Here is a 115,048-nt window from a genome sequence, read left to right as displayed (position 1 = left end):
CCCGGGTGCGGAGCGGAGTCGTACGGGTGGAGCGGGAAGCGGAGCTCTGGAACATCGGAACCTCACGGGGGCGGGGACAGAAAAGCCACCCGGCGCACGGACGGCCACCGGATGACACGTCCATTGGTAACCCGCGCTCCCACGGACCCCCAAACACCCCTTCTACGACGGAAGCTAGTACTTCACCACAAAACTTCCGACTCCTTGACAGAGCACCCTTTCTCTATAAATCGCCCCCCTGATGGCAAAAACGCCCATCTGGTTCCATGCGAAAAGTCCTTTTTGCCCCGAAGGAGGCTTCCGACTACCCGCCCTAGTAGGGGTCGAATCGCCTGTGCGGCTTGTCACCGGCCGGGGCGCTCGCCGACCGCGGGAATGTGGCGCAGACCTCTATACACCTACCGTCCAGTAACCTTACGGTTCCCCTCACGCCACCCGCGCCCGCGATCATGCCTTCCGCACCGGCACCGCACCGACGTGAGAGGAACCCCCACCACCATGACGAGACGCCGCCCCTGGGCCCGCCGTACCGCCACCGTCGCCGTATCCGCGATCGCCCTCGCGGCGCTGACCGTCCCCGCGGAAGCCGCGACGACGAGCACCACCGCGGCCGTCGACTACACCACCTGGCAGCAGGACTGCCAGACGGTCATGAACCAGGCCCTGCCCTACCTGAAGCAGCGCATCGCGGCGACCAAGCCCGGTGAGAAGCAGGCGATCGTCTTCGACATCGACAACACCACCCTGGAGACCGACTTCGGCTTCAGCTGGCCCCAGCCGGCCAACAAGCCGGTGCTCGCGGTCGCCAAGTACGCCCAGGAGCACGGCGTTTCGCTGTTCTTCGTCACGGCCCGCCCCGGCATCATCTACCTGCCGACCGAGTACAACCTCGAACACGACGGCTACGACGTCGACGGCCTCTACGTCCGCGGCCTCCTCGACCTCTTCAAGGACGTCGCCGCCTACAAGACCGCCCAGCGCGCCGACATCGAGTCCAAGGGCTACACGATCATCGCGAACATCGGCAACAGCGCCACCGACCTGTCGGGCGGCCACGCCGAGAAGACCTTCAAACTGCCCGACTACGACGGCCAGTTGTCGTAACCGGTTAGGCTCCGACCGTTCGCGCGACGACGGGGGTGGGGCGGCCGATGGAGCCTGCGGTACTCGGTGGGAAACTGGCGTCAGGCCTGATCACACCGCTGCTGAAGAAGCTGTTCGTCCCCGAAGGGGCGGGCGCGGGCCTGGTCGACAGGCCGGTCCGGCTGTCGCACCTCGTCTCCTTCAAAGGCGAGAAACGCACGCTGACGGAGAAGGACGTCCACAAGCTCGCCGACCGCCTGGTCGCGCGAGCGGTGGACTCCCCCGGTGAAGCGCCCTTCCCGCCCGACGAACAGACCGCGGTGGCCGACGCGTTGGCCCGCCGCCTGCTCGCCCTCGGCGACCTGGACATGGACGACGTACAGGCCGTGCGCCTCGGACACCGAGAGCTGGCACGGCAGTTGGCGTACGGCACCCCGGTCCCCGCCGGACTGTCCACCGATGCACGCTACTTCCTCGGCAACGCCACCGAGTGGGCCTGCCTGCAGATCCTGGAGTTCTTCACCCGCCGCTCCACGTTCGTCGCCCGCACCCTCGTCGAGCAGACCCGCGCCCAGGCCGAACTGATCGCCCGCGTCGACGAGTTGATCGCCCGCACCCCACGCCCCGGCACCCGCGACCGCGCCTTCGAACGCCACTACCTCTCCCACGTCGCCGAACGCCACAACCACATCACCATCTACGGCATCGATCTGCGCGACTCCCCGGACCGCTGGCCCCTCGAAGTGGCGTACCTCAGCCTGGAGGCGACCGAGGAACACCCCCAGTCCGAGGAGCACCCCGGCGCCCGCTACGACCGCCAACTCCCCGCAGAGGAAGCCCTGTCGACCCACGACCGGGTCCTGCTGCGCGGTGACGCGGGCTCCGGCAAGACGACCCTGGTGCAGTGGCTCGCGGTGACCGCGGCGAGGGACGGCGACCGTGTCCCCTACGTCCTCTCCCTGCGCACCCTCGTCCGAGCCGGCCGACTCCCCTCCCCCGCGGCCTTCCTGACCGCGACCGACTGCCCCCACTCCCCGCCCGAGGGCTGGACCGAACGCGTCCTGACCGCCGGCCGGGGCCTGATCCTCGTCGACGGCCTGGACGAGATCCCCTCCGCCGACCGCCACCGCACCCGCGACTGGCTCCAGGCCCTGATCCGCGCCTTCCCGGGCAACCGCTGGCTCCTCACCTCCCGGCCCACGGCGGTACGCACCGGCTGGCTGGCCTCCGAGGGCTTCCGCGAACTGACCCTGGCCCCGATGCGCCGCCCGGAGGTCAGGACCTTCGTCCAACGCTGGCACAAGGCGGCCGAGGCCCCGGAGTACGAGGGCCCGCTCCTGGACTCCCTGCACACGAAACGGGACTTGGCCCGCCTCGCCACCAACCCCCTGATGTGCGGCCTGATCTGCGCCCTGCACCGCGAGCGGAGGGGCTATCTCCCCACCGGCCGCAAGGAGTTGTACGACGCGGCTCTGACCATGCTGCTCGCCCGCCGGGACCGGGAGCGGGGCATGGGGGCACTGGAGGGAGCGGAACTGGGCGAGGAGGCCCAGCTGGAGATCCTGCAACGCCTCGCGTACTCACTGGTGTTGAGCGGTCGCACGGAGATGGACGTCGAGACGGCCGAGGGCATCGTGGAGCGGTGCCTGCCGACGGTCGCGAGGCAGAGCGACGCCAGGACGGTACTGCGAGACCTACTGCTGAGAAGCGGCCTGCTGCGCCAACCCGCCGTTGGTGTCGTCGACTTCGTCCATCGCACCTTCCAGGACTATCTGGGCGCGCGGTACGCGGTGGAGGAGGGCCACCTGGACGTCCTCACCAGCCGTGCGGACGACAGTCAGTGGGAGGACGTCATCCGCATGGCGGTGGCCCACGCCCGGCCGCGCGAACGGGTCGTACTGCTGAGGCAGTTGCTGGCGCGGGACGAGCCCCGACTGACGCTGCTCGCACTGGCGTGCCTGGAGCATGCGACGGCGTTGGATCCGGGGGTGCGGGCGGAGGTCGAGGAGCGGGCGGCGGTGCTGATTCCGCCGCGCACGAGGGAGGACGCGCATACCCTGGCAGGCGCCGGACCGCTGGTCCTGGAACTGCTGCCGGGTCCGGAGGGGCTGACGGACGAGGAGGCACGGGCCGTCACGATCACCGCCTCGGTCCTGGGCACGGCGGAACCGGATGGCGCGCTGGCGGTGCTTCGACGCTTCCGCGACCATCGGTCCCTCGACGTGAGGCGGCAACTCGCGGGCACCTGGGACCGGTTCGGGACCCGGGAGTACGCGGTCGAGATCCTCGACCATCTCCCGCGGGACGATCTCTTCGTGGTCTGCGCATCGCCTGAGCATCTGGACGCGCTGCGGCTGATGCGCCCTTGGCACAGGCTGGCGATCTGTGGTTCGCCCACGTTGGGCGAGATCATCGATGCCGTCGGCGACCCGGGCACGGTCGAGGTCCTGAAACTCGAACGCAACGAGACACTGTCCGCCTTGGACAAGCTGATGGCCTTCCGGTCCCTGGGCGGGTTGTGGCTGAAGGACTGCCTCTATGCCGGTGATCTGCGCCGGTTGTCCGAACTGCCCCTCACAGAACTGACGTTCAACCACATCAGCGACCCGTTCGGCCTGCGAGCCCTGCGCGGACTCACCAGGCTCGCCCTGGACCAGCCGTTCGAGGGCGGACATCTGCACGACCACCTGCCCCCGGACGCGCCCCTTGAGTATCTGCACCTCGGCCGGGACACACAGGCATCCGTCGGCCTGAGCGGGCTGGGGGAATGGCCGACCCTCACCACCCTCAGCCTCGACAGGCTGGACGCTCCCCTGAGCGTCCGCGACTGGCGGGAAGTGAAACGCCTGCCGGCCCTGCGGAACCTCGTCCTGAGCGGGTCCCTCGACGGCTACGCCGTGGACGCCATGCCGGAACTGCCCTCCGTCGAGCACCTCCGGATGCCCACCCAGGGCGGAGTTCGCGAGCAACTCCGCACCCTCGCTTCCCGCCTCCCTGCCCTGCGCACGGTGACCATCAAGACGTACGGCAGAAAGGTCCCTCTCGGCCTCTACGCCGCCGTCTTCGCCACCGCCGAAGTATCCGACGACCGCCTCTGACCCCACCCCCGGACACACGAAAGGGGCCGGTGCCCGAAGGCACCGGCCCCTTTCCGAGTCGTAAAGCCCTGAAGCCTTACGCCTCCTTGCTCAGATTCGGACCGGCCCCACCCGCGGCCGCGTCCTCGATCGGCGGGACGTCGGGCAGTGCCGACTTCTCCTCACCCCGGAAGGTGAAGGTCTTGGCCTCGCCCTCGCCCTCCGTGTCGACGACCACGATGTGACCGGGACGCAGCTCGCCGAAGAGGATCTTCTCCGAGAGCGTGTCCTCGATCTCGCGCTGGATCGTGCGCCGTAGCGGACGCGCGCCCAGGACGGGGTCGTAACCCTTCTTGGACAGCAGCTCCTTGGCGGACTGGGAGAGCTCGATGCCCATGTCCCGGTCCTTGAGGCGCTCGTCCACCTTGCCGATCATCAGGTCGACGATCTGGAGGATGTCCTCCTGGGTGAGCTGCGGGAAGACGACGACGTCGTCCACGCGGTTGAGGAACTCGGGGCGGAAGTGCTGCTTGAGCTCGTCCGAGACCTTGTTCTTCATGCGCTCGTAGTTGGACTTCGTGTCACCCGTGGCCGCGAAGCCCAGGTTGAAGCCCTTGGAGATGTCCCGCGTGCCGAGGTTGGTCGTCATGATGATGACCGTGTTCTTGAAGTCCACGACCCGGCCCTGGGAGTCGGTCAGGCGACCGTCCTCCAGGATCTGCAGCAGCGAGTTGAAGATGTCCGGGTGGGCCTTCTCGACCTCGTCGAAGAGGACGACCGAGAACGGCTTGCGGCGGACCTTCTCCGTCAGCTGGCCGCCCTCCTCGTAGCCCACGTATCCGGGGGGCGAACCGAAGAGCCGCGACACCGTGTGCTTCTCGCTGAACTCCGACATGTCGAGGGAGATCAGCGCGTCCTCGTCACCGAAGAGGAACTCGGCGAGCGCCTTGGACAGCTCCGTCTTACCGACACCGGACGGGCCGGCGAAGATGAACGAACCACCGGGACGCTTCGGGTCCTTGAGGCCCGCACGCGTACGACGGATCGCCTTCGAGAGCGCCTTGACGGCGTCCTTCTGGCCGATGACCCGCTTGTGGAGCTCGTCCTCCATGCGCAGCAGACGCGAGGACTCTTCCTCGGTGAGCTTGAAGACCGGGATGCCGGTGGCGGTCGCGAGGACCTCGGCGATCAGCTCGCCGTCGACCTCGGCGACGACGTCCATGTCGCCGGCCTTCCACTCCTTCTCCCGCTTGGCCTTGGCGGCCAGGAGCTGCTTCTCCTTGTCGCGGAGGGAGGCGGCCTTCTCGAAGTCCTGCGAGTCGATCGCGGACTCCTTGTCGCGGCGCACGCCGGCGATCTTCTCGTCGAACTCGCGCAGGTCCGGCGGCGCGGTCATCCGGCGGATGCGCATCCGGGAACCGGCCTCGTCGATCAGGTCGATCGCCTTGTCCGGCAGGAAGCGGTCCGAGATGTACCGGTCGGCCAGCGTGGCGGCCTGCACGAGCGCCTCGTCCGTGATGGAGACACGGTGGTGGGCCTCGTAGCGGTCGCGCAGACCCTTGAGGATCTCGATGGTGTGCGGCAGGGACGGCTCCGCGACCTGGATGGGCTGGAAGCGGCGCTCAAGGGCCGCGTCCTTCTCCAGGTGCTTGCGGTACTCGTCCAGGGTGGTGGCGCCGATGGTCTGGAGCTCACCGCGGGCCAGCATCGGCTTCAGGATCGAAGCGGCGTCGATGGCGCCCTCGGCGGCACCCGCACCGACCAGCGTGTGCAGCTCGTCGATGAACAGGATGATGTCGCCGCGGGTGCGGATCTCCTTGAGGACCTTCTTCAGGCGCTCCTCGAAGTCACCGCGGTAGCGGGAGCCGGCGACCAGCGCGCCGAGGTCCAGGGTGTAGAGGTGCTTGTCCTTGAGGGTCTCGGGCACCTCGCCCTTGACGATGGCCTGGGCGAGGCCCTCGACGACGGCGGTCTTGCCGACGCCGGGCTCACCGATCAGGACCGGGTTGTTCTTCGTACGGCGGGACAGCACCTGCATGACCCGCTCGATCTCCTTCTCGCGCCCGATGACCGGGTCGAGCTTGGACTCACGAGCGGCCTGGGTGAGGTTCCGGCCGAACTGGTCGAGGACCAGGGACGTCGAGGGGGTGCCCTCCGCAGGGCCGCCGGCGGTGGCGGTCTCCTTGCCCTGGTAACCGGAGAGCAGCTGGATCACCTGCTGCCGCACACGGTTGAGATCAGCGCCCAGCTTGACCAGGACCTGGGCGGCGACGCCCTCGCCCTCACGGATCAGGCCGAGCAGGATGTGCTCCGTGCCGATGTAGTTGTGGCCCAGCTGAAGGGCCTCGCGGAGCGACAGCTCCAGGACCTTCTTGGCACGGGGAGTGAAGGGGATGTGACCGGACGGCGCCTGCTGGCCCTGTCCGATGATCTCCTCAACCTGCTGGCGGACCGCCTCAAGCGAAATGCCGAGGCTCTCCAGGGCCTTTGCGGCGACACCCTCACCCTCGTGGATGAGACCCAGGAGGATGTGCTCGGTGCCGATGTAGTTGTGGTTGAGCATCCGGGCTTCTTCCTGAGCCAGGACGACAACCCGCCGCGCGCGGTCGGTGAACCTCTCGAACATCGTTAATCGCTCCTCAGAGCGGTCAGGCAGTAAGGGGACGCTCCCCTCCCTGTCCTTCCGCAGCTTAGTCCCGCAAGCGGGGACCGCTCATTCCAACTGCCGACACCGGACCGAGAACCAACACTGCCTCCTGAACCGTAACGCCGACATCTGCTCCAACCTGATGGTGCGAGACGATGTTCCCGCAGGCCAGGCAGTTACCCTCACCTTGAGTACGCCGATGGCGAACGTGAGACGCCCTTTTCTGCGTGTCGCCCCCTCCCACTAGGGATTGTCTTACCCGTACGGACTGACACTCCATGCCGAGCGCACCGGTTCCCTCCGCTACGGGCGAACAACCTTGCGCGGTCCATCGCCCCGAACGCCCCCCTTTTCCGGCACCCTGCGCAATCACCTGACCACCCAGCGTAACTCTCGGCCCGGTTCGACGGTTGCACTTGGCATGGTTGGCACAGTCCCCCCGGTCACCACGGTCCCCTCCCCCCGTCGCCCGCTCGATCCGGACGACCGACGGCGGCACTGGTACGAGAACGAACTGGGGTGGCGGACGGTGCCCGGAGAGCCGCTGCGGCTCGTCACGGGGCTGCGGTTCGACGTCCTGGACGTGCCGGTCGAGGCCGGTGCCGCGGCGCTGTGGCGGCTGGGGCCCGACTCTCCGGTGGCCGTACGGGGCGACCGGATGCGGCTGCTGGTGGCCGCGGGCAGCGCGGAGGAGCTGCCGGGGCTGCTGGACTGGTTGGAGTGGGGCGCGCTGGCGCCGGCGCTGGATCTGGTGGCGCTCGGCGAGGGCGGGCACATGGAGGCACCGCCGGTCCCCGGGACGGGGTCCGCGCAGGGACACCCCGGGACGCCGCTTCCCGCGGGTCGTCCGGGTCCCGTGCAGGGGGCCGCCGTATGGCTGCGGCCCCCCGAGCCGGGATGCGAGGTCGAGGCCTCGCTGCCGACACTGTCGGCAGTGGGGAGCCCTGGGGGCGCCCCTGATCTCGTACGACTGGTGGACACGGTGGCCACACAGTGCCACCGGGTCCGGCTGCGGCGCTCGTGCGCTCAGCCGTTGGCCTTCTCGTAGGCCTCGCGAATGGACGCGGGAACACGGCCGCGGTCGTTGACCTCGTAACCGTTCTCCTTGGCCCACGCGCGAATCTGCGCCGTGTCCTGGCTGCCACCGGTAGCGGCGCGCGCCTTTCCACGACCACCCGAAGCACGGCCGCCGGTACGACGTCCGCCCTTCACGTAAGCGTCGAGAAGACCACGGAGCTTGTCCGCATTCGCGGTGGTGAGATCGATCTCGTACGTCTTGCCGTCCAGTGCGAACGTCACCGTCTCGTCCGCCTCGCCGCCGTCGAGGTCGTCGACAAGAAGGACCTGAACCTTCTGTGCCACCGGATTTCCTTTCATCGATAACTTGCGGGCCTGGGGTCTGCGGCGTCCGCCGTTTCGCCGTCCCCTGTTATATGCAGTACTGCAGTACGTCGGAAAGCAAACCGCTTTTGCTGGAAAAACACAAACCCCTGGGAGAGACCGAGTGACCTCCCCGGTCCGGAAAGATGCGCGTTTCGGACATAGGGAACCTGGGCAGGGCCTCCGGGCCGAATTGAGCGCAGCGATCACAGATGCAGAAGCATCCGACTGTTGCCCAAGGTGTTCGGTTTCACTCGTTCGAGACCCAGGAACTCCGCCACGCCCTCGTCATAGGAACGCAACAGCTCCGCGTAGACATCGGTGTCAACAGGTGTCTCACCGATCTCCACGAAGCCGTGCTTGGAGAAGAAGTCCACTTCGAAGGTGAGACAGAAAACGCGACGAACGCCTAGCCAACGGGCCGTGTGCAGCAACTTCTCCAGCAACTGATGACCTACACCGGCGCCCTTCAACCCGGGCTTCACGGCGAGAGTACGGACTTCCGCGAGGTCTTCCCACATGACGTGCAGTGCGCCGCAGCCGACGACCTCGGCGTTGTCGTCGCGTTCGGCGACCCAGAACTCCTGTATGTCCTCGTAAAGAGTCACGGTCGCTTTGTCGAGCAGGATGCGACCGCGAACGTAGGCGTCGAGGAGTCGGCGCACCGCCGGCACATCACCGGTCCGGGCCCGCCGGACGGTGATGGCTTTCGCGGTGACTTCTGGGTGCTCTGCTGACATGAGCGGACGCTATCGCCCGCCGCCCGAGGGCGGGGAGCCGGGGTTCTCGACGCGATCCGAGGGTTCGGGTGTTTCCGGTCCCTGGACGATGCGTACGGCGCTGCGCAGGGCCTCACGCTGTTCGTCGCTCATCATCCCGAAGAAGGCGACGAGAGCGGCCGCGGGGTTGTCGCTCTGGGACCAGGCGTCGTTCATCAGGGCCGCCGAGTAGGCGGCCCGTGTGGAGACCGCCTCATATCGATACGCCCGGCCTTCCGCCTCGCGACGCACCCAGCCCTTCTGATGGAGATTGTCCAAAACGGTCATCACCGTGGTGTACGCGATCGACCGTTCCTGCTGAAGGTCTTCCAGGACTTCTCGAACGGTCACCGGGCGGTTCCACTTCCACACCCGCGTCATGACCGAGTCTTCGAGTTCTCCCAATGGGCGAGGCACAGCTCAGAACCATAGTGGAAAAGGCACAAAAAGGGCGTACGACTCGGAAAGCACGCGCACGCGTGCGGGAGTCGTACGCCCTTGAAGGCGCCGCCGAAAAAGGCGGGGGGTCAGGCTTCGGTGATCGAAGAAGCCTGGCGGGCGCTCTCCGCGCGCGCGATGGCGGCGTCGACGGCCGCGTCCTCCTTGGCCTTCATGGCCCCGCCCTGGGTCTTCACGATGACCCGGATCAGTCCGATGAAGAACACGGCCATGACGACCGGGGGCACGAGCGCGGAGACATAGTCCATGCCCTCCAGAGTAGCCACGGGCCCTGGAGGGGACGGGGCGGGGTCGTTTCAGCCGGCGGCGAGCTGCTGCGGCGGGTTCGCCGGGGGCGGTGCCGGTTTGCGCCGGGGGAAGACCTCGCCCGGGGTGGGGATCGGCCGGGACGGCTTGGGGGCGGCGGGCGCGGGTGCGGGCGCCGGCCGCTCCACGGGCTTGCGTACGGGCTCCTTGGCGTCCTCCCCGGCCGAATGCCCGGCCGTCGCGGAAAGGCCGCCGGAGCGGCCTCCGGGGAGCGCCAGGAGTCGCGTGCGGGACGCGGGGACGGTCGGGGCGGGCCGGGCGGTGGTACGGCGGGCGAGGCGGGCGCGTACGTCCTGTTCGGCGAGCGTGAGGCAGCGGTCGAGGAGGGCTGCGGCGGCCGGGTTCCCGCGCAGCGCACGCAGCGCGGAGAGGTCGTCGACGTCCGGGCGGTACCCGGCGCCGAGCGCCTCCTCCAGGAGCGTGAGGTAGCCGGCGGTGGTGCCGGGCAGGGCGGCGCGGTACCGGGCGAGGTCGGCGACCAGGAAGGCGCGCAGCCGGACCCCCTCGCGTACCGCTTCGTCGAGGGATTCGGCGAGCCGTAGACAGTCCTTGACGTCCTCGGCGGAGGCGGTTCGGGGCTGGAGGGCGAGGGCGAGGGCGCGACGGAGCACACGCAGCTCCTCCGCACCGAACGCCATGCCGCCGCGGGATCCGTATGGCGTGGGCATGCGGCGACGATACGCGCTAATCAGACAAATTCGACATAGGGGGCGGGTGTGGCGCGGGGATTTCGCGGGGCGACGGGCAGCGGCTGCCCGGGCGGGCACCGGCAGCCGCGCCGTGGCTGGTACCCATCGGCTCCGTCGCGTGCATGGCAGCCGCCGGGTCGCGACGGCATCCCATGGGCCCAGGCCGCGACGCCTCGCGCGCGTGAGCGGCGCCGAGGGGGTGGGGGCACCGCCCGGCGGCGGCTCGTCCGACGCGCACTCCGCGGCTACCACGACCGGCATCAACTCCCCCGCGCGCCAAGGCAACCGTGCCCCGGGGCGCGACAGCACCTCGGGGCACGGGAGACGGCACCTCCGCACAGGTGAGCCACCTCAGCGGGGCGGCGCCGACCCGCGCCGGGAGGTCCCGTCCCGGCGCAGGGCACCAGGTCACATCCGCGACACGTTCCGCTCGTAGACCAGCCGCAGGCCGATCAACGTCAGCCAGGGCTCGTGCTCGTCGATCACCGAGGCCTCGCCCAGGACCATCGGGGCGAGGCCTCCGGTCGCGATGACCGTCACGTCCTCCGGGTCGTCGGCCAGTTCCTTGGCCATGCGGGTGACGACTCCGTCGACCTGTCCCGCGAAGCCGTAGACGATGCCCGACTGCATCGCCTCGACGGTGTTCTTGCCGATCACGCTGCGCGGCCGGGCCACCTCGATCTTGCGCAGCTGGGCGCCCTTGACGCCGAGCGCCTCGACGGAGATCTCGATACCGGGGGCGATGACACCGCCGACGTACTCCCCGCGCGCGGAGACCGCGTCGAACGTGGTCGCCGTACCGAAGTCGACGACGATCGCGGGGCCGCCGTAGAGCTCGACCGCGGCGACCGCGTTGATGATGCGGTCCGCGCCGACCTCCTTGGGGTTGTCGGTCAGGATCGGCACGCCCGTCTTGACGCCCGGCTCGACGAGGACGGCGGGCACGTCTCCGTAGTAGCGGCGGGTCACCTCGCGCAGTTCGTGCAGGACGGACGGCACGGTGGCGCAGATCGCGATGCCGTCGATGCCGTCGCCCAGCTCCTCTCCGAGGAGCGGGTGCATGCCCATCAGGCCCTGGAGGAGGACGGCGAGTTCGTCGGCGGTGCGGCGCGCGTCGGTGGAGATCCGCCAGTGCTCGACGATGTCCTCGCCGTCGAACAGACCCAGCACGGTGTGCGTGTTGCCCACGTCGATCGTGAGGAGCATGACTACTGCGCCTCACGGAGGTCGAGGCCGATGTCCAGGATCGGCGCGGAGTGGGTCAGGGCGCCTACGGCGAGGTAGTCCACCCCGGTGTCCGCGTACGCCTTGGCGTTGTCCAGGGTGAGCCGTCCCGAGGCCTCCAGGGCGGCGCGGCCGTGCACGATGCCGACGGCCTCCGCGCACTCGCCGGGGGTGAAGTTGTCCAGCAGGATCAGGTCGGCGCCCGCGTCCAGGACCTCGCGGAGCTGGTGCAGGGTGTCGACCTCGACCTCGATCGCCACCTCCGGGAACGCCTCCCGTACGGCCTTGAAGGCCTGGGCGACGCCGCCCGCGGCGACCACGTGGTTGTCCTTGACGAGGGCCGCGTCCGACAGGGACATGCGGTGGTTGACCCCGCCGCCGCAGCGGACCGCGTACTTCTCCAGGGAGCGCAGGCCCGGTGTCGTCTTGCGGGTGTCGCGGACCTTGGTCTTCGTGCCCTCCAGGGCGTCCGCCCACGCGCGCGTGGCGGTCGCGATGCCGGAGAGGCGGCACAGGAGGTTGAGCGCGCTGCGCTCGGCGGTCAGCAGGTCACGCGTGCGTGTGGTGACCGACAGGAGCTTCTGCCCGGCCTCCACGAGGTCGCCGTCCTCCGCGTGCCGCTCGACCTCGAACTCGTCGGTGCAGACCACGGAGATCACCGCTTCGGCGACCCTGAGGCCCGCCACGACACCGGCCTCGCGCGCGGTGAAGTCGGCGGTGGCGACGGCCCCTTCGGGGATGGTCGCCACGGTCGTCACGTCGACACCGCCGTCGAGGTCCTCCTGGACGGCGACATTGGCGATGTCCTCGACCTCCACGGGGTCGAGACCCGCGTCGGCCAGGAGTTCGGCGAGCGCGGGGTCCAGGCCGCACTCCAGGTACTCCGCGTCGGCGCCCGCGCCACAGGCACAGCCGTCGCCGCAGCCGCCGCTGTCGGCGAGGGGAAGGTCGGGGGTGCTCACTTCTGTCACTGCTCCTGGGGACGGTGCTGCCGGGTCGGGGGGAAGTCTGCGGTGTCCGTGGTGTGCACGGCCAGCGTGCGGTCGGGATTCAGCCGTACGACGATGTGGCGGCGCCAGGCGCTGTCGTCGCGCTCGGCGTGGTCCTCGCGCCAGTGGCAGCCGCGGGTCTCCTCGCGCCGGGCGGCGGCGGTGACCAGGACGCGGGCCACGCACAGGAGGTTGGTGGCCTCCCAGGTGTCGACGCCGGGCTCGGCGGTCTTGCCGTTCTCGTCGAGCGCGTCGCGGGCGTCGGTGTGCAGCTGCTGGAGCTGTCCGGCGGCCCTGGCGAGGGATTCGGCGGAGCGCAGGACGCCCGCGCCCTCGGTCATGATCCGCTGGATCGCGAAGCGGGCCTCGGGGGCGAGCAGCGGGTGCGCGGGCTTCTGGGGGTGCGGGACCGGTTCGGGCACGCGCGCGTGGAGGGCGTTCTCCGCCTGGCTCGCGGTGATGTCGGCGACGATCCGCTCGGCGTAGACGAGGCCTTCGAGGAGGGAGTTGGAGGCGAGCCGGTTCGCGCCGTGCACGCCGGTGCAGGCGACCTCGCCGCACGCGTACAGGCCGGGGACGGTCGTACGGCCCCGGGAGTCGGTGCGGACGCCGCCGGAGGCGTAGTGGGCGGCCGGGGCGACCGGGACGGGCTCGGTGACCGGGTCGATGCCGTGGCTGCGGCAGGCAGCGAGGATCGTCGGGAAGCGGTGCTCCCACATGTCGGCGCCGAAGTGCCGGGCGTCGAGGAACATGTGCTCGGCGTCCTGCTCCAGCATGCGCCGCGTGATGCCCTTGGCGACGATGTCCCGGGGCGCCAGCTCGGCCAGTTCGTGCTGGCCCACCATGAAGCGCACGCCGTCGGCGTCGACGATGTGGGCGCCCTCGCCGCGCACCGCCTCGGAGACTAGGGGCTGCTGGCCCTCCGCGTCGGCGCCGAGGAACAGCACGGTGGGGTGGAACTGCACGAACTCCAGGTCGGAGACCTCGGCGCCCGCGCGGAGGGCGAGCGCGACCCCGTCGCCGGTCGACACGGACGGGTTGGTGGTGGCCGAGAAGACCTGCCCCATGCCGCCGGTCGCGAGGACCACGGCGGGCGCGTGCACGGCGCCCACACCGTCGTGCTGGCCCTCTCCCATGACGTGCAGCGTGACGCCCGCCGTACGGCCCTCGGCGTCCGTCAGGAGGTCCAGCACGAGCGCGTTCTCGATCGTGCGCAGGCCACGCGCGTGTACGGCCTCGACGAGCGCCCGGGAGACCTCCGCGCCGGTCGCGTCGCCGCCCGCGTGCGCGATGCGGCGCCGGTGGTGACCGCCCTCGCGGGCCAGCTCCAGTCCTCCTTCGGAGGACTCGTCGAAGTGGGCGCCGGTCTCGATGAGCCGCCGTACGGCGTCGGGGCCCTCGGTGACGAGGATCCGTACGGCCTCCTCGTCACACAGGCCCGCGCCCGCCACCAGGGTGTCGTCCAGGTGCTGTTCGGGGGTGTCGCCCTCCCCCAGGGCGGCGGCGATGCCGCCCTGGGCCCAGCGGGTGGAGCCGTCGTCGAGACGGGCCTTGGTGACGACGACCGTCCGCAGGCCCGCCGCCTCGCAGCGCAGGGCCGCGGTCAGCCCGGCCACTCCGGAGCCGACGACCACCACGTCCGCGGCGATGGACCACCCGGGGGCGGGCGCGTGCAGTCGTATGCCTGTGCTGGTCACGAGGCGGCTCCGAGGGTTCCGAAAGCGAGTGGGATGTTGTCGATCAGCCGGGTCGTCCCGACCCGGGCGGCGACGGCGAGGACGGCCTCGCCGGTGAAGTCCTCGTCCACGTCGGTGAAGTCGGACGGGTCGACCAGGGCGAGGTAGTCCAGGGCGAGCGGCGGGTCGAGGCGGGCGGCGGAGTCGAGGACCAGGCGGGCGGCGGCGCGGACGGACGCCGGACCGCCGGGGCCGGGGGCGGCCTTGGCGACGGCGTGCGCGTCGGCCGCCGCGCGGGACTCCCCTATGGCGCTGAGCGCCTCGGCACGCGCGTGTGTGGCGGGCACTTCGAGGGCCCGCGCGCGCAGCGCCTCCTGGGCCGCGTGCCGGTCGCGGCCGGCGAACAGGGCCTGGGAGAGGGCGAGCGCGGTGCGCCTCTCCTGGGGGGACAGATAGCGGTTGCGGCTGGACAGGGCCAGGCCGTCGGCCTCGCGCACGGTCGGCACGCCGACGATCTCGGTGCCGAAGTTCAGGTCGCGCACCATGCGGCGGATCAGGGCGAGTTGCTGGGCGTCCTTCTGGCCGAACAGGGCGGTGTCGGGGCGGGTGAGGTGCAGCAGCTTGCCGACGACGGTGAGCATGCCGTCGAAGTGCCCGGGGCGGACGGCGCCCTCCAGGCGTTCGCCCATGGGGCCCGCCGAGATGCGCACCTGGGGTTCGCCGCCGGGGTAGACCTCGTCCACGGAGGGGGCGAACACGACGTCGGCGCCCGCCTGTTCGGCGATCTTGAGGTCGGCGTCCAGGGTGCGCGGGTAGCGGTCGAGGTCCTCGCCCTCGCCGAACTGCAGCGGGTTCACGAAGACGGTGACCACGACCTCGCCGTCCGGTCCGGCGAGTTCGCGCGCGGTGCGGACCAGGGTGGCGTGGCCCTCGTGCAGGGCGCCCATCGTCATCACGACGGCGCGGCGGCCCGCACGCGTGCGTGCGTGCAGTTCGTCGGCGGTGCGCAGCAGGGTGGTGGTCATCCGGCATCTCCCTCGGTGCCGTTGGCGAGGACCCCGAGGAGGTCCTCGGCGAGTTCCGGCTTGAGCAGCCCGTGGGCCAGAGCCCGGTCGGCGGTCGCGCGGGCCATCGCCAGATAGCCGGCGACGGTCCCCGGGGCGTGCTTGCGCAACTCGGTGACGTGCGCGGCGACGGTGCCCGCGTCCCCGCGCGCGACGGGGCCGGTGAGGGCCGCGTCGCCGGAGCGCAGGGCGTTGTCCAGGGCGGCGCCCAGCAGCGGGCCGAGCATCCGGTCGGGGGCCTCGACGCCGGCCGTGCGCAGCAGCTCCATGGACTCGGCGACCAGCGTGACCAGGTGATTGGCGCCCAGGGCGAGGGCCGCGTGGTAGAGCGGGCGGTTCTCCTCGGCGATCCACTCGGGCTCGCCGCCCATCTCGATGACCAGGGCCTCGGCGGCCAGCCGGAGCTCCTCGGGCGCGGTGACCCCGAAGGAGCATCCCGCGAGGCGCTGGACGTCCACAGGAGTGCCCGTGAAGGTCATCGCGGGGTGCAGGGCCAGCGGCAGCGCGCCGACGCGCAGAGCGGGGTCCAGGACCTTCGCGCCGTACCGCCCGGAGGTGTGCACGAGGAGCTGGCCCGGCCGTACGGCGCCGGTCTCGGCGAGGCCCTCCACGAGGCCGGGCAGGGCGTCGTCCGGGACGGTGAGCAGCACCAGGTCTGCGCGCTCCAGGACCTGGGCGGGCGTGAGCACCGGCACGTCGGGGAGCATCAGCGCGGCCCGTCGCCTGGAGGCGTCGGAGACCCCGGAGACGGCCACCGGACGGTGCCCGGCCAGCTGGAGGGACGCGGCCAGTACGGGGCCCACCCGGCCGGCGCCGACGACGCCGACCGCGAGCCGCGCGGGGCGGTCCTTGGGCTCTGGCTGTTGGAATGTACTCACGCGAGTGCGGCCTTCCCGTTCCAGTCCGCTCCGGGTACCGGACGATTTCTCGTCATGTTAACGCGATCGGTTCGAGGGGCGTCCGGTTGTCCACAGGCTGTGGGTTGTCACACAGCCTGTTGCGGACGGGAAAGCCTGTGGAAACCCGGATGCTCGCACGCACGTACGCCAGGCATCATCCGGAGCATGAGCGATGCGGCGGAACACAGCGACCAAGAGGCAGAGCCGGCGACCGAGGAGGAACGGAACCTGGAGCGCCGTAGACGGCGTATCGCCGCGAACCGGAGCGCCGAGCGGTCCCTCGCGCGCCTCGGCTTCCTGGACCCCCTCCGGGAGCGACTCGCCTTCGTCCAGGAGGCGGCCGAGCTGTACGACCTGGACGAGGCGTCGGACATGTACGGCAGCGAGGTCGTGGAGACCCTGGAGAAGCGGGTCGCCGAACTGCTCGGCAAGGAGGCCGCGGCCTTCTTCCCCACGGGCACGATGGCGCAGCAGGTCGCCCTGCGCTGCTGGGCGGGGCGTACCGGCAACCCGACGGTGGCCGTGCACCCGCTGGCCCACCCCGAAGTGCACGAACGGAACGCCTTCAGCCAGGTCAGCGGCTTGCGCCCGGTCCATGTGACGAGCGAGCCCCGGCAGCCGACCGCCGACGAGGTGCATGACTTCCCCGAGCCCTTCGGGGCGCTGATGCTCGAACTGCCCCTCCGGGACGCCGGTTTCGTCCTCCCCACCTGGGAGGAGCTCTCCGCCCTCGTCGACGCAGCGCACGAACGCGACGCGGTGGTCCACTTCGACGGCGCCCGCCTGTGGGAGTCCACCACCCACTTCGGCCGCCCGCTCGACGAGATCGCGAGCCTGGCGGACAGCGTCTACGTGTCGTTCTACAAGTCCCTCGACGCCCTCGGCGGCGCCGCGCTGGCCGGCCCGAAGACCCTGATCGACGAGGCGAAGACCTGGCGGCACCGCTACGGAGGCGCGGTCTTCCAGCAGTTCCCCACCGTGCTGACGGCACTCGCGGGCCTGGACCGGGAGCTGCCCCGGCTGCCCGCGTACGTGGCCCACGCGCGCGTGGTCGCCGAGGCACTGCGCGAGGGCTTCACCGCGGCCGGGCTGCCGTGGATGCGCGTCCACCCCGAGCAGCCGCACACACTCGACTTCCAGGTCTGGCTGCCGTACGACCGTGACGCCGTCACGGAGGCCGCGATCCGGACGACGGAGGAGACGAGGACCGCTCTGTTCTCCAATCCCTGGGACGCGAAGGGTCCGGGGCTGGCGGTGACGGAGGTCTATGTCCGGGCCGCCGCCCTGGAGTGGACGGCCGAGGACGTGAAGGCGGCGGTCGCGGACTTCGTGGTCCGTCTGAAGGAGGAGACCGGGGGTGGCTGAGGGGCGTCGGCCCTGCCGGGTGTCAGCAGGCGGGGCGGTCCTGACGGGCGGCGGGTGGCGCGTCGATTGACGGGCAGTGTCAATCGACGGGGGCGTTGTCAGTGGCGAGGTGCACGATGGGGACATGAGCGTGCACATCGACATCACGGGGCTGCGGCAGGAGCAGGTCGTCTTCGCGCCCTCGCCCCTGGGCGAGCTGTGCATGGCGCTGCACGCGATGTCCGAGCCGGGTCACCATCCCGGCCTCCAGGGGTGGGTGACCGGTGTCACCGCGCGGCTCGACCCGCATCTGGCGGACCGGATGTGCGAGGCGGACTTCCTGTGGCGGTCGACGTTCTCCGACCTGTTCCTGCCGTACGCGGGCATCCCGGGCCGCAGCACGCTCCCCGGGGCCACCCTCGCCGAAGAGCTGGACCTGATGGACAAGCTGACGGACGAGCAGTTCGTGGACGCGGCACTGGAGTTCACCACCTGCAACATCACCTACAGCACCGGCGGACCCGGCCCGCTCTCGGACGCCACGATCAGGCTGCGTGCCCTGGAGCAGGCAGCGACCCGCGGTCCGCGTCAACTGGCGTTCACCGAGCGGCTGTTGGCCGATCCGCCGCGGACCAGGGCCTGGCTGCGGCAGTTCCTGGAGGACTGCGACGAGGCGTTCTTCGCGGACACCTGGTCGCGGATGCAGCACCAGCTCGCGGCCGACGCCCGCCACAAGACGGACCTCCTGCGGCACAAGGGCCTGGCGGAGGCGCTGACGTCGATGTCCACCGCGGTGACGCTCGACGAGAGCGCCACCCGCATCACGGTCGACAAGCTCGGCGACGGCCGTACGGCGACCCAGGACGGCGGCCTCCTCCTGGTCCCCACCAGCCTGGGCTGGCCGCATCTGACGGTCCTGTACCGCTACGGCTGGCAGCCGGTCGTGCACTACCCCGTGGGGTCGCCCAAGTTCGCCGCGCCGACCTCCTTGGAACAGCTGACCCTGCGGATGACGGCCCTGTCCCACCCGGTCCGTATGCGCCTGTGCCGCAGCCTGGCCCGCACCGCGTACACCACCAGTGAGCTGACCCAGGTGCACGGCATGACCGCCCCGGAGATATCCCGTCACCTCGGCGTCCTGAAGAGGGCCGGTCTGATCACCACCCGCCGCCGCGGCCGCTACGTCCTGCACCAGCTGGACGTCACGATGGTGGCCCGTCTGGGCAGCGACTTCCTGGAGGGCATCCTCAGGTAGTCGCGGTCACCGTGCCTCACGCGGTCACCGTGCCTCAGCCGTGCCCGCCGGCCCGCACCAGCCCCGTCTCGTACGCCAGGACGACCACCTGCACCCGGTCCCGCAGGCCCAGCTTGGTCAGGATGCGGCCGACATGGGTCTTCACGGTCGCCTCGGACAGCACCAGGCGGGCCGCGATCTCGCCGTTGGACAGCCCCGTGGCGACGAGGATCATGACCTCGCGCTCGCGCTCGGTGAGCCGCTCCAACTCCTTGTGCTGAGGCTCCTTGCCGGCGGAGGGCAGCATCGGGGCGAAGCGGTCCAGGAGCCGGCGGGTCGTGGAGGGCGCCACCACGGCGTCGCCGCTGTGCACGGAGCGGATCGCGGTGAGGAGTTCGCCGGGCGGCACGTCCTTGAGCATGAACCCGGAGGCGCCGGCCTTCAGCCCGGAGAAGGCGTACTCGTCGAGGTCGAAAGTGGTCAGGATCAGCACCTTCGGCGGGTTCTCGCCCTGGCAGATGCGGCGGGTGGTCTCCACCCCGTCCAGCTTCGGCATACGGACGTCCATCAGCACCACGTCGACCGCGGTGGCGGCCAGCACCTGAAGGGCCTCGACACCGTCGCCCGCCTCCGCGACGACCTCCATGTCCGGCTGGGCGGCGAGCACCATCCGGAAACCGGTGCGCAGCAGCACCTGGTCGTCGACGAGCATCACGCGGATCGTCATCGGGTCCTCTTCCGTTCCGTCAGCAGGATCGTTCAACAATTCATTCAACAGGTTGAGGCCGTTCAACAGGTCGTTCAACGATTCGTTAATTCGTTACAGGTGTCAGTAATCGGCGTACGAAGATCAGTGGGCGGGTTTCAGCGGCAGCAGCGCGCTGATGCGGAACCCGCCGCCCGGGCGCGGGCCCGCGTCCAGAGTGCCCCCGACCATGCCGACCCGCTCGCGCATACCGATCAGACCGTGCCCCTGGCCGTCGACGCCGCCCTCCTCGTACAGCTCGTGCGGGGCGCCCTTGCCGTCGTCCTCGACGAGCAGCCCCAGACCGTCGTCGAAGTACACCAGCCGCACACTGGCGCCCGTGTTCGGCCCCCCGTGCTTGCGGGTGTTGGTGAGCGCCTCCTGCACGATCCGGTACGCGGTCAGCTCGACGCCGCTGGGCAGCGGGCGCGGGGTGCCCTCGACCTTGAAGTCGACGGGCAGTCCGGACGTACGGCACTGCTCGACCAGGTCGTCGATCTGCTCGACGTCCGGCTGCGGAACGTACTCCCCGGCCTCCTTGTGCTCGCCGGTGCGCAGCACACCCAGCAGGCGGCGCATCTCGGCGAGAGCCTGGCGGCCGGTGGAGGAGATCGTCTCCAGGGCCTTCTTCGCCTGGTCCGGCGCGGAGTCCAGGACATAGGCGGCGCCGTCGGCCTGGACCACCATCACCGACACGTTGTGCGCGACCACGTCGTGCAGTTCGCGGGCGATCCGGGCGCGCTCGGCGGCGACCGCGACCTTCGCCTGCGCCTCGCGCTCCTTCTCCAGGCGCGCGGCGCGCTCCTCCAGTTGCGCGAAGTACGCGCGCCGGGTGCGCATCGAGTCGCCCAGCACCCAGGCCAGCGCGAACGGCACCGTCTGGAAGACCGCGAGCGCGACAAGACCGGCGGAACTGGTGTGCTCCTGGGGCCAGCGGATCTGCGACAGGGTCGCCGCGCCCAGACCGGTCGCCAGGGCGAAGCGGGAGGCCCAGCGGGCCCCGATCGCGGCGACCGTGTAGACGATCACCAGCATGGCGAAGTCGGCCACCACGGGCTCGATGTCGAGGATCAGCTGCGCGAGCCCCGTCACCAGGACCAGGACCAGCATCTTCTCCGGCCAGCGGCGGCGCAGCGCGATCGCCACGCACATGACGGCGGACACCGCGAGCGCGCCCGTGGCCGTCCCGTGCCGGCCCGACGCGTAGCTGGTACTCGCGATGCTCACGCCGCTCAGCCCCAGCAGGAAGACAGCCCAGAAGGTGTCGACCCATGTCGGGTGTCTGCGGAGGAAGTCGTAGAGGCGCTGCACGTAACCCAGCGTAGGGAAGCGCGAAGTGTGCCGGGGTCAACCGGAGGATCGATCCGTATACGCCCGGCGTACTCCCCAAGGTGGAGGCCCGGTTGTCCTGTGCACTTAATCTGGCACCGTGACGGACGACACTGCGGCCGGGTGGCGGGGCTGGCGGGCGGCGACCGAGGACGCGCTGTACGGGCCCCAGGGGTTCTACCGGAGGCCCGAGGGGCCCGCCGGGCACTTCCGTACGTCCGTGCACGCGTCGGCGCTCTTCGCCGGGGCCGTGGCACGGCTGCTGTGCCGGGTGGACGAGGCGCTGGACCGGCCGGCCGCGCTGGACCTCGTGGACCTGGGCGCGGGCCGCGGCGAGCTGGTGACCGGCGTGCTCGCCGCGCTGCCCGCCAAAGTGACGGCACGCGTGCGTGCGTACGGCGTCGAGATCGCCGACCGCCCCGAGGGACTCGATCCCCGCGTCGAGTGGCTGACCGACTCCCCGAAGGGGATCACCGGCCTGCTGTTCGCCAACGAGTGGCTGGACAACGTACCGGTGGAGGTCGCCGAGGTGGACTCCGCCGGCGTGCCGCGGCTCGTGCTCGTACGGGAGGACGGGACCGAGCGGCTCGGGGAGCCGGTCGCCGGTGCGGAGGCCGAGTGGCTCGCGCGGTGGTGGCCCCTGGCGCCCGAGGAGGGGCTGCGCGCCGAGATCGGGCTCCCCAGGGACACGGCCTGGGCGTCCGCCGTAGCCACCGTCGAACGGGGACTCGCGGTCGCCGTCGACTACGCGCACACCCTGGAGACCCGCCCCCCGTTCGGCACCCTCACCGGCTTCCGCGAGGGCCGCGAGACGGCACCCGTGCCGGACGGCTCCTGCGACATCACCGCGCACGTCGCACTGGACGCCTGCGCGACGGCCGCGACTTCGGCGGGCACGCTCCCCGGCGCACGCCTGCTCACCCAACGCGCCGCCCTGCGCGCCCTCGGCGTCACAGGCGCGCGCCCCCCGCTCACGCTGGCGTCCACCGACCCGACGGGGTACGTCCGCGCCCTCGCGCGCGCCGGAGAAGCCGCCGAACTCACCGCACCGGGCGGCCTCGGCGACTTCGGCTGGCTCGTGCAGTCGGTTGGAATTCCGGACCCGCTGGGCGAGCCGTGAACGCCCTCTACTTGTCGCCTACTTGTCGATGTCCCCGACCACGAAGAACAACGACCCCAGAATCGCCACCATGTCCGCCACCAGCGTCCCCGGAAGCAGCACCGCGAGTGCCTGGATGTTGTTGTAGGACGCCGAACGCAGCTTCAGCCGGTACGGGGTCTTCTCGCCCTTGCTGACGAGGTAGTAGCCGTTGATGCCGAGCGGGTTCTCGGTCCACGCGTAGGTGTGCCCCTCGGGCGCCTTGAGGACCTTCGGGAGCCGCTGGTTGATCGGCCCCGGCTCCAGCTCGGCGAGCCGGTCGAGGCAGGCGTCCGCGAGGTCGAGCGCGTTGTGGGTCTGCTCCAGGAGCACTTCGAAGCGGGCGAGACAGTCGCCCTCCTGGCGCGTGACGACCTTCAGGGTGTCCTGGAGATCGCCGTACGCGAGATACGGCTCGTCGCGCCGCAGATCGAAGTCGACGCCCGAGGCACGCGCGATGGGCCCGCTCACCCCGTAGGCGTGCACGGCCTCCGCGGACAGCGCGCCGACCCCCCGGGTGCGCCCCCGGAAGATCTCGTTGCCGAGCACCAGGTCGTCGAAGCGGTCCATCCGGGAACGTACGGCGGCGACGGCTTCACGCGCGCGGGAGGCCCATCCGGCGGGCAGGTCCTCCTTGAGGCCGCCGACGCGGTTGAACATGTAGTGCATGCGCCCGCCGGAGACCTCCTCCATGACGTTCTGAAGGACCTCGCGCTCCCGGAACGCGTAGAACACCGGGGTGATACCGCCGAGTTCGAGGGGGTAGGACCCCAGGAACATCAGGTGGTTGAGCACCCGGTTCAGCTCGGCGAGCAGCGTGCGCGTCCACACCGCGCGCGGGGGCACCTCCATGCCGAGCATGCGCTCCACCGCGAGGACCACGCCCAGCTCGTTCGAGAACGCCGACAGCCAGTCGTGGCGGTTGGCGAGCATGATGATCTGGCGGTAGTCGCGCGCCTCGAAGAGCTTCTCGGCGCCGCGGTGCATATAGCCGATCACCGGCTCCGCGTGCTGGATGCGCTCGCCGTCCAGGACGAGCCGCAGCCGCAGCACTCCGTGCGTGGAGGGGTGTTGGGGGCCGATGTTGAGCACCATGTCGGTGCTTTCCGCGGCGCCGCCGATACCGACCGTGGTCTCCGTCGTGGGAGTCATGGACACAGTCTCTCGTACGTACGCTTGCGCCATGGAAACGGGGACTGCCGCTCAGGACGACGCGGCGCGCGAGCCGGTGTGGACCGGGCTGCCGCCGGGGCTGCTGAAGATGCGCCGGATGCTGCTGGTGGTGTGGCTGGGGGTGCTGACCCTTGCCCTGGGGGTGCCGCTGGGCCTGTTCGCCGGCCCGGGGTGGGCGGCGTTCGCGCTGCTGCCGCTCGGCCTCATGGCGTGGGGCTGGGTGGTCCTGGGCCGCAACTGGCGCTCCTGGCGGTACGCCGAGCGCGCCGACGACCTGCTGATCAGCAAGGGCGTGCTGTGGCACCACGAGACGATCGTCCCGTACGGGCGGATGCAGCTCGTGGAGGTGACCTCGGGGCCCGTGGAGCGGCACTTCGGGCTCGCCAGCGTGCAGCTGCACACGGCCGCCGCGGCGACCGACGCGACCATCCCGGGGCTGGACCCGGCCGAGGCGGAGCGGCTGCGCGACCGGCTCACCGAGCTCGGCGAGGCCCGATCGGCGGGGCTGTGACGACGCCGGGCGCCGACAAGGACGTACCCGAGGCCGCAGAGGTCGCGGCGGTCGTACGGGAGCAAGTGCCCGTCGTGGAGCGGCGGTTGCATCCGGTGACGCCGTTGCGCCGGGCGTGGGCGCCGGTCGCCGTCATCATCGGGTGGGCGGTGCACGACCCCAACCAGGCCCAGGAACAGCTGACCCGGCTGACCACCGTCACCCTGCTGATCGCGCTGGCCGTGATCGTGCCGGCCGCCGGTCTGTACGGCTTCCTGACCTGGTGGTTCACCCACTTCGCGGTGACCGACACCGAACTGCGCATCCGTACCGGCCTGTTGTTCCGGCGCACCGCGCACATCCGGCTGGAACGCATCCAGGCGGTCGACGTGACGCAGCCGCTTCTCGCGCGCGTGGCGGGCGTCGCCAAGCTGAAGCTGGACGTCGTAGGCACCGACAAGAAGGACGAACTGGCCTTCCTCGGAGAGGACGAGGCGCGGGCGCTGCGGGCCGAACTCCTCGCGCGGGCGGCCGGGTTCGCGCCCGAGACCGCCCACGAGGTCGGCGAGGCGCCCTCGCAGCAACTGCTGCACGTACCGGCCGGCGTCCTCGCGGTGTCCCTGGTGCTGACCGGCGCCACCTGGGGATCGCTGGCCGCCGCCCTCGTCGTACCGCCGCTGCTGTGGCTCGCCACCCACAGCGTGTGGACGGTCCTCGCGACCGCGCTGCCGCTGCTGGGCGCGGCGGGCGCGAGCAGTGTGGGGCGGTTCGTCGGCGAGTACGACTGGACGGTGGGCGAGTCCCCCGACGGGCTGCGCATCGACCACGGGCTGCTGGACCGCACGCACGAGACCGTGCCCCCGGGGCGGGTGCAGACCGTGCGGATCGTGGAGCCGCTGCTGTGGCGGCGGCGCGGCTGGGTGCGGGTCGAGCTGGACGTGGCCGGATCGTCCAACTCCGTGCTGGTGCCGGTCGCCCCGCGCGAGATCGCCGAGTCGGTCGTCGCGCGCGTGCTGCCCGGTGTGACGGTGCCGTCGCGCCCGGAGCTGTCCCGGCCGCCGCGCAGGGCGGGTCGCTGCGTGCCGCTGTGGTGGCGGGGCTACGGCCTCGCGGTCACCGACACGGTGTTCGTGGCCCGGCACGGACTGCTGCGCCGCAGCACGGCGCTGGTGCCGCACGCGAAGGTGCAGAGCGTACGGCTCACGCAAGGGCCCTGGGAGCGGCTCTGGGGGCTTGCCGAGGTGCATGTGGACACGGGGGCCAACGCGACCGTGACAGCCCGTCTGCGGGACGCCGGCGAGGCCGCGGAGCTGCTCCGCGCCCAGGCCGAGCGCTCCCGGACGGGCCGCAGGGACGCCCGCCCGGACCGCTGGATGGCCTGAGGCCCGGTCAGGAAGCCGCGCTGCGCAGTCCGGGAAGGTTGATCTGCTCGGTCTCGTCGTGCGCCGTCAGGTCGATGACCTGGACCGCGCCGACACCCCGGGAGCGCTCGTCGGCCGGCTTGAACTGCGCCTCGGCCTCCGCCTTGTGCACCGCCAGGGCCTCCTGGCCCACGACGTCGGCGAGATCCTCGTTCTGTACGGCGTCCATCTCGGCGGACGCCGCGCCCTTCTGCATGCCGAAGAAGTCGAACCCGCCCTCGATCGGCCGCCGTACGGGAGACGCCGGTACGACCGCCACCGCGGTCGGCACGGTGAAGTGGCCCGAGGGATGCGCGGGTTGGACGGACTTCGCGGCCGGGGGGACGGCGGCCGCGTGCTCATGCCCGTCGACCGCCTCGGGCTTCCCCTCCGCCTCGTCCTCCTGCGCGGCCTCCGACTCGGCCGCGGGGCCGCCGCCGGCCTCCACCGGGGCGGGCTCGGCCGACGCGGAGTCGTCGTCCTTCGGCGCGGGCGCCGCCGACTCGGCGTCGTCGTCCTTCGGCGCGGGCGCCGCCGACTCGGCGTCGTCGTCGAGCCGCACCAGTGCCGCCTGCGCGCGCAGGAACAGCTTGGACCCCTCCGGGGAGAACACCGGTGAAGCCGCCTGCTTCTTCTCCGCGACGACCTCGGACTCGGACTCCTCGCCGGCGTCCTCGGCATCCGTGGCGGACTCGGCCGGGGCAGCCACAGCCTCGGTGTCGTCCGTCGCGGAGTCGTCTTCGTCGTCCTGGACATCCACGAGGTCCAGGTCCACGTCCGCCGGGACCTCGTCGGCGGCGTCCGCCGGAACCGGCGGCAACGCGTGCGTGGCGGGCTCCGCGGCCTCTATCTCCAGCAGGCGGCGGCCCTCCAGGGCGCTGGCACGCTCGGTCTCCGCCGTGGCGTACCGGCGCAGCAGTGCCGCGTGTTCGTTGCGCAGCCCCGCCAGCTCCGTGCGCTTGGCGCGCAGCTTGTGCTCCAGCTTGACGCGCAGTTCGCGCGACTCGTCGAGGTCGGACTCAAGTTCGGCGAGCCGCTCCTCGTAGCGCCACTCGTCGCTCGTACGCGCGCGTACCAGGTCGGCGACCTGCTTGCCCGCCTGAGTGTCCCAGCGGCGCATGACGGCCGCACCGACGAGCGCGGTCGCGGCGGCTATCGCCGCGACTATGCGCAGCGCGGCGGCTTGCGAGAAGACCCACGGCCCGAAGGCGCAGACGAGCGACACGCCTGCGATCGCCGAGGGAGGCAACAGCCGGTGCAACGGCGGGGAATGGCGGTGACGTCCACGTGGCATGGCCAGAAACTTACCGCGCGTAGGCGAATCATGGTGCCCCGCCCGGTAAAAACACAGCCACTCCTATTCCCTCACCTCAGTTTAACGGTCACTTTCAGCCGTTGCCGAGCCGTCCGCTCAACCACTCCAGGGTCGCCGGGATCTCCCGTCGCCAGGTGTTGAAGTTGTGGCCGCCGCTGTCCAGGATGATCGACGCGATACGGGTGGAGTTGTTGGCCTTCACCTTGTCGATGAATTTCAGGGTGTCCTTGTAGTTGTGCTCCCCGGCCTTGCTGCTGGTGACGAGCAGTGAGGTGTCGGGCGCGGGCCGGTGCTTGAGGTACCACCACAGGTTCGCCTCGTTGCGCAGCGTCTCGTCGCCCTGGAAGAGGTCACCGGTGGTGGGGTCGGTCGGCGCCTTGTAGTACGGCGAGAGGCCCGCGCCCGCCGCGTACACCCCGGGGTGGTGCATGGCGAGTTTCAGGGCGCAGTAACCGCCCGTGGAATCACCGACGATGCCCCAGCTCCCCGGTTTTCTGCTCACCCTGTAGTGGGTCGTCACGGCGTCCGGGAGGTCCTTGGCGAAGAACGACTCGGTCCGCGGTCCGCCCGGGACGTCCACGCACTCCGTGTCGCGCGGCGGCGCCACCGTGGGCCGCAGCATCACCAGGATCATCGGCCGCATCCGGCCGCTCCTGGCCAGCTGCAGTGCCGTGCGCGGGTAGTTGAGCTTGTCGACGAGCGCCTGGGCGGTGCCCGGATACCCCGTGAGGACGACCGTCGCCGGGAACGTGCGCGTGCGGTACCGCGGTTGGAAGTACTCCGGCGGCAGATAGACGTACGCCGGAGTGGCGATGTGGGTCGTACGGCCGACTATGTCGACCCGCTGCACCTGGCCCACGCTGCTCGGCAGGGAGGCGCCGCCCGGGGCGTCCACCCGCCGGGTGCCGACCACGTGGAGCGGGCCGCCCGCGCCCCGGAGCGCCGTGTGGTCGACGACGACGCCCTGGTCGGTCTCCCGGCCGAACAGGTCGGACCAGCTGGCGTAGAACCCGAAGGCCTGATTGGCGCCGAGGCCCACCGACACGAAGAGCACCAACTGCGTTGCCAGCAGCAGGCCGACGCGCCCGCTGACGGCCCGCCAGTTCCGTCGGGCCAGCCGCGGCCACAGCCATACCGTGCCGACGAACAGCAGCACGGCGCACACGAACGCCAGTGCCAGCACTTTGTTGCTCGTGAGTCCCATGAACTGTCCCCGCCTGCGCTTTCCGCCCTGGCGGCACGCAACCTTCGCGTGCGTTTGCCCCGGGCTTTCCACTGCCTTTGAACCGGCTTTCCGGTGAGGAAGGAACCTCCTTCCCCTAGACACCGTCCTAGAGGGCGCAATGTCGCCGGATGCCCGAATCGGGCCCGGATCCAAGGTCTCTCGCAGAACTACGGGATGCGATGTCTGTCAGGATAGATGGGGAATTGTCGGGTGGGGTTCCGAGCCGGTCAGGCCGGGTCCGGCGCATAGTCCGAGGTCCGCGCCCCGAGGTCGTTCCCACGCTCGTCGCCAGGGCCTGCGCCCTCGTCGGCCTGCTGGACATCGCCGCGGGGGTGTTCCCGCGCTTCCGGCACAGCCGTATGCACACCATGGCCGAGGTGCTGCCGGGCGCGCTCGGCCCCTTCGCCGCCGCGCTCTCGCTCAGCGCCGGCGTACTGCTGCTGCTCCTCGCGCACGGGCTCAGGCGGCGCAAGCGCCGGGCCTGGCGGGCCGCGGTGGCGCTGCTGCCGGCGGGCGCTGTGGCGCAGTTCGCGTACCGGCACTCGGTCATAGGAGTCGTCATCTCGGCCGCGCTGCTCGCACCGCTGCTGATGCACCGCGACGAGTTCCGCGCGCTGCCCGACCCGCGCAGCAGGTGGCGAGCGCTCGCCAACTTCGTGCTCATGGGCGCCGGTTCCCTCGTCCTCGGACTGGTCATCGTCAGCGTCCACTCCAAGCGCATGGTCGGCGACCCGAGCCTGGCCGACCGGATCAGTCACGTCCTGTACGGCCTGTTCGGCTTCGAGGGACCGGTCGACTACGAGGGCAGCACCTCCTGGACGGTCGCCTTCTCCCTGGGCGCCCTGGGGCTGCTCACCGCCGTGACGACGATCTACCTCGCCTTCCGGCCCGAACACCCGGCCGCGCGGCTCACTCCTGAGGACGAGACGCAACTGCGCGCCCTCCTTGAGAAGCACGGCCGCCGCGACTCGCTCGGTCACTTCGCGCTGCGCCGCGACAAGGCCGTCGTCTTCTCGCCCAGCGGCAAGGCGGCGGTGACGTACCGCGTCGTCTCCGGAGTGATGCTCGCCAGCGGTGACCCCATCGGCGACGTGGAGGCCTGGCCGGGCGCCATCGAGCGGTTCATGGACGAGGCGAAGGCCCACTCCTGGACGCCGGCCGTCATGGGCTGCTCCGAGACCGGCGGCGAGGTGTGGACCCGCGAGACCGGCCTCGACGCCCTCGAACTCGGCGACGAGGCGGTGGTGGACGTGGCGGATTTCTCGCTCGCCGGGCGCGCGATGCGCAACGTGCGCCAAATGGTGAAGCGCATCGAGCGGGCCGGCTACGAAACCCGGGTACGGCGTGTACGTGACGTCAGTGAGGGCGAGCTGGAGCGGATCCGGCTCGCCGCGGAGGCCTGGCGCGGCACCGACACCGAACGCGGCTTCTCCATGGCGCTCGGCCGCATCGGCGACCCCGCCGACGGCGACTGCTTCGTCGCGACCGCTCACAAGGCCGACGAACAGCCGGGCGAGTTCGGCGATCTGAAGGCGATCCTGCACTTCGTGCCCTGGGGCACCGACGGCATGTCCCTGGACCTGATGCGCCGCGACCGCGCGGCCGACCCGGGGATGAACGAACTGCTGATCGTCGCCTCCCTCCAGGCGGCACCGAAGCTCGGCATCACGCGCGTGTCGCTCAACTTCGCGATGTTCCGCGCGGCCCTCGCGCGCGGCGAGAAGATCGGCGCGGGCCCGGTGCTGCGGGCCTGGCGCGGGCTGCTGGTCTTCCTGTCGCGCTGGTTCCAGATCGAGTCCCTGTACAAGTTCAACGCCAAGTTCCAGCCCCGCTGGGAGCCGCGCTTCGTCGTCTACCGCGCCTCCGGCGACCTCCCCCGCATCGGCTTCGCCGCGATGCAGGCCGAGGGCTTCGTCAACCTCGCCCTCCCCCTGCCCCGCTTCCTCCGCCGCCGCAAGGCCGTGGCTCCGGCCTGCGCCCACGGGCTCGCGGAACGGGATGTGCGGGCCGCTTGAGCGACCGGGCCGGTCCGAGCGCGCACCCCGCCTCCGCGCGGGGTGCGCTCGCTCGGACCGGCCCCTTTGCATGCAGAGCATTCGGCCCGCGGGACCGTCGCCCCTCCCCCAAGGCCTACGCTGAACGCATGAGCAAGCAGAGCGGGCGCGGGCGCGTCGCGGGCCTTCCGGAATGGGACCGGTGCGCGGTCATGGGGGTTGTGAACGTCACCCCTGATTCCTTCTCCGACGGCGGCCGCTTCTTCGACACCACGGCCGCGGTCAAGCGCGGCCTCGGCCTGGTCACCGAGGGCGCCGACCTCGTGGACGTCGGCGGGGAGTCCACCCGCCCCGGCGCCACCCGCGTCGACGAGGCGGAAGAACTCAAGCGCGTCATCCCCGTAGTGCGCGGTCTCGCCTCCGAGGGCGTCACCGTCTCCGTCGACACCATGCGCGCCTCCGTCGCCGAACAGGCCCTCACCGCCGGCGCCGCCCTGGTCAACGACGTCAGCGGCGGCCTCGCCGACCCCGCGATGATCCCGGTCGTCGCCGCCTCGGGCGCCCCCTTCGTCGTCATGCACTGGCGCGGCTTCCTGGAGGGCGGCAACGTCAGGGGCGTCTACGACGACGTCGTCACCGAAGTCGTCGACGAGCTGCACGCGCGTGTGGAGGCCGTTCTCGCCGGAGGCGTCGCCCCCGACCGTGTCGTCGTCGATCCGGGCCTCGGCTTCTCCAAGGACGCCGAACACGACCTCGTCCTCCTCGCCCACCTCGACCGGCTGCTCGGTCTCGGCCACCCCCTGCTGGTCGCCGCCTCCCGCAAGCGGTTCCTCGGCCATGTCCTCGCCGGCCCCGAGGGAGCGCCCCCGCCCGCGCGCGAGCGCGACGCCGCCACCGCCGCCGTCTCCGCGCTCGCGGCGCACGCCGGCGCATGGGCGGTGCGCGTCCACGAGGTGCACGCCACCGCGGACGCCGTACGCGTCGCCCGCGCCGTCGAGGGAGCGCGCGCCCTCGGCGCCCACCCGGCCTCGCACCCCAGCTCCGAGGGAGCCCGGTGAGCGCCCCCCACACCGACGTCGAACAGGTCGAACTCGCCAACACGGCGTTCTACGAGACCCTGGAGCGCGGCGACTTCGACGAACTGTCCGACCTCTGGCTCACCCCCGCCGACCTGGGCGTCGACGAGGAGTACCACGACCCCGCGGACACCGGCGTGATCTCCTGCGTGCACCCGGGCTGGCCGGTGCTCACCGGACGCGGCGAGGTCCTGCGGTCGTACGCGCTGATCATGGCGAACACCGAGTACATCCAGTTCTTCCTGACCGACGTCCACGTCTCGGTGACCGGCGACACCGCCCTGGTCACCTGCACGGAGAACATCCTCAGCGGCGGCCCGGCCCCCGAGGACAGCGACGAACTCGGCCCGCTCGTCGGCCAGCTCGTGGTCGCCACGAACGTGTTCCGGCGCACCCCCGAGGGTTGGAAGCTCTGGTCGCACCACGCGTCCCCGGTCCTGGCCGAGAACGACGAGGACGAAAGCGACGACACACCCTCCTGAGCGGGTAGAGGCCCCCCGGAGGAGTCGACCGGGACCCATCAGGACCAAGAAGTGGTTGGAATCACGAACCGGCGGGTAGGGGCGGCTACCGACCCATGAGCCGCCGGGTTCCCCGGGGGAAACGGTCGGCGAAACCTGCGGGCCCGGACGGCGCCCACGCCCTCGCGGCCCGGCACTGTCAGTGCCCGCAGGTAGATTCGTTCGAGGCCGGTGTACCGCCCGCACCCGGTATGAACCGGCCACCACCGACGATTGCAGGAGTGATTCGCGTGGATCGTGTCGCGCTGAGCGGCCTCAAGGCCCGCGGGTACCACGGCGTGTTCCCGAAGGAGCGCGAGGAGGGCCAGACCTTCATCGTGGACCTCGTCCTGGGCCTGGACACCCGGCCGGCCGCCGACGACGACGACCTGACGAAGACCGTGCACTACGGCATCGTGGCCGAGGAGGTCGTGGCCGTCGTCCAGGGCGAGCCGGTCAACCTCATCGAGACCCTCGCCGAGCGCATCGCACAGACCTGCCTGAAGCACGAAGGGGTCGAGGAGGTCGAGGTGCGCGTCCACAAGCCGGACGCCCCGATCACCGTCCCCTTCGACGACGTGACCGTCACCATCACCCGGAGCCGAGTATGACCTTCTCGTTCACCGAGAGTCACAGCGACCCGACCGTCCAGCCGGTACCCGCCTCCGTGGTGCGGCAGGTGGACGCCGCCGACACCACCCTCAGCAACCCCAAGCGCGCCGTCATCTCCATCGGCGCCAACCTGGGCAACCGCCTGGAGACCCTCCAGGGCGCCATCGACGCCCTGGAGGACACCCCCGGCGTCCGCGTCAAAGCCGTGTCACCCGTCTACGAGACGGAGCCCTGGGGCGTCGAACCCGGCAGCCAGCCCTCGTACTTCAACGCCGTCGTCGTCCTCAAGACCACCCTGCCCCCGTCGTCCCTCCTGGAGCGGGCGCACGCGGTCGAGGAGGCCTTCCACCGGGTCCGCGAGGAGCGCTGGGGCGCGCGCACACTCGACGTCGACATCGTCGCGTACGCCGATGTCGTCTCCGACGACCCCGTGCTGACGCTCCCCCACCCGCGCGCCCACGAACGGGCCTTCGTGCTCGTCCCCTGGCACGACGTGGAACCCGAGGCGCAGCTGCCCGGCCACGGCCCGGTCGCCGCCCTCCTGGACGACATCACCCGTGACGGGGTCGCGCCCCGCAAGGACCTGGAACTCCGGCTGCCCGAGTAGTCGTTAAGGTCGAGACGACCACAACGCCCGGACAGGGCACGGGGAGCTGAAGGGACACCGTGAGAGAGCTGCGGATCAGGGTGCTGGCCGGCGTGTTCGTCGTCGCCGGAGTGCTGTCCTGGGCAGGTGCGCGACTGTGGAGTGCGGTGGGGACCCTGCCCAGCGTCCCGCTGGCCGCGCCGATCGTCCTCGCCGTGATCGCGGCGGTCCTGCTGGCCACGGCGCTCTCGCTGCGCGCCCGCCTCAAGGCACAGCGCGAGCGCCGCCCCGGCGCCAAGGGAGTCGACCCCCTGATGGCCGCCCGCGCGGTCGTCTTCGGCCAGGCCAGCGCCCTGGTCGCCGCCCTCGTCGCCGGCATGTACGGCGGCACGGGCGCCTACCTCCTGGAGTCCCTGGACATCCCGGCCCGCCGCGACCAGGCCATCTACGCCGGCTTCTCGGTCCTGGCAGGCATCGCGGTCATAGCGGCGGCGATCTTCCTGGAGCGCGTCTGCAAACTCCCGGAGGACGACGACAACAACGCGGCGGGCGCAACACCGGTCACCTAAGCGCACCGTTCACTTGAGGCGCCCCAAAGGGGCGCGGGGAACTGCGCGACCAGCCACAACGGAGCCGCACCAGACAGACGACCTCAGCGAGCCATGATCAAGCTCATCGCCTCATTACGGGTAGCGGAGTCCCGCAACTGCCCACGCACGGCAGACGTAATCGTCTTGGCGCCAGGCTTCCGCACCCCCCGCATAGACATGCACATGTGCTCGCACTCGACGACGACGATGACCCCCCGAGGCTCCAGGATCTGCATCAGCGAATCCGCGATCTGCGTAGTGAGCCGTTCCTGCACCTGCGGCCGCCGGGCATAGACGTCCACCAGCCGCGCCAGCTTCGACAGCCCCGTGATCTTGCCGTCGCTGGACGGGATGTACCCGACATGGGCGACCCCGACGAACGGCACCAGGTGATGCTCACACGAGCTGAGCACCTCGATGTCCTTCACCAGCACCATCTCGTCGTGCCCCAGGTCGAACGTCGTCGTCAGCACGTCCTCGGGCTTCTGCCACAACCCCGCGAATATCTCCTTGTACGCCCGCGCCACCCGCGCCGGAGTCTCCCTCAGCCCCTCCCGGTCCGGGTCCTCGCCGACCGCGATCAGCAGTTCGCGTACGGCGCTCTCGGCGCGCTTCTCGTCGAAGACGCCGATCGTTCCCTCGCCGTCCAGCGTCACGGGGTCGGTCATGTCGTGCCTCGTTCCTGTGCGGGTCACGCGTGTGCGGGACACACGCCTCAGCTGCGGGCAAAACGAAATGCCGCGTCCCCCAGGCTAAGACCAGGGGGACGCGGCATCCATTTCGGGCCGTGTGAGGCTCGCGTCAGTTGTCGGGGCGTTCCTCCGGGGCCTTCTCCAGCGTGGGAGAGGACTCGGCGGTCGCACCGGCGGTGATCGCGGGACCCGCGCCGTTCGATCCGTTCGTCAGTGACAGCTCCTTGGGGGAGAGCACCGGCGGGCGGGTGGACGGCGTACGGCGGGAGGAGCCGGTCCACGAGGGGCGGGCCGGGCGCTTCACGATGGGAGCGAAGACCTCGGCGATCTGCTCCTTGTTCAGCGTCTCCTTCTCCAGCAGCTGGAGCACGAGCGCGTCGAGCACGTCACGGTTCTCGACCAGGATCTCCCAGGCCTCGTTGTGCGCGTTCTCGATGAGCTTCTTGACCTCTTCGTCGACGAGCGCGGCGACCTCTTCCGAGTAGTCGCGCGGGTGCGACATCTCCCGGCCCAGGAAGGGCTCGGTGTTGTCGCCGCCGAACTTGATCGCGCCGAGGCGCTCGGTCATGCCGTACTGCGTGACCATCGCGCGGGCCGTGGCGGTGGCCTTCTCGATGTCGTTCGCGGCACCCGTGGTCGGGTCGTGGAAGACCAGTTCCTCGGCCGCGCGACCGCCCAGCATGTAAGCGAGCTGGTCCAGCATCTCGTTGCGCGTGGTCGAGTACTTGTCCTCTTCGGGCAGGACCATCGTGTAGCCGAGAGCACGGCCTCGGGAGAGGATCGTGATCTTGTGGACCGGGTCGGAGTTGGGGGAAGCCGCCGCGACCAGGGCGTGTCCGCCCTCGTGGTACGCGGTGATCTTCTTCTCCTTGTCCGACATGATCCGGGTCCGCTTCTGCGGGCCCGCGACCACACGGTCGATCGCCTCGTCCAGCATGGAGTTGTCGATCAGCTTGCGGTTGCCTCGGGCGGTGAGCAGGGCGGCCTCGTTGAGGACGTTGCTCAGGTCCGCGCCGGTGAAGCCCGGCGTGCGACGGGCGACCGCGGAGAGGTCGACGTCCGGTGCGACCGGCTTGCCCTTCTGGTGGACCTTGAGGATCTCCAGACGGCCCTGCATGTCCGGGCGGTCGACCGCGATCTGGCGGTCGAAGCGGCCGGGGCGCAGGAGGGCCGGGTCGAGGATGTCGGGCCGGTTCGTCGCGGCGATGAGGATCACGCCGCCCTTGACGTCGAAGCCGTCCATCTCGACGAGCAGCTGGTTCAGCGTCTGCTCGCGCTCGTCGTGTCCACCGCCGAGGCCGGCGCCGCGGTGGCGGCCGACCGCGTCGATCTCGTCGACGAAGACGATCGCCGGGGCGTTCGCCTTGGCCTGCTCGAACAGGTCACGGACTCGGGAGGCACCGACACCGACGAACATCTCGACGAAGTCGGAACCGGAGATCGAGTAGAAGGGCACCCCGGCCTCGCCCGCGACGGCGCGCGCCAGCAGGGTCTTGCCGGTGCCGGGGGGGCCGTACAGGAGTACGCCCTTGGGGATCTTGGCGCCGACGGCCTGGAACTTCGCCGGCTCCTGGAGGAACTCCTTGATCTCGTGCAGTTCCTCGACGGCCTCGTCGGAGCCCGCGACGTCCGCGAACGTCGTCTTCGGGGTGTCCTTGGTGATGAGCTTGGCCTTGGACTTCCCGAAGTTCATGACTCGGGAGCCGCCGCCCTGCATCTGGTTCATCAGGAACAGGAAGACGACCACGATGAGGACGAAGGGGAGCAGGGACAGCAGGATCCCGACGAAAGCGTTCTGCTTCGTCGGCGAGACCGTGTAGCCGTCCGGAATCTGCTTGTCCTGGTATTTGGTCTGCAGCGTGGCCGCGAGGTCCACGCCCTGGTCGCCGATGTAGCTCGCCTGGATCTTGGAGCTGCCCTCGACCTTGGAGCCGCTCTTGAGCGTGACCTTGATGGTCTGCTCGTCACCGGTGGTGATCTTGGCCGACTCGACCTTGTTGTCGTTGATCGCCTGGACGACCTGGCCGGTGTCCACCGTCTTGTAGCCGCCGGACGAGCCGACGACCTGCATCAACACGACCACGGCAAGGACGGCCAGCACGATCCACATGACCGGCCCACGGAAGTATCGCTTCACGTCCATCCATACGGAGCGAATTCGCTCCGTCCCTCCTGCCATAGTGAGTTTGATAAAGACAGTTCTTCTGACCGTACCCCAGCAATGTTGCCCGAAGTCGCACGGGACGGCTGGGAGACGTGTCTGCATGCTCCAACGGCGCGAAACCCGCTGGGGTTCCCGATCGTCTTACAGGGCTTGGGCCGAGTGGCCCTAGCCGCCGTAGACGTGCGGCGCGAGCGTACCGACGAACGGGAGGTTGCGGTACTTCTCGGCGTAGTCGAGGCCGTATCCGACGACGAACTCGTTCGGGATGTCGAAGCCGACCCACTCCACGTCGATGGCGACCTTGGCCGCCTCCGGCTTGCGCAGGAGAGTGCAGATCTTCAACGAGTCGGGCTCGCGGGAGCCCAGGTTGGAGATCAGCCAGGACAGCGTCAGACCGGAGTCGATGATGTCCTCGACGATGAGGACGTGCTTGCCCTTGATGTCGGTGTCGAGGTCCTTGAGGATCCGCACGACACCGGAGGACTGGGTGCCCGCGCCGTACGACGACACGGCCATCCAGTCCATGGTGACGGGGGTGGACAGTGCCCGGGCGAGGTCCGCCATGACCATCACCGCGCCCTTGAGGACGCCGACGAGCAGCAGGTCCTTGCCCGCGTACTCCGCGTCGATCTTCGCGGCGAGCTCCACGAGCTTCGCGTCGATCTCTTCCTTGGTGATGAGCACCGACTGGAGGTCGTCACCCATGTCTTTCGCGTCCACCCGCATCACTTTCGGTCGTCCCACCGGCTACTACCTGGTCCCGCCCCCGGAGGTCCGGAGGGGGTGTCGATTCAGCCTTGCCGAATCACCAGTCTGCCACCCTGGCGCTGTGCGACGACTTTGCCCGGGAGATTGATGGCTCCCTGGCCGCGCCAGCCGGTGATCAGGCGGTCCACTTCCTCGATGTGCCGGGCGAACAGCGAACCGGCCGGGGCGCCCGCCTGGATGGCGGCACGGCGCAGGATGCGACGGCGTACGGCGGGCGGCAGGGCGTAGAGCTTGGCGCACTCCAGGAGGCCGGTGGCGTCCCGTACGGAGGCCTCGGCCTGGCTGGCCCAGGTGTCGAGGGCGTCGGCGTCGTCCCGGGAGAGCTGCGCGGTACGGGCCAGCGCTTCTACGACCCCTTTGCCGAGCGCCTTCTCCAGGGCGGGCAGGCCTTCGTGGCGCAGCCGGGAGCGGGTGTAGGCGGGGTCGGCGTTGTGCGGGTCGTCCCAGACGGGCAGCGACTGGACCATGCACGCCTTGCGGGCGGTCTGCCGGTCGAGCTGGAGGAAGGGGCGGCGGTAACGGCCGTCGGCCCCCGAGACCGCGGCCATTCCGGACAGGGAACGGATGCCGGAGCCGCGGGCGAGGCCCAGCAGGACGGTTTCCGCCTGGTCGTCGCGGGTGTGGCCGAGCAGGACGGCGGCGGCGCCGTGGCGGGCGGCGCAGGCGTCGAGGGCGGCGTAGCGGGCGTCCCGGGCGGCTGCCTCGGGGCCGCCCTCGCGGCCCACGGTCACGGCGGTGGCCTCGACGGGGTCCAGGCCCAGTTCGCGCAGGCGCAGGACGACCTCGTCGGCGCGCAGGTCGGAGCCGGCCTGGAGGCCGTGGTCGACGGTGATGCCGCCGGCCCGGATGCCGAGTTTGGGTGCTTCGAAGGCGAGAGCGGAGGCGAGCGCCATGGAGTCGGCGCCGCCTGAGCACGCCACGAGCACGAGCGGCGAGGGCGGGCGCTCGTGCGGGGTGTGCCGGGAGGCGCCGACGGTCTGCAGGGCCTCGTGGTCGGTGAGGATGTCGTGGAGGACGCGGCGGACCGCCAGGCGTATCGCCGCGACCGCAGGATGGGGACCCATGTCCGGTTCCCTTCATGAAGTTTTCGGGGGGTTGGCCCGAGATCCGGTCACTCAGAGTGTGTAGATGGTGACAGAACCGGGGCGTTCCCCGAGCATCGCACGCCTACCCATCGCTCACGGTCCCTCGGACGGGTGATTGCGGGGGCGTTCGCCTGCCGTCGGCCGAATCCGTTTCACCCCGTCCGCGACCGGTTCACGACTCGGCCTTGCGGTGCACCCGCGCGACCCAGTCCGCCGGTTTGGCGATCTCCGTCTTCGTCGGCAACGTGTTCGGGGAGGTCCAGACACGGTTGAAGCCGTCCATGCCCACCTGTTCGACGACCGCGCGTACGAACCGCTCGCCGTCCCGGTACTGCCTCAGCTTGGCGTCCAGGCCCAGCAGCTTGCGCAGCGCCGAGTCCAGCCGGGAGGCGCCCTTGGCGCGCCGCTGCTGGAACTTCTCGCGGATCTCCGCGACGCTCGGCACCACGTCCGGGCCGACGCCGTCCATCACGAAGTCGGCGTGCCCCTCCAGGAGGGACATCACGGCGGTGAGCCGCCCGAGGATCTCCCGCTGCGCGGGCGTCTGCACGATCTCCACCAGGGACCGGCCCTCGTCGTCCTCCTCGCCCTCCGGCCGGCCACCGGCCAGCGACTGGGCGGCCTCCCGGATGCGCTCCAGGACGGTCATGGGGTCGACCTCGGTCTCCCCCAAGAACGACTGGATCTCGCCCTCCAGGTGATCCCGCAGCCAGGGCACGGCCGTGAACTGCGTGCGGTGCGTCTCCTCGTGCAGGCACACCCACAGACGGAAGTCGTGGGGCTGTACGTCGAGTTCGCGCTCCACGTGGACGATGTTCGGCGCGACCAGCAGCAGCCGCCCGCCCTTCGCCCCCGCCGGCAGCTCGCGGCTCGCCGGGGCGAACGTCTCGTACTGGCCGAGCACGCGCGAGGACAGGAACGACAGCAGCATGCCCAGCTCGACGCCGGTCACCTTGCCGCCGACCGCGCCGAAGACCGCGCCGCCCGGGGTGTTGCCGCGCCGCTCCTGCATCTTGTCGAGCAGCGGCTTGAGGATCTCCCGGAACCCGGCGACGTTCGCCCGCACCCAGCCGGGGCGGTCGACCACCAGGATCGGGGTGTCGTGGATGTCGTCCGTGCCCATCCGGGTGAATCCCCGGACGTGTTGCTCCGAGGCCTTCGCATGCCGGCGCAGCTCCGCGACGACGGCCCGGGCCTCGTCACGGCTCACCTCGGGGCCCGGCCGCACAAGTCGGGTCGCGGTCGCCACCGCGAGATTCCAGTCGACCATCTCGGCACCACCGATGCTCGTCATGCGTCAACCGTACGTGAGCGCTGCCGCTTGGGGCAGGGCACGAGGTCGGTCCGCCTTGCGGAACGCCTGCCCACAGCGGTTACGAACTACAACCACAAGCCGCCAACGCCGTCGCTGTCCTGTCCAAAGCCGCCTGGGCCTCCAGTGTGTTCGTCGTGTTCGACGTCAGGAAGGCGAAGGCCAGGAGCTGGCCGTCCTTGTCCACGACCGTGCCGGCGAGCGTGTTGACGCCCGTCAGAGTGCCGGTCTTGGCGCGTACGACGCCTGCCGCGCCCGTGGCGTCCGTGTAGCGGGTCGTCAGGGTGCCGGTGAAGGCGGCGATGGGGAGGCCGGTGAGGACCGGGCGGAGTTCGGGGTGGGCCGGGGCGCCGGCCTTGACGAGGAGGGCGGTGAGGAGGTCGGCGGTGAGGCGGTCGTCGCGGTTGAGGCCGCTGCCGTCGTTGAACACCGCGCCCTTGACCGGGAGTTGAAGCTTCTTCAGCTGGGCGGCGATCGCGGCGGCGCCCCCGTCGAAGTCGGCGCGCCTGCCGGTCGCGACGGCGGTCTGGCGGGCCAGCGCCTCCGCGATGTCGTTGTCGCTGTTGGTCAGCATCCGCTCGACGATGTCGGACAGCGGCGGTGAGGAGACCGTGGCGAGGGTGTCCGCGCGCGCGGTCGCTTTCGAGGGCCCCGGAGACGTCGTCTTGATGCCGTGCCCCTCCAGGAAGCCCGCGAACTTCTCGGCCGCGTCCGCGGCCGGGTCCGGCACGCGCCGCACCGGACCGCTGGAGGAGTCGTCGGTACGGCCCTCGTCGGCCGTCAGGGCGCTGACCCGGGCGAGGTTGTCGTTGTCCCCGATCGGGTGGAGTTCGGAACCGGCGTACAGGGTCGTGTCGTACGACAGTGTCACCTCGCGCACGCCCCGCTTCTTCAGGGCGGCGGCCGTGCTGTCGGCGAGAGTCCGCAGGCTCGCCCAGCCCTCGGCGTCCTTGTGGGCGGTCAGGGTGGGGTCGCCGCCGCCGACCAGGACGAGTTCCTTGGTGTCGGGCTCCAGGGCGGTGCGGGTGGTGAAGCGGTGGTCGGCGCCCATCGCGGAGAGCGCGGCCACGGCGGTGGCGATCTTCGTGGTCGAGGCCGGGGTCAGGGCGTCGTCGGCGCCCACTCCGTAGAGGCGCTTTCCGGTCGACACGTCCACCACGGCGGCCGTGTGACGGGTGCCGAGCGCCGGGTTGTCCAGGAGGGGGTTCAGGACGTCCGCGAGGGCCGTTCCGGTCGGCGCGGACTTCACGGTGTTCGCGGAACCGCCGAGGGCGACGAGGACGGATGCGGCGCTGGGCGCGGGTCGGGGTGCCTTGGCGGACGTATCGGAATCACGGCCGTGATCTACGCCACCTGAACGTTCCTGTGCGACTGCGTGGTCCCGCTCGGCCGTACGCTGACCGGAGGAGTCCCAGGGACCGGCGGCGGTCACCACCACGGCGGCCAGCGCCATCCCTGCGGTGGTGGCGACGGCGGGGAAGCGCCAGGTCCTGCCGGGCCGCGGCAACTTCGCGACCCGCGGTGACACGGTTCGAACGAGCCGGGCGACCCGCGATGACACGGCGTCGGTGAGCCGCGTCACCCGGGGTTTCACAGCTTGGGCGATCCGTGCGACCGGGGGTCTGACGGCCTGGTTGATTCGTGCGACCTGGGGTTTCACGGCTTGCACGACCCGTGTGACCTGCGGTTTCACGGATTGCGCGGCCCGCTTGAGACGGGGCCGGACGGCTCGCGCGACCCGCGCCACTTGCGGTCTCGCGGCCCGCCAAGGCCTCAGCTCCGGCACGACCACCAGCCCCTTTCGCGATCACACACCTGCGTGAGGGACACTTAACCACCAGAACTATGTGCTGATCATGGAGGAGCCACCGGTGGAGTTCGACGTCACGATCGAGATCCCGAAGGGTTCGCGGAACAAGTACGAGGTGGACCACGAGACCGGTCGGATCCGCCTGGACCGTCGACTCTTCACCTCGACCAGTTACCCGGCCGACTACGGCTTCGTCGAGAACACTCTCGGCGAGGACGGCGACCCGCTGGACGCGCTGGTCATCCTGGAGGAGCCGACCTTCCCCGGCTGCCTCATCAAGTGCCGCGCGATCGGCATGTTCCGGATGACCGACGAGGCCGGCGGCGACGACAAGCTGCTGTGCGTCCCGGCGTCCGACCCGCGTGTGGAGCACCTGCGTGACATCCACCACGTGTCCGAGTTCGACCGCCTGGAGATCCAGCACTTCTTCGAGGTCTACAAGGACCTGGAGCCCGGCAAGTCGGTCGAGGGTGCCAACTGGGTGGGCCGTACGGACGCCGAGGCGGAGATCGAGCGCTCGTACAAGCGACTGAAGGAGCAGGGCGGCCACTGAGCCCCCTGTCCGCAAACGGGCCGCACGCGCACGCGTGCGGCCCGTTTGCATGTCTGTGCGCATACTGAGGATCACCGGAGGTGTCGTACAGGGAGTGCTACGGAGTGACGGAAGCGGAGGACCGCAAGCCGCTGTCGGACGAGGCCAAGAGCGCGTTCACGGCGCCCTCGGGAGTCGAAGCGTCGGTCGACGGGGAGTCTTCTACGACATCCGAGTTCGCCGTTCCACGCGGGCTCGACGTGACGGCACCGGCCGCCGACGAGTCCGAGGGATCGGCGTTCAGCCCGCCCAGCACCTACCGCGCCAGAGAGGCCCCGCCCGCCTTCACCCCACCCACCGGCATTCCCCTCGTCAGCCTCACCAAGGACGTGCCCTGGCAGGACCGGATGCGCACGATGCTGCGCATGCCGGTGACCGAGCGCCCCGCGCCGGAGCCGGTGCAGAAGCCGGACGACAGCGGCCCCGCCGTGCCGCGCGTGCTCGATCTGACGCTCCGCATCGGCGAGTTGCTGCTCGCGGGCGGGGAGGGCGCGGAGGACGTCGAGGCCGCGATGTTCGCGGTCTGCCGCTCCTACGGCCTCGACCGCTGCGAGCCGACGGTCACCTTCACCTTGTTGTCGATCTCTTATCAGCCCTCCCTGGTCGACGATCCGGTGACCGCGTCCCGGACCGTACGGCGCCGGGGCACCGACTACACGCGGCTCGCGGCCGTGTTCCGCCTGGTCCAGGACCTCAGCGACCCGGAAACCGCACTCTCCTTGGAGGACGCCTACCGGCGGCTCGCGGAGATGCGGCGCAATCGGCACCCGTATCCCGGCTGGGTGCTGACCGGGGCCAGCGGACTGCTCGCCGGCGCCGCCTCCGTGCTCGTGGGCGGCGATGTCGTCGTCTTCTTCGCCGCCGCGCTCGGCGCGATGCTCGGCGACCGGCTGGCGTGGCTGTGCGCGGGGCGCGGGCTGCCGGAGTTCTACCAGTTCACGGTCGCCGCGATGCCGCCCGCCGCGATAGGGGTCGCCCTCACGGTCGCCGACGTCGATGTGAAGGCCTCCGCGGTCATCACCGGCGGGCTGTTCGCGCTGCTGCCCGGGCGGGCGCTGGTGGCGGGCGTACAGGACGGCCTGACCGGCTTCTACATCACCGCGGCGGCCCGGCTCCTGGAGGTCATGTACTTCTTCGTCGGCATTGTGGCCGGCGTGCTGACCGTCCTGTACTTCGGCGTGAAGTTCGACGCCCAGCTCAACCCGGACGTGGCCCTCGGCAACTCCGAACGCCCCCTGTGGCAGATCACCGCGTCCGTCCTGCTGTCCCTGACCTTCGCCGTCCTGCTCCAGCAGGAACGATCCACCGTGCTGCTGGTGTCCCTCAACGGGGGTGTCGCGTGGTCGGTCTACGGGGCGATGCACTACGTCGCCGGGATCTCACCGGTTGCCTCCACGGCCGTTGCGGCGGGGCTCGTCGGGCTGTTCGGGCAGCTGCTGTCCCGGTACCGGTTCGCTTCGGCGTTGCCGTACACGACCGCGGCGATCGGGCCCCTGTTGCCAGGATCGGCCACGTATTTCGGTCTTTTGGCGATCGCTCAGAACGAGGTGGACAAGGGGCTGGTGTCGTTGGCCACGGCGGCGTCGCTCGCGATGGCCATCGCGATCGGGGTGAATCTGGGGTCGGAGATCTCGCGGTTGTTTCTGCGGGTTCCGGGGGGTTCGGCGGGGGCGCGGCGGGCTGCCAAGCGGACTCGGGGGTTCTGAGCGCCTAATAGCTCGGGGGGATCTGTGGGCTGCGAGTGCGGGTCGCGTGTGGCTGGTCGCGCAGTACCTCGCGCCCCTTTGGGGCGCTGCAGCTAGGACTGCGGATAGCCCTGGTTGTTGTACGGGGGGTACTGCTCGTACTGGTCGTACTGCTGCTGGTACGGCTGTTGTTGCTGGGGCTGCGCGTAGTACTGGTCGTAGCCGTTGTTCTGGTCGTACTGCTGCTGGGGCTGGGGCTCGTCGATGCGGCGGAGTTGGGTCGTCGAGTCGTCCATGATCACCGGGAACGGCTGGGTCGCCGCCGGGTCTCCGGGCTGCTCCTCGTGCCGCTGGGGTCCCTGGGGGGCCTTCTTGGCCTTGGAGCGGGCGCGCAGGAACTCGATGGCGATCGGGATCACGGAGACGAAGACGATCAGGATGAGGATCGCTTCGATGTTCTTGTGGACGAAGTCGATGTTGCCGAGCCAGGAGCCGAGCAGGGTCACGCCCGCGCCCCACAGGACGCCACCGATGATGTTGAACGTGAGGAACGAGCGGTACTTCATGCCGCTGACGCCGGCGATGATCGGCGTGAACGTGCGCACGATGGGCACGAAGCGGGCCAGGACCAGGGACTTGGGGCCGTACTTCTCGAAGAACTCGTGCGCCTTGACCACGTTCTCCTGCTTGAAGAGGCGTGAGTCCGGGCGGCTGAAGAGCGAGGGGCCGACCTTCTTGCCGAAGACGTAGCCCGCCTGGTCTCCGAGGATCGCGGCGACGCAGATCAGCGCGACGGCCGCCCACAGCGGGAAGTCCAGGGTGCCCGCGGTGATCAGCAGGCCGCAGGTGAACAGCAGCGAGTCACCCGGCAGGAAGAACCCGATGAGCAGGCCGGACTCCGCGAAGACCACGAGGAGCAGGCCCCAGATCCCGAACCGGTCGAGCATGGTGTTCGGGTCGAGGGTAAGCGTCATAACGGTTCCGGGCTCCTGAGAGGTGGAGAAAGGTGCCAGCGTCCAGGTACAGCCGCACAAAGCTATCAACGCGATGTGTCCGCCCCAGGTTCCACCGGTGTCTCCAGGATGCACTGTGCGCCGCATAGGACAAAGCTGTGAACCATGGGTATCGACGAATACGGCGGCGGCCAGGGGCCGCAGGCCGATGTGCTGGTCGTGACGACGAACGACGTTCCGGGGTACCGGGTCGAGCAGGTGATCGGCGAGGTGTTCGGGCTGACCGTGCGCTCACGGCATCTCGGCAGCCAGATCGGCGCGGGTCTGAAGTCGATGGTCGGCGGCGAGCTGAAGGGGCTGACCAAGACCCTCGTGCAGACCCGCAACCAGGCCATGGAGCGGCTCATCGAGCAGGCACGCGCGCGTGGCGCCAACGGCGTCCTGGCGTTCCGCTTCGACGTGACCGAGGCGGCGGACGTGGGCACCGAGGTGTGCGCCTACGGGACGGCGGTGGTGCTGGCCCGGGTGTGACTCCGGGCCGGGTCCCTAGGAGGTGTGCCGGGACGCGTTCGCCAGGATCGCCTCCCTGAGGTGTTCGGCCAGCCCCGGGGCCATGGAGTCGTAGAACGCCTTGAAGCGCTCGTCGGAGACGTACATCCCGGCGAGGCCGACGTGCATCTCGTAGGAACACGGGTAGAACCAGCGGTCGATGTGGAGCCGGTGTTCCTCGGCCATGTCCATGGCCGCCTCGGCGGTGGCCGGTTCGCCGGTGGTCACCAGGGTGACGTAGCGCTCGCTCCAGTCGTCGACCTCGGCCTGCAGGCGTTTCCAGTCGGCCTTGGTGTAGCGGGCGGCCCGGCGCTGCGACTCGGCGTAGGGCTCGGTGCCGCCCCAGCGCTGTTCGGCCTCTTCGGCGTACTGCTCGGGGTCCTTGTCGCCGAAGACCTCGAAGCGTTCCTCGGGGGTGAGATTGATGCCCATCGTGCGTGCCTCCATGGCGTGTTCCACGGCCTCGGCCATCTTCTGGAGCTTCTCGATCCGGGCGGTCAGCAGTTCGTGCTGGCGGCGCAGGTGTGCGCGCGGGTCCGTCTCCGGGTCGTCGAGCAGGGCCGCGACCTCGTCGAGCGGGAAGCCGAGTTCCCGGTAGAACAGGATCTGCTGCAGCCGGTCGAGGTCCGTGTCGCCGTAGCGCCGGTGGCCCGCGTGGCTGCGCCCGCTCGGGACGAGCAGGCCGATGTCGTCGTAGTGGTGCAGCGTGCGCACGGTGACCCCGGCGAATCCGGCGACCTGTCCTACGGAGTAGCCCACTTCCGCTCCCTTCTGTGTCCGCACTCCACGCTGAGGCCTCACGTCACGTGAGGTGCAAGTCCCGCACGCTCAAGATGTTCGGTCCGTTTTGCCCGCTTATGGTGAGCGCGTGGCCCAGGACAGCGCGCAACAGGCACCCGTTGCCCCTACGACTCCGGCGCGCACCCTGCTGCCGTCGATCGTCCCCGCTCTGGTCGTGGGCGTGCTCGCGAGTCTGCTGTACCTCGGGGTGAGCGCGGCGGCCGAGCAGCTCCAGCACGTGCTGTGGAACAACCTGCCGGACACCCTGGGCATCGGCCGCTACTCGGTGCTGTGGATGCTCGTCATGCTGACGGCCACCGGCATCGCCGTCGGGCTCGTGGTGTGGAAGGCGCCAGGGCACGCCGGTCCCGATCCGGCCACCATCGGGCTGGAGGCCGTGGCGCTGCCGCCCGTCGTGCTGCCGGGCCTGGTGCTGGCGACCGCGCTGATGCTCGCGGGCGGACCGAGTCTCGGGCCGGAGAACCCGATCATCGCCGCGAACGTGGCACTCACGCTGTGGGCGGGACGCCGGCTTGCGCCGCGGGTGCCGGGCGGGGCGTGGGGGGCGCTGGCCGAGTCGGCGACGATCGGGGCGCTGTTCGGGACGCCGGTGGCGGCGGCGCTGCTCATCTCCGAGGCGCTGGCCGGGCGGCAGACCAAGGGCGCCCTGTGGGACAACGTGTTCGCACCGCTCGCCGCGGCCGGGGTGGGCGCCATGACGACCACCCTGGTGGCCCATCCGACCTTCGACCTGCATCTGCCTCCGCTCGGCCGGCCCGGCTGGGGCGATCTGCTGGCCGTCCTGGTGCTGGCGCCGCTGGCCGCGCTGCTGGGGATGGCCGCCGTCTACGTGTTCCCGTACGTCCACGGCGCCTTCTCCCGGCTCGGGCACCCCATGCTGGCGCTTCCGGCCGGTGGACTGGTCCTGGGCCTTCTGGCGGCCGTGGGCGGCCAGCTGACGCTCTTCAAGGGGCTGGACCAGATCGCGACCCTGGCAGCCGATCCCGAGGGCTGGTCGGCGGGGCAGTTCGCGACGATGACGGTGGTGAAACTGGCCGCGATGCTCGTCGCCACGTCGTGCGGCTTCCGGGGCGGGCGCATCTTCCCGTCGGTGTTCATCGGCGTAGCCCTCGGCCTGTTCGCCCATGCGGTCGTACCGGCGGTGCATCCGGCGCTGGGTGTCGCTGCGGGCGTGCTCGGCATGCTCCTGGCGATCACCCGGCAGGGCTGGCTGAGCCTGTTCACGGCCGCGGTCCTGGTGGCCTCACCGGCGATCCTCGCCCTGCTCTGCATCGGTTCGCTGCCGGCCTGGCTGCTGGTGACAGGGCGACCGCAGATGCAGTTGCGCGCGGACGGAACTCCGGTCCGCTGACACCCGTTGATCCTTTTGATTCTTTCCGCAGGAGGCCCGCACATGCCGTTGCACAAAGGTCCCGAGCAGTCCGAAGAACGCCCCATGTCGGTCAACCCCTTCTACGGGGAGGCCAATCCGGTCGGCGGCATGACCGAGGCGCCGCCCAAGCACCGGCTCCCGGACGCGCCGCTCCCCCCGATGACGGCGGCTCAACTCGTGCACGACGAGCTGATGCTGGACGGCAACTCCCGCCTCAACCTGGCGACTTTCGTCACCACCTGGATGGAGCCGGAAGCCGGCGTCCTGATGGCGGAGTGCCGGGACAAGAACATGATCGACAAGGACGAGTACCCCCGCACGGCAGAGCTGGAAAAGCGCTGCGTGGCCATGCTCGCGGACCTCTGGAACGCACCGGACCCGTCCGCGGCCGTCGGCTGCTCGACGACCGGCTCCAGCGAGGCGTGCATGCTCGCCGGCATGGCCCTGAAGCGCCGCTGGATGCAGCGCAACAAGGACCGCTACCCGGCCGCCCGCCCGAACCTGGTGATGGGCGTCAACGTCCAGGTCTGCTGGGAGAAGTTCTGCAACTTCTGGGAGGTGGAGGCCCGCCAGGTCCCCATGGAGGGCGACCGCTTCCACCTCGACCCACAGGCAGCGGCCGAGCTGTGCGACGAGAACACGATCGGCGTCGTCGGCATCCTCGGCTCCACCTTCGACGGCTCCTACGAACCGATCGCCGACCTGTGCGCCGCCCTGGACGCCCTCCAGGAGCGCACGGGCCTCGACATCCCGGTACACGTGGACGGCGCGTCCGGCGCCATGGTCGCCCCCTTCCTGGACGAGGACCTGGTCTGGGACTTCCGCCTCCCGCGCGTGGCCTCGATCAACACCTCGGGCCACAAGTACGGCCTGGTCTACCCGGGCGTCGGCTGGGCCCTGTGGCGCGACAAGGAGGCCCTCCCGGAGGAACTGGTCTTCCGCGTCAACTACTTGGGCGGCAACATGCCCACCTTCGCCCTCAACTTCTCCCGCCCCGGCGCCCAAGTGGTGGCCCAGTACTACACGTTCCTGCGCCTGGGCCGAGAGGGCTACCGAGCCGTACAACAGTCGACCCGCAACGTGGCCCAAGGCCTGGCAGACCGCATCGAAGCCCTGGGCGACTTCCAACTCCTCACCCGGGGCACCGAGTTGCCGGTCTTCGCCTTCACCACAACCCCAACCGTCAAGGCCTACGACGTCTTCGACGTCTCCCGCCGCCTACGGGAGCGCGGCTGGCTGGTCCCGGCCTACACCTTCCCGGCCAACCGCGAGGACCTCTCGGTCCTCCGCATCGTCTGCCGCAACGGCTTCTCGGCAGACCTGGCCGAACTCTTCCTGGACGACCTGACGCAGCTGCTCCCCCAACTCCGGAACCAGCCGTACCCCCTGACCCAGGACAAGGGAGCGGCCACGGGCTTCCACCACTGAGGCGGAGGCGGCAGCGCACGGCACCGCCCCACACCCAACCGCCAGGTCACCCCCAGCTCGTGCCTTGCTCCTTCGCCACCAACTCGAACGCGGTCGCCCCGTCCAGGGACTCCCGGATGATGTTCGGCGTGCCCGGCGTGCCGGGCGGTCTCGCGGATCAGGTGCAGACAGACCCAGCGCACGGAGACCCGCCCCTCCGGCGGGAACCACGGCTGGTTCGGCAGCGGAAACGTGTCGTCGAGGCTGGGCACCGACCGCACATACGCCTCGGTCTCGGCGGCGACCTTCTCCCAGTAGGCGAGCTGCGACTCGACGGTCTCCCCGTCGACGAGCTGGAACGTCTCGTGCCAGTTGCTCTCGTCCCGCTGGATCGCCGGCGGCTCCTGCTTGGCCCGGGCGATCCATCCCTGCTCGACCTCGGCAGCGTGCTTGAGCAGCCCGGACAGGGAAAGCTCACTCGCACTGGGCTTACTGGCGGCCTGTTCCTCGGTCAGCCCGAGCAGCGCCCGGCGGATACCACCCCGCTGCTCCTCGATGAACGCGAGCAGCGCCCCGCGCTCGTCGCCCCGCGCCTCTGCCGCCACATGCGTGACCATGACCGTCGCCTTTCGCCGGTGCCGGCAGGAGGCCCGTTCCCCCTGCCCGACACCGACGAAGCCACGGGCCATTGAGGTCAGATTCTGTCCTCAATGGCCCGGCTCACGGCAACGTACTCAAGAAGGACGCGTCAGAACGGGAACCCGCTCCGCCCGTGCTGCACCGAGATCCACTTCAGCGTGGTGAACGCGTCCAGCATCGTGTCGCCGTTGAGGCGGCCGAGCCCGGAGGACTTCTCGCCACCGAAGGGGACGATCGGCTCGTCGTGGACGGTGCCGTCGTTGACGTGGAACATGCCCGTGTCGATCTGCTTGGCGAAGTTGACGCCCCGCTCGATGTCCCCGGTGTGCACCGCGCCGCTCAGCCCGTACGGTGTGTCGTTGACGATGGTCACCGCCTCCTCCTCGCCGTCGAACGGGATGAGGAAGGCGACCGGGCCGAAGACCTCCTGGCGGAGCAGTTCCGAGTCGGCGGGGAGGCCGGTGAGGACCGAGGGCGAGACCAGGTTGTCGTTGGTCGTGCCGTGGACCAGCGCCGTGGCGCCTTCCGCGATGGCCTGCTCGACGACACCCGAAAGGGCGTCCGCCTGCGAGGAGTTGATGACCGGGCCGATCACGGTCCCCGGGTCGCGCGGGTCGCCGACCTTGAGGGACTTGACCTTGGCGACGAACTTCTCGGTGAACTCGGGGGCGATCGACCGGTCGACGAGGACACGGTTCGCGGCCATGCAGACCTGGCCCTGGTGGACGTAGCGGCTGAAGACCGCCGCGTCGACCGCGTAGTCGATGTCGGCGTCGTCGAGGACCACGAGGGCGCTGTTGCCGCCGAGTTCGAGGACCGAGCGCTTGAACTGCGAGGCGCAGACGGTCGCGACGTGGCGGCCGACCTTGTCGGAGCCGGTGAAGGAGATGACCTTCGGGATGGGGTGCTCGATGAACGCGTCGCCGATCTCCGCGATGTCGGTGATGACGACGTTGAGCAGTCCGCCCGGCAGGCCCGCGTCCTCGAAGATCTTCGCGACCAGGGAGCCACCGACGATCGGGGTGTTCTGGTGCGGCTTGAGGACCACGCCGTTGCCCAACGCCAGTGCGGGCGCCACCGACTTGAGGGAGAGGAGGAAGGGGAAGTTGAAGGGGCTGATCACACCGACCACGCCCACCGGGAGGCTGTAGACGCGGTTCTCCTTGCCGTCGACCGGCGAGGGGATGATCCGGCCCTGGGGGCGCAGCGCGAGGTGGATCGCCTCGCGCAGGAACTCCTTGGCGAGGTGCAGTTCGAAGCCGGCCTTGAGGTGGGTGCCGCCGAGTTCGGCGATGATCACCTCGGCGATCTCCTGCTCGCGGTCCTCGATCAGCCGCAGGGCCTTCTCGAACACGGCGCGGCGGGCATAGGGGTTGGTCGCGGCCCACTTCTTCTGGGCACGGGCGGCGGCCTTGTACGCCTCGTCGACCTCGTCGACCGTGGCGATGGTGATCGACGCCAGCTTCTCGCCGTCGTACGGGTTGAAGTCGATGATGTCCCAGGAGCCGGTGCCCGGGCGCCATTCACCGTCGATGTACTGCTGAGCCAGGTCGGTGAAGTAGGACGACATGTGTGATCCCTCAATCGCTAGCAGACACGATCAACAGCAGACCCGATCATCGATCATCACGGTCTGATCACACGTCATCGTACTTGTGTTTCAAGAGAGTTGGAGGAGTCCCCGGAGAAGATCCCGGCTCTCGTCCGGGCCCGGACTGTCCTGCTGGAGCTCCTTCAGCGCCTTCTCGTACTGGGCCACGTCCTCGGCCTTGTCGAGGTACAGCGCGCTGGTGAGCTGCTCCAGGTAGACGACGTCCGACAGATCGGACTCCGGGAAGGAGAGGACCGTGAAGGCGCCGGACTCGCCGGAGTGGCCGCCGAAGCCGAACGGCATGATCTGCAGCCGGACGTTGGGGTGTGCGGAGACGTCGATCAGATGCTGGAGCTGACCGCGCATCACCTCGCGGTCGCCGTAGGGGCGGCGCAGGGCGGCCTCGTCCAGGACGATGTGGAAGTCCGGCGCGTTCTCGTTCACCAGGTACTTCTGCCGCTCCAGGCGCAGTGCCACGCGCCGCTCGACGTCGGCCTCGCTCGCGCCCTTCATACCGCGCCGGACGACCGCGCGGGCGTACGCCTCGGTCTGCAGGAGTCCGTGCACGAACTGCACCTCGTAGGCGCGGATGAGTGAAGCTGCGCCCTCCAGGCCCACATAGGTGGGGAACCAACTGGGCAGGACGTCCGAGTAACTGTGCCACCAGCCCGCTACGTTGGCCTCCTTCGCGAGGGAGAGGAGCGAAATGCGCTCTGCCTCGTCCGTGATGCCGTACAGCGTCAACAGGTCCTCTACATCCCGCGTCTTGAAGCTCACTCGCCCCAGCTCCATGCGACTGATCTTGGATTCGGAGGCACGGATCGAGTACCCCGCGGCCTCGCGAGTGATCCCACGTGCTTCCCGCAGTCGCCTGAGTTGCGAGCCGAGCAGCATCCGCCGCACCACCGATCCGGGCTCTCCCGCGCTCACGTTCGCCAAGCCTCCCCAACCGTCTTCAGGGGCCGCAGTCTGCCACTAAAACACTTCGAGCAGTACTCATTCGATTACAGAAATGGAAAGAAGGGGCTCCTGTTCACAGGAAGTTGTCAGGAAGCCGTCAGGAAGAAGCAAGGCCGGAGCGCGAGAACGGCGTGAAGTTGGCGGAAAAAATGGCCAACAAGCGGTACGGGAGGGTCCAATTCGGTCAGCTGCACGTGCATCTGCCCTTGCATCTGCCCTACGCATCCGAAACCATGGTCTCGCGCCACCGCTGCATCGCAACGACCGCGAATTCCCGGGAGTGCCTCGCATGGGGACGAATGGATCGACCATGCTCAAGCCGTTACGGCAGGGCCTTCCTCCGCTGGACCCCTCGGCCGTGTCCAGCGCGGCATCGTGTTCTCTGCCCGCCCGCTACGAAGCGGTGCGCGAGGCACGGCAGTTCACCCGTCGCACGCTCGACCAGTGGGACATAGGCGACCGCTTCGACGACGTCTGCCTGGTGGTCTCCGAACTGGTCACCAACGCGCTGCGGCACGCGCTTCCGGCCAACACCCCGCGCGCCGTGGAGCAGGGACCGCCGGTGCGGCTGCATCTGATGCGGTGGACCGAGCGGCTGGTGTGCGCGGTGCGCGACCCCAGTCACGACAGTCCCGTCGCCTGCGACTCGGAGGACTTCTCGGCGGAGTCGGGCCGCGGCCTGTTCCTCGTCGACTCGTTCAGCGACGGCTGGGGCTGGCACCCGCTGGCGGGCACGCTCAGCGGCAAGGTGGTCTGGGCGCTGTTCCAGCTGCAGCCGGACTGTCTGCGCAACGAGACGTGAGAACCGCGGCGCTTTTTCGCGCCGCGGTTCTACGCGCGTTGTGGGCACGGTGTCCTGCGGTGACCGCTATCCCGCTATCAGGTGGTCGAACTCGCCGTCCTTGATGCCCAGGAGCATCGCCTCGATCTCGGCGCGCGTGTAGACGAGCGCGGGACCGTCGGGGAAGCGCGAGTTGCGTACCGCGACGTCGCCGCCGGGCAGCCGCGCGAACTCCACGCAGGAACCCTGCGAGTTGCTGTGCCTGCTCTTCTGCCAGGCCACTCCGTCCAGCTGCGTGGCAGCCATGCCGTTGTGCACGTCGTACCCCAAGTACACGCTGTCAACGCGGTGGTCCACAGGTCGCTCCCGGTTGTGCACTGGCTGGTGTGGCCATTGATGCAGTGGTCAACTGTTCCGGATCATAGCCCTGTTCATGTGCAGATGCATGGGCAGATGCACGTGCACGCGGGGTGGTGCTCCGGTTACAGCTTTGACGACCGCTTTACCGATGCCGTTCCAGCGTCTGCCCCGGTCCTGGCGGGACATGTGCTTCCGCTACTTCCTCACAAGACGTGCACTAGTGAAGACGTGCGGCGGGGCCCTCGTGTTCCGGGAGGGACGGCTATCGGCTTGCGTAGGGCAACAATGCCATCTCCCGGGCGTTCTTGATCGCGGCGGCCAACTGCCTCTGCTGCTGGGCGTTTACGCCGGTGACACGGCGGCTGCGGATCTTGCCGCGGTCGGAGACGAACTTCCGCAGCAGGTCGGTGTCCTTGTAGTCGATGTACGTCACTCCGGCCGCGTCCAGGGGATTGCGGCGGGACTTGGCAATCTTGCGCTCGGGCTTGCGGGGCACGGTCAGATCTCCAGGAGGGTGTCGAAGGCGGGCGGAAGGCGTTTCCAGGCGGCGCGGCCTGCGGCGTACTCGGTGTCGGTCAACAGGCAGTGGTCCAGGAGGCGTTCGAGGCCGTCGCGGTCGAGGGCGGGGGACGTGAAGACGAGGTGCTGGCAGCGGTCGCCGTGCTCCGGGTGCCAGTCGAGGGCGGCGGCGGCACGGCGTACCGGGGGCACCGACTCCCAGGCGGCGTCGGGCAATGCGGCCAGCCACGGGCCCACGCCCTCCACGCACAGGGCGCCGCCGGCCGCGTCCCAGTGGAGCAGCGCGTCGGGTCTGTCGGCGAGCCAGAACCGGCCTCGGCTGCGGGCCGCGGCACAGGTCAGGTCCTCCAGTGCCGCGTACAGCCGCTCCGGGTGGAAGGGCCGGCACCGGTGCCAGACGAAGGTGCTCACCCCGTACGCGTCGGCCTCGACGGGAAGCAGGGCACAGGCGGGATGCTGGGCGGCGGCAGCGGCCTCGACGTCGAAACCGGCGAGGGCCGCGGCCCCCAAGTCCCTCTCCCCCAGCCGTATTTGCAGGGCCGTCGGATGCAACTGCCCCAGTAGTTCCCGGTCCTCGTCGTCCGCCTCCTCCGAGTCGAGGATCGCGAGGACGGGGGCGTACTCCAGTTGGCGGGCGAAGGTGTCGGCGATGGTGCGCTGGTCGGTGGCCGCCGCCGCGAGGCCGGCGTCGGCGAGGTCGTCGCCGTTGCCGAGGCAGGGCAGGAGCAGGGCCGGGTCCACGGCGGTGATGACGCCGGTGACCGTGAGGCCGCCGGAGGTGATCACCTCGGCCATCGCCTTGGGTTCGACGGAGTCCCACAACTCGACGATCGCCAGGCGGACTTGGCCACCTGCGGCCAGCCTGCGCAGTTCCGGGACCAGGTCCTCGCGCAGGGCGCAGCACGCGCAGTCGTCGACGAGGGGGGTCTCGCCGGCGTCCAGGATGCCCGTGGCGTCCCTGATCGTGCGGACGACCGTGCCGGCGGCGGCCGTGGCGAGGTCGTGGTGGAGTACGACGGCGCCGGGGACGTCGTGCAGGAGTTGGGCGACGGTCGCCCGGCGGGCGTCGGCGTGCAGGCCGGCGACGATCGCGACGGAGAGGTCGGACACGGTCAGTCCTGCTTTCCGTACCGGCGCTCGAAGCGCTCCACGCGGCCGGCCGTGTCCAGGACGCGGGCGGTGCCTGTGTAGAAGGGGTGGCTGACGTTAGAGATCTCGACGTCGATCACGGGGTAGGTGTGGCCGTCCTCCCATTCGATCGTCTTCTCGCTCGTCATCGTCGAGCGGGTGAGGAAGGCGTGCCGCGCGGCCCGGTCACGGAAGACGACGGGGCCGTAGGGCGGGTGGATGTTCTCGCGCATCTCGGTCAGCGCTCCTCTCGGAAGTCGACGTGGCGGCGGGCGAGCGGGTCGTACTTGCGCAGGGTCAGGCGGTCGGGGTCGTTGCGGCGGTTCTTGCGGGTCACGTAGGTGTAGCCGGTGCCGGCGGTGGACCGGAGCTTGATGACCGGGCGGAGTTCGTTGCGAGCCATGCTGGTACCTTACTGAAAATGAATTCCATTAACAGTATCGGCTACGGCCCCGATCGAGGAGAGGTACGTCACCCGTGTCCGCCCACTGCATGCTGACCGGCGCACAGCCCGGCTTCGGCAACCGCATCTCCCACTCCCACCGGCGCACCCCGCGCCGCTTCGACCCGAACATCCAGTCCAAGCGCTACTGGCTGCCCGGCGAGGGCCGTTACGTACGGCTGCGCCTGAGCACCAAGGGGATCAAGACCGTCGACGCGATCGGCGTCGAGGCGGCCGTGGCCCGGATCCGTGCCCGCGGGGTGCGGGTCTGATGGCCAAGAAGAGCAAGATCGCGAAGAACGAGCAGCGGCAGCGGATCGTCGCGCGGTACGCGGCGCGGCGGGCCGAGCTGAAGGAGATCATCCGGCGGCCCGGCTCGACCGAGGCCGAACGCCTCGCCGCCCAGCGGGAGTTGCGCGGTCAGCCGCGTGACGCGAGCGCCACCCGGGTGCGCAACCGCGACCAGGTCGACGGGCGGCCCCGCGGCTACTTCCGCGCGTTCGGACTGTCCCGGGTGAATCTGCGCGGGCAGGCTCACAGCGGATACCTACCCGGCGTCCGTAAATCCTCCTGGTAGGCCCTGGTAGCTTGCTGCGGTCGTCCGGCCAAGGCCGACCGGACGGCCGTCCGGCTACAGCTTGGGAGCTACCAGTGACTACGGCGATTTCGACGGTGTCGACGGTACGGATCGCGGCGGCTGCCGCCGGTCTGGCGGGCGCGCTCGTCCTGACCGCGTGCAGCGGCGGCGATTCCAAGGACGACTCCTCGTCCACGCCGAGCGCGTCCGCGACCTCGGCACCGAGCGCGACCGCCTCCGCGGACTCCGGGGGCGCCACCGGCAGCAGCCCGTCGGCCGCCTCCGACGAACTGCAGGGCAGCTGGCTCGCCACGACCGACGGCAAGGCCGTCGCGCTGGTGGTCACCGGCAAGCAGGCCGCCCTGTTCACCACCGGCGGGAGCATCTGCAGCGGGACCGCCGGCGAGGAGGCGGGCATGCAGATGATCCACCTCAAGTGCACGGACAAGAGCACGACCCGGGCGACCGGAATGGTCGGCTCCGTCGGCAAGTCGGGCCTCGCGGTCACCTGGTCGGGCAGCCTCGGCAAGGAGACCTACACCAAGGCCGAGGGCGGAAAGCTCCCGTCCGGACTGCCCACGGCGGGCCTCGGGTAGCAGCCCTGTCCCGGTCGTGTCGGCGGACCGGTGCCGGGTGCGGGATGATCCCCTCATGCGCACCATTCCCCTCGCCGTCACCGCCGTCGCGTCCGCCCTGCTGCTGACCGCGTGCGGCGGTGGTGGCGGCTCCTCCAGCGACAGCAAGAACGGCTCGGCCTGCTCCTTCGACGGAGTCGCCGTCCAGGTCGGTCCCGCCAGCACCGCCCCGTCCGCCGGCGACACGGGCGAGGTGCCCGTCTCGCTCACCAACCAGAGCAAGCCGTGCACCCTGGACGGCTTCGCCGGCGCCACCCTGGAGGGCGGCGGCACCAAGGTCGCCCTCTCCACCCAACAGGGTGCCAAGGCACAGAAGTTGAAGCTCGCCAAGGGTGACGCGGTCTCCTTCACCATCACCTACGTCCGCGGCAAGGCGGGCGACAAGCTGAGCCTGGCCGCCACCAAGCTGGTCATCACGCTGCCCGGCAGCAGCGACAGCGCGAGCTACAAGTGGTCGTACGGCCCCGTCCAGGGCAAGGGCTCCGCGAGCGACTCGGACGCCTCGGTCAGCGCCTTCACCCAGGCCGGCGACTGACGCCCGTCAGTCCAGCCGCGGCCGGGCCCCGACCTGGGCCCGGTCGGCCGCCTCGGCGCCCTGCGTCCAGCCCGCCTCGTCACTGACCCCGCGCAGCCGGGTCGTGGTCGTCTCCGGGAACATCTCGTCGAGCCGCCCGGCGACGGCGACCTCGCGGGTGGCGAGCACCGGCAGCAGATCGTCGCTCACCTGTGTCCGGGCGGCCTCGGCCAGCCGGGTCCCGATGCGGTGGGCGTAGGCCGCGAGGAAGGACTGCCGGAAGGTCTTGGTCCGCCGCCGCCCGCCCGCGCGCTGGGCCGCCTCCGCCTTCGTCATCGCGGTCGTGGCCTGCACGAGGAGTGAGGTGTAAAGGAGTTCGACCACCTCCAGGTCACCCTCGAAGCCGACGACGGTCGAGAAACCGAAGGCCTCGTTCCACACGGCCCGGCAGTGGTTCGCGGTGGCGACCGCGTCCAGCAGCACCGCCTTCGCCTGCTCGTACGGCGCCTCGACCCCGATCCGGCAGGCGCCGGGCGCGTCCTTGGCCGGCGCCTGCGCGTCGAGCAGCGCCTCGTCGATGCTGTGCCGCGCCATCAGCTCCTGCGCCTTGGCGCTCAACGCCTCCGCCTCCTCAGGGAACCCGGTCGCCTCCGCCTTCGCGAGCAGCGCGCGGATCCGGGTGAGCATCCGGGACGCGGGCCGCCCGCCGTCGTGCCGCCGTTTCGGCTCGTCCAGGGGTTCAAGACTGGGCAGCCGCAGCAGCAGCCGGTACAGCTCCAGCACGGTGGTGGCGTACGTGAAGCGGTCGGTGCGGGCGGGTGGCGCGGCGGCCAGTTCGTCCAGCTGCGCGGACCAACGCGGGCCGCGCGCCCGGTCGTCGGGCGCCTGCGCGCGGATCAACTCGGACACGAGTCGTACGTGTACGTCGTCCAACTCCCGCCGCACCAGCCGTACGACATCCGCCGGCTGCCAGCCGCGCCGCCAGGCCGCCGCCACGAACTCCCGCCCGCGCCGGTCGAGTTCGGCGTCGGCCGCGGAGTCGGCGGCGAGGATCGAGGCGCCCGTGTCGAGGGCGTCGTGGGTGTCGGTGTAGAGGGCGGCCTCGAAGGCGCGCTCGACGGTTCCGGTCGTGCTGCTCACCCGTCGATCGTGTCATGGGGTGGCGGGGAGGGGTGACTCCGAAAAAGTGTGTCACTTTCATACCAAAGTGACACACTTTTTCGGAGTAGGTAGTGCCGGCCCCACCCCCGGGACGCCCACTGCTGGTCGTGTCCGCGCGGGCCGGACGCGGTGCGATGGGGGCATGACACAGACAGTCGTACGGATTCGGGGGCTACGACGGCACTACGGCGACGTACGTGCCCTCGACGGGGTGGATCTGGACTTCGGCGCCGGGACGTTCACGGCCGTGATGGGGCCGTCGGGGTCGGGGAAGTCGACGCTGCTCCAGTGCGCGGCGGGGCTGGAACGCCCGGACGCCGGAACGGTGACCGTGGCCGGGGTGGAACTGGCCGACCTGGGCGAACGACGGCGGACGCTGCTGCGGCGCGAGCGGATCGGTTTCGTCTTCCAGTCCTTCAACCTCCTCCCCTCCCTCACCGCCGCCCAGAACGTGGCCCTGCCCCTACGACTGGCCGGGCGCCGCCCCTCGCGCGCGGCGGTGCGCGAGGCGCTGGAGCGGGTGGGGCTGGCGGAGCGGGCCGGGCACCGGCCGTCGCAGTTGTCGGGCGGGCAGCAACAGCGGGTGGCGCTCGCACGGGCACTGATCACCCGGCCCGCGGTGCTGTTCGGGGACGAGCCGACGGGAGCGCTGGACACCACCACCAGCCGCCAAGTACTCACCCTGCTGCGGGAGTTGGTGGACCGCGAGGGCCGGACGACCGTCATGGTCACCCACGATCCGGTGGCCGCGTCGTACGCCGACCGGGTCGTCTTCCTCGTCGACGGCCGAGTGGGCGGGGAGTTGACCGCGCCCTCGGCGGCCGAGGTGGCGGCGCGCCTGACGGACCTGGAGGGCGTGCCGTGCTGATCCTGTCCTCGTTGCGCACGCGGTGGGCCTCGCTGCTCGGTTCCTTCGTCGCCGTGGCGTTGGGGGTCGCGGTGTCGGCGTCGACACTCGCCGGGCTCGCCTCGGCGGTGGGCGCACCGGCTCCGCCACCGGCGCGTTTCGCGTCCTCGCCGGTGGTGGTGATGGGCCGGGACACGCTCACGGTGGAGGTGCGGCGCGGCCCGTCGGTCGCCCGGGTGTCGAAGAAGCTCGCTCATCCACACCCTGTGGACAACCAACTCCTCGCCGAATTGCGGACGTTGGGCCCGGTCCGCACGGACGGCGCCGACCGGCGGGACGCGGTCGGGATCGACGCACCGGTCGCGGCGGTGCGGGCCGTCGTCGACGGTCGGGCACGCGTACTGACGGGAGACGACCGCCGGCTCGCCGACCCGGCCACGGCGCGCGACGCCGAACAACTGGTCTCCGTCGTCGCACTGCTCGGCACGGCCGCCGGGGTCACCTCCTTCGTGTCCGTGTTCGTCACGGCGTCCACCTTCGCCTTCGTGATCGCCCTGCGCAGAAGGGAGTTGGGGCTGCTGCGGATGGCCGGGGCGACACCGGGCCAAGTACGGCGGACGCTGCTCGGGGAGGCCGGGGCGGTGGGGCTCGTGGCGTCGGCGGCCGGGTGCGCGCTGGGGAGCTGGGCCGCGCCCCGGCTGGTGCGGGCGCTGGTCGCGGGCGGGGTGGCGCCGTCGTGGTTCACCCTGCGGGCGGAGGTGCGCTGGCCGTACGAAGTCGCCTTCGTGGTCGGGGTGTTGGTGGCACTGACCGGGGCGTGGACGGCCGCGTGGCGGGCGGGGCGGGTCGGTCCCGCGGAGGCGTTGCGGGAGGCGGCCGTGGACACGGGGTTGCTGCCGTGGTCGCGAAAACTGATCGGCGGGCTGCTGCTGGCGGCCGGACTGGCCCTGCTCGCCCGGTCGTTGTGGACGGACCCGGCGGACCTGCTGAAGCGGAAGTCGTACACGACCGGTCCGCTGCTCCTCATCACGGCGGCGGCGACCCTGGCACCGGCCGTGACCGGCCCCGCCGTACGACTGCTGGTACGCCTCCCGGGCGCCACCGGCCTGCTGATCCGCGAGAACGCGGCGGCCTCGGTCCGGCGAACAGCCGCTGTGGCGGCGCCTGTTCTGGTGACGGTCGCGCTGGCCGGTTCGCTGCTGGGGTCGGCGTGGACGGTCACGGAGGCGAAGGCGACGGAGGCACGGGAACGGACACGGGCCCAACTCGTCGTCACGGGCGAGAGGTTGAGGGTCCCGACGGCCCCGAGGGCGACGGTCTCCGCGTCCGCCTCGACGGCGGTCTTCGTACGGGAGGACGGTACGGCGCTCATCCGGTCCGACGCCCGCGCCGTATGGGATGTGCGGGCGTTCACCGAGGTCACCCGGTTGCCGGTAGTGGCCGGTGACGCAAGGAAGTTGGACGACCGGTCGATCGTGGTGAACGAGGAGTGGCGGCAGCACACGGTCGGCACCTGGGTGCGGGTCTGGCTCGGGGACGGCCGGCCGGCCCGGCTGCGGATCGTGGCGGTACTGGCGCGGGGCACCGGGGACAACGGCGCGTACGTGACGGCGGCGAACGCGGCGGGGGCGGAGGTGGACCGAATGGAGGTACGCGTCGCGGGCGGCACGGCGGAACGGGCGCGGGTGGCGGGCGAGTTGAAGGCATCCGGGGGCACGGTGCGGAGTGCGGGGGCGTGGCTCACGGAGGCATATCCGCGGGCGGGGATCTGGAGCGGCGGGGCCCGGACACGACTCGGGCTGTTCATGGTGCTGGGCATCTCCCTTATATACGCGGGGATTTCACTCGCGACGACCCTGCTGATGGCGACATCCGCACGGAGCGCCGAACTACGGACACTGAGACTCACGGGAGCAACTCGCGGACAGGTCCTCGGAGTTGTCGCGGGCGAGGCGCTGGTGGCCGTGGGGGTGGGGGCCGGGCTCGGGGCGGTGGTGAGCGCACTCGAACTCGGCGGACTGGCCGGGGCGCTGGGGGTGCTGCGGGCGCCTGTGGGGGTGGCTGTGCCCTGGGGAGTGATCGGGGTGTGCGTGGGGGCTTGTGCCGTGATCGGGGTGGTTTCGGCGGGAGTTGGCGGGGTGTTCGCGGGGCGGGGGCGGAAGTCGTGTTGACTGTCGCCGAAAGGGCCTACCACGGTAAGGGGGACTCCGTGCAGTTGCGCAATGTCACAGAGAACGACGTCGACGCCTACATCCGGATGCGCTGCGACCCGGTCATGATGGCCGATCTCGGCGGCCCACTGCCACCCGAACTCCAGCCCGACAAAGCACGTCGGGACGCCGCCGAGGCGGCGGCCGACACCTCCTGGATCAAGATGATCATTCCCGACCCGGACACTCCCGACGTGGTGGCCGGGTCGGTGACCATCTGGTCCGACGACACCGACGAAGGGCCGGTCTCGGAGATCGGCTGGATGATCCTGCCGCGATTCCAGGGCCGCGGCCTGGGTAAACGCGCGGCCCGAACCCTTCTCGAACAGGCTCGGGACGAAGACCGCTGGGGCGTGGTGCACGCGTTTCCGGCAACAGGCAACGCGGCCTCCAACGGCATCTGCCGGTCCCTCGGCTTCCGCTTCGTCACCGAGCGAAACGTCACGTTCGCGGACCGGGTTCTGCGAAGCAACCACTGGGTCATCGATCCTCACACCGACCTGAAGTCAGCCTGACAACAGCGGGACGGCTGTCAACCCAGGGTTGACAGCCAGGGACTGTCAACCTACGGTTGACGCATGACGACCGATCCGAACGTCACCTCATCCGTACGTCTCGACGACCTCATCGCGGCCATCAAGAAGGTCCACCCCGCGCCGCTCGACCAGCTCCAGGACGCGGTCATCGCCGCCGATCACCTGGGCGACGTGGCCGACCACCTGATCGGCCACTTCGTGGACCAGGCCCGGCGCTCGGGCGCCTCCTGGACCGACATCGGCAGGAGCATGGGCGTCACGCGCCAGGCCGCGCAGAAGCGCTTCGTGGCCAAGGAATCCGCGGACCTCGACCTGAGCCAGGGGTTCAGCCGGTACACCGTCCGGGCCCGCAACGTGGTGATGGCCGCCCACAACGAGGCCATCGCCGCCCGCAACCCCGAGGGCCGCCCCGAACACCTCGTCCTCGGTCTGCTCGCCGAACCGGACGCCCTCGCGGGCAAGGCGATCACCGCGCAGGGGGTCCCCCTGGACGCCGTACGCCAGGCGGCGACCGCGGCGCTGCCGCCGGCCGCCGACGAGGTCCCGGACCTCGTCCCCTACGGCCCCGACGCCAAGAAGGTCCTGGAACTCACCTTCCGCGAGGCCCTGCGCCTGGGCCACAACTACATCGGCACCGAACACATCCTGCTCGCCCTGCTGGAGCACGAGAACGGCGAGGGCGTGCTCGACAGCCTGGGCATCGACAAGCCCACGTCCGAACGGCACATCGCCGAGATGCTGCACCGGCTCCAGGGCTGACGGGCCGACAGGCCGACCTCAGAACTGGCTCGTGTCGAGGTCGAACCCGAGCGGCTCCGGCAGCGCCACGGTCTTGGAGATCTCGATCTCGGCGGCACGCGTGTAACGGTCCTCGGCGGGCTCGCTGTAGACGATGACCGTCCCGGCCTCGCGGTCGATCAGCAGGTAGCAGGGGATGCCCGCGCGGGCCTAACCACGGAGTTTGGGCCCGCGGTCGTTGACCGCGGTGGACTCGGAGGTCACCTCGCCGACGAGGACGACGGGCGCGGGGTCGTGATGGCGCTGGTCGTCGGCGAAACTGCCCTTCGGCGCGATCACCAGGTCGGGGATGACCTTGCCGGTGTCGGACGCTCCCGGGACGTGCAGACCGAGGCCGGTGTAGCGACCGTATTCCCTTCGATGGTCCCGGACCTGGCCGGTGACCTCGGACACGATCTCTTCATGCTCCCCATTGGCCGGAGGCACCACGTGGATCTTCCCTTCGATCAACTCCACGTGCCAGCCCTCCGGGGCGGCGGCGTCGAACGCATCGAAGGCGGCCTCGACGGACGCGTCCATGCGCCTCTCCTCCGTCGGACTCGGATGAGGACTCGGTCGACGCTCGGGGGCGGTCAGTGCCACGGCGGACCTCCTTCGTACGGAGCGACCCTGTCAGCGTAGGCGAGAGGGCCGCCCGCGATCTCGCGATGCGTCACTCGTACGAGTGTGCGTGTGACGTTTCTTCGCTCGGAGCCGCTCGGAGCCGCTCGGAGCCGCTTCGCCCGCGAGCCGGTTCGCGCAGGTCGGGGCCGTTGTCAGACCCGCGTGCCACACTCGCGAACATGACCGATCGCTGGGCGCTCGCCCCGGCCGAGGGCGGTGGTGTCGAGGTCGCCGCCCTCGGTCCGGACGGGCTGCCCGGGCCGGTGCTGTGGGAGCCGGACCTCGTCGGGGCCGTACGCGGCCGGCCCGACGTGAGCCGGTGGGTGTGGCGGTCCACCGCCGAGGTGTATCCGGCGCTGCTCGCCGCGGGGGTGCGGGTGGAGCGGTGCTACGACGTGGAGGACGCCGAGACCCTCCTGCTCGGCCACGAGGGGCGGCACGGCGAGCCGCGGTCGGCCGCCGCCGCCCTGGCCCGGTTGCGCGGTGGGCCGGTGCCGCCGGATCCGCCGCAGCGGGCCGCCGAACCCGGCTCGCAGTCCTCGCTCTTCGAACCCCAGAGCGTCCATCTCCCCCTCGCCGACCTCCTCGCCGTGTACGCCGAGCAGCAGCGGCGGCACGACACCACCGAGCACCCCGACCGGATGCGGCTGCTCACCGCGTCGGAGTCTGCGGGCATGCTGGTCGCCGCCGAGATGAACCGGGCGGGGCTGCCGTGGAGCGCCGACGTGCACCGGGAGCTGCTGCACGAGTTGCTGGGAGAGCGGTACGTGGGCGGGGGCGAGCCCCGGCGGCTGGCCGAGCTGGCGGACGAGGTGTCCGCCGCGTTCGGGAGACGGGTGCGGCCCGATCTGCCGGCGGACGTCGTCAAGGCCTTCGCGCAGGCCGGCATCAAGGTCAGATCGACCCGGCGCTGGGAGATCCAGTCCCTCGACCACCCGGCGGTGAAACCACTCCTGGAGTACAAGAAGCTGTACCGGATCTGGGTCGCCCACGGCTGGTCCTGGCTGCAGGACTGGGTGCGGGACGGCCGGTTCCGGCCCGAGTTCCTGGCCGGCGGCACCGTCACCGGGCGCTGGGTCACCAACGGCGGGGGCGGGCTCCAGATCCCCAAAATCATCCGGCGCGCGGTGGTCGCCGACCCGGGCTGGCGGCTCGTCGTCGCCGACGCCGACCAGATGGAACCGCGGGTGCTCGCCGCGATCTCCCGCGACCCCGGGCTGATGGAGGTGGCCGGCCGCCCGACCGACCTCTACCAGTCCGTGTCCGACCGCGCCTTCTCCGGCGACCGCGACCAGGCCAAGATCGCGGTGCTCGGCGCGGTCTACGGCCAGACCTCCGGCGACGGCCTCAAGAACCTCGCCGCGCTACGACGCCGGTTCCCCAAGGCGGTGGCGTACGTCGACGAGGCCGCGCGGGCCGGTGAGGAGGGGCGGCTCGTACGGACCTGGCTGGGGCGGACCTGCCCGCCGGTGGCCGGCGGCGAGGACGCGGCGGAGGAGGCGGGCATCCCCCAGGACGACCCCGCCGCCACCGGCTCCTCCCCCGCCGACCAGAGCTGGGTACCCGGTTACGCCTCCACCAACTCCCGCGCCCGGGGCCGCTTCGCGCGCAACTTCGTCGTCCAGGGCAGCGCCGCCGACTGGGCCCTGCTGATGCTCGCCGCGCTCCGGCGGTCCTGCGCGGAGCTGGCGGCCGAGCTGGTCTTCTTCCAGCACGACGAGGTGATCGTGCACTGCCCGAAGGAGGAGGCCGAGACCGTGGCCGCCGCGATACGGGAGGCGGCCGACCTGGCCGGACGTCTGACGTTCGGGGAGACGCCGGTCCGCTTCCCGTTCACCGTCGCGGTCGTGGAGTGCTACGCCGAAGCCAAATAGGGCCGAACCCTACGACGGTCAACGCGCGTCACGCTGTGACAACAGCTCCCCCAGCTCCTGCACGACCGCCTTCTCGTCGGTCCCGTCGAGCGCGGCGAGGGCCACCCGCCACTCCTCGTACGCCTCCTCCGCGCGCCCCTGTTCCCGTAGCAGCAGGCCGAGTTGGTGCCGGGCGAGACCGCCCATGTAACGGTCGGCGCGGGCGTCCGCGCGCCGCAGCAGCTCCGCACACTCGGCACCGGCGACCTCGGTACGGCCGAGCAGGCGCAGCGCCCGGACCAGTCCCAGCCGGGTCTGCGACTCGCCGTGCCAGTCGCCGAGGTCGCCGAGAACGCGCAGGCTCTCCTCGAAGTGCGGTACGGCGGCGGCCGGTTCGCCGAGGGCGAGGTGGGCGTAACCGATGTTGCAGTGCGCGGAGTGCTGCACGATCACCGCGCCGATCTCGACGCCGATGGCCAGCGAACGCCGGTGCTGCTCGATGGCGGCGCGCGGGTCGGTGTGCTCGTACAGGTTGCCGAGATGGCTGTAGGTCACGGCCTCGCCGTACGGATCGTCCAACTGCCGTGAGTACGCGAGGCTCTGGCGCAGCGCGACCCCGGACTCGGCATGCCGGCCCAGGCCTTCGAGGAGGAGACCGCGGTTGTTGAGACAGCGGCGGATCCAGGAGGTCGCGTCGAGCCGCCACCAGATCGCCAGCGCCTGGTCGTTGAGCCCGAGCGCCTCGCTCTGCCGGCCGGTCAGAAAGTGCAGCCCGGCGAGATCGCCCAGCGCGTACGCCTCCGCCGCGTCGTCCCCGAGCCGCCGCGCCGCACCCAGACCGACCCGCCCTAGCACCTCCATCTCGGCGACCCGCCCACCGCGCAGCACATACGGGAAGAGCAGCCGGACGAGTGTCGAGACCTGGGCGTCCCTGCGGCGGTCGAGGCTGTCGCCGTACCGGCTGACAAGCGTCACCACATTCTCCAACTCCAGGTCCGCCCAGGCGAACGCCTCCCGGGAATCCCGGAAGGGAGCGACGGCCGCCACCTCCGCCGCATGCCCGGGGAGTTGAGCCGCGGTCGGCCGACGCCGGTCGTCCTGATCGAGCCCCGGTTCGACGATCGCGGTGAGCGTCCGCTCGGCAACGGCGGCGTACCAGCCGAGGGCGACATCGACGAGATCACCGGCCCGCCCGGCCGCCCCTACGGTGCCGCTGCGCGAGCCGGCTGTCGTGAAGTCACCGCGCGAGCCAGCTGTCGCGATGTCGCCGTGGGGCTCGACCGCCGCAACGTCGGCACGCGACCCGGCCACCGTGACCTCGCCGTACGGCCCGGCCTCCACGACGCCACCAGCCTGCCCGGCCCCCACGCTGCCGCCGCGCGAGCCGACTGCCGCGATGTCACCACGCGGCTCGACCGCCGCAACGTCGGCACGCGACCCGGCCACCGTGACCTCGCCGTACGGCCCGGCCTCCACGACGCCACCAGCCTGCCCAGCCCCCACGGTGCCGCCGCGCGAGCCGACTGCCGCGATGTCGCCGCGCGATCCGGGCCCGGCGGGGTCGGCCGGCGATCCAGGCCCGGCGAGGTCGGCCGGCGATCCAGGCCCGGCGAGGTCGGCCGGCGATCCAGGCCCGGCGGGGTCGGCGGGCGATCCAGGCCCGGCGAGGTCGGCACGCGATCCAGGCCCGGCGAGGTCGGCCGGCGATCCAGGCCCGGCGAGGTCGGCACGCGATCCAGGCCCGGCGGGGTCGGCGGGCGACCCGGGCCCCGCCATGTCGCCGCGCGGCCCCGCCGCGGCCAGTTCGCGGGCGAAGTCCCGGATCAGGTCGTGGGGGGTGTAGCGGCCGTATGCCGTTTCCTCCAGGAGGGCCACGTCGACCAGGCGGTCGAGGGCGGCCTCGGCCCGGCGTTCGTCGGTGGTGGTGAGGCGGGCGAGCAGCGGGGCGCCGTAGGCCGGGAGGTCGAGGGCACCGATGTGGTGCAGGGCCAGGGCCGCGTCCCGGTCGGTCTCGCGGTCGGAGGCGGCGAGCGCGTCGTGGGCCACCGCCAGGGAACGGCGGACGCTGAGGTCGTCGTACTCCAGGTGGGGCAATCGGCTCTCCGTGGCGGCCAGTTGGCCGGCCAGGACGCCCGGGGTCAGGGCCTTGCGTGCGGCCAGGCGGGCGGCGACGACGCGCAGCGCGAGCGGGAGGCGGCCGGTGAGTTCGACGAGCGGGTGGGCCGCGTCGAGGCCCTCCCGGCCGGACACCGCGCGCAGCAGCGCCGCGCTGTCCTCCCCGGACAGCGGCGCGAGCGGGAAGCGGCGGGCGCCGTCGAGGGCGGTCAGCGGTGAACGGCTGGTGACGAGCACCGCGCAGCCGGTGCCGCCCGGCAGCAACGGCCGTACCTGGGCGGCGTTCCCGGCGTCGTCCAGCACGATCAGCGTGCGGGTGGGGGCCAGCAGGGAGCGCAGCAACGCGGCTGCCGCGTCCGGGTGTTCGGGGATGTGCCGGGGTTCGGCGCCGAGGTCCCGGAGCAGCGCGTGGAGGGCCTGACCGGCGGTGAGGGGGGCCATGCCCGGGGTGGCGCCGTGCAGGTTCACGTACAACTGCCCGTCGGGAAAGTGTTCCCGCAGCGCGTGCGCGGTGTGCAGTGCGAGGGCGCTCTTGCCCACGCCCGCCATGCCGCTGATGACGACCAGGGGGTGCGAGCCGGGCTCCGCGGAAGGACGGCGCGCGAGGATGTCGCGCAGGGCGTCGAGGGTGTCGGCGCGGCCGGTGAAGTGGGCGGGCGGGGGCGGGAGTTGGGCGGGGTGGGGCGACAGGGACGACGGGGGTGACGGGGGTGACGGGGGTGACGGGGCAGCGGGCGCACCGGTCGCGGCGGGTGCGTCGTCCACCGGCCCGTCCTCGCCGACGCCCCCACCGGTCTCGACGGGCCCGGGGTCCCCGTCCCGCACCTCGACCACCCCCCGCAACACCTCCACATGCGCGTCCCGCACCCCCGCCCCCGGCTCGATGCCGAGTTCCTCGATCAGGCGGTTGCGCAGGTCGCGGTGGACGGCCAGGGCCTCGGGCTGGCGGCCGGTGCGGTGGAGGGCGAGCATCAGCTGCCGGTGGTAGCCCTCCCGGAGGGGATGGTCGGCGACCAGCGCGGCCAACTCCGGCACCAGCGCGCCGAGTCGGGCACCGCCGAGGGCCAGCTCGGCGTCGTAGCGCCATTCGAGGGCGAGGAGGCGGGCCTCGGCCAGGCGTTGGGCGAAGGCGTAGCCGCCGAGTTCGGCGGGCAGGCCGCTGAGCGGGGTGCCGCGCCACAGCGCGAGGGCCGCCGTGCAGGCGCGGACGGTCCGCGGCCAGTCCCGGTCGGCGTGCGCGGCGCGGGCCGCGGTGACATGGGATTCGAAGACGTGGACGTCCAACTCTCCCTCGTCGACACGGAGTTGGTAACCCGGCGGAACGGCGCGCAGCCGGTCCGGGTCGTCGAGGAGACGGCGCAGCCGGGTGACGTGGTTGTGCAGGGAGGCGTGCGCGGAGGCCGGCGGTGAGCCGCCCCACAGGGCGTCCTTGAGGGCGTCGACGGACACGACCCGGCCCGGTTCGAGGAGCAGCGCGGCGAGCAGGACCCGCACCTTGGTGCCGCCGATGGGCCGCACCAGCTCGCCGTCAGGGCCGTAGAGGACAGTCGTGCCCAGCAGTCCGAACCGCAGCTCGCACCGCATCACACCGACCCGTCGCCCTTCCGCGCGGCCCTGTCGGCCGTGCTCCGCGGCGGAGTTCTCCGCCGTCCCTGGCGGATTTCCGCCCTGTACCCGGCGGTTTTCCGCCAGTCCGGCCCGGCCGCAGAGGGCCGGGATCCGCTACCGTACCCGCCCTCTCCCGCTGCCGCGCGGCGACTTCAGGCCATCCGTCCCCGGAGCATCGGGCGCACCGTTGGCCACATGTTAGCGATTCGTTGGCGCGACCTGATGTGATCACTTCATCGGATCTGGTCCCGACGGTGCGCGCGTACGACGCGCAACTCGGGGGAGTGTCGCCGTCGTGGCCGGGTCCGGGGACGCGAGAGGGCCCCGGTCGGCGGAGGTGATCGACCGGGGCCCTCGTCCCTTACACCTGCGGCATCCGCGGTACCGCGGCTCAGATCACGGGCGGGCGGCCCAGCCGCGTCAGCCGCCACACCGTCCGCCAGCGCATGGCCCGCCGCTCCCCCGCCGGTTCGCGCACCCCCTCCACGAACCCGCCGAACCAGGCCCGCAGCCCGCCGAGCGACCGCGTCCGTACGAGGGTCAGCAGCGTCCACACGCCCAGGTGCACCGGGATCAGCGCGAGCGGCAGCCGACGGCGGACCAGCCAGACCCGGTTGCGGGCGGTGACGCGGTGGTAGATGGCGTGCCGGGCGGGCGAGGTCTTGGGGTGCTGGAGGAGGAGTTCGGGGGCGTAGCGGATGCGCCAGCCGGCGTCGGCGGCCCGCCAGGCGAGGTCGGTCTCCTCGTGCGCGAAGAAGAACTCGGCCGGCCAGTCCCCCGTCTCGGCGAGCATCGCCATGCTCAGCGCGTGGCCGCCGCCGAGGAACCCGGTGACGTATCCGCCCCGCATCGGGTCCCCCGCGCCGACCCGCGGCACATGGCGCCGCTGGGTCTCGCCGTGCTCGTCGGCGATCCTGAACCCGACGATGCCGAGGCGCGGTTCGGCCGCGTACAGATCGCGCACCCGGCGCAGCACGTCCGCGTCGACGAGCAGCCCGTCGTCGTCGAGTTCGACCACGACATCCACGTCGCCGAACTCCCGCAGCCGGGCCAGGCCCACGTTGCGTCCGCCGGGGCAGCCGAGGTTCTCGTCGACGTCGATGGTGGTGACTTCGCCCGGCAGGGAGAGCCGGTCGGCGAACTCGGGGAGCCTGCAGCCGTTCCCGATGATCACGATGCGGGCCGGCGGAAGGTCCTGTTTGGCCACGGACTCAAGGAGCGCGTCCACCTCGGCGGGCCGGTTTCCCATGGTCACCACGGCGACGGCGATCCTCGGCTCCACCACGTCCCTCACTCCATCCGGCCATCCGGCGATGTCCGCGCCCTGATCGCGCAACACTCGCCGTTCACCAAGATGTTGCCTTACGTCGGCGGGTGGCTACGACTCAAGTTCATTTTGCGGGACCTTTGTTGCGGCTTTGCCGGTTTTCCCTCCGCCGCACGAACTTCAGCCCCGACCAGTCCTCCCCCAGCGCGGCCACCTTCACGTCGACGACCCCGAGGGGAAGGAAGAGATCACGGAGCCCGTTCTCGGTGATGTCACTGACATGGCCCGCGGCCCTGCGCGGCCAGGCGATCCACAGCATGGCGGTGTCGTCGAGACCGAGGACGAGTTCCATCCCCTCCGCGTCCAGTTCCTTCCACTCCCGGTAGAAGGCGACGGTGACGTCCGCGTCGCGCGTCCCGCCGTCGGCGACCTCACAGTCGTCGGGCAGCCCGGGAATGTCCCACCCGTCGGGCGCGTGCCGCAGCCGCACCTGATGCCCCGGCTTGACGCCGATCTTCTTGACGAGCGGGGTGGCGGAGTAACCTCCGTCCGCCGCAGGTGAATTGACCATGTGCTCTGACCTCCGTACCGCAACGGTGTCTGTTCTTCTCTTCTTACGGCAACGGCGCCCCGCCTCGGCCGAGGCGGGGCGCCGTACCTGTATACGTGACGGTCAGCCCGCGACCTCGAAGGTGGCGGCCTTGGACACGAACGCCGTGCCGCCGTCCTTGGCCGTGGCCAGCGTCGAGACGTTCCAGGTGCCCTTGGCCGTGTCGTCCGCCTCCTTCTTGGTGACCTTGATGGTGTAGGTGCAGCGCGAGGTGTCGCCCGAGGTCTTCTTGCACGTGGCGGAGTCGACGTACCGGAGGTCCGCCTTGGTCGGGTTCAGCTTCGAACTCGCGGGCCACGCGATGACCTTGAGGCCACGGATGCCCGAGTCGTCGGTGACGTCCACGGTGTAGGTGAAGGAGCCGGCGGCACTCGCGGTCGGCGCGGTGTAGTGGGCGGAGCCGTTCGTGAGGGTCGGCTCGGTGGGCGTGGAGGCGGCCGACGCGGCGAGACCGGCGGCGACGACTCCGCCGACCGCCGCGACACCGACGAGCGAGGAGACGAGAGCGCGCTTGGACATGGACATGGGAGATCCCCCTGTTTGTGGTGTGGGTGGTGTGGGAGGCGGTGGTCGACCGCTTCCCTCGATGTGATCGAGCCTAGGAGCGGGGCGGGGCGCGGTCCTCCGGCTGGAGGACGGTTGCCGCCTTGAACCAGAGATAGAGAGTCCCGGGGCCGTAATCCCCCTTCAGCCTGAGCCAAGCCCCCCACCTGCGCCCATAGCCTTTGAGTGTCATGAAACGAACCGACGACCGGCTGCTCCCGGTCCTGCTGATCTGCGCCCAGGCCCTGGTGTGGCCGGGGGCTCCGCTGCTGCGCGGCACCGTGCCGACCGCGGCCGACCTGCTCGTGGCCGCCCTGGTCGCCGGACCGGTGACGGCCGCGCTCGCGCTGCGCCGCAGCCGCCCGGTGACCACCCTCGTCGTGGTCGCCGCGGCCTGCGCGGTGGGCGCGGGACCGCTGCCCACCGGGGCGATGGCGCTCTTCGGCACCGTGGGCGTGGCACTCGCCCTGTTCTCGGTGGCGGCCGAGCGCGACACCTTCACCACGGTCCTGTGCGTGGTCACGCTCGCCCTCTGGCAGCTGCTCCAGAACATCAACCTGAACGGCCTCAGCGACAACAACGGCCTCGACCTGGTCCTGACCGCCCTCCTCTACGCCACCGCGTGCGGCGCGGGCATGTTCGTACGGCGCACCCGTCGCACCCGCCGAGCGGCCGAACTCCTCCTGAACCGCGCCGAGACCGAACGCCACCGGCTCCCGGCGGCCGAACGCCGCCGTATGGAACGGGAGTTGCACGACGTCAGCGCCCACCACCTCACCGCCGTGGTCGTCACCGCCGGCGCCGCGCTCGGCCTGCGCGACCGCCGACCCGAACTCGCCGCCGAGGCACTGGAGTTCGCGACCGAGACCGGCCGCGAGGTCACCCGCGCACTCGGCGCGGTACGCGCCCCGGCCCCCTCACGCGAGGAACTCCCCTCCCCCGAGGAGCGGTTGCGCGCCCTGATCGCCGGCTTCCGCCGCCTCGACCAGCCGGTGGACGCCGAGATCGACCCCCTTCCGGACGGCGCCGTCGCGGACGCGGCCTACGGCATCGTCCGCGAGGCCCTGACCAACGTGGCCCGCCACGCGCCGGGCGCACGCACCACGGTGCTCTGCCGCTACGGCGACACCCGCACCGACGTCGTGATCACCAGCGCGGCCCCACCGGCCGGCACCCCGGCCCACGGCACGGGCCTCGGCGGCGGCCGCGGCCAGGGCTTCCTCCGCTCCCGCGCCCGGGAGGCGGGCGGCACCCTGACCACCGGCCCCACGGCGGAGGGCGGCTGGGAGGTACGGGCGACGTTGCCCGGCCGCACCTCCGGACCGGTCGAGGAGTCGATCCCACCGAGCTACCGCGTGGCCCAGGTGGTCGCCGCGTTCGGCCTGTGCGTACAGCCCCTGCTGCCGATCCTGATCGTCCGAACGGAGTCGGCACCGACCGGCAATCACGTCTCGGCGGGCGTGCTGTTCGCCCTGCTGGCGGCGGCGCAGGCGGTGTCGCTGTTGTGGCTTCGCAGGGCGCGAGTCCTCGCACAGGGTGCGTTGTTGGGCCTGGCGTTGTTGTGGCCGGTGGCGATGGAGGTGGGGAACTACACGGGCCCGGTGTGGCTGCCACCGACGCTGAGTGGGGTAGCAACTTGCGTGGCGTTGTTGGTTCTTAAGGGGCGCGGGGAACTGCGCGCCCAGCCCCCACCGGCCCGCACATACCGACGACCTCAAGTCCACTTCTTTGTCTTCCCAGTTGCAGCAACAGCCGCACACGCAACAGCGTTGACGATCGCCGTACTGCACCGCGACACAACCATCCCTGGCTGGGCGCTGATTCTGGCCACAACTGCCGGTACCGCCCTGGTAGTTGGCGCGGCCCACTACGCCGGATCCCTGCTCGGCAGACGCAACAAGGCAACCCAGGAGTCCCAAACCCAACGCCTCGCCACCTGGACGGAGGAAGCCGTACGAGACGCCTGGGCGGAACGCCGCAGAATCGCCGCCGGCCTCGAATCCACCGTACTGGCCCGCACCGCCGACATGATCGCGGAAGCCCAGGCGGGCCGGCTCGACGCGACAGCGACCCGCGCCCGCGAGGCCCTCACCGCGATGCGCGCCCTCCTGGACGCGGTCCGCGACGGCGACTCGGCCGCCGAACTGACCCCACAGCCCACCCTCCAGGCCCTCGACCTGCTCGCCCACCAGTGCCGGGCCACCGGCCGCGACGTGGAGATACGTCTCACCGACCGCGTCCCGGAACGCCTCCCCACCGAGGTAGACCTCGCCGCGTACCACGTAGCCGAGGCCCTCCTCGCGACCGGCGACACCGAACCCGCCGCACTCGAACTCGACGCGGTCGACGGTACGTTGACGATCACGGCCACCGGTGTGCCCCGCGCCGCCGACCCCGCCGTACGGGACCGGCTGACGGCACGGATCGCGCCGCTCGGCGGGACCCTGACGACCGGCCGCCCGCCGGGCACGGTCCACCTCCGGCTGCCGTTCACCGCGGTGCCGGACGACGAGGAGAGACAACGATGAGCCTCAGGGTGCTGGTCGTCGACGACCAGGGCATCGTCCGGGCGGGCTTCGCCGCCGTGATCGACGCCGAGGAGGACATGACCGTCGTAGGAGAGGCCGCGGACGGCGCGACCGCGGTGACGCTCGCCGCCGAACTGGCCCCCGACGTGGTCGTGATGGACGTACGGATGCCGGAACTCGACGGTATCGCCGCGACGAGGATCATCACCGGAAAGGAGAACGCACCCCGAGTCCTCGTCCTGACCACCTTCGACCTGGACGCGTACGTCTTCGACGCCCTGCGCGCGGGAGCCTCCGGCTTCCTCCTCAAGGACGTGCACGCGTCCGAACTCCTGGACGGCATCCGGGTGGTGGCGAGCGGCGAGAGCGTGCTCGCGCCGTCGGCGACCCGCCGCCTGATCGGCCACTACGCGTCAGGGGCGGGGGCGGGATTCCGCTCCAACTCCGGTCCGGACTCCCCCGGTTCCGGCCCGCGCGAACTCGAAAGCCTCACCGACAGCCAGCGCAACGTCCTCGGGCTGCTCGCCTCCGGCCTCAACAACGCGGAGATCGCCGGGGAGTTGGGGATCACCGTCGGCACCGTCAAATCCCATGTGAACGCCCTGCTCCGCAAACTCGGCCTGCGCGACCGCGTCCAGGCCACGATCCTCGCCTACGACCTCGGCATCACCCGCCCGAACCCACCGGGCGCGGACCACCTCTGAGGTTCCCTTCTCGTCTCCTTCTCGTCTCTCTTCCCGTCCTCTTCCCATCCTCTCGCCAGGAGCCCATTCCATGACCGGTACCGATGCTCACGCCGCCCGTTCCCCTCTGCACCGACTGGGCCGGAACCTCCGCAACCCCTTCGCCCTCTCCTACCTCGCGCTCTGCGCGGTGCTGCTCCTCTGGGCGATCGCCGTCAACATCCCCGACGACTCCGACGGGGCCATGGCCGTCGTCGTCCCCCTCATGGCCACCGCCCCGGCCAGCCTCGTCCTGCTCGCACTGCCGGGCGGCGCCGCGGTGTTGATCGTCGCGGTCGTCCTCGGCGCGCTGGTCAACGCGTCGATCATCGGCTGGTGCGCCCGTGCGCTGACCCGCGGCAACCGCCCGGACGCGACGCGCTGACCACGCGGGGGCGAGGGGCGGGGAGCGGCGGGCGGGGGCTCAGGCGCCGCCGTAGCCGGTCGAGTGGTCGTCCGGATCCTCGGTCGCGTACAGGGCGGGCCCGAGACGGGCGGCCGGCGCGTCCCCCGCGATGTGGGTGACGGTCACCGTCCCGTCGTCGTTCGACGTCAGCTCCGCGTAGTAGCCCAGGGCCATCCAGTCCATCGGCCGGTGGAAGTAGAACTCGACGATGTCGTCCGGGTATTCGGCCCGCAACAGCGGAAGCAGCGCCTCCGGGTGGTACTCGGCACCCTTCCCACTGAGCACCACGACGACGTGCCCCACGTCCACCCGCCACACCCGCACATGCGCGTAACCGTTCCAGTCCCCCACAGACCGCCAAGGCTCCTCGTCGCGGACCAACTCGGGACAAGCGCCCTCAACTGCCATACGACACACCCCACACCCCGTTTCCAGCCACATCGGCCATCAGAACAACCATGCTCGACGCGGCCCGCACGGAACCCTCCACGAGGACGAACGCTTCTTCCGGTCAGCCGGACCACCGGAAAGGGACTGCCTTGGTCATGCGGTACGCCACACGCCTCACCACCGCTCCGGCGGCCGCCGGGAACTCTTCACACACATCATCCGAGGCAGCGGCCGGAAGATCAGCTCCGGCAGTGAGAACCGGACGGACCTACCCACGTCGCGCGGCGACACACACCGAGTGCAAGATCGACCCGATGCGGAACAACTCTCCTAAGACGCTGCCTCGTTACGGAAAGGCATGCGCCCGCCTTTACGTCGGCGGAACGCGTCGCCGCGTTCCTCTCCGGACTCGTCGTCTCGCTCGCCTTCTTCGCCTTCTTCCCTGGGCTGCCGCACGTCATCGACTGGGGAGCAATCCTCGTGTCCCTCGCCGTGGGCGGACTCGCCCAATGGTGGTGCCAGTCCTGGATCAGCAGAACGGCAAAGGCGAAGTCGAGATCGAAGGCCGAACGACTGTGACCGGCGGCCCGGCACTCTTCCCCCCTCACTCGACAACCATCCGCTCACCAGGGGATGGTCCGGCTGAACCCTCTCTGACAGTCTCGGCTGAGACACCCGTTTTGTCGGGTTAGTCTGGATGGACGAGACAGGAGATCCCCTCAGCATGGCCAGCACCACCCCGATACCTAGCACTGGCGGCGACGATCCGGCGCCGAAGCCGAAGCGGCGGACGTTCCCCGCGGAGTACAAGCTGCGAATCGTCGCCGAGTACGACGCCGCTCCGCCGGGCGAGAAGGGCGCGGTCCTGCGCCGTGAGCGGCTCTACCACTCGCACATCATCGAGTGGCGCCAGGCCCGTGAGGCCGGCGCACTCGACGCGCTGACCGACCGGCGGACCTCGGCGGTGCGGCCGAGGAAGGCGGCCGAGCAGGCCGAGTTGGAGCGGCTGCGCAAGAAGGTCGCCCGCCTGGAGAAGGACCTGGCCCGCCGCGATGCCGCGCTGGAGGTCATGGGAAAAGCCAACGCGCTCTTGGAACTGCTCTCCGAGAGCGCGGACTGAAGCATGCCGCCGTGCCCGTGATCGATGAGGCTTTCGCGGGCGTCCAGGGCCAGTTGGGCATTGCGGCGGCCTGCCGGCTGACCGGACGCTCACGCGCCACCCACTACCGCCGCATCAACCCGGTGCCGAAGCCCGCACCGTCCCCGAGACCTGCGCCCGCCTCGGCCCTCTCGCCGGCCGAGCGGGCCGAGATCCTGGCGCTGCTGAACCGGCCGGAGTACGTCGACCTGCCGCCCGCGCAGGTCTGGGCGCGTGAGCTGGACGCGGGCAACTACTGGTGCTCGCAGCGGACGATGTACCGGATCCTGTCCGCCGCCGGGCAGAACGGCGAACGCCGCCGCCAGGCCGCCCACCCGCCACGGACGATCCCCGAACTGGTCGCCACCGGGCCGTCGCAGGTCTTCACCTGGGACATCACCAAGCTGCCCGGCCCGGTCAAGGGGATCTGGTATCACGCCTACGTCATCATCGACATCTTCAGCCGCTACGTCGTCGGCCACACCGTCGAGCGGGCCGAATCGGCGGGACGGGCCGAGGAGTTGATCCGCGAGACCATCGAGCGCAACGGCATCGTCCCCGAGACCGTGCACGCGGATCGCGGCACCTCAATGACCAGCAAGAAGGTCTCCCAGCTGCTGATCGACCTCGGTGTCACCAGGAGTCACTCACGCCCCAGGGTCAGCAACGACAATCCGTACTCGGAAAGCCAGTTCAGGACCACGAAGTACACCGCCGACTATCCGGAACGGTTCGATTCGCTGCCCCATGCCCGGGAGTGGATGGACGCGTTCATCGCCTACTACAACCATGACCACAGACACTCCGGGATCGGCCTGCACACCCCCGCCTCCGTCCACTTCGGCACCGCCGAGGAGGTCCGCGACCAGCGGGCCATCGCGCTCGCCGAGGCATACGAGCGCCACCCCCAACGCTTCGCCCGCCGACCGAGACCACCCCGGATACCCGGCCAGGTCTGGATCAACGACCCGGCAAAACGCAGGGAAACCGAACCACAAGGTTCATAGCACCGTGAACGTCTCATTTGACTTGACAACTACCGGAACCCCGCTGTCCAGGACACAGACGCGCACCCCCGCGCCGGTGGCGCCGTCGACCGGAAACCCACCCAAAGCAAAAGCCCCAGGTCACGGCGAGTGAATCCTGAGGCTTCGGCAGAGCCGCCTTCGGGATTCGAACCCGAGACCTACGCATTACGAGACCGTGAGGGATCGTGTTGCCGGACACCGCGTGATGCCGTCGAGTGACGTCATGACTGGTCAGAGTGCTTACGGCAGGTTGCCCCCTGCTACCCCGTACTGTCCCGTCCAAGGGCGTCCGGCCACCGAGCGGCCACCGGATCGGACTCTCCCGAAGCGACGGGGCTCGAATCGGCGAGTTGTCGGACTCGGACAAGCCCCCATCCACCGGACAGCAAGGCCACCGCCACCGACCACTCCCAGCCGTAGATCGTGATCTTGATGCCCGGGACGCGGTCTGCCTCAGGTAGTGACCGGTGCATGATCTGATCGCGCCTGGTGGGCGGCCCGCGCCAGTCACTTACTCGCCCAGCGCACGCCCAGCCTCACAACACCCAGTCGTACGACGGACGGGTTCCCCCCTGCGATGTGCGCACAGGCCACGGGTGTCCCCCCTGGGACGGCTCTGCCAGCATTATCATGACGGCACACGGGAAGGAGCACCGTCCATGAGCGTCGACGCGATCACACACACCGAGTTCCCCGCAGGATACGTGGTGTTCTTCGGCGCCGACGGAAAGATCATCATGACCCCGCGGAGCGAAGAGCACTCCAGCACGATCAAGTCGATGCAGATCGACTCTCTCGCCCTCGGCCGTCATGCGAAGGTCACCTCTGACGTCTACATCGACTTCCCGGCCGACGAGAACTCGGCCCCCGACCTGGCCATCCTGCGCGAGGACGCGCGCAAGGCGGGCAAGCGGTACAGCTTCGCGGACGTCCTGCTGATCTCCGAGGTCGTCTCGACCTCCTCAGCGCGCAAGGACTACGACGACTGCACCGCGAAGTACGGCCGTTACGGCATCCCCGTCTACCTGGTCGTGGACCCCTACGCCCGGGAAGTCGTCCTGCACACCGATCCCACGGCAAGCGGCTACAGCACCGCGCTCAAGCGCGCGTACGGCACGGGCAAACTCCCCATCCCCCTCGCCGACGGCCGCACCTTCACCCTCGATCTCGACGAACTCCCCCTGCCGGACCCGGAGACCGGCACCCGCTGAGAAGACGCACCCGGCAGCCGCTCGGCGAGGACGTGATCGTCGACATCACTGCTGAGCGGTTCCACACCCAAGTCAGGCACCGGTGAGGTCAGACAGGAGTACGGACAGGAGACGTTCCTCCATGACCGCGCTGCCCGATTCCTCCATCACGATGGCCAGCGCGGGATCCCAGGGGCTGGCCGCAGGGGGTCCCGCGAGCGGCGTGGACTCGCCCTTGCCGAGTGCCGCCCTGTAGTCGGTGGCGGCCATCCGCCAGGGGTGGGCAGCGTGGCGGGCCACGGCGTCCGCGGTGATACGCAGGCCGACCCAGTCGAAGTCGGCGCGCCAGTGCAGCCGTGCTCCCGCGCCCACGGCGTCGCCGAGCAGCTTCTGGCAGGCTGCGGACGGGACGCCCTCCGTGCACACGAGGGCTGCGGCGGTGCCCTGGAGCTCACCGGCGGCGGCGCGCAGGACGGCCGGGTTCTCACAGACGAAGATCGTGCGGTCGGCGGGGACGACGGGGGCGGTGGTGAGCTGGTGGAGGGTGAGCCTGAAGGGGATGCCGAAGTCGGCGGCGTCGCGCAGCCAGTCGCAGACGACGGTGTCACCCCTGGCGCCGATGTTGAGGACGAGGACCTGGCTGGCGAGGTCGTCCGCGATGGCGCCGGCGCTCTCCCACAGGGCGCGCCGCCCGACCCGGTCGCGCGGTACGACCGCACTGTCGCCGGTGCGCCGGGCGAGGGCACGCAGGACGAGTTGTTCGAGCGGGGTGCCAGGCACGAGGGCCTTGGTGTCGCCGGTGGCCCACTCGGCGAGCACCGGAAGCGGCAGGGCACCGACCGCGTGTCCGGGGATCCGGTCCTCGTCACCGGTCAGCCTTTCCAGGACGCGCACCGCCGCGTCGAGGAGGGGCGCGTCCCCACGGCGTACGAGACGGGTGAGGGTGCCGTCGGCGGCGATCCGATCCAGCCAGGCCGCGAACCATCCCTGCCCGGCAAGCCGGCTCAAGTGGGCGGACTTCAGGGCCTGTTCGCGGTGTGCGTCCTCGTCGGCCCGTTCGGCCGGCCGGTCGCGCAGCGGGCCGTGGAGCCGGCCGAGGGTCGTCAGGAGACCGGTGCCGAAACGGTCGTACAGATATCCGTCCAGCTCGCGCAGGGGTACCGCGAGGCGCCTCGCGGTCTCGGGCCGGTAGCGGCCGGTGACGCCGATGACGGTGCGGCGCTCGGCCTCGCTGGGCGCCGCGAGCCCGATGTCGCCGTCGAGGGCGCCGCCGGTGCGCTCCAGCCTGCGGCGGGCAGCGGCGAGCAGCCGTGTCCATCCCTCACCCTGCAACTCGTCGTACACACCCCGCTCAGCCGGCAATCTCGGCCTCCTCGGGCAGTAGTGCCGGGACGCGCCGGGTGCCGGGCGAGCCGAGGGCGGCGGTGAGATCGCCGGTGTCGTCGGCGAGGAGCCGGTCGCCGTCCCAGACGAGCAGCAGCGCGGAGACGGTGTGGTCGACGGCGGTGTGCGCGAGGTCGTAGTGGGCCGCGGCGGACACGGAGGCGTGGGCGGCCCACAGGTCGTAGCCGGTCATGAACAGGTCGAGGTCGAACTGGGCGGCCAGCGACATGAGTTCGCCGCGCCCGGTGTCGTCCACGCCCGCGAACGCCTCGTCGAGGGCGAGCAGGCGCGGGGCGTGCGGGTCGGCCGAGTTGAGCATGGCGTGCGCGGCGGCGAACAGTGGCAGGTGCAGCGACACGGACTGCTCACCGCCCGACAGCCGGCTGTGCCGGGCGCGGGTGAGCCTCTCCTCGCTCTTGTCGGGCCGGACCAGCTGGAACGCGAACTGCCGCCAGCGCCGGTAGTCGAGGACCTCGGCCAGCAACTCCCGGTAGGGCTGGTCGCGGTGACGGGCACGGGCGGTCTTGATCTGCGCGGCGAAGTGAACGCGCACCCGGACGAGTCCCTCGGGGCCGAGGCGGGCGGCGTCGGCGTCGAGGAGGGCGCAGACGGTGCGCTGCTCGTCGTCGAGATGGTCGGCGAGCAGCCAACTCACACCGACCGTCGTCCCCGATGACATCGTCCGCCTGCGCATGTCGGTGTTCATGCGTCTGATCAGGTCACGGGCGTCGACGGTGCGGTCGTGGATCTGCTGGGCGAGCCGGGTGAGCAGGGCGTCCTCCAGGATGCGCTGCTCGGACTCGGAGAGCAGTTCGGCCTGGTCACGGCGGTGGGCGGAGATCTTCTGGGCGAAGGCGGCGACGGGCAGCGGACCCTCCTCGTCGGCCACGCGTACGACGATGATCCCGTCGGAGCCGTCCCATTCGGGCCGGTAGTCCTGTCCGGCGGCGGCGAGTTGTGCCTGGAGGTCGTCCAGGGCCTTGGTGAGCCGGGTGACGGACTGCTTGAGGCTGGTCTCGGTGGGGGTGAGGTCGCGGGTCGCGGCCAGGATCGCCTCGTGTACGGCGACCACGGCCGACGGGAGTGCCTCGCCGGCCCAGTCGGCCTCCTGGGCGGGCCAGGCGAGGCCGGGCGGGCAGCGCAGGATGTCGAGGAGTTCGCGGGCGGCGTACGGGCGCAGGCCGCGGGCGGTGTCCTTCTCCTCCGCCGCGGCGACCGCCCCGGCCTCGGCGGCGGCCGTACGGCGGGCCTCGGCCGAGGCGGTGCCCGCGATCGCGGTGTGCTGGGCGGTGCGGGCCGCCTCGGCCTCCCGGGCCAGGGCGTCGATCCCGTCCTCGGCCTCCTGCACCTGGCGCATCACCTCCTGGGCCTCGGCTCCGACGGCCGCTTGGAGGGCGTCGAGTCCCGCGGCCTCCTCCGCGTGCCGACGGCGCGTCGCGCGTTCGGTGTCCACCGCCGCCTCCTCGTCCTCGGTGGCGGCGGTGAGCCGGTCGGCGCCCGCCTGGGCGGCCTCGGTCTGGCGGGCGTGTTCGCGGCGGCGGGCGGCGAGCTCGCGGACCGCCGTCTCGAAGGCGCGGGTGGCGGTCTCGACGGCGTCGACGCGGTCCGTCTCGATGGCGTGCTCGGCCGCCGTGCGGCGCAGGGCGCGCTCGGCGACCGAGCAGGCAGCCACCGACTCGTCGTACGAGCCCTGGGCGGCGTCGGCGGCGTCGCGGGTGGCGCGCAGCCTCGCCGCGGCCCTGTCCAGTTCGCGTAGCGCCTCGGTGATGCCGGTGGTGCGGGGCAAGGCGGCGCGGGCGGCGGCGTACGTCTCCAGGGCGGCGTCCGTACGGGCCTGTGCTCGCGCCAACTCGTCGAGTTGGTCGGAGAGTTCGGCCAGGAGCGTCTCGCAGGCGGCGATCCGGGCGGCGCGCCGCCGGGCACGGGCGGTCACACCGACGTACTCAGCGTGCTCCTTGCTGTGGGCACCGACCAGGACACCTGCGGCGTACCGGCCGTCGGGGCTGATGTGCGGGATGCCGGTGTCGAGGTCGCCGGTGACGGCGACGGAGCGCAGTACGGCGGTGATGCGGGCGGCCGGGATCACGGCGTCGCCCTCGGGGGCCTCGGGTCGCAGGAGGTCGGCGAGGCTCGGTCCGTTGACCGGGGCACCGGCCCGGAGGTAGCCCTCGCTGTGCCCGGCCACCACAGGGATGTCCTCGGCGGTGACCAGGGCGTCGAGGAGGCCGGATGCCTCCAACGCCCCTTCCAGATCCGCACATTGGCGTTCGGTCAGTTCGCGCTCGAAAGCGACGAGTCGCCACAGGGGCACACCGTCACCGGACGCCCTCTCGGCGATTCGGCCACGGGCCGGGGGCGGGGCGTCGTCGTGCTCGGCGGCGATCCGGTCGCGCTCGGCCTCCGTCTCGGCGCGGCGGCGCTCGACATCCGTGCGCCGGGCGCGCAGGGAGGCGAGGGTGTCGCGCAGTTCCTGGACGGCGGGAGCGGTGGCCTCGCTGAAGGCGTCGGCGGGCGTGACCGCGTCGGCCTCGCCGGTGAGTGCGAGGGCTTCCGCGAGCCGGCGGGCACCCTCCTCGGCCAGGAGCGTGCCGTGTACTTCCGTCCACCGGCCGAGCACCGTGCGGGCTTCTTCGCGGGCGGATTCGAGGGCCACCTCGGCAACGGTCTCGGCGGTCTCGGCCGCGGCGACGGCCTCCTGCGCGCGGTCGAGGGAGACCCGGGCCAGGTCGCGGGTCTGCTCGGCGCCGCGTGCCGTCTGCTGGGCGGCGCGCACGGCCCGGACGCCCTCGTGGCGGGCCGCGGCGAGCGCGGTTGAGCGGTCGGCGAGCCGTGCGGGCGCGGCGTCAGCCGGGGTCCAGGCGAGGCCGGCGGTCTGGGCGTGGTCGGCGACGGTGGCGGCGTCGCGGGAGACCGCGGCGTCGAGTTCGGCGGCGATCCGGGCGGCGTGTTCGGCCTCGGCGCGGGCGCGGCCGGTGGCTGCCGTACGGCGCTCACGCTCGGCACTCGCCTGCCGGGCGGTCTGCTCGCAGGTGCGCACCAGCCGCTCCAGGTCGGCCAGTTGCTCGACGGCCTGGTAGGCGGCGGAGGAACGCAGCTGGTCCAGGCGGGCGCGCTGGGAGGCGAGCGAGGCATCGGCCGACTCGGCGCGCGTCTCGGCGGCGGCCTGCGCCTCGCGGGCCGCCGTCAGGTCCGCCGCGGCGGTGCGCAGGGTGGCGGCACGCTCGGCGGTCTCGGCGCGGCGGGCGGTGAGCCGGTCCGCGGCGGTGCGGGCGTGGACCCGCAGATAGGTGGAGTAGCTCGCGAGGAAGGCGCGGGTGGCGTCGTCGGCGGCGGCCAGTCCCTCCAGGGTGCGCTGCACGGACTCCATGTCGTCGAAGGATCGGGCCGCCTCGGCGATCAGGTCGTCGTCGAGCGGGCGCAGGCCCGCGGTGAGGGTGTCGGAGAGCTTGGCCGGGTCGAGGTTCTTGGCGAGCTGCGGGCGGCGCAGGGTGAGGATCAGGGTGAGCAGTTGCTCGTACCGCTCCCGGCCGAGGCCGAACAGACGCTGGTCGACGGCGGCGCGGTAGTCGGCCGTGGATGCGATCAGCTCGCGTCCGAGCTCGGCGGCGAGCTGTTTCCTCGTCATCGGCCGGTCGTCGTGGGTGAGGAGGGAGAAGTCCTCGCCGACGCGGCCTTCGGCGACGAAGTGCCAGCGGGCGGGTGTGTCGCGGTGCCGCTGGGCGTGCAGCCCGATGCCGCAGGTGACGGCCTCGCCGGTCTCGCGGTGGGTGAACTCGATCCAGACGTAGCCGAGCGCGCTGTCCTGCCCGCGGAAGAGCAGGTTGGACTTCATCGTGCGGTCCTCGGCGGCGAACGGGTTGAGCCGCTTGGGATCGATGCGCCCGTCGAGAACGAAGGGGAAGAGGACTTCGAGGGCCTTGGTCTTGCCGGACCCGTTCGGCCCGCGCAGCACCAACCAGCCGCCCGCGAAGGAGAACTCCTCGTCCCGGTAGTCCCACAGGTTGATGATCCCGGCACGGGTGGGGACGTAGCGGGCTGCCGGTGTGGGAGCGGGAGTGCTCACGGAGTCGGGTCCTTGGCGGTTTCGTCGTCGAACAGGGCGGTCTGGGCGGGTGGTCGGGGGACCGTACGGGTCTTCACCCGGGCGGTGACCCCTCGGTAACGGGCAAGCAGAGGCAGCGCGAGGGCACCGCCGTCGACCCGGACGATCAGCAACATGGCGGCCAGCAGGTCGAGAGCCTGGTCGAGCAGCCGGTCCGGGTCGCCGCGCAGATCGGCGGCGAAGCCCGCGCCGTACTCGCCGACGATCTCCTTGAGCCTGCCCCGGAGCCAGGAGTCCGTGACGAAGGGGTACCGGGTCTCGCCCGGCTCGTGATCCGCGTCGACGACCGTCTCGTACGCCGACTCCTCATCGGGCTCGGCGAGTTCGGTGAGTTCGGTGAGTTCGGTGACCGTCCCACGCGACGGCAGCGCGCCATCGATCCGCCGGGCGCGGGCCGCAAGGCGTTCGGCGGCCGTGGGTGCGGGCAGCAGTTCGAGGGCGTGCCGTCCGGAACGCTGCACGGCGGCGCTGATCCGAGCGGCGAGCAACAGCGCGGCCTGCGCGACCGTACCGCCGCCGGGGAAACGGACGTCGGACAGCCTGCCGGAGGTGTCGACGAGCGCCACGCCCTCGGCCCGCCGCTCCACCGCCAGCCCGGTCAGCCGCTCCAGGTCCTCGGCGAGGGCCGGGGCCCGCAGCTGGCCCAGGAGTTCGGCATCGGCGTCGGCGTAGTACGCGACCGGGTTCTCCAGCACGAGGCGGCGGGCCCGGCGGGCCTGGTCACGGCGCTGGGCGGCACGGCCCGCGGACAGACCCAGCGCGCCGGAGGAGTCGAGGAGCGAGGTGACCGAGGTCAGGTGCTGGAGCACGCGGGTCGGGTGGTGGACGGCGAGGAGGATCTCGCGGTCGATGTCGTACAGGGCCTCGGCACGCTCGGGATCGCCGGCCCAGGCGGTGGCGGAGCCGTCGGCGAGGGTGAGCGCGCCGCGTTCGGTGAGCCAGGTGACGGCGTCGACGAAGGCGTCCCGGTCGGGTTTGCGGGCGGTGTCGAGGCCGAGCCCGTCGATGCGTACGGCGTCGGCGGCGACCGCGTCGGCCAGTTCGCCCAGCGCCACCTGCGCGCCGTGGCGGCCGAGGGCCGCGAGGGTGAGGACGAGGTAGGCGTAGCGACGGCGGTCGAAAGGGCGTCCCGCGCGGGTGAGGGCCGGGCGGGTGGCATCCAGACCGTCCTGGGCGCGCTGGAGGCGGGCCGTGTCGGCGGTGGTGACGAGCCGGTAGCCGAGGACCTCCATCAGGTCGGTGCGCAGCTGATCGGCCCAGCGGCGCACGGTCGCCAGCGCCGCCCTGTCCGGGTACCCGGACGTGACCAGGGGGTGCCGCAGGACGAGCCGTACCGCCTTCTGGTAGTCGGAGAGTTCGAGCGGGGAGACGCCCTCGGCGACACGGCTCATACGGCGGCCTCGCTCACGACGACCCTGCTTGTGACGACCCGGCTCATACGGTGACCTCCAGGCGCAGCCCGTCGAGATGGAGACGGCCGCGCACGGTGTCGACGGTGGTGGAGCCCTCGGCGGGGGTGAGGGTGAGCCGTACCCCGTGGGCGGAGCCGGATGCGGCGGTGACCCGGCGGCTGGCGGGAACGCGGGCGGCGAGGGCCACGTCCAGCAGACCGAGCAGGGCCCGTGTCTCGGGCTCGTCGAGCGTCCGCCCGTACACCCCCTCCGCAGCAAGGGAGTTGGCGGCGCCGCGCCGCTCTGCCTGCTCCTTGAGCTGTTCGGCGCGCAGCAACGCCCGCCGGTCGTCGTCACGTTCGATGCGGCCGGGGCCGTGCAGGGCGGGGGTGCGGCCGGACTGGACCAGGGTGCGGGCGAGTTCGACCGGTTCGGCCTCCCACCAGGAGGTGCGGGACGGGATCCGCTCGGGGTCGGCGTACGGGACGGCGATGTGCCGGGGCGCGCCGAGCCCGAACACCGCCTGGAACAGGGCGTGCGCGTCCTCGTCGCTCTCGCAGGAGGTGAACCACTGGGCGAGATGGCGCAGTTGGCTCTCCCGGCTCACCCCGCCCCGACGCGCCTCGGTGACCCGGCGCAGCAGGGCGAGGACGGAGCGGATCGCGGTGACGGTGGCGTCCTGGAGCCGCTCGGTCTCGCTGTGCTCTCGCTCCGCGAACCAGTGGACGATGCCGTCCCACCGGTGCCGCCAGTCCGCCAGCCGCTCGGCGGGGCTGCGGAAGAGCCGCTCGTCCGCCTCGGCCGCGTACTCGATCATCCGCTCCACACCGGTGGCCGCGGCCTTCTCGACCGCCTCGGCCAACAGCGGGGCGTAGCGCCCGAGTTCGGCGGTGAACTCCCGCATGTGCGCGAGGAGGGTGTCCTTGTGGGCGAGGAACACCTCGGGCCGGGTGTCGTTGGTGCGCGCCAGGTCGCCCAGCATGAGGTAGAAACGGGCGGCCCGCTGCGCCATCTCGTTCAGCACGGAGTCGAGCCGGCCGAGCTTGCGGTACACCTCCTCACCGTCGCCCGCGGCGTTGGCCTCGGCCAGGGCGCGCAGGTCGCCGAGGATGTCAGGGAAGACGAGGCGGGAGAGCTGGGCGTCCTCCAGGCTCGCCCCGAGCACGTCCTCCACCGCCCGGTACGCCCGGTACCCGGCCTGGGTGAACTGGTACACGTAGTGCCGGTTGCGGTACTCGGCCAGATTCGCGGCGCGCGTCCCGTCGTACGACCGGTCCAGCACCTGCCAGTCCGCGAGCGCGTCGAGCAGCGGCTGAACGCCTGCTGTACCGCCGACGGCGCCCGCGGCGGGATGGTCGGCGGCTAGCCGCTCCAGCAGCCCCACCACGTCCGAAGTGTGCAGCAGCACCTGGTAGTTGGCACGTCCGCGGTCGAAGGCCCGCAGCAGCCACAGGTATTCGTGCCGCTTCTCGCCGGCAGCGAAGTGGAACAGCCGCAGCCGGTCGTCGAGGGAGAACGCGTCGATACCGAACGCGCCCTCGTCGACGGAGTGCGGGACGTCGAACTCGTCACTCACGGAACAGTGGGCTTCCCTTCTCCCCTGTTTCGGCCGATACACGTCCGGCCGGACGTGTACCACGGGATCCACACCAGTCTGCCGCACCCCGATCGGTGCGTGTGAGCCGCTCCTCTGCCCATGCCACTTGTGCTACTGCGCGCCCGTCTCACGCTCCCTGGCGGGCGGTGGCCTCAGTAGGGGCCCGCCCTGCGATCGGCTCAGCGGCGGATCGCCGCGTACGCCCCGAGCCACCCCGTCCCCAGCCGGTCACCGCCCCTGGTGAAGACGGCCGCCCCACTGTTGCCGGCCGAGTTGTCCGACGGGTCGTCGGGCGGCAGGAGCAAGGTGGTCGCCTCGCCGTCGCCGCTGTGCAGAGTGGTCGTCGCCCCGTTCCACAACCGGATCACCGCTCCCGGCGGCGCCGCCACCCGGACCTCGCCGTCGCCCTCCCGCAGGTCCAGGAGGACGCCGGTGGCACGCTCCGCGAGCAGCGCGCGGTAACGGTCCGGAGGCAAGGCGCAGTCGTTCGGCGGTGTCGTCCCACTCCAGTCGGGGGCGCCGACGCCGCGGGCGCGGGCCGCGCGCCACATCCGGGGAACGAGATCCGGCGCGAGCGGGGCGGTGGCCATCCGCTCGCACATCCACAGCAGCCGTCCGGCCCCGCGGTCGGGCCCGAGTGCGCGCCACCGGATGCGCTGGGCCAGGTCACCGGCGACGACGGCCGCCCACGGGTGGACCGTGCCGATCGGGCCCTGCGCGCCGAGCCAGGCCAGGTAGCGCTGAGCCTCCTCCAGGATGCCGGTCATGGAGTCGACAGGGATGCCCAGCACGTAACCCGGACGACCGCGGAAGAGGCCGGGGCGGTCGGCAACGAGGTGGAGGACCGCGCGGGCCAGGTCGCCGGGCACCGGCTTCGGCTCGTCCCACGCAGGCTCGTCGGTCTCCTGCGACTGCTCCTGCTCCTGCTCCTGCTCCTGCTCCTGCTCCTGCTCCTGGTCGGCCTCGCGCAGGACGCGGCGCAGTGCCGTACGGGCCCGGTCGGTGAACGGCGCCTGTTCCAGCACCGGGAGGCGGTTGCTGAGCAGAGCCGCCAGCGACCGCTCGGCGGTGAAGGGGCCTTCAGGCACCGGGGCCTCTCGCACCGCGGTGGCCAGGTCGTCGGCGAGAGCGGCGTCGACCATGAAGCGGCTGGTCAGCCTGCCCAGCGGACTCGTCTCCCAACGGTTGTCGCCGGCGGGGGCGCGCAGACAGCCCGCCGCTGTGAGGAACCGCACGGCCTCGCGCAGGGGTTCGACACCGGCGTGTCCCTGGTGCGCGGCCAGCGTCCCCGACCACCACCGCTCCGCCTCCTCGACCGCGGACACTCGTTCCTGGACGGCCTCGGCCAGGAGATGATCGGGCAGGTGGTCGCCCAGCCGTGACCGCACCGTGTATCCGGCGGCGAGCCGGGCCTGCCAGTGCGCCCGTTCCTCCGGGTCGGCGAGCAGGAACGCCCAGCCCTCCCGCTCCCCGGCACCGATCCGGCCGGCCCGTCCGAACATCTGCTGGACCATGGACACCTCCACGCGGTCCAGGCCGACGGTGGTGTCGGCGACGATCACGGCCCGGGCGGGGAGGTTGACGCCCGCGGCGACGGTGGAGGTGGCGACCAGGATGTCCGCCTCACGGGTACGGAATGCCTGCTCGGCCTCCCGCTTGTAAGGCCAGTCCCGGTAGTGGAGCCGCACCCCGGCCTTGGTGCACAGCCGCTCGACGGCTTCGGCGTCGTCCGCGTCCACGCCGGCGGTCACCGCACCACGGTCGGCGGCCAGCGCCAGCGCGGTCGCCCGCACCCGTCGCTTGCTGCCGCAGAACACCAGCACGCTGCCGCCGTCCGCACCGACCCCGCGGGCGATCCGCACGGCCGCCTCGGTACGCACCGCCGCCCGCGCCGCCCAGTCCGCCTCGTCCGCCGCCGACAGGACCGGCAGCTGCCAGGTCAGCCGGGTGGGCCGCCAGGCGGTGCGGACCAGGCGGGCGCCCAGCCACTCGGCCACCTCGTCCGCGTTGGCGACCGTCGCCGACAGCCCGACGATCCGCGCGCCCGCGCCGTCCTCCCGCACCCGCGCGAGCAGCGCCTCCAGTACGGCGCCACGCACCGGATCGCCGAGGAGGTGGATCTCGTCGACGACCAGACAGCCCACCTCGGCAAGCGCGTCGCGCAACGATCCCGCACGGCAGATCGCCTCGAACTTCTCCGTCGTCGCCACCCACACGTCGGCCGCCCGGATCAGCCCGGAGTCCACGGCGGCCTCCCCGGTCAGCCGTACCACGCGCAGACCCCGGCGCCGCCACAGCTGGAGCTCCCGGTCGAGTTCGTCGGTGAGCGAGCGCTGCGGCACCAGCCAGGCGGCCTTCCCGCCCCGGGCGTGCGCGTCCAGCGCCGCGACCATCCCGATCGGGGTCTTGCCCGCGCCGGTGGGCGCCACCACCACCAGATGCCCGGTGCCCTCCCGTACGACGGGAACGGCAGCCGCCTGGGCCGGGTTGAACGACGGATGCGGCAGCAGCGCGGCCCACCCGGCGGGCACCAACTCCCCGACGGGCACGTACGCGTCGCCGTCGTCCTGCGGCAACTCCTCCAGACCGTCCCACTGCGCGGCGAAGGCGTCCCGGGCCGCCACCGCCCAGGGACCCTCGGCCGGGACAGCGCCACCCGGACCGACCGCAACCAGATCCGTACGGCCGCCCAACTCATTGACCGTGCCGATCTCTTCGGCCTCTTCCCAGTAGCGGCTGACCCGGTACGGGACGCCGTGCTTCGCGAGCCAGGTCCGCAGCGCGTCGTATCCCGGACCCTCGGGCAGGATCACCCGCACGTCCTCCGCCGCCGCGACCGCCTCCTCGGTGAGCCGCCACTCCGGATCGGTCACCTTGCACCACAGCAGGGCCCGCTGCTCGGCCTGCTCCAGCACGGCCAGGTCGTCCGGCCACGCCGGAGGGTGTCCCCCGCGCATCGCCCCGGGGAACTGCCTGGGGACGCGGACCGCCGTCACGCTGCCCCCGGGACCACTCGGGCAGGACCCCGGCGACACGGACACGGCCGCCGAAGACGCGGCCGTGAGCTGGTCGTACGTCTTCACCCCCAGGTCAGCGAGACTGAACGCGGTGGGGCAGCCCGGACAGACCAGCGCGGCATACCGGTACACCCGCCCCCGCGACTCGTACGGCCTGCGCAGCGCGTGCAACTCCCCCTCGCAGACGGGACAACGGCGCTCCACCCGTTCCTCGTAGGCCCAGCCGGGCTCAAAGAACCGCGCCGGGAGCACCCCGCCCAGGGCGACACCCCACCGCCGCCGCACCACCTCGGTCACGGAGCCCTCCGCACCCGTCCCCGACTGTGCCGGGACTCCCCCAGCCTTCGGCCGGGGGGACCCCCACTCGTCCGTCACTCCGTCCGCGCCGCGCATACCCGCGACTGTGGCATGCCGTGATCCACACCCGCAGGCGGTTCCCACGTCTTCCACCACTACGGGTTCCACCACCATGAGCACAGCCTGCGCCAACCGGCCAAGGGAGTCACGGCCTCGCCGCTCGGACGCCTACGGATGGCGCCTTGTCGAGCGGCCACGACAGCACGGCGCCCTGACCGGTATCCGCCGAGCCCAAGTCATCCCGCACCGTGCACCGACGCCGCGCAGTTGGGCCCCCGCTGGATCGGCCGTCACGGCTGTTGTCGTAGGTCGCGAGGTCCAGGGCCGACGGAGCCGAGGCCGCCAAGGCGGTCGCCGGCGCGGTCGACGCGGGCGGTCACGCGTCACGACCGCGCAGCCGGCCGAGGACGCCGGAGCCTCCGCGCAGCAGGTCACCGCACCGACCGACGCCGCGATCCAGCTCGGTTCGCCCTACGGGGACGGCCGATAGTGAAGCAGCACGTCGTCGTCCACGCCCCACGGAAACCCGGCCGGCCGGGCGATTATCTGGATGGCACAACTCCCATGCGAAAACCGCGAGGCTGACCGAGGATCCATCTGCACGACCTCTGCGCGCCTGGCCACCAAATGGCCACCAGCTCGAACCGGACGGGGCCGGGAAATCGACAGCCATGAGCAAATGCCGAGGTCACAGCCTTGCTATCCGCAACCGACACTGGCCGCCAACTTCAGACCTACGCATTGCGATGCACAGACCGCACGCGCCCGATTGGCCCGAATTCCAAGGTCATCGGAAACAAGAAACCCCAGGTCAGATTTCTGACCTGGGGTTCACCTTGGAGCCGCCTTCGGGATTCGAACCCGAGACCTCCGCATCACGAGACCATGAGTGATCATGTCGTTTGGTGCCGTGCCGTGCCGTGCTGCCAAGTGACGTTCAGGCCGATCAGAGCACGTACGGCCGGTGGTCCTGTGCCGCCTCGTTCGACGTCGTCCACAGGCGTCCGGCCACCGAGCGGCCACCGTGAGCGCCACGGCCGTGAGCGCCGGCGCCTCTACGTGCCCGCTGCACCGATTGTGGCAGCCCTACAAACCCTGGAGGATGCGCGCCTTGGCGCTCGATCCACCAAACGTGCAGGCAGAGGTACCAGCGGGAGTTCACCGGACGTCGACGTAGTCGGTGACCCGGGGGCTTCTGAGGTAGTGGTCTCCGGTCTGGCGGCTGAGGGCGATGGCCCAGGTGCCGTCCTGTTTGGTGGTCTCCATGCCGATGAGGTGGCCGTGCCTGTCGGTGTCCAGTTCGGTGACGTAGCGGTAGGTGGTGGAGCCGCGGGGCTTGAAGTAGAGGGTGGGGGAACCGCCGTAGAGCGGCTTCCAGGTGGTGCCGTTCTTGTACTGGAGGGTGCCGGCGAAACTGAACGCCTGGTTCTTGCGGACCGGGTTCGTCGAGGCGTGGAAGCCGGTGATGCGGGTGGCGTAGCGGTAGAGGCGGACGGGTTTGGTGGTGTTGGTCGCCAGGTCGGGGTTGCCGTCGAAGCGGGCGCGCCAGTAGGCGTTGGTGTTCGTGGTGGTGAGGGTGCGGGCGAAGTCCTCAACGGCCAGGGGCTTGTTGTGGCGGAGTTTGATGGGGACGGTGGCGGCGTTCTTCCAGCCGCTTTTGCCGTCCTTGGAGTACTGCAGGGTGACGGTGGGCCTGGCGGGCCAGTGGGCGCGTGCGTCTTCGTAGTAGACGTAGCCGGAGACCTTGAGGGACGAGGTGTCGGTGAGGTCCGCGCTCATGTCGAGGTGGGTGGCGTAGGCGACGTGGAGGCTGAAGGGTTCGGTGGCGAGCTGCTGGAAGGGCATGTAGACGGTGCCCGCCATGAGTTCGGCTGCCGGGGCGGCGTTGTAGGAGGAGACGTGCAGCGTGTAGGCGCCGTGGCTGTCGGTGGTGGTCTCGCCGACCTCGAAGGAGGGACGGTTGCTTGCGTCGAGCCCGGCGAGGGAGATCGTGGTGTTCGGCAGTGGCTGCCAGCCGGCGGTCGTCTGGATCTCGGCGCGGCCGGTGACGGTGCCGGTGGCGCCCTGCTTCAGGTTCAGGGTGTGCGTGCTGGCGGTGAAGCGGACGGGTGCCTGGGTGGTGTGCAGGTACTGCTTGGGGCTCGACAGGTCGATCGCGCCGGGGTAGTTGACGGAGGCCCCGGGTGCGGCGGTCAGGTCGATGGACGTCTGGACGGGGACGAAGGCGGCGGTGAAGCGGCCGTCGGCCGTGGTGGTCGCGTCCACCCGCCCCCGCCCGGTCTCGATGTCGACGGGTATGCCGGCTGCGGGAGTTGGGGTGTCCGGGTGGCGGGGGTCCGTGGCGAGGGCGCTGCCGCTGACGGTGACCTGCTGGTGGAGGTAGTCCGGCACGGTGGGAGTGGCGGTCAGCTCGGGGATCCTGACCAGAGTCTGATACCGGAGGGTGTGGGGAGAGAGGGCGCCGGTGACGGTGGCGCCGGAGGCGTCCTCAAGGTCGACGGTGACCCGGTAGTCGCCGAGGTCGGCCAGATGGACCGGCGCTCGCCAGACCCCTGACGTCGCGTCCTGTCCGGTGTACTGGGTGAAGTCCTCCGTCGACCCGGCCTCCGGTCCCCCTGCCGGTGCGTCCAGCGGATAGAAGTGGGCCGTGATGTGGGTGAGGGGGCTGGCGGAGTGCGCGGTCACGAAGATCAGCCCGGGTTCGTACCAGCCGTCCGCGTCGGACAGGACGGGGCCGCCGGTGGCGTTGTCCGCGTGGGCCGGGGACAGACCGCCCGTGAACAGGGTGGCGGACAGGGCGGTTGCCGTGGCTGCCGCCAGGAAGGTACTGCGTCTCAAGATGGTTCCCCCCGGGAATCGGACGACTTCGAGCATGAGCATGAGCATGAGCATGCGGATCGAGAACTTTAGTGACGTGCTCTGACGGGGTGGCACTTGGGGGCGCTGTCGGCGCGGTTGGTCAACTTGACGGACCGTCAACGCGGGGCGCTCGCCCAGGAACTGCTTGGGCGAGCGCCTGGACGCCCTTTGCAGGTCAGCCGAGTTGGCTGACAACAGCGTTGTCGCCCTTCGCGGCGGCGTCGGCGGGCGGCAGGGCGGTGTCGTAGACGTGGATGTCACTGACCTTGCCGTTGGCGTACTCGCCGTAGGTGCCCTGGTAGAGGCGGCGGCCGATCTGGACGGCACCGGCGGCGTTCCACGAGGTGCCGCTGTAGGTCTTGGTACGGGTCTGTAAAGCGAGCGGTGTAACTGGGTTCGGTGTGGCTAGAGTTGGCCTGCGGTGAGGCGGCCGTCGAAGGCCAGGTCGAAGGCGTTCATAGCGCCCTTCCAGCGCATGGTCCAGCGTTTACGGCCGGCGCCGGTCGGGTCGAGGCTCATGACGGCCATGTAGACACATGTGAGGGCGGCCTGCTCCGTGGGGAAGTGCCCGCGGGCGCGGACGGCCTTGCGGATGCGGGCGTTGACGCTCTCAATACTGTTGGTCGTGCACACGATGCGGCGTATTTCTGCATCAAACTGAAGGAAAGGCGTGAACTCGGGCCAGCTGGACTCCCAGAGGCGGACGATCGCCGGGTACTTCTTGCCCCAGGTCTCGGCGAATTCCAGGAACCGCGTCGTGGCCGCGTCCTCGGTCGGCGCGGTGTAGACGGGCTTGAGCGCCTTGGCGATCTTGTCCCAGTCCTGTCGGGCCGCGTATCGAAATGACGCCCGCAGCAGGTGAACCACGCACGTTTGCACCACAGTTCGCGGCCAGACCTCGCCAACTGCGTCGGGCAGGCCCTTCAACCCGTCGCAGACCAGCATGAGGACGTCTTCGACGCCCCTGTTCTTGAGCTCGGAGAGCACTCGGAGCCAGTGTTTCGCGCCTTCGCCGCCGTCGCCGGCCCACAGGCCGAGGATGTCGCGGTGTCCCTCGGCGGTGACCGCCAGGGCCACGTAGATCGGCCTGTTCGCTACTTGGCCATCGCGAATCTTGACGTTGATAGCGTCAATGAAGACGACCGGGTAGACGCGGTCGAGCGGCCGGTTCCGCCTTTCCGCCATGCCATCCATCACCTTGTCGGTGATCGTGCTGATGGTCGTCTTGGAGACGTCCGCGCCGTAGACCTCGGCCAGGTGCGCGGAGATCTCCCCGTGCGTAAGACCCTTCGCGGACAGCGAGAGCACCATCTCGTCCACGCCGGTCAGCCGGCGCTGCCGCTTCCTGACGATGGCCGGCTCGAAGGAGCCCTCCCGGTCGCGAGGCACGTCGATCTCGACCGGCCCGATGTCCGTCAGCACCGTCTTGGACCGGGTGCCGTTACGGGAGTTGCCGCCGTCCTTGCCCGCCGGGTCGTGCTTGTCATAGCCGAGATGGCCGGTGATCTCGCCCTCCAGGGCGGACTCCAGAACCGCCTTGGTCAGCTGCTGCAGCAGCCCGCCCTCGCCGGTCAGCTGCAGCCCCCTGCTGCGGGCCTGCTCGACGAGCTGGTCGATCAGTTTCTGCTCGACCGTCGCGGCCTCCGGCGACGGATCCGCCTGGTCAGCGGCGGCCACGAACTCGGCCACGGTGTCAGTCACTTGATGTCTCTTCCATGATCATCAATTACACCGGTGAGCGTACAGACCCAGTGCTCGTCAGCAATCCGTTACCGCCGCCTGCTGTACTCCATCACTCGCGGTCCGTACGCGACGCAGTTCCAGGAAGTCGGTGGCGATGCCCATAAAGGCCAGTTGCTGGCGGGTCCATGATCCTCGACGAGACACCCGCCTGGTTCGTCGGTCGTGTGGAGCACAAGAAATCCGCCGCACTTCCACGCTGCCGGCCGGATGGCATCCATGCTCGGCAGGCAGCCGATGCACGGCCAGCACCCTCTGGCCGTGTCGCGCTCCGCACGGCCGGGTCGGCACCCGTGTGCAGTACGACCAGCCCCCGATGGCTGCATATCACCTGCACTGCTGCTAAAATGCAGACATGACCGCGATCACGATCCGGGATGTCCCGGAAGACACCGTCAACGCCCTGAAGGTCCGCGCCGCGCAGGCGGGTAAGTCGCTCCAGGCGTACGCCCTGGACCTTCTCGCCCGGGAAGCCGTCAAGCCCACCCTCGCGGAGATGGCCACACGCCTGGAGCGTGAAACCCGCACCGAGCTCAGCACGACCGACATCCTCGACGCCATCGAGGACGGGCGGGACCGACGTTGATCGTCATTGACTGCTCCAGCCTTGTACACTTCCTCCTCGACCACGGCAAGACCGGAACCGCGATCCGTGAGCGGGTGGGCCGCGCCGATACTCTCGCAGCGCCGGGCCTGCTGGACTACGAGATCACCTCGGCCGCCTTCGGGCTGGCCCGCGGTCGGCGAGGGGGTAAGCCGAAGATCACGGAAAAGGAAGCCGTGAAGGCGATCACCGACTACCAGGCCCTCGCTCTCGACCTGCACCCCACGCTGGTCCTGTGGCAGCGAGTACGCGAGCTGTCGAACAACCTCTCCGTCTACGACGCGCATTACGTGGCCCTCGCCGAGAGCTTCGGCGTCCCGCTGATCACCAGCGACGCCAGGATCGAGCGCAGCGGGACGGCACGCTGCACCATCGAGACCTTCGAGGCATCCAGCATCTGACCCCAGCAGCAGCATCTCTCCACTGACGTACGAAGTCGTCCAGGGAACTGCTCAGTTGGCGAGTTCTCCATCGTGCGGTGGGGTGAGGATGGTTCAGATGTCGTTCTCGGCGCAGGTGGCCGGGTCGGTTGTGGCGGCGCGCCGGGCGAGATCCCGCAGTGCGGTGCGTGTGGCGCGCAGTTCACGCAGGCGGCGTTCTATGTCGGCGAGGTGCTCGTCGATCAGGCGCGTCACGTGGGCGCAGGGGGCCTGACCGCCATCGCGCAGGGCCAGGACGAACCGGATTTCAGCGAGGGTGAGTCCGGCGCCCTGGGCGTCCCGGATGAACGCCAGACGCGTCGCGGTCTCGTCCGGGTAGTCGCGGTAGCCGCCCGGGGTGCGAGGTGGCTCGGGCAACAGGCCCGCTTGTTCGTAGAAGCGGAGGGTCTTCGTGGTCAGCCGACTGGTGGCGGCGAGGTCGCCATCCCACGTCGCGCGGAGTACGCCAAGACTTGGGACCTGTCAGAACCGGACAGTCCCAACGACACGGATCGTCTTACCGGAGCCAAGTGGTTTTCACACCCTGGCCGGGGGCAGCGGCTTCGGGATTCGGACCCGAGACCCTTACCTGACACGCCAATTGGGGACGGCAGTGCCTCGATACCATTGAGGCAGCTCGAGGCGCATCGCCGCAAGGTGCGAGCCGTCGTACGCTCCCGGAAGCCGGGTGACCTCCGTCGTGGCGAGCCTTCCAGACCGCCTCCGTACGGTCGACTCGGCTCATGATCCGAACTCTCTACGCGCTGCTGCTCGCCCTGGCCATGGCAACGGCGGCCATCACACCGGGCTCGGCCGCTCCTTCTCTTCGACTGCCCGGCGACAGAAGCAACTTCGTCGTCGCAACGGCACGTCTGGCGCCCGGAGCCTGGACACGGCTGGGCACGTACCACTTCGACACGGACGGAACCGTCACGGCCAACACCTACCACTGGAAGCAGAAGAGCCGCCCGAAGCCCCTCGTACGTGTGCCCGTCGGGGCCAAGCCGAGTGGTGTCGACTGCGCTCCGGGTTCCCGTACCAAGCGAGGCTCCCGCCCCTGTCAGGTCATGACGGCGGCCGGGTTCACCGGTAAGGCCCCGAGTTCCGCCGTGGCACCTTCGAGATGCGGGCCGGTGCTGTCGTACGTATCGTCTGGACACCGCAGTGGACGGAGGAGTGGTCCGTGCAGTCTCTGGCGGGCCTGGTTCGCCTGACGTTCCGCAGCTCCGATGACGCCACGGACGGTTACGCGTACGGCAGCAAGGCAGAACTGAGCACGCGGCGCGCCGTGTCCAGCGTCCACGACTCCCCGTACGTTCTGCCCCTGGGCGGCTGGTCCTGGGATCAGAAGGCGGGCAAGAGGATGAGAATGAAGTCCAGCCCGTTCGGCCAACAGAACTACCGGCACTGCCGGACCCCTTCGTGGTGCATGACGCAGTACCAGTCCACCTCGGGTGCGTGTAAATGCGCGGACTCGCCGGACACCTCGATCCAGTACTACCTTGCACGCGTCAACAACCATGACCGGCGCGACACGTGGTGGCACTGGTGCACCTGCCTCACCGCGAAGCACCGACAGCTGTGCCACAGCGGCAACTCCCATGTGAAGCCGTTGCTCCAAGTCCTGGACGACTCCGGGAAGTTCCGGGGTTGGGTCGGGGTGGAGGCATCGTTCTCTCCGTACGGCACAGATGCTGTGGCGCTGCCGGACCACATGCTGGGGGTACTGCGGTTCATCGAGTCGGATCCGGCGTGAGGTCGCGTCCGGGGCCACCCGCGCGGTGGCCCCGGACGCGTTGGTCGGCCGTGGTATGCCGACGTCCCACCCGCTGTCGTTGTGCCGAGCCCGGGCATCACTCGTCTCCAGGAGGCCGGCCCGTGCGATTGCCCCTTCGGTCAGGTACGGCACCTGAAGCCTTCGCGTGCGTCTGGTACCAGTTCCTGGTCGCGAAGGTCGGGATGGGCGTCGTCCAGACGATCACACAGGGCCTTCTCGGCGGCGGAGACGGAAGTAGGCCACCGACGTACCGCGGTGCTGCCTGTGGTCCACAGGCGGTCGCCTGCCGGACTGAGGTGCGCGGAGGTGAAGTCCTCACCGGGAGCCTGGAGGCGGTGGCTGGGGAGCGCCTGATCGTTGCTCGTGGGCCACGTGGCCACCGTGCCGTCGCCTGATGCGCTGGCGGCCACGGTGTAGTCGCGGGTGGTGGTCAAGGCGGTGACGGCTCGGGTGTGCAGGGCGGCGGACTTGCCGAGGGGACGCAGCCGACGGGCACTGCCGACGGGGGTGTGCGCACTCGCCGGTGGGCGGTCGAAACCCCAGAGGCGCACGTGGCCTTGCTGGTCACCGGTGGCGAGGCGGTCGGCTCCCGCGCTGAGGAAGGCCACCGCGGTGATGCCCAGGGTGTGCCCTGTGCGGGCGGCAACGGAGGCGCGGGTCTTCGGCTCTCCCCTCTCTGACAGTCTCGGCTGAGACACCCGTTTTGTCGGGTTAGTCTGGATGGACGAGACAGGAGATCCCCTCAGCATGGCCAGCACCACCCCGATACCTAGCACTGGCGGCGACGATCCGGCGCCGAAGCCGAAGCGGCGGACGTTCCCCGCGGAGTACAAGCTGCGAATCGTCGCCGAGTACGACGCCGCTCCGCCGGGCGAGAAGGGCGCGGTCCTGCGCCGTGAGCGGCTCTACCACTCGCACATCATCGAGTGGCGCCAGGCCCGTGAGGCCGGCGCACTCGACGCGCTGACCGACCGGCGGACCTCGGCGGTGCGGCCGAGGAAGGCGGCCGAGCAGGCCGAGTTGGAGCGGCTGCGCAAGAAGGTCGCCCGCCTGGAGAAGGACCTGGCCCGCCGCGATGCCGCGCTGGAGGTCATGGGAAAAGCCAACGCGCTCTTGGAACTGCTCTCCGAGAGCGCGGACTGAAGCATGCCGCCGTGCCCGTGATCGATGAGGCTTTCGCGGGCGTCCAGGGCCAGTTGGGCATTGCGGCGGCCTGCCGGCTGACCGGACGCTCACGCGCCACCCACTACCGCCGCATCAACCCGGTGCCGAAGCCCGCACCGTCCCCGAGACCTGCGCCCGCCTCGGCCCTCTCGCCGGCCGAGCGGGCCGAGATCCTGGCGCTGCTGAACCGGCCGGAGTACGTCGACCTGCCGCCCGCGCAGGTCTGGGCGCGTGAGCTGGACGCGGGCAACTACTGGTGCTCGCAGCGGACGATGTACCGGATCCTGTCCGCCGCCGGGCAGAACGGCGAACGCCGCCGCCAGGCCGCCCACCCGCCACGGACGATCCCCGAACTGGTCGCCACCGGGCCGTCGCAGGTCTTCACCTGGGACATCACCAAGCTGCCCGGCCCGGTCAAGGGGATCTGGTATCACGCCTACGTCATCATCGACATCTTCAGCCGCTACGTCGTCGGCCACACCGTCGAGCGGGCCGAATCGGCGGGACGGGCCGAGGAGTTGATCCGCGAGACCATCGAGCGCAACGGCATCGTCCCCGAGACCGTGCACGCGGATCGCGGCACCTCAATGACCAGCAAGAAGGTCTCCCAGCTGCTGATCGACCTCGGTGTCACCAGGAGTCACTCACGCCCCAGGGTCAGCAACGACAATCCGTACTCGGAAAGCCAGTTCAGGACCACGAAGTACACCGCCGACTATCCGGAACGGTTCGATTCGCTGCCCCATGCCCGGGAGTGGATGGACGCGTTCATCGCCTACTACAACCATGACCACAGACACTCCGGGATCGGCCTGCACACCCCCGCCTCCGTCCACTTCGGCACCGCCGAGGAGGTCCGCGACCAGCGGGCCATCGCGCTCGCCGAGGCATACGAGCGCCACCCCCAACGCTTCGCCCGCCGACCGAGACCACCCCGGATACCCGGCCAGGTCTGGATCAACGACCCGGCAAAACGCAGGGAAACCGAACCACAAGGTTCATAGCACCGTGAACGTCTCATTTGACTTGACAACTACCGCTCGAGCCTCCCACACGTGCAGGCTGCCGCCCGTGGTGCCGCCGGCGAGCCAGGCGCCGTCGGGCGAGAAGCTCAGGGACTGGAAGAAGCCCGCGCCGACCCCTGTGTCAGGGATGCGGCTACCGCGTCGGCTGGGTTTGGCCCCGTGCGGGATTGGCGGGACGTTCCACAGCTGGACCGTCTTGGTGTCGTCCCCGAAAGCGACGACCGAGCCGTCGGGCGAGAGCGCCACGGCGTAGACCGGCCGCAGCCGGGACAACGCCCCTGCGTGCCCCAGGTGTTGGGGGTTGCTGGGGTTGATGGTGTCGTAGAGCTGTACGGTCCAGTCCTCGGTGGCGACGGCGAGACGGGACCCGTTGCGGCTGGCGGCGAGCGCGGTAATGGCCCCAGGGCCGGCTGGCCTTAATACGAACAGCGGACGGCTGCTCCCGGCGCCTGGTTGCCACAGGCGCACGCTGTGCCGGTCGGCGGTGGCGAGCCACTGGCCGTCGGCGGGCTGGGCGGAGGAGATGACGGGATCGGTGTGACCGAGGAGCACTGGCAGCGGCATGGGCCATGCCCAGATCTTTCCGCTGTGTGCGGCGCCCGCGAACAAGGCGCTGCCGTCCGGAGCGAAGGAGAGGGAATCGAGATCGCTTGGGTGTGGCAGGGTCAGCAGCAGGCGGCCGGTGTGCGGATCACGCAATCGCACCGGTCCGGTGTGGTCGGCTTCGGCCAGAAGCCTGCCGTCCGGGCTGTAGTCCATGCCGGCCGCGTATGTGCCTCGTTGCGGCGCGTGCCGGGCGTCCTGGCAGGTGAACTGCTTGGTCAGGCGGGCGATCCGGCAGAGCAGCAGGCTGCCGTCGCCGATTCCGGCGGCCAGCGTCCTGCCGTCGGGAGAAAGGGGTGCTTCGGGCGAGCTGGTCGCAAGCCGCAGTGTTCCGCGCGGGGTGAAGTGGTCGGCTCGGGTTCCGGGTAGGCGTTGCCAGACGATTGCGACGCCCGTGTCCTGCTCGCCGACCCGGTGGGTCCCGGCCGCGGACAACCGGGTGCCGTCCTCGGAGAATGACACCGCGTACGGCTTCGCGTGGGTCGCCCCGCTCTGCCCTCGGCTCGGGTTCGGCAAGGGGAGGCGATGTGGAGCCGTTCGGATGGGGCCGTGGTCGTTGAAGTCCCACATCAGGACGTACCCGCCGCGATCCGCTACGGCCAGCGTGTGACCGTCACGGGACAGTCTCAGGTGGCTCACGCCGGTAGTTCCCTTCCACAGGATCTTCCCGGCGGTCAGCCGTGGACGCGGCGCATAGGTGACGTGCCAGAGCCGGACACGAGGGCCTTCGCCGACTACGAGGGTGTTGCCGTCGTGTGTGAACGCCAGCCCGTACACCGCCGTGCCCGTCCGGACGCCGGGGACCCGTCCGGTCCACACGGCACGCCGAGGCGGCAGCTGCTCGCCTGTCTCTCGTGCGGAGCGCAGTGTGAGCACGCCGGCTTCGGTAGCTGTCGCCAACAGTGCCGGCCGCCCGCGCGCTTCGGGTCCGACAGCGATGGCCTCCACTGATCCGGTGCCGGCGTCGAGACGGCGTGGCACCGGAAAACCGGAGACGCTGGCTACAGCCTCCCTGGCCGCGGCGGAAGAGGATGCGTAGTGGTGTGCGGTGACGGCCAGTGCGGCGGCCCTGGCGGGATCGACCGGCAGCAGCAGCTTCGCGGCCGCCGCCGCCTCTCCGACCTGTGCCCGGTGCGTCGACTCCCGCTCACGACCCACAGCCGCCACCGCCGCCACGGTCGCGATGACGGCAAGCGCGGTGATGCCCGCAAGCGCCCGCAGCAGCCGCCTCAGCCGGCGCATCCCACGCTCGGCCGCCTTTTGCGACGCCTTCAGGAACTCCCGCTCCACCTCGCTGAGTACTCCGCGATGGTCGGCCGCCCACTGGCCGGCCACCGCCAGTCCGGCGCCTTGCAGCAGCAGTTCGTCCCGCCGCCCTGCCTCTTGCCACGTCGACGCCCCATCCGTGATGCGCTGCCGCAGCCGCAGCCCGGCCCGGTCCGCGTCGATCCATCCGGCCAGGCGCGGCCACGCCCACAACACCGCCTCATGGCTCAGCTCGACCGCCCTCTCGCCCCAGGTCAGCAGCCTTGAGGCAGTGAACGCCTCAGCTACCGCCCGCTGTCCGGCACTCAGCCGCACAAGGGGGACCCGGCGGCGGGTGTCCCCGCCCTCCTCTCCCACCTGCACCAGCTCCAGCATTAGGTGCCGGGCTGTCTCCCGCTGTACCGCCGACAGCCCCTGGTACACGGCTTCCGCGCTCTCCGCGATCGCCCTGCGCAGCCCGCCGCCCGCCTCATATCCCCGCACTGTCAGATGCCGGCCCGACCGATGCTGCCAGGTCGTCAGCAGGGCGTGTGACAACAGTGGCAAGCTGCTCGGTTCCCAGCCGCGTCCCACCGGATCCAGGTCTTCGAGCACCCGTTTCACCAGCTCCGGCTCAACCTGGAGCCGCGCCAGTTCGGCCGGCCTACCCACCGCCCGCAGCAGGTCGCCGCGCGACATCGCGCCCAGCGTCACCGTCGCCCGCTCCAGGGCTCTGGCCAGTGGCGGATGGGCGAGGCACTGCTCGTAGAAGTCCGCGCGCACGGCGAGCACGGCCAGCGGTGCCGCACACACGGCTGAAACGTAGGCGGCGCGTTCCGCCTCGTCGGCGCAGAGCGCAAAGATCTCTTCCCACTGGTCCACCACCAACAGCAGCGCTTTGCCGCGCGCCGGGAACCGGCCCTGACCCAGGAGTTCCTCCACTTCGGCTGCGGACTGACCGAGCGGACCGGCCAGCGCCCGAGCCAGCGTGCCAAGCGGATTCGCGGTCGGCGTGACCACCACGGCCGACGGAAGATCCGCGTCACCCAGGCGTGACAGCAGACCGGCCCTCAGCAGCGAGGACTTTCCCGCACCGGACGCGCCGAGCAGCATCACGGTCCCGCCGCCTGCTTCAGCGGCCCGCCGCACCCTGCTTACCAGGGTGTCGGTGGCGTCCTCCCGGCCAAAGAACCAGCGCGCGTCCTGCTCGCCGAACGCGGCCAGCCCACGGTAGGGGCACTCGCCAGGCTGCGCCGCCGAACCACCGCACAGCCGCGACAACTCGCCGTCTGCCGACAGCGCGGCGTCCAGGCACTCGGCGAGCGCCTGGTGCGGTCGCTTGCGGCCGCACTCGATGTTGGACAGGTAGCCCTTGCTGTAACTCGCCACCTTCGCCAACTGCGACAGCGACACTCCGCGCTCGCCCCTCAGGCGGCGCATGGCCACCCCGAACTCCTGCGGAACCGGCTCCGAGCTCTCCCGGACCGTCTCCTCCCCCATGGCGTTCTCCCAGTTCACGCGACGTATCCCGGTATCGCCGCGCAAGGGATACGCGGCACTCCTAGCGTGCCGTGCGCTGGGTGGGCACGGTGAGTTCAACGGGCCGCAGTCACCACGTTGAGTGACGGCGACACAACACCCGGGACCTCAACCCACTGAACCGAAACGGAGAAATCACCATGCCTGGAAAGATCAAGTCCACGTGCGTCAAGGCACTGGCAACAGCGACGCTGGCGTCGGCAGTACTGGCCTCGGCTACGCCTGCACACGCGGACGACGGGATCAAGTGCGCCGCGTTCAAGGGACAAGGCAAGGCGGCAGTCGCCGGCTGCATCAGCACCGATCTGGAGAATGTCGGGGCTCCCGGCGCCTACCGAGTGATCGCCAAGGCGTACGTGAAGCTCGACAGCAGCGCGGCCAACACACGCTCCTTCCGCTACCAGGTTCAGTACCACCGCAAGCCCATGGGAGGAGACTGGCTGCCTTGGGTAACCGTGGCGGACAACGCGAAGTCGGTACCGGCCGGGCAGACCGTGGGCCCGGTCCACGTGAACACGAGCTCCGCCCCTGCCCTCGGCTGCGGAGCAACCGGCCAGTTCTGGGCAGTTCAGGCGAGGGTTTCCTACGCCGGGTCGGGCGGGTGGAGCGGCTGGTCACACATCTACACCGGCGACTGCGACACCTGATCCGTGTATACGGTGCCCGGCTGATCCAAGTCGACTGATCTGAGTCGGCAAGGTCGCACATCCAGATAGACGACGTCACCAGTCGCCGCCCTCCTCACCCGATGGCGGCGGCTGGGCCGTGAACAAGGGTGCCCCGGGGAGAAGCGGGTGGGAGCTGATGCACACACCCCTCAGTCGCGAGCTGTTGGCTGAGCAGCGCCTGCCGTCCTCGCCGGTGCCGGGTCCTAGATTTCGCGACGGACATCGGTCCGCGTGCCACCGGGGTGTTGTCGAATAGTCACAAGAACAAAGCCTCAATCAGCCCCCGCCATCGCTGCCCCGGCCCGCCACCCCGCACCGACTTTGCACAGATGGCCACCCCTCGGCCACCCCACCCTTTGCAGACACTGACCGGCCACTCAGCATTGCACAAGGAAGTAGCAGGTCAACGGCACTATCGTGCACCACAAGCACGCCACCACTTCCGGAGCGTGAAACCTATAACCTACGCATTCCATGCACAGGCGGCCGAAGCGATACGTGCACACATTCCAAGGTCAAGAAAACAAAGAAACCGCAGGTCAGAGGCATGACCTGCGGTTTCCCTTGGAGCCGCCTTCGGGATTCGAACCCGAGACCTACGCATTACGAGACCATGAGCGATCGTGTCGTCCTGTGATTCGTCGTGCCGCGTGGTGACGTTGTGCCTGATCAGAGCATGCGTGGCAGGTTGACCCGTACCGCCTGATGCCGCGCCGTCCAAAGGCGTCCGGCCACCGGCTGGCCACCGGGAGGGCCCTTGCTGGTGACGGGAAGCAGGTTCACCGAGATTGTCGACCTTCGACAACCCCTTCGCACACATGCCGGATGTCCCGCAGGTCGCTCCAGAGAGGCCCCCATTTCAGCGATCTCGGTCACGGTTCCCGTGACGGCCCGTCCACGATGCAGGGTCTTGAGGAGAGACCAGTCTCGGTCGCTGGGACCTTCGGACGACCCCGTTGGCCGGGGCATGCGTCAGGCGGTTCAGGACCTACCGGACACTGCTTGGGCCAAATCACCCGCTTCCCCGACCCCGCGGACAGAAGGACTGTGCGGCGCGCCGTCGCATAGGGTTGGCACAACCAAGGGGGATTTCGAACACGGCGGATGGTCATGCAGCGGTCGCGACGGCGAGGCGCCCTGGTCGCGTCTCGTCCAGGACCTGCGCACGGTGCGCTTACGCAACCTCCTTGCGCTTCCGTGAGGTGACCGACAGCAGGTTTCACACGGCAAGAGGAGCCATCCCGATGACCGCGGAGCGAGAAAGGCCCGAACACCGCCGGGCCGCGTCCGGCCTGACGGGACGTGCCGGCGAGCTGGACCTCATCAAGGCCGTCGTCGAGGACACCGGTAAGTCGGGCGGCTCGCTCACACTCTTCGGCGAACCCGGAGTGGGCAAGTCCGCATTGCTCGACGCAGCCGCCGATCTTGCCCTGGAGAACGGCATGCGGACGCTGCGGGCGGCCGGGGCCGAGTTCGAGGCCAACATCGCGTTCGCGGGGCTCAACCAACTCCTGGTGCCGCTGGCTCCGATGTTCCCTCGGCTCGACTCGTCCCACGAGAGCGCCCTGCGGGTGGCGCTGGGCTTCGGCGACGGTCCGACTCCCTCGCGTCTCCTGATCGCGACGGCAACACTGTCGCTGCTCCTGCTCGCCGCGCAGGATCAACCGTTGGTGGTCATCGTCGACGACACCCAGTGGCTCGACGACGCGAGCGCCGACGTGCTGGCGTTCGTGGCCCGACGGGTCGCCGACACCGCGGTGCGTGTCCTGACGGCGGTCCGCACCACCGGGCAGCCGCCGGCCGGTGACGGGAGCAGCCTCACCGTCCGCTCCCTCGACGATGCGGCGGCCGAGTCGCTGCTGATCGGGCGCTACCCGGATCTGGCCGGGCCCGTGCGCCGGCGCATCGCCACCGAGGCGCAGGGGAACCCGCTCGCCCTGGTCGAGCTGCCGGCCATGCTGACCCCGGACCGGTACCCGACCGCCGATGCCCTGCCCGCCGTACTGCCGTTGACCGAGCGGCTCAGCCGGACGTTCACCTCCCGCATCTCCGCACTCGCGCCCGAGACCCGGGACCTGCTGTTGCTGCTGGCTCTGGACGGTTCGGGGCGGGCGCTGTCCGACGAGGGTGTGGTGGGCTCCGGTGCCGCGGCCCAGCTGGATATCGCCGAACACGAACGCATCGTCGTGGTCGACCGGCAGCACACGGTGGTCTTCCGCCACCCGCTGGTGCGCTCCGCGGTGGTCGAACTGGCCGGGCCCGAGGCCCGGCGCAGAGCCCACCGGGCGCTCGCCAAAGGCCGGGCGCTGGATCCGGGGCACCGAGCCTGGCACCTGGCGGACGCCTCCTTCGGTCCCGACGAGGAGGTGGCCAGCCTGCTGCAACGCGAGGCGATCCAGGCCCTCAAGCGCGGGGACCCGACGGCCGCGGTGGCGGCGATGACCCGCTCGGCGGACCTGAGTCCGGACCTTCAGCAGCGCTCGCAGCGGCTGGCGGCGACCGCGTACTTCGCCGCAGAGGTCCTGGGCGACCTGCGGTCGGTGTCGAGCCTGCTGAGCGATGCCCGGCGGGTGCACGCGGGCGTGGGCTCGCTGGCCGCCGCCTCCGCGGCGGCCTCACTGCTGCTGTACTCCGACGGGGACGTCATCTCCGCGTACCGGGTGATCAGCGCCGCGCTGCGGGCCCCGGACGTCGAGCCCGCCGCGGAGGAGGTCAACTCGGCGATCTGGATCCTGTCGCTGACCGTCGCCCTCAACGGGCGCAAGGAGATGTGGGACTCCTACCGCGAGCTGGTGGAGCGGTACCGCGACCTGCTGCCCGAGTCCGTGCTGATCCGCTCCGAGATCGCCACCAACCCCGCCACCGCCTCGCCCGAGGCACTGGCCACCCTCGACCGGCAGATCGCCGCCCTGGCCACCGAGCGCGACCCCGGGCAGATCATCCGCGTCGCCTACGTCGCCAACGACGTCGACCGCCTCGCCGACCTGCGCGAACCGCTCCTGCGGGTGTGGCGCGAAGGCAGGCAGGCGGGTGCCGTCGCCTCGGTGACCAACGCGCTGATGCTGTTGTGCGGGGAGAGCTACCTGGCCGGGCGCTGGGACGACACGATGCGCTTCGCCGAGGAGGGCCTGGAACTTGTCGAGGCCTACGGATACCTGGAGTTCGTCTGGTACCTGAAGTACAGCAAGGCCCTGGCCGCCGCCGCACTGGGCCAACAGGATGTGGCGGAGGAGCCGTTGGAGTGGATGCTGTCCTGGTCGCTCCCGCGCCAGGCCTTCATCGTGCCGCAGCACGTGTACCGCGTGCGGACGCTCGCCGCCATCGGCCGCTGCGACTACGAAACCGCGTACACCGAGGCGGTCAGGATCAGCCCGCACGGCGTGGAAGGCGGCACCGCCCAGCAGTTGCAGCTGTTCGTGGCCTACGACCTGGTCGAGGCGGCCGTACGGACCGGCCGCACCGAACAGGCCCGGGAATTCGTCGACGCGATGCTGCGCATGGGCATCGCGAAGATCTCCTCCCGCTGGGCGCTGCTCGTGGCGGGGGCCCAGGGGCTGGTGTCCGAGGGCGAGGTGGCGAGCGCCCACTTCGAGCGGGCCCTTGCGGCGGCGCCCGAGGAGCTGTGGCCCTTCGAGCGTGCGCGGGTGCTGCTGGCGTACGGCGAGCACCTGCGCCGGGAGCGGGCCGCCGTCGAGTCACGGGTGCAACTGGTCGCGGCGCTGGGGCTGTTCGACCGGTTGCGGGCCGCGCCGTGGGCCGAGCGCGCCAGGAACGAGATGAGGGCCACCGGCCTGTCGCGCCGCCCGGCCGACGTGAGCCAGGTCCAACTCACCCCGCAGGAGCTGCAGATCGCCACGCTCGCGGCATCGGGACTGACGAACAAGGCGATCGGGGAACGGCTGCACCTGTCCGCGCGCACCGTCAGCGGGCACCTGTACAACGTGTTCCCCAAGCTCGGCGTCACCGCCCGCGCCGGCCTGCGCGACGCGCTCACCAAACTGGGCGAGCCACACGACGGTCCGGAGTTTCCGTAGCCAGGGAGAACGGCGAGGAGCCCGGCGGCGCGGTGGTCGCGCTGCCGGGCTCCTCGCCGTCGGGTCAGGGCTCGATGTCGACGACGATCTTGGCGTGGGCCGAGCCGTCCTCGACGGCCGCGTGGGCCTCGGCGACCGTGTCCAGGGTGTAGCGGCGGGGGTCCAGCAGTGGCTTGAGCAGGCCCGCGTCGGCCAGGGCGGCGGCTTCGCGCAGGATCTCGCCGTGGTGCTCGCGGCCCTTGCCGGTGAGCATGGGCAGCAGGGTGAAGACCCCGGAGTAGGTGGCGCCGCGGAAGGAGAGCGGGGCCAGGCTGTGGCTGCCCCAGCCCAGGGCGCTCAGGACGTGGCCGGTGTAAGTGCGCACCGCGGCAAAGGAGTTGTCGAGGACGGCGCCTCCGACGGTGTCGAAGACGATATCGAAGCCCTCGCCGCCGGTGTGGGCGGCGACGTACTCTTCCACCTCGGTGGTGGCGTAGTCGATCGCGGTGGCGCCGAGCCCACGGACGGTCTCGGCGTGGGCGGCCGAGGCGGTGGCGAAGACCTCGGCGCCGCGGGCACGGGCGATCTGCACCGCGACGTGGCCGATGCCGCCTGCTCCGCCATGTACCAGGACCTTGTGCCCGGCGCCGACCTTGGCCCGGTCCACGAGTCCCTCCCATGCGGTGACGACCGACAGCGGCAGCGCCGCGGCCTGCCGCATGGTCAGAGCGGCGGGCTTGTGGGTGAGCAGGCGGGCGTCGGCGGCGGCGTACTGCGCCAGTGATCCCTGGAGGTCGCCGACGCCGCCGCTCAGCCCGTACACCTCGTCGCCGACGGCGAAGCCGGTCACCTGCGGCCCGACCTCCTCGACCGTGCCTGCCAGGTCCAGGCCCAGCACCGCGGGCAGGACAGCACGGGCGTGGGCGGCCTGACCGGCGCGGATCTTGGTGTCCAGAGGGTTCACGCCGCTGGCAGCGATCTTGACCAGGACCTGGCCGGTGCCGGGCACCGGTGTGGCGATGTCGGCCAGTTCCAGCGGGGTGGCGAATTGTCTGAGCACGGTTGCGCGCATGGTCACTGTCTTTCGGTGGGTCGGGGTGGTGGCCGCCGTCATGCGGGGCGGTGGAGCTGGGGTCGGGGTCGCCGGGTCGAGGACCGCTGCCGTGAAGGCGGCGGGGTTCTCGTGGGGGAGGTTGTGCCCTGCGTGCGGCACCCGGCGGTGGGTGCGCGGGGTGCCGAGCCCGGCAGATTCCGCGCACGTCATCGCCGCGGGGATCACGGCTGGAGCAGCCACTGGGCCTCGGCGCTCGCGCGTGAGGGGCGCCAGTCGATGACCGTGTGCGTGGCCACCTCGGCGATGCCGAACGGGTCCAGGGCCAGGACGCGGCCCAGTGCCTCGCGGTCGGCGGCCCGGGCCAGGACGACGCCGCCCGTCCTGGGGTCCTGGCGGCCCGAGGCGAGAAAGTGGCCGGCCGCGTAGTTCTCCTCCAGCCAGGCGTTGTGGGCCTCCAGGTGGCGGTCGATCTCTTCGAGCGGCGCGGTGTAGTTCAGGATCACGATGAACATGGCGGGCACTTCCGATCTTCGGAGGAGCGGTCAAGGGGTGGGGTGCGGCGGCGGGGGTCAGGCAGGCTGGACCCGGGCCCAGAAGTCGTTGAACTCGACGCTGTCGAAGAACGCGACAGCGCTCACGATCCGCTGGTCACGCATCGTCAGGAACCAGGCGTAGGTGTTGTCGTAGCGCGACCCGTCCCGCACCGTCGCGCTCGCGTCGAACAGGGCGACCACGGTGTCTCCGTCGGCGTACAGCGCGCGGACGGACGGCACCAGCGGGCTGCTCATCCGGGCGTTGAACGGGGCGATGACCGTGCTGATGAACGCCTCGCGGGTGGGGTAGGTGCCGGAGGCGACGCTGTTGCCGACGATGGTCCAGTCGGCGTCCTCGGCCAGCAGGTCGAACACTCCGCCAGTACCGGCGGCCCAGGCGTCGAACGCCTCCGCGACCAGCTGCTTGTTGGTTTTCTCGGACATGGGGTTTCTCGTTTCATCGGTGGGGGATTCGGCGGCTGCGCCGTCCCTACCCATGGTCGTCGCCGCCCCACGGCCGGGCATGAGTCATCCGACCCGGGTTTCACCGACCCCGGCCCACCTGGGCGGATACGGGCACCGGCCCGGTGCGCTCGTCACCGGTACCCGGCGCACCCGGTGCGGGGGTGTCGCCGTAGGCCGCGCGGCTCCGACACGAGGGCGGCGCCGCGCAAAGACCCTTCGCAGTCAGGTCGGATGACTGGTGCGGCGGGTGGGGCCCCGGGGCGACGCTTCAGTTGTCCCCGCCGCTCGGCAGGGACAACGCATCCCACCCCAAGGAGCACCCCATGCCGTTCGTCAACGTCAAGCTCGTCGACGGAGTGTTCACCACCCAGGAGAAGCACGACATGGCCGCCGCCCTCACCGAGGTCATGGTCAAGTTCGAGGGATCCGAGGCCTTCCGCGAGATCGTCTGGGTCCTCATCGAGGAACTGCACACCGACGGCTGGCACATCGGCGGCAAGCCCTTCGCCGGCCCCGCCACCCTCCTCGACACCCTCGGCCGCTCCGCCGCCACCTACCAGACCATCGACGGTCACCCCGTCACCCGCCCCGACCTCGCCAAGGCCGCCCCCTACCAGGAGAAGTGACACCACCCGGCACGACCTGAAGAGGCACCACCTGAAGAGGAACGGCCATGCCCATCACGCAGATCTCGCCCGTCATCCTCACCCTGGACGACGCGGCCACGGCCACCGCCGCAGGCGTCCACAAGGCCACTGAGCTCGGGGTCCCGTACACCTTCACGGTCCTCGACGGCGGCGGCAACACCGTGCTGGTGACCCGGATGGACGGCGCGGCGCTCGCCTCCATCGACACCTCCCAGGCCAAGGCCCGCACCTCCGTGTACTTCGGCGCCGCGACCGCGGACCTGGCCCCCGCCGTGCAGTCCGGCGCCCCGCTCTCCTCGATCCAGACCGCCACCACGCTCCCGCTGGCCTTCGTCGCCGGCGGCGTCCCGATCACCGACGCCCGCGGAGTCGTCGTCGGGGCGCTGGGCGCCGGCGGCGGATCACCCGCGCAGGACCACGAGGTCGCCGCCTTCGCGGTCCAGGCCCTGCGCCGCCGCTGAACCGGCACCCCTCCCCTCCCCTCATCTTTCTCCACCCACACAGGAAGCGAAGCCATGCCCTACATCACCGTCGCCAAGGAAAACACCACCGACGTCGACCTGTACTACGAGGACCACGGCGAGGGCTCGCCCGTCGTGCTGATCCACGGCTACCCGCTCGACGGCAAGTCCTGGGAGCTGCAGATCCCGGCGCTCCTCAAGGCCGGACACCGTGTCATCACCTACGACCGCCGGGGCTTCGGCCAGTCCAGCCAGCCCACCACCGGCTACGACTTCGACACCTTCGCCAACGACCTCGACGTACTGCTCGACGTGCTGCGGCTCAAGGACGTCGCCCTGGTCGGCTTCTCGATGGGTACCGGCGAGATAGGCCGCTACATCGGCACCCATGGCACCGACAACCTGCGCAAGGTCGCGTTCCTGGCACCCATCGAACCGTTCCTGCTGCAGACCCCCGACAACCCCACCGGCCTGCCCGCCGCCGTGTTCGACGGGATCGTCTCCGCCGCGGAGAAGGACCGGTACGCCTGGTTCACCAGCTTCTTCGACGACTTCTACAACCTCGACGTGAACCTCGGCACCCGCATCAGCGAGCAGGCGGTGCGCGGCAGTTGGGTCACCGCCACGCGCATGTCGCCGTTCGCGTCCTCGGCCGTGGTGCCCAGCTGGCACACCGACATGCGCGCCGACATCGCGAAGATCGACGTACCGGCGCTCATCCTTCAGGGCACCGCCGACCGGATCCTGCCGATCGACGCCACCGGCCGCCAGTTCACCAAGGCGGTGCCCGACGCGCAGTACGTCGAGATCGACGACGCCCCTCACGGGCTGCTGTGGACCCACGCGGACCAGGTCAACGCGGCGCTCGTCGAGTTCCTCGCTTCGTAGTCGTCACGCGGGCGGGCGGGAGCCCGGCCATTGCCAACTCCCGCCCGCCCGCGTACCACCCGCCCCGCCCGCCACTCCTATTTCCGCGGAGAAGAAATCAACCATGAACGCCAGTCCCCTCGTCCCCCTGCTCGACGCCTGGCAATGGCAGGCAGACGCCGCCTGCCAGGGCATGGCATCGGCCGTGTTCTTCTCGCCTCCCGGCGAACGCGGCCACCGCCGGCGCAGGCGCGAACAGCGCGCCGTAGAAGTCTGCCGGGCCTGCCCGGTCCTCGACAGGTGCGCCGCGTTCGCGCTGAGCACCCGTCAGCCGTACGGAATCTGGGGCGGCCTGACCGAACACCAGCGTGACATCCCACGCCCCGAGTCGAGGGCCGCGTGAACGCGGCCGCCCCGCCCGAAGTTTTAGACGAACCCTTATTCGATAAGGAAGGCAGACCATGTCACAGGAAACCGCACGTCCCGCCGACTCCTCCGGGGTCTACCGCCTCGGCGGCGACCTGCCCGTCAACCGGCTCGGCTACGGCGCGATGCAGTTGACGGGCCCCGGAGTGTGGGGCGACCCCAAGGACCCCGAGGAGGCCGTGCGCGTGCTGCGCCGGGCCGCCGAGCTGGGCGTGAACTTCTTCGACACCGCCGACTCCTACGGCCCGTTCGTCAGCGAGCAGCTCATCCGCAAGGCCCTGCACCCGTACTCCCAGCACCTGGTGATCGCCACCAAGGGCGGGCTCTCCCGCTCGGGCCCAGGCGACTGGCGCGCGCTCGGCCGCCCCGAGTACCTACGTCAGCAGACCGAGCTGAGCCTGCGGCACCTGGGCGTGGAGCGGATCGACCTCTACCAGCTGCACCGCGTCGACCCCAAGGTCCCGCTGGCCGACCAGGTCGGTGAGCTGCTCCTGCTGCAGCAGGAGGGCAAGATCCGCCATATCGGCCTGTCGCAGGTGACCGTGGAGCAGATCGAGGAAGCCCGGAAGATCGCGGACATCGTCTCCGTGCAGAACCTGTACAACCTGGCCGATCGCGGTGCCGAGGACGTCCTGGAGTACGCCGAGCGGGAAAACCTGGGCTTCATCCCGTGGTTCCCGATGGCCACCGGCCAGCTCGCGCGCCCGGGCGGCCCGCTGGACACGCTCGCCAAGGAGCACGGCGCGAGCCCCTCCCAGCTGGCCCTGGCCTGGCTGCTGCGGCGCTCCCCAGTGATGCTGCCCATCCCCGGTACCTCCCGCGTGGCCCACCTGGAGGAGAACACCCAGGCCGCACAGGTCACCTTGACCGACGCCCAGTTCCAGGCACTCAGCCAGGCCGTCTGACCAGCGCCCCGGCCCTGGCGGGCCCAGCGCACTCCCCTCCCCGCAGCCACCCCCTGGGCCGGGTCGCACGAGCCTCCGGCCCAGGGGGTTCCACACGCAAGCGACTGCATGGCTCGGCCGACCTGCTGGACCTCGTCCTGACAGCCCATGGAGCACCGCCTGCCCTGGCTTCCCGCTCACCCGCTCACCCCCACCCAAGGAGATCCACCATGCCCATCCCCCGCCCCCGGCTGCGCACCCTTCTCATCACCGCCGCTGTCACAGCTTCGGCCAGCCTGTCCCTGATCCCGTTGGCCTCCGCCCACACCAGCCGCGCCGCCCCCAAGCCCACGGTGGTACTGGTCCACGGCGCCTTCGCCGACGCTTCCAGCTGGAACGGCGTGGTCGAGCGCCTGCAGCGCGACGGCTATCCGGTCATCGCTCCGGCCAACCCCTTGCGCGGCCTGGCCGAGGACTCCACCTACGTCGCCAGCGTCCTGGCCAGTGTCAAGGGTCCGGTCATCCTGGTGGGCCACTCCTACGGCGGCGCCGTCATCTCCCAGGCAGCCGCCGGCGACCCCCAGGTCAAGGCCCTCGTTTACATCGCCGCGCTCGTCCCGGACAAGGGCGAGAAACTGAGCGCGCTGTCGGACAAGTTCCCCGGCACCAACGAACTGGCCCCCGCCCTGCGCCCGGTGCCCTTCAGCAACTCCGACGGCACCGGCGGCTCGGACCTGTACGTCGACCCCACCCGCTTCCGGGCCGTGTTCGCGGCCGACCTGCCCGCTTCCCAGACCGTCGTGATGGGCGCCGAACAGCGCCCCGTCGCCGCCGCCGCGTTCGCCTCCTCGGCCACGGCCGCCGCCTGGCGCACCATCCCCTCCTGGGCCCTGGTCGCCCGGCAGGACGAGGCGCTGGGCGCACCGCTGGAGCGATTCGAGGCCCGGCGCGCCCACGCGCACACCGTCGAGATCAACAGCTCCCACGTCGCGATGATCTCCCACCCCGGCACCGTCACCCACCTCATCGAGGACGCCGCCACGACAACGGCCCGCTAGAGAATCGGTCCCCTGGAGAAGGGCAAGACGCAGTGCGGTGCGGCGTCGAATAGAGTCGGGACTGACAGGAGAAAGAGGCGCCTCCTCATGAGCGCAGAGCACCTGGGCACCGAAGGCCAGGGCGTCGCGACCGGCCTGACCGGCCGGTCCAGCGAACTGGACCTCATCCGAGCGGTGATCGACGACACCGCCCGGCTCGGCGGCTCGCTGACCCTGTTCGGAGATCCCGGTGTGGGAAAGTCCGCCCTGCTCGACGCCGCCGCCGATCTCGCCGGCGCCCGGGGTATGAGGACGCTGCGGGCGGCCGGCGCCCAGTTCGAGGCCAATATCGCGTTCGCCGGCCTCAACCAGCTGCTGGTGCCGCTGGTCCCGCTGTTCGCGGAACTCGGCCCGGACCACGAGAGCGCTCTGCGGGTGGCACTGGGCTTCGGCGAGGGCGCGACGCCCTCACGCATCCTCATCTCGACCGCAGCTCTGTCACTGCTCCTGCTCGCCGCAGAGGAACAACCGCTGGTCGCCATCATCGACGACGCCCAGTGGCTCGACGACGCCAGCGCCGACGTCCTGTCCTTCGTGGCCCGGCGGGTCGCCGGAACCCGGGTACGGGTGCTCTCGACCGTCCGTACGACCGGAGAGCCGCTGCGCGCTCGCGGCGACGTCAACAGCCTCACCATGCGTTCCCTGGACGACGCCGAGTCCGAGGCCCTCCTCCTCGCCCGCTACCCGGACCTGGCCGAACACGTACGCCGGCGCATCGTCTCCGAGGCCCAGGGGAACCCCCTCGCCCTCGTCGAACTGCCCGCGACGCTGGCCTCGGACCGCTACCCCACGGCGGACATGCTGCCCGCCGTGCTGCCACTGACCGAACGGCTCACCCGGATCTTCACCGCCCGGATCGCCGCGCTCGCACCGGAGACCCGGGACCTGCTCCTGCTGCTCGCCCTGGACGGTTCGGGCCAGGCACTGTCCGCCGAGAGCGTCGTGGGACCCGATGCCGCCGACCACTTCGACATCGCCGAACGCGAGCGCATCATCGTCGTCGACAGCCGCCACTCGATCGTCTTCCGCCACCCACTGGTGCGCTCCGCCGTCGTAGAACTGGCCCGGCCCGAGCAACGGCGCAAGGCCCACCGGGCACTCGCCGGCTGCCGACGCGCCGATCCCGGACGCCGCGCCTGGCACCTCGCCGATGCCTCCTTCGGCCCCGACGAGGAGGTGGCCACCCTCCTCCAGAACGAGGCGATCCAGGCACTCAAACG

The 115,048-nt window shown here is 70.7% G+C and carries 96 protein-coding genes and 5 pseudogenes (1 of these 101 cut by a window edge); 48 read left to right on the top strand and 53 right to left on the bottom strand.

The features are described 5' to 3' along the window. Window positions 1–55, bottom strand: the start of a protein-coding gene (locus ACIBJH_RS42055; RefSeq protein ID WP_399122229.1) for a M23 family metallopeptidase. The gene continues 527 nt to the left of window position 1, outside the view; 55 of the gene's 582 nt are visible here — the first part of the coding sequence; the start codon lies at window positions 53–55; its stop codon lies off the left edge, out of view. Between the two features lie 443 nt (window positions 56–498). Between ACIBJH_RS42055 and ACIBJH_RS42050 the strand changes: the two genes are divergently transcribed. Further along, the gene (locus ACIBJH_RS42050) at window positions 499–1,104 is read left to right on the top strand and encodes an HAD family acid phosphatase (RefSeq protein WP_399122228.1); all 606 of its coding nucleotides are present in this window, start codon (window positions 499–501) and stop codon (window positions 1,102–1,104) included. Window positions 1,105–1,151: 47 nt separating this feature from the next. Beyond that, the gene (locus ACIBJH_RS42045) at window positions 1,152–4,181 is read left to right on the top strand and encodes an NACHT domain-containing protein (RefSeq protein WP_399122227.1); all 3,030 of its coding nucleotides are present in this window, start codon (window positions 1,152–1,154) and stop codon (window positions 4,179–4,181) included. A gap of 76 nt (window positions 4,182–4,257) precedes the next feature. Here ACIBJH_RS42045 and ACIBJH_RS42040 read toward each other — a convergent pair whose 3' ends face one another. Continuing rightward, window positions 4,258–6,786, bottom strand: a complete 2,529-nt coding sequence (locus ACIBJH_RS42040; RefSeq protein WP_399122226.1) for an ATP-dependent Clp protease ATP-binding subunit — start codon at window positions 6,784–6,786, stop codon at window positions 4,258–4,260. 442 nt (window positions 6,787–7,228) lie between these two features. Here ACIBJH_RS42040 and ACIBJH_RS42035 point away from each other — a divergent pair, with 442 nt between their 5' ends. Next, window positions 7,229–7,855 (top strand): SCO3374 family protein, encoded by a 627-nt coding sequence (locus tag ACIBJH_RS42035; RefSeq protein WP_399122225.1) that lies wholly within the window; start codon window positions 7,229–7,231, stop codon window positions 7,853–7,855. On the opposite strand, the gene ACIBJH_RS42030 is transcribed toward ACIBJH_RS42035, so the two are convergent. From ACIBJH_RS42030 to ACIBJH_RS41985, 10 genes are all read right to left on the bottom strand, one after another. Next, complete coding sequence (locus ACIBJH_RS42030; RefSeq protein ID WP_019075461.1) at window positions 7,834–8,169, bottom strand: Lsr2 family protein; 336 nt, start codon at window positions 8,167–8,169, stop codon at window positions 7,834–7,836. The two genes, ACIBJH_RS42035 and ACIBJH_RS42030, sit on opposite strands and share 22 nt — an antisense overlap. A 224-nt stretch (window positions 8,170–8,393) precedes the next feature. Continuing rightward, a complete protein-coding gene (locus tag ACIBJH_RS42025; protein WP_200715432.1) occupies window positions 8,394–8,927 on the bottom strand; it encodes an amino-acid N-acetyltransferase in 534 nt (177 codons plus the stop codon). Window positions 8,928–8,936: 9 nt separating this feature from the next. After that, the gene (locus ACIBJH_RS42020) at window positions 8,937–9,350 is read right to left on the bottom strand and encodes a BlaI/MecI/CopY family transcriptional regulator (protein WP_399122260.1); all 414 of its coding nucleotides are present in this window, start codon (window positions 9,348–9,350) and stop codon (window positions 8,937–8,939) included. 122 nt (window positions 9,351–9,472) lie between these two features. After that, on the bottom strand, window positions 9,473–9,652 hold the full coding sequence (locus tag ACIBJH_RS42015) for a hypothetical protein (RefSeq protein ID WP_399122224.1): 180 nt from the start codon (window positions 9,650–9,652) through the stop codon (window positions 9,473–9,475). 48 nt (window positions 9,653–9,700) lie between these two features. Further along, complete coding sequence (locus tag ACIBJH_RS42010) at window positions 9,701–10,348, bottom strand: hypothetical protein (RefSeq protein WP_399122259.1); 648 nt, start codon at window positions 10,346–10,348, stop codon at window positions 9,701–9,703. A 459-nt stretch (window positions 10,349–10,807) separates the two neighbouring features. Then, window positions 10,808–11,605 (bottom strand): type III pantothenate kinase, encoded by a 798-nt coding sequence (locus tag ACIBJH_RS42005; protein ID WP_019075456.1) that lies wholly within the window; start codon window positions 11,603–11,605, stop codon window positions 10,808–10,810. A gap of 2 nt (window positions 11,606–11,607) precedes the next feature. Then, window positions 11,608–12,585, bottom strand: coding sequence for a carboxylating nicotinate-nucleotide diphosphorylase (gene nadC, locus ACIBJH_RS42000; RefSeq protein ID WP_399122223.1), 978 nt, complete (start codon window positions 12,583–12,585; stop codon window positions 11,608–11,610). 5 nt (window positions 12,586–12,590) lie between these two features. Further along, the gene (locus tag ACIBJH_RS41995) at window positions 12,591–14,309 is read right to left on the bottom strand and encodes an L-aspartate oxidase (RefSeq protein WP_399122222.1); all 1,719 of its coding nucleotides are present in this window, start codon (window positions 14,307–14,309) and stop codon (window positions 12,591–12,593) included. Further along, on the bottom strand, window positions 14,306–15,313 hold the full coding sequence (gene panC, locus ACIBJH_RS41990) for a pantoate--beta-alanine ligase (protein ID WP_399122220.1): 1,008 nt from the start codon (window positions 15,311–15,313) through the stop codon (window positions 14,306–14,308). Before panC ends, ACIBJH_RS41995 begins: the two co-directional genes overlap by 4 nt. Next, entirely contained in the window at window positions 15,310–16,230 is a 921-nt protein-coding gene (locus ACIBJH_RS41985) for a Rossmann-like and DUF2520 domain-containing protein (protein ID WP_399122219.1), read from the bottom strand. Before ACIBJH_RS41985 ends, panC begins: the two co-directional genes overlap by 4 nt. Before the next feature lie 186 nt (window positions 16,231–16,416). On the opposite strand from ACIBJH_RS41985, the gene ACIBJH_RS41980 reads away from it, so the two are divergent. Next, the gene (locus ACIBJH_RS41980; RefSeq protein WP_399122218.1) at window positions 16,417–17,616 is read left to right on the top strand and encodes a threonine aldolase family protein; all 1,200 of its coding nucleotides are present in this window, start codon (window positions 16,417–16,419) and stop codon (window positions 17,614–17,616) included. Window positions 17,617–17,740: 124 nt separating this feature from the next. Further along, a complete protein-coding gene (locus ACIBJH_RS41975) occupies window positions 17,741–18,850 on the top strand; it encodes a DUF5937 family protein (RefSeq protein WP_399122217.1) in 1,110 nt (369 codons plus the stop codon). Window positions 18,851–18,884: 34 nt separating this feature from the next. Here ACIBJH_RS41975 and ACIBJH_RS41970 read toward each other — a convergent pair whose 3' ends face one another. Further along, on the bottom strand, window positions 18,885–19,556 hold the full coding sequence (locus tag ACIBJH_RS41970) for a response regulator (protein WP_399122216.1): 672 nt from the start codon (window positions 19,554–19,556) through the stop codon (window positions 18,885–18,887). A 123-nt stretch (window positions 19,557–19,679) separates the two neighbouring features. Next, complete coding sequence (locus tag ACIBJH_RS41965) at window positions 19,680–20,885, bottom strand: histidine kinase (protein WP_399122215.1); 1,206 nt, start codon at window positions 20,883–20,885, stop codon at window positions 19,680–19,682. A 118-nt stretch (window positions 20,886–21,003) separates the two neighbouring features. On the opposite strand from ACIBJH_RS41965, the gene ACIBJH_RS41960 reads away from it, so the two are divergent. After that, entirely contained in the window at window positions 21,004–22,023 is a 1,020-nt protein-coding gene (locus ACIBJH_RS41960) for an SAM-dependent methyltransferase (RefSeq protein ID WP_399122214.1), read from the top strand. 18 nt (window positions 22,024–22,041) lie between these two features. On the opposite strand, the gene ACIBJH_RS41955 is transcribed toward ACIBJH_RS41960, so the two are convergent. After that, window positions 22,042–23,193, bottom strand: coding sequence for an NADH-quinone oxidoreductase subunit D (locus tag ACIBJH_RS41955; RefSeq protein WP_399122213.1), 1,152 nt, complete (start codon window positions 23,191–23,193; stop codon window positions 22,042–22,044). 31 nt (window positions 23,194–23,224) lie between these two features. Here ACIBJH_RS41955 and ACIBJH_RS41950 point away from each other — a divergent pair, with 31 nt between their 5' ends. Together ACIBJH_RS41950 and ACIBJH_RS41945 are read left to right on the top strand one after the other, a co-directional pair. Then, window positions 23,225–23,725 (top strand): PH domain-containing protein, encoded by a 501-nt coding sequence (locus ACIBJH_RS41950; RefSeq protein WP_399122212.1) that lies wholly within the window; start codon window positions 23,225–23,227, stop codon window positions 23,723–23,725. Next, window positions 23,722–25,086 carry a PH domain-containing protein gene (locus ACIBJH_RS41945; RefSeq protein WP_399122211.1) on the top strand — a complete coding sequence of 455 codons (1,365 nt, stop codon included), beginning with the start codon at window positions 23,722–23,724 and terminating at the stop codon, window positions 25,084–25,086. The genes ACIBJH_RS41950 and ACIBJH_RS41945 overlap by 4 nt, the downstream gene beginning before the upstream one ends. 7 nt (window positions 25,087–25,093) lie before the next feature. Here ACIBJH_RS41945 and ACIBJH_RS41940 read toward each other — a convergent pair whose 3' ends face one another. Continuing rightward, on the bottom strand, window positions 25,094–26,398 hold the full coding sequence (locus ACIBJH_RS41940; RefSeq protein ID WP_399122210.1) for a hypothetical protein: 1,305 nt from the start codon (window positions 26,396–26,398) through the stop codon (window positions 25,094–25,096). Window positions 26,399–26,492: 94 nt separating this feature from the next. Beyond that, window positions 26,493–27,623 (bottom strand): alpha/beta hydrolase, encoded by a 1,131-nt coding sequence (locus tag ACIBJH_RS41935; RefSeq protein WP_399122209.1) that lies wholly within the window; start codon window positions 27,621–27,623, stop codon window positions 26,493–26,495. Window positions 27,624–27,847: 224 nt separating this feature from the next. On the opposite strand from ACIBJH_RS41935, the gene ACIBJH_RS41930 reads away from it, so the two are divergent. The 6 genes from ACIBJH_RS41930 (at window position 27,848) to ACIBJH_RS41905 (ending at window position 32,981) form a co-directional block, all read left to right on the top strand. Continuing rightward, window positions 27,848–29,659: a phosphatidylglycerol lysyltransferase domain-containing protein gene (locus tag ACIBJH_RS41930; RefSeq protein WP_200713468.1), complete on the top strand. Its 1,812-nt coding sequence runs from the start codon at window positions 27,848–27,850 to the stop codon at window positions 29,657–29,659. A 128-nt stretch (window positions 29,660–29,787) separates the two neighbouring features. Next, window positions 29,788–30,696: a dihydropteroate synthase gene (gene folP, locus ACIBJH_RS41925; RefSeq protein ID WP_399122208.1), complete on the top strand. Its 909-nt coding sequence runs from the start codon at window positions 29,788–29,790 to the stop codon at window positions 30,694–30,696. Next, on the top strand, window positions 30,693–31,196 hold the full coding sequence (locus ACIBJH_RS41920) for a nuclear transport factor 2 family protein (protein WP_399122207.1): 504 nt from the start codon (window positions 30,693–30,695) through the stop codon (window positions 31,194–31,196). The genes folP and ACIBJH_RS41920 overlap by 4 nt, the downstream gene beginning before the upstream one ends. Window positions 31,197–31,465: 269 nt before the next feature. After that, window positions 31,466–31,825, top strand: coding sequence for a dihydroneopterin aldolase (gene folB, locus ACIBJH_RS41915; protein WP_399122206.1), 360 nt, complete (start codon window positions 31,466–31,468; stop codon window positions 31,823–31,825). After that, on the top strand, window positions 31,822–32,433 hold the full coding sequence (gene folK, locus ACIBJH_RS41910) for a 2-amino-4-hydroxy-6-hydroxymethyldihydropteridine diphosphokinase (RefSeq protein WP_399122205.1): 612 nt from the start codon (window positions 31,822–31,824) through the stop codon (window positions 32,431–32,433). The genes folB and folK overlap by 4 nt, the downstream gene beginning before the upstream one ends. Before the next feature lie 59 nt (window positions 32,434–32,492). Next, window positions 32,493–32,981 (top strand): DUF3180 domain-containing protein, encoded by a 489-nt coding sequence (locus ACIBJH_RS41905; protein ID WP_026178785.1) that lies wholly within the window; start codon window positions 32,493–32,495, stop codon window positions 32,979–32,981. Between the two features lie 83 nt (window positions 32,982–33,064). Here ACIBJH_RS41905 and folE read toward each other — a convergent pair whose 3' ends face one another. The 6 genes from folE to dacB form a co-directional block, all read right to left on the bottom strand. Further along, on the bottom strand, window positions 33,065–33,670 hold the full coding sequence (gene folE / locus ACIBJH_RS41900; RefSeq protein ID WP_399122203.1) for a GTP cyclohydrolase I FolE: 606 nt from the start codon (window positions 33,668–33,670) through the stop codon (window positions 33,065–33,067). 133 nt (window positions 33,671–33,803) lie between these two features. Further along, complete coding sequence (ftsH, locus tag ACIBJH_RS41895; RefSeq protein ID WP_399122202.1) at window positions 33,804–35,837, bottom strand: ATP-dependent zinc metalloprotease FtsH; 2,034 nt, start codon at window positions 35,835–35,837, stop codon at window positions 33,804–33,806. Between the two features lie 186 nt (window positions 35,838–36,023). Beyond that, window positions 36,024–36,584: a hypoxanthine phosphoribosyltransferase gene (gene hpt, locus ACIBJH_RS41890; RefSeq protein WP_019070220.1), complete on the bottom strand. Its 561-nt coding sequence runs from the start codon at window positions 36,582–36,584 to the stop codon at window positions 36,024–36,026. Window positions 36,585–36,649: 65 nt separating this feature from the next. After that, window positions 36,650–37,690, bottom strand: a complete 1,041-nt coding sequence (tilS, locus tag ACIBJH_RS41885) for a tRNA lysidine(34) synthetase TilS (protein ID WP_399122201.1) — start codon at window positions 37,688–37,690, stop codon at window positions 36,650–36,652. Between the two features lie 193 nt (window positions 37,691–37,883). Further along, on the bottom strand, window positions 37,884–39,005 hold the full coding sequence (locus tag ACIBJH_RS41880; protein ID WP_200713461.1) for a zinc-dependent metalloprotease: 1,122 nt from the start codon (window positions 39,003–39,005) through the stop codon (window positions 37,884–37,886). 79 nt (window positions 39,006–39,084) lie between these two features. Next, window positions 39,085–40,815: a D-alanyl-D-alanine carboxypeptidase/D-alanyl-D-alanine-endopeptidase gene (dacB, locus tag ACIBJH_RS41875; protein ID WP_399122200.1), complete on the bottom strand. Its 1,731-nt coding sequence runs from the start codon at window positions 40,813–40,815 to the stop codon at window positions 39,085–39,087. 79 nt (window positions 40,816–40,894) lie between these two features. Between dacB and ACIBJH_RS41870 the strand changes: the two genes are divergently transcribed. Together ACIBJH_RS41870 and ACIBJH_RS41865 are read left to right on the top strand one after the other, a co-directional pair. After that, entirely contained in the window at window positions 40,895–41,386 is a 492-nt protein-coding gene (locus ACIBJH_RS41870) for an inorganic diphosphatase (protein ID WP_019070224.1), read from the top strand. A gap of 104 nt (window positions 41,387–41,490) precedes the next feature. Next, window positions 41,491–43,131, top strand: coding sequence for a threonine/serine exporter ThrE family protein (locus tag ACIBJH_RS41865; RefSeq protein ID WP_399122199.1), 1,641 nt, complete (start codon window positions 41,491–41,493; stop codon window positions 43,129–43,131). Between the two features lie 92 nt (window positions 43,132–43,223). On the opposite strand, the gene ACIBJH_RS41860 is transcribed toward ACIBJH_RS41865, so the two are convergent. Then, window positions 43,224–44,084, bottom strand: coding sequence for a DedA family protein (locus ACIBJH_RS41860; RefSeq protein ID WP_399122198.1), 861 nt, complete (start codon window positions 44,082–44,084; stop codon window positions 43,224–43,226). A 144-nt stretch (window positions 44,085–44,228) separates the two neighbouring features. On the opposite strand from ACIBJH_RS41860, the gene ACIBJH_RS41855 reads away from it, so the two are divergent. Next, entirely contained in the window at window positions 44,229–44,594 is a 366-nt protein-coding gene (locus ACIBJH_RS41855; protein ID WP_043685301.1) for a YbjQ family protein, read from the top strand. Between the two features lie 15 nt (window positions 44,595–44,609). Here the strand turns inward: ACIBJH_RS41855 and ACIBJH_RS41850 are convergent, their stop codons facing one another. After that, on the bottom strand, window positions 44,610–45,371 hold the full coding sequence (locus tag ACIBJH_RS41850; protein ID WP_399122196.1) for a MerR family transcriptional regulator: 762 nt from the start codon (window positions 45,369–45,371) through the stop codon (window positions 44,610–44,612). Between the two features lie 109 nt (window positions 45,372–45,480). Here ACIBJH_RS41850 and ACIBJH_RS41845 point away from each other — a divergent pair, with 109 nt between their 5' ends. Together ACIBJH_RS41845 and ACIBJH_RS41840 are read left to right on the top strand one after the other, a co-directional pair. After that, window positions 45,481–46,764 (top strand): ion channel protein, encoded by a 1,284-nt coding sequence (locus tag ACIBJH_RS41845; RefSeq protein ID WP_399122195.1) that lies wholly within the window; start codon window positions 45,481–45,483, stop codon window positions 46,762–46,764. 42 nt (window positions 46,765–46,806) lie between these two features. Next, on the top strand, window positions 46,807–48,213 hold the full coding sequence (locus ACIBJH_RS41840) for a glutamate decarboxylase (protein ID WP_399122194.1): 1,407 nt from the start codon (window positions 46,807–46,809) through the stop codon (window positions 48,211–48,213). A 46-nt stretch (window positions 48,214–48,259) separates the two neighbouring features. On the opposite strand, the pseudogene ACIBJH_RS41835 reads toward ACIBJH_RS41840, so the two are convergent. The 3 genes and pseudogenes from ACIBJH_RS41835 to ACIBJH_RS41825 form a co-directional block, all read right to left on the bottom strand. After that, a pseudogene (locus ACIBJH_RS41835) lies at window positions 48,260–48,809 on the bottom strand (DinB family protein). Window positions 48,810–48,940: 131 nt separating this feature from the next. After that, window positions 48,941–50,401, bottom strand: a complete 1,461-nt coding sequence (locus ACIBJH_RS41830) for an aldehyde dehydrogenase family protein (protein WP_399122193.1) — start codon at window positions 50,399–50,401, stop codon at window positions 48,941–48,943. Window positions 50,402–50,491: 90 nt separating this feature from the next. Further along, entirely contained in the window at window positions 50,492–51,316 is an 825-nt protein-coding gene (locus tag ACIBJH_RS41825) for a helix-turn-helix domain-containing protein (protein WP_399122258.1), read from the bottom strand. Between the two features lie 355 nt (window positions 51,317–51,671). On the opposite strand from ACIBJH_RS41825, the gene ACIBJH_RS41820 reads away from it, so the two are divergent. Beyond that, window positions 51,672–52,184, top strand: coding sequence for an ATP-binding protein (locus ACIBJH_RS41820; protein ID WP_399122192.1), 513 nt, complete (start codon window positions 51,672–51,674; stop codon window positions 52,182–52,184). Window positions 52,185–52,250: 66 nt separating this feature from the next. On the opposite strand, the gene ACIBJH_RS41815 is transcribed toward ACIBJH_RS41820, so the two are convergent. The 5 genes from ACIBJH_RS41815 to rpmG all read right to left on the bottom strand — a co-directional run bounded on the left by ACIBJH_RS41815 (window position 52,251) and on the right by rpmG (window position 54,573). Next, window positions 52,251–52,469 carry a DUF397 domain-containing protein gene (locus ACIBJH_RS41815; protein ID WP_051105974.1) on the bottom strand — a complete coding sequence of 73 codons (219 nt, stop codon included), beginning with the start codon at window positions 52,467–52,469 and terminating at the stop codon, window positions 52,251–52,253. Between the two features lie 316 nt (window positions 52,470–52,785). Next, window positions 52,786–53,019, bottom strand: a complete 234-nt coding sequence (gene rpsR, locus ACIBJH_RS41810; RefSeq protein ID WP_399122191.1) for a 30S ribosomal protein S18 — start codon at window positions 53,017–53,019, stop codon at window positions 52,786–52,788. Window positions 53,020–53,021: 2 nt separating this feature from the next. Then, window positions 53,022–54,152 carry a CobW family GTP-binding protein gene (locus ACIBJH_RS41805; RefSeq protein WP_399122190.1) on the bottom strand — a complete coding sequence of 377 codons (1,131 nt, stop codon included), beginning with the start codon at window positions 54,150–54,152 and terminating at the stop codon, window positions 53,022–53,024. Between the two features lie 2 nt (window positions 54,153–54,154). Then, window positions 54,155–54,403, bottom strand: a complete 249-nt coding sequence (locus tag ACIBJH_RS41800) for a type B 50S ribosomal protein L31 (RefSeq protein WP_399122189.1) — start codon at window positions 54,401–54,403, stop codon at window positions 54,155–54,157. 5 nt (window positions 54,404–54,408) lie between these two features. After that, the gene (gene rpmG / locus ACIBJH_RS41795; RefSeq protein WP_200715960.1) at window positions 54,409–54,573 is read right to left on the bottom strand and encodes a 50S ribosomal protein L33; all 165 of its coding nucleotides are present in this window, start codon (window positions 54,571–54,573) and stop codon (window positions 54,409–54,411) included. Window positions 54,574–54,647: 74 nt separating this feature from the next. Between rpmG and rpmB the strand changes: the two genes are divergently transcribed. The 4 genes from rpmB to ACIBJH_RS41775 all read left to right on the top strand — a co-directional run bounded on the left by rpmB (window position 54,648) and on the right by ACIBJH_RS41775 (window position 56,359). Beyond that, window positions 54,648–54,884, top strand: a complete 237-nt coding sequence (rpmB, locus tag ACIBJH_RS41790; protein ID WP_399122188.1) for a 50S ribosomal protein L28 — start codon at window positions 54,648–54,650, stop codon at window positions 54,882–54,884. Further along, window positions 54,884–55,189 carry a 30S ribosomal protein S14 gene (rpsN, locus tag ACIBJH_RS41785; protein ID WP_399122187.1) on the top strand — a complete coding sequence of 102 codons (306 nt, stop codon included), beginning with the start codon at window positions 54,884–54,886 and terminating at the stop codon, window positions 55,187–55,189. The genes rpmB and rpsN overlap by 1 nt, the downstream gene beginning before the upstream one ends. Before the next feature lie 74 nt (window positions 55,190–55,263). Continuing rightward, on the top strand, window positions 55,264–55,785 hold the full coding sequence (locus tag ACIBJH_RS41780; protein WP_399122186.1) for a hypothetical protein: 522 nt from the start codon (window positions 55,264–55,266) through the stop codon (window positions 55,783–55,785). Between the two features lie 55 nt (window positions 55,786–55,840). Continuing rightward, entirely contained in the window at window positions 55,841–56,359 is a 519-nt protein-coding gene (locus tag ACIBJH_RS41775; protein WP_399122184.1) for a DUF4232 domain-containing protein, read from the top strand. 6 nt (window positions 56,360–56,365) lie between these two features. On the opposite strand, the gene ACIBJH_RS41770 is transcribed toward ACIBJH_RS41775, so the two are convergent. Beyond that, window positions 56,366–57,478 carry a DUF2786 domain-containing protein gene (locus ACIBJH_RS41770; protein ID WP_399122183.1) on the bottom strand — a complete coding sequence of 371 codons (1,113 nt, stop codon included), beginning with the start codon at window positions 57,476–57,478 and terminating at the stop codon, window positions 56,366–56,368. Between the two features lie 163 nt (window positions 57,479–57,641). Between ACIBJH_RS41770 and ACIBJH_RS41765 the strand changes: the two genes are divergently transcribed. The 4 genes from ACIBJH_RS41765 to ACIBJH_RS41750 all read left to right on the top strand — a co-directional run bounded on the left by ACIBJH_RS41765 (window position 57,642) and on the right by ACIBJH_RS41750 (window position 61,851). Beyond that, window positions 57,642–58,367 carry an ABC transporter ATP-binding protein gene (locus ACIBJH_RS41765; RefSeq protein ID WP_399122181.1) on the top strand — a complete coding sequence of 242 codons (726 nt, stop codon included), beginning with the start codon at window positions 57,642–57,644 and terminating at the stop codon, window positions 58,365–58,367. Next, window positions 58,361–60,517 carry an FtsX-like permease family protein gene (locus ACIBJH_RS41760; protein ID WP_399122180.1) on the top strand — a complete coding sequence of 719 codons (2,157 nt, stop codon included), beginning with the start codon at window positions 58,361–58,363 and terminating at the stop codon, window positions 60,515–60,517. The genes ACIBJH_RS41765 and ACIBJH_RS41760 overlap by 7 nt, the downstream gene beginning before the upstream one ends. Window positions 60,518–60,555: 38 nt before the next feature. Beyond that, a complete protein-coding gene (locus ACIBJH_RS41755; RefSeq protein WP_399122178.1) occupies window positions 60,556–61,071 on the top strand; it encodes a GNAT family N-acetyltransferase in 516 nt (171 codons plus the stop codon). Between the two features lie 63 nt (window positions 61,072–61,134). Next, a complete protein-coding gene (locus tag ACIBJH_RS41750; protein ID WP_399122176.1) occupies window positions 61,135–61,851 on the top strand; it encodes a Clp protease N-terminal domain-containing protein in 717 nt (238 codons plus the stop codon). Window positions 61,852–61,869: 18 nt separating this feature from the next. Here ACIBJH_RS41750 and ACIBJH_RS41745 read toward each other — a convergent pair. Then, window positions 61,870–62,409: pseudogene (locus ACIBJH_RS41745) on the bottom strand (Uma2 family endonuclease). 263 nt (window positions 62,410–62,672) lie between these two features. On the opposite strand from ACIBJH_RS41745, the gene ACIBJH_RS41740 reads away from it, so the two are divergent. Continuing rightward, window positions 62,673–64,367: a bifunctional 3'-5' exonuclease/DNA polymerase gene (locus ACIBJH_RS41740; protein ID WP_399122175.1), complete on the top strand. Its 1,695-nt coding sequence runs from the start codon at window positions 62,673–62,675 to the stop codon at window positions 64,365–64,367. A gap of 18 nt (window positions 64,368–64,385) precedes the next feature. Here ACIBJH_RS41740 and ACIBJH_RS41735 read toward each other — a convergent pair whose 3' ends face one another. The 4 genes from ACIBJH_RS41735 to ACIBJH_RS41720 all read right to left on the bottom strand — a co-directional run bounded on the left by ACIBJH_RS41735 (window position 64,386) and on the right by ACIBJH_RS41720 (window position 70,471). Then, window positions 64,386–68,045, bottom strand: coding sequence for a BTAD domain-containing putative transcriptional regulator (locus ACIBJH_RS41735; RefSeq protein WP_399122173.1), 3,660 nt, complete (start codon window positions 68,043–68,045; stop codon window positions 64,386–64,388). A 415-nt stretch (window positions 68,046–68,460) separates the two neighbouring features. After that, window positions 68,461–69,354 (bottom strand): glycosyltransferase family 2 protein, encoded by an 894-nt coding sequence (locus ACIBJH_RS41730; protein ID WP_399122171.1) that lies wholly within the window; start codon window positions 69,352–69,354, stop codon window positions 68,461–68,463. A gap of 106 nt (window positions 69,355–69,460) precedes the next feature. Next, on the bottom strand, window positions 69,461–69,907 hold the full coding sequence (locus ACIBJH_RS41725; RefSeq protein ID WP_399122169.1) for a DUF3052 domain-containing protein: 447 nt from the start codon (window positions 69,905–69,907) through the stop codon (window positions 69,461–69,463). Between the two features lie 102 nt (window positions 69,908–70,009). Next, entirely contained in the window at window positions 70,010–70,471 is a 462-nt protein-coding gene (locus ACIBJH_RS41720) for a DUF5707 domain-containing protein (RefSeq protein WP_399122168.1), read from the bottom strand. A 209-nt stretch (window positions 70,472–70,680) separates the two neighbouring features. Here ACIBJH_RS41720 and ACIBJH_RS41715 point away from each other — a divergent pair, with 209 nt between their 5' ends. From ACIBJH_RS41715 to ACIBJH_RS41705, 3 genes are all read left to right on the top strand, one after another. Continuing rightward, on the top strand, window positions 70,681–73,017 hold the full coding sequence (locus tag ACIBJH_RS41715) for a histidine kinase (protein ID WP_399122167.1): 2,337 nt from the start codon (window positions 70,681–70,683) through the stop codon (window positions 73,015–73,017). Further along, a complete protein-coding gene (locus ACIBJH_RS41710) occupies window positions 73,014–73,721 on the top strand; it encodes a response regulator (protein WP_399122166.1) in 708 nt (235 codons plus the stop codon). The genes ACIBJH_RS41715 and ACIBJH_RS41710 overlap by 4 nt, the downstream gene beginning before the upstream one ends. Before the next feature lie 70 nt (window positions 73,722–73,791). After that, window positions 73,792–74,124: an SCO4225 family membrane protein gene (locus tag ACIBJH_RS41705; RefSeq protein WP_399122165.1), complete on the top strand. Its 333-nt coding sequence runs from the start codon at window positions 73,792–73,794 to the stop codon at window positions 74,122–74,124. 39 nt (window positions 74,125–74,163) lie between these two features. Here ACIBJH_RS41705 and ACIBJH_RS41700 read toward each other — a convergent pair whose 3' ends face one another. Continuing rightward, window positions 74,164–74,553 (bottom strand): hypothetical protein, encoded by a 390-nt coding sequence (locus ACIBJH_RS41700; RefSeq protein ID WP_399122164.1) that lies wholly within the window; start codon window positions 74,551–74,553, stop codon window positions 74,164–74,166. Between the two features lie 706 nt (window positions 74,554–75,259). Between ACIBJH_RS41700 and ACIBJH_RS41695 the strand changes: the two are divergent. After that, a pseudogene (locus ACIBJH_RS41695) lies at window positions 75,260–76,680 on the top strand (IS3 family transposase). Window positions 76,681–77,360: 680 nt separating this feature from the next. After that, complete coding sequence (locus tag ACIBJH_RS41690; protein WP_399122163.1) at window positions 77,361–77,912, top strand: Uma2 family endonuclease; 552 nt, start codon at window positions 77,361–77,363, stop codon at window positions 77,910–77,912. A 72-nt stretch (window positions 77,913–77,984) separates the two neighbouring features. On the opposite strand, the gene ACIBJH_RS41685 is transcribed toward ACIBJH_RS41690, so the two are convergent. The 7 genes from ACIBJH_RS41685 to ACIBJH_RS41655 all read right to left on the bottom strand — a co-directional run bounded on the left by ACIBJH_RS41685 (window position 77,985) and on the right by ACIBJH_RS41655 (window position 94,274). After that, complete coding sequence (locus tag ACIBJH_RS41685; protein WP_399122162.1) at window positions 77,985–79,253, bottom strand: TIGR02679 family protein; 1,269 nt, start codon at window positions 79,251–79,253, stop codon at window positions 77,985–77,987. Beyond that, complete coding sequence (locus ACIBJH_RS41680) at window positions 79,243–83,337, bottom strand: TIGR02680 family protein (RefSeq protein WP_399122161.1); 4,095 nt, start codon at window positions 83,335–83,337, stop codon at window positions 79,243–79,245. The genes ACIBJH_RS41685 and ACIBJH_RS41680 overlap by 11 nt, the downstream gene beginning before the upstream one ends. Then, a complete protein-coding gene (locus ACIBJH_RS41675; protein WP_399122160.1) occupies window positions 83,334–84,767 on the bottom strand; it encodes a TIGR02678 family protein in 1,434 nt (477 codons plus the stop codon). The genes ACIBJH_RS41680 and ACIBJH_RS41675 overlap by 4 nt, the downstream gene beginning before the upstream one ends. A 43-nt stretch (window positions 84,768–84,810) precedes the next feature. Continuing rightward, window positions 84,811–86,343 carry a TIGR02677 family protein gene (locus ACIBJH_RS41670; protein ID WP_399122159.1) on the bottom strand — a complete coding sequence of 511 codons (1,533 nt, stop codon included), beginning with the start codon at window positions 86,341–86,343 and terminating at the stop codon, window positions 84,811–84,813. A 200-nt stretch (window positions 86,344–86,543) separates the two neighbouring features. Beyond that, entirely contained in the window at window positions 86,544–89,678 is a 3,135-nt protein-coding gene (locus tag ACIBJH_RS41665) for a DEAD/DEAH box helicase (protein ID WP_399122158.1), read from the bottom strand. A 1,218-nt stretch (window positions 89,679–90,896) separates the two neighbouring features. Continuing rightward, window positions 90,897–92,576, bottom strand: coding sequence for a hypothetical protein (locus ACIBJH_RS41660; RefSeq protein WP_399122157.1), 1,680 nt, complete (start codon window positions 92,574–92,576; stop codon window positions 90,897–90,899). 426 nt (window positions 92,577–93,002) lie between these two features. Further along, entirely contained in the window at window positions 93,003–94,274 is a 1,272-nt protein-coding gene (locus tag ACIBJH_RS41655; RefSeq protein WP_399122256.1) for an IS256 family transposase, read from the bottom strand. A 418-nt stretch (window positions 94,275–94,692) separates the two neighbouring features. Here ACIBJH_RS41655 and ACIBJH_RS41650 point away from each other — a divergent pair, with 418 nt between their 5' ends. Next, complete coding sequence (locus tag ACIBJH_RS41650; protein ID WP_399122156.1) at window positions 94,693–94,923, top strand: FitA-like ribbon-helix-helix domain-containing protein; 231 nt, start codon at window positions 94,693–94,695, stop codon at window positions 94,921–94,923. Continuing rightward, window positions 94,920–95,342: a type II toxin-antitoxin system VapC family toxin gene (locus ACIBJH_RS41645; protein WP_399122155.1), complete on the top strand. Its 423-nt coding sequence runs from the start codon at window positions 94,920–94,922 to the stop codon at window positions 95,340–95,342. Before ACIBJH_RS41650 ends, ACIBJH_RS41645 begins: the two co-directional genes overlap by 4 nt. Before the next feature lie 93 nt (window positions 95,343–95,435). On the opposite strand, the pseudogene ACIBJH_RS41640 reads toward ACIBJH_RS41645, so the two are convergent. Next, window positions 95,436–95,804: pseudogene (locus ACIBJH_RS41640) on the bottom strand (heavy metal-responsive transcriptional regulator); the annotation flags it as partial. A 299-nt stretch (window positions 95,805–96,103) separates the two neighbouring features. Between ACIBJH_RS41640 and ACIBJH_RS41635 the strand changes: the two are divergent. Beyond that, window positions 96,104–96,574, top strand: coding sequence for a hypothetical protein (locus tag ACIBJH_RS41635; RefSeq protein WP_399122154.1), 471 nt, complete (start codon window positions 96,104–96,106; stop codon window positions 96,572–96,574). Then, a complete protein-coding gene (locus tag ACIBJH_RS41630; RefSeq protein ID WP_399122153.1) occupies window positions 96,544–97,116 on the top strand; it encodes a hypothetical protein in 573 nt (190 codons plus the stop codon). Before ACIBJH_RS41635 ends, ACIBJH_RS41630 begins: the two co-directional genes overlap by 31 nt. Window positions 97,117–97,256: 140 nt before the next feature. Here the strand turns inward: ACIBJH_RS41630 and ACIBJH_RS41625 are convergent, their stop codons facing one another. Next, on the bottom strand, window positions 97,257–97,835 hold the full coding sequence (locus tag ACIBJH_RS41625) for a WD40 repeat domain-containing protein (RefSeq protein ID WP_399122152.1): 579 nt from the start codon (window positions 97,833–97,835) through the stop codon (window positions 97,257–97,259). A gap of 49 nt (window positions 97,836–97,884) precedes the next feature. On the opposite strand from ACIBJH_RS41625, the pseudogene ACIBJH_RS41620 reads away from it, so the two are divergent. After that, window positions 97,885–99,305, top strand: a pseudogene (locus ACIBJH_RS41620) (IS3 family transposase). Here ACIBJH_RS41620 and ACIBJH_RS41615 read toward each other — a convergent pair. Continuing rightward, window positions 99,300–102,692 (bottom strand): helix-turn-helix domain-containing protein, encoded by a 3,393-nt coding sequence (locus tag ACIBJH_RS41615; RefSeq protein WP_399122151.1) that lies wholly within the window; start codon window positions 102,690–102,692, stop codon window positions 99,300–99,302. The pseudogene ACIBJH_RS41620 and the gene ACIBJH_RS41615 sit on opposite strands and share 6 nt — an antisense overlap. Before the next feature lie 161 nt (window positions 102,693–102,853). Between ACIBJH_RS41615 and ACIBJH_RS41610 the strand changes: the two genes are divergently transcribed. Together ACIBJH_RS41610 and ACIBJH_RS41605 are read left to right on the top strand one after the other, a co-directional pair. Then, window positions 102,854–103,360 (top strand): hypothetical protein, encoded by a 507-nt coding sequence (locus tag ACIBJH_RS41610; RefSeq protein WP_399122150.1) that lies wholly within the window; start codon window positions 102,854–102,856, stop codon window positions 103,358–103,360. A 1,265-nt stretch (window positions 103,361–104,625) separates the two neighbouring features. Next, window positions 104,626–107,415, top strand: coding sequence for an AAA family ATPase (locus tag ACIBJH_RS41605; RefSeq protein WP_399122149.1), 2,790 nt, complete (start codon window positions 104,626–104,628; stop codon window positions 107,413–107,415). A 64-nt stretch (window positions 107,416–107,479) separates the two neighbouring features. Here the strand turns inward: ACIBJH_RS41605 and ACIBJH_RS41600 are convergent, their stop codons facing one another. From ACIBJH_RS41600 to ACIBJH_RS41590, 3 genes are all read right to left on the bottom strand, one after another. Then, window positions 107,480–108,466: a zinc-dependent alcohol dehydrogenase family protein gene (locus tag ACIBJH_RS41600; RefSeq protein WP_399122254.1), complete on the bottom strand. Its 987-nt coding sequence runs from the start codon at window positions 108,464–108,466 to the stop codon at window positions 107,480–107,482. 203 nt (window positions 108,467–108,669) lie between these two features. Further along, entirely contained in the window at window positions 108,670–108,960 is a 291-nt protein-coding gene (locus tag ACIBJH_RS41595) for a YciI family protein (protein WP_399122148.1), read from the bottom strand. 57 nt (window positions 108,961–109,017) lie between these two features. Next, window positions 109,018–109,425 (bottom strand): nuclear transport factor 2 family protein, encoded by a 408-nt coding sequence (locus ACIBJH_RS41590; protein WP_327402296.1) that lies wholly within the window; start codon window positions 109,423–109,425, stop codon window positions 109,018–109,020. Window positions 109,426–109,769: 344 nt separating this feature from the next. Between ACIBJH_RS41590 and ACIBJH_RS41585 the strand changes: the two genes are divergently transcribed. The 7 genes from ACIBJH_RS41585 to ACIBJH_RS41555 form a co-directional block, all read left to right on the top strand. Further along, window positions 109,770–110,072, top strand: a complete 303-nt coding sequence (locus ACIBJH_RS41585) for a tautomerase family protein (protein ID WP_019064730.1) — start codon at window positions 109,770–109,772, stop codon at window positions 110,070–110,072. A 47-nt stretch (window positions 110,073–110,119) separates the two neighbouring features. After that, window positions 110,120–110,554, top strand: coding sequence for a heme-binding protein (locus ACIBJH_RS41580; RefSeq protein ID WP_399122147.1), 435 nt, complete (start codon window positions 110,120–110,122; stop codon window positions 110,552–110,554). A 54-nt stretch (window positions 110,555–110,608) separates the two neighbouring features. Beyond that, entirely contained in the window at window positions 110,609–111,442 is an 834-nt protein-coding gene (locus ACIBJH_RS41575; RefSeq protein WP_399122146.1) for an alpha/beta fold hydrolase, read from the top strand. Between the two features lie 103 nt (window positions 111,443–111,545). Then, complete coding sequence (locus ACIBJH_RS41570) at window positions 111,546–111,824, top strand: WhiB family transcriptional regulator (RefSeq protein WP_327402299.1); 279 nt, start codon at window positions 111,546–111,548, stop codon at window positions 111,822–111,824. A 58-nt stretch (window positions 111,825–111,882) separates the two neighbouring features. Continuing rightward, window positions 111,883–112,752: an aldo/keto reductase gene (locus ACIBJH_RS41565; protein WP_399122145.1), complete on the top strand. Its 870-nt coding sequence runs from the start codon at window positions 111,883–111,885 to the stop codon at window positions 112,750–112,752. Window positions 112,753–112,961: 209 nt separating this feature from the next. After that, window positions 112,962–113,789: an alpha/beta fold hydrolase gene (locus ACIBJH_RS41560; RefSeq protein ID WP_399122144.1), complete on the top strand. Its 828-nt coding sequence runs from the start codon at window positions 112,962–112,964 to the stop codon at window positions 113,787–113,789. 87 nt (window positions 113,790–113,876) lie between these two features. After that, window positions 113,877–115,048: AAA family ATPase (locus tag ACIBJH_RS41555; RefSeq protein WP_399122143.1), on the top strand; the 1,172-nt coding region annotated here is incomplete at its 3' end.

The sequence above is a fragment of the Streptomyces sp. NPDC050548 genome, assembly GCF_044457385.1.
In the GTDB taxonomy this organism is placed as follows: Bacteria; Actinomycetota; Actinomycetes; order Streptomycetales; family Streptomycetaceae; genus Streptomyces.
Note: the sequence above shows the minus strand (reverse complement) of the source record. Positions and strands in the feature narration are given on the sequence as shown.

What these genes read in the sequence shown, in the direction of transcription:
- ACIBJH_RS42010 (WP_399122259.1), bottom strand. Translation starts at nt 10,348, where the DNA reads ATGGCGTTCGGTGCGGAGGAGCTGCGTGTGCTCCGTCGCGCCCTCGCC.
- ACIBJH_RS41565 (WP_399122145.1), top strand. Translation starts at nt 111,883, where the DNA reads ATGTCACAGGAAACCGCACGTCCCGCCGACTCCTCCGGGGTCTACCGC.
- ACIBJH_RS41735 (WP_399122173.1), bottom strand. Translation starts at nt 68,045, where the DNA reads ATGCGGTGCGAGCTGCGGTTCGGACTGCTGGGCACGACTGTCCTCTAC.
- ACIBJH_RS41580 (WP_399122147.1), top strand. Translation starts at nt 110,120, where the DNA reads ATGCCCATCACGCAGATCTCGCCCGTCATCCTCACCCTGGACGACGCG.
- ACIBJH_RS41880 (WP_200713461.1), bottom strand. Translation starts at nt 39,005, where the DNA reads ATGACGAGCATCGGTGGTGCCGAGATGGTCGACTGGAATCTCGCGGTG.
- ACIBJH_RS41605 (WP_399122149.1), top strand. Translation starts at nt 104,626, where the DNA reads ATGACCGCGGAGCGAGAAAGGCCCGAACACCGCCGGGCCGCGTCCGGC.
- ACIBJH_RS41740 (WP_399122175.1), top strand. Translation starts at nt 62,673, where the DNA reads ATGACCGATCGCTGGGCGCTCGCCCCGGCCGAGGGCGGTGGTGTCGAG.
- ACIBJH_RS41935 (WP_399122209.1), bottom strand. Translation starts at nt 27,623, where the DNA reads ATGGGACTCACGAGCAACAAAGTGCTGGCACTGGCGTTCGTGTGCGCC.
- ACIBJH_RS41855 (WP_043685301.1), top strand. Translation starts at nt 44,229, where the DNA reads ATGGGTATCGACGAATACGGCGGCGGCCAGGGGCCGCAGGCCGATGTG.
- ACIBJH_RS41560 (WP_399122144.1), top strand. Translation starts at nt 112,962, where the DNA reads ATGCCCATCCCCCGCCCCCGGCTGCGCACCCTTCTCATCACCGCCGCT.
- ACIBJH_RS41820 (WP_399122192.1), top strand. Translation starts at nt 51,672, where the DNA reads ATGGGGACGAATGGATCGACCATGCTCAAGCCGTTACGGCAGGGCCTT.
- ACIBJH_RS41595 (WP_399122148.1), bottom strand. Translation starts at nt 108,960, where the DNA reads ATGTTCATCGTGATCCTGAACTACACCGCGCCGCTCGAAGAGATCGAC.
- ACIBJH_RS41975 (WP_399122217.1), top strand. Translation starts at nt 17,741, where the DNA reads ATGAGCGTGCACATCGACATCACGGGGCTGCGGCAGGAGCAGGTCGTC.
- ACIBJH_RS41585 (WP_019064730.1), top strand. Translation starts at nt 109,770, where the DNA reads ATGCCGTTCGTCAACGTCAAGCTCGTCGACGGAGTGTTCACCACCCAG.
- ACIBJH_RS42045 (WP_399122227.1), top strand. Translation starts at nt 1,152, where the DNA reads ATGGAGCCTGCGGTACTCGGTGGGAAACTGGCGTCAGGCCTGATCACA.
- ACIBJH_RS41955 (WP_399122213.1), bottom strand. Translation starts at nt 23,193, where the DNA reads ATGACTCCCACGACGGAGACCACGGTCGGTATCGGCGGCGCCGCGGAA.
- ACIBJH_RS42025 (WP_200715432.1), bottom strand. Translation starts at nt 8,927, where the DNA reads ATGTCAGCAGAGCACCCAGAAGTCACCGCGAAAGCCATCACCGTCCGG.
- tilS (WP_399122201.1), bottom strand. Translation starts at nt 37,690, where the DNA reads ATGGGTCCCCATCCTGCGGTCGCGGCGATACGCCTGGCGGTCCGCCGC.
- ACIBJH_RS41725 (WP_399122169.1), bottom strand. Translation starts at nt 69,907, where the DNA reads ATGGTCAATTCACCTGCGGCGGACGGAGGTTACTCCGCCACCCCGCTC.
- ACIBJH_RS42035 (WP_399122225.1), top strand. Translation starts at nt 7,229, where the DNA reads ATGGTTGGCACAGTCCCCCCGGTCACCACGGTCCCCTCCCCCCGTCGC.
- ACIBJH_RS41815 (WP_051105974.1), bottom strand. Translation starts at nt 52,469, where the DNA reads ATGGCTGCCACGCAGCTGGACGGAGTGGCCTGGCAGAAGAGCAGGCAC.
- hpt (WP_019070220.1), bottom strand. Translation starts at nt 36,584, where the DNA reads ATGCGGGTGGACGCGAAAGACATGGGTGACGACCTCCAGTCGGTGCTC.
- ACIBJH_RS42005 (WP_019075456.1), bottom strand. Translation starts at nt 11,605, where the DNA reads ATGCTCCTCACGATCGACGTGGGCAACACGCACACCGTGCTGGGTCTG.
- ACIBJH_RS42015 (WP_399122224.1), bottom strand. Translation starts at nt 9,652, where the DNA reads ATGGACTATGTCTCCGCGCTCGTGCCCCCGGTCGTCATGGCCGTGTTC.
- folK (WP_399122205.1), top strand. Translation starts at nt 31,822, where the DNA reads ATGACCTTCTCGTTCACCGAGAGTCACAGCGACCCGACCGTCCAGCCG.
- ACIBJH_RS41940 (WP_399122210.1), bottom strand. Translation starts at nt 26,398, where the DNA reads ATGCCACGTGGACGTCACCGCCATTCCCCGCCGTTGCACCGGCTGTTG.
- ACIBJH_RS41705 (WP_399122165.1), top strand. Translation starts at nt 73,792, where the DNA reads ATGACCGGTACCGATGCTCACGCCGCCCGTTCCCCTCTGCACCGACTG.
- ACIBJH_RS41750 (WP_399122176.1), top strand. Translation starts at nt 61,135, where the DNA reads ATGACGACCGATCCGAACGTCACCTCATCCGTACGTCTCGACGACCTC.
- ACIBJH_RS41830 (WP_399122193.1), bottom strand. Translation starts at nt 50,401, where the DNA reads ATGTCGTCCTACTTCACCGACCTGGCTCAGCAGTACATCGACGGTGAA.
- ACIBJH_RS42050 (WP_399122228.1), top strand. Translation starts at nt 499, where the DNA reads ATGACGAGACGCCGCCCCTGGGCCCGCCGTACCGCCACCGTCGCCGTA.
- panC (WP_399122220.1), bottom strand. Translation starts at nt 15,313, where the DNA reads ATGACCACCACCCTGCTGCGCACCGCCGACGAACTGCACGCACGCACG.
- ACIBJH_RS41800 (WP_399122189.1), bottom strand. Translation starts at nt 54,403, where the DNA reads ATGCGCGAGAACATCCACCCGCCCTACGGCCCCGTCGTCTTCCGTGAC.
- ACIBJH_RS41840 (WP_399122194.1), top strand. Translation starts at nt 46,807, where the DNA reads ATGCCGTTGCACAAAGGTCCCGAGCAGTCCGAAGAACGCCCCATGTCG.
- ACIBJH_RS41980 (WP_399122218.1), top strand. Translation starts at nt 16,417, where the DNA reads ATGAGCGATGCGGCGGAACACAGCGACCAAGAGGCAGAGCCGGCGACC.
- ACIBJH_RS41775 (WP_399122184.1), top strand. Translation starts at nt 55,841, where the DNA reads ATGCGCACCATTCCCCTCGCCGTCACCGCCGTCGCGTCCGCCCTGCTG.
- ACIBJH_RS41970 (WP_399122216.1), bottom strand. Translation starts at nt 19,556, where the DNA reads ATGACGATCCGCGTGATGCTCGTCGACGACCAGGTGCTGCTGCGCACC.
- ACIBJH_RS42040 (WP_399122226.1), bottom strand. Translation starts at nt 6,786, where the DNA reads ATGTTCGAGAGGTTCACCGACCGCGCGCGGCGGGTTGTCGTCCTGGCT.
- ACIBJH_RS41765 (WP_399122181.1), top strand. Translation starts at nt 57,642, where the DNA reads ATGACACAGACAGTCGTACGGATTCGGGGGCTACGACGGCACTACGGC.
- ACIBJH_RS41700 (WP_399122164.1), bottom strand. Translation starts at nt 74,553, where the DNA reads ATGGCAGTTGAGGGCGCTTGTCCCGAGTTGGTCCGCGACGAGGAGCCT.
- ACIBJH_RS41600 (WP_399122254.1), bottom strand. Translation starts at nt 108,466, where the DNA reads ATGCGCGCAACCGTGCTCAGACAATTCGCCACCCCGCTGGAACTGGCC.
- ACIBJH_RS41690 (WP_399122163.1), top strand. Translation starts at nt 77,361, where the DNA reads ATGAGCGTCGACGCGATCACACACACCGAGTTCCCCGCAGGATACGTG.
- ACIBJH_RS41715 (WP_399122167.1), top strand. Translation starts at nt 70,681, where the DNA reads ATGAAACGAACCGACGACCGGCTGCTCCCGGTCCTGCTGATCTGCGCC.
- ACIBJH_RS41825 (WP_399122258.1), bottom strand. Translation starts at nt 51,316, where the DNA reads ATGCTGCTCGGCTCGCAACTCAGGCGACTGCGGGAAGCACGTGGGATC.
- rpmG (WP_200715960.1), bottom strand. Translation starts at nt 54,573, where the DNA reads ATGGCTCGCAACGAACTCCGCCCGGTCATCAAGCTCCGGTCCACCGCC.
- ACIBJH_RS41720 (WP_399122168.1), bottom strand. Translation starts at nt 70,471, where the DNA reads ATGTCCATGTCCAAGCGCGCTCTCGTCTCCTCGCTCGTCGGTGTCGCG.
- ACIBJH_RS41575 (WP_399122146.1), top strand. Translation starts at nt 110,609, where the DNA reads ATGCCCTACATCACCGTCGCCAAGGAAAACACCACCGACGTCGACCTG.
- folE (WP_399122203.1), bottom strand. Translation starts at nt 33,670, where the DNA reads ATGACCGACCCCGTGACGCTGGACGGCGAGGGAACGATCGGCGTCTTC.
- ACIBJH_RS41590 (WP_327402296.1), bottom strand. Translation starts at nt 109,425, where the DNA reads ATGTCCGAGAAAACCAACAAGCAGCTGGTCGCGGAGGCGTTCGACGCC.
- ACIBJH_RS41860 (WP_399122198.1), bottom strand. Translation starts at nt 44,084, where the DNA reads ATGACGCTTACCCTCGACCCGAACACCATGCTCGACCGGTTCGGGATC.
- ACIBJH_RS41650 (WP_399122156.1), top strand. Translation starts at nt 94,693, where the DNA reads ATGACCGCGATCACGATCCGGGATGTCCCGGAAGACACCGTCAACGCC.
- rpsN (WP_399122187.1), top strand. Translation starts at nt 54,884, where the DNA reads ATGGCCAAGAAGAGCAAGATCGCGAAGAACGAGCAGCGGCAGCGGATC.
- ACIBJH_RS41950 (WP_399122212.1), top strand. Translation starts at nt 23,225, where the DNA reads ATGGAAACGGGGACTGCCGCTCAGGACGACGCGGCGCGCGAGCCGGTG.
- ACIBJH_RS41675 (WP_399122160.1), bottom strand. Translation starts at nt 84,767, where the DNA reads ATGAGCCGTGTCGCCGAGGGCGTCTCCCCGCTCGAACTCTCCGACTAC.
- ACIBJH_RS41710 (WP_399122166.1), top strand. Translation starts at nt 73,014, where the DNA reads ATGAGCCTCAGGGTGCTGGTCGTCGACGACCAGGGCATCGTCCGGGCG.
- ACIBJH_RS41610 (WP_399122150.1), top strand. Translation starts at nt 102,854, where the DNA reads ATGCCTGGAAAGATCAAGTCCACGTGCGTCAAGGCACTGGCAACAGCG.
- folP (WP_399122208.1), top strand. Translation starts at nt 29,788, where the DNA reads ATGAGCAAGCAGAGCGGGCGCGGGCGCGTCGCGGGCCTTCCGGAATGG.
- ftsH (WP_399122202.1), bottom strand. Translation starts at nt 35,837, where the DNA reads ATGGACGTGAAGCGATACTTCCGTGGGCCGGTCATGTGGATCGTGCTG.
- ACIBJH_RS41570 (WP_327402299.1), top strand. Translation starts at nt 111,546, where the DNA reads ATGAACGCCAGTCCCCTCGTCCCCCTGCTCGACGCCTGGCAATGGCAG.
- ACIBJH_RS41635 (WP_399122154.1), top strand. Translation starts at nt 96,104, where the DNA reads ATGATCCGAACTCTCTACGCGCTGCTGCTCGCCCTGGCCATGGCAACG.